This is a genomic window from Enterococcus mundtii (genome assembly GCF_002947535.1).
Classification (GTDB): domain Bacteria; phylum Bacillota; class Bacilli; order Lactobacillales; family Enterococcaceae; genus Enterococcus_B; species Enterococcus_B mundtii_B.
In genome coordinates this window covers 1-86,492 of sequence record NZ_PUAP01000009.1, presented here as the reverse complement: position 1 = coordinate 86,492, position 86,492 = coordinate 1, and the positions used below count along the sequence as shown (strand labels likewise).

Annotated in this window: 80 protein-coding genes, 1 tRNA gene and 1 other RNA gene; 61 read left to right on the top strand and 21 right to left on the bottom strand. The window is 39.0% G+C overall.

From position 1 onward, the window contains the following. Nucleotides 1–122: 122 nt before the first annotated feature. Nucleotides 123–1,625 (bottom strand): helix-turn-helix domain-containing protein, encoded by a 1,503-nt coding sequence (locus CUS89_RS02865; RefSeq protein ID WP_104870970.1) that lies wholly within the window; start codon nucleotides 1,623–1,625, stop codon nucleotides 123–125. A 782-nt stretch (nucleotides 1,626–2,407) separates the two neighbouring features. Between CUS89_RS02865 and CUS89_RS02860 the strand changes: the two genes are divergently transcribed. From CUS89_RS02860 to CUS89_RS02740, 25 genes are all read left to right on the top strand, one after another. Continuing rightward, on the top strand, nucleotides 2,408–10,162 hold the full coding sequence (locus CUS89_RS02860; RefSeq protein WP_104870969.1) for an InlB B-repeat-containing protein: 7,755 nt from the start codon (nucleotides 2,408–2,410) through the stop codon (nucleotides 10,160–10,162). A gap of 20 nt (nucleotides 10,163–10,182) precedes the next feature. After that, nucleotides 10,183–10,722: a hypothetical protein gene (locus CUS89_RS02855; protein ID WP_104870968.1), complete on the top strand. Its 540-nt coding sequence runs from the start codon at nucleotides 10,183–10,185 to the stop codon at nucleotides 10,720–10,722. A 59-nt stretch (nucleotides 10,723–10,781) separates the two neighbouring features. After that, nucleotides 10,782–11,441 carry a hypothetical protein gene (locus CUS89_RS02850; RefSeq protein WP_104870967.1) on the top strand — a complete coding sequence of 220 codons (660 nt, stop codon included), beginning with the start codon at nucleotides 10,782–10,784 and terminating at the stop codon, nucleotides 11,439–11,441. Nucleotides 11,442–11,462: 21 nt separating this feature from the next. After that, nucleotides 11,463–11,840 (top strand): hypothetical protein, encoded by a 378-nt coding sequence (locus CUS89_RS02845; protein ID WP_104870966.1) that lies wholly within the window; start codon nucleotides 11,463–11,465, stop codon nucleotides 11,838–11,840. A gap of 164 nt (nucleotides 11,841–12,004) precedes the next feature. Beyond that, nucleotides 12,005–13,768, top strand: coding sequence for a 1-deoxy-D-xylulose-5-phosphate synthase (locus CUS89_RS02840; protein ID WP_104870965.1), 1,764 nt, complete (start codon nucleotides 12,005–12,007; stop codon nucleotides 13,766–13,768). A 309-nt stretch (nucleotides 13,769–14,077) separates the two neighbouring features. After that, the gene (locus CUS89_RS02835) at nucleotides 14,078–14,860 is read left to right on the top strand and encodes an ABC transporter ATP-binding protein (RefSeq protein ID WP_104870964.1); all 783 of its coding nucleotides are present in this window, start codon (nucleotides 14,078–14,080) and stop codon (nucleotides 14,858–14,860) included. Further along, on the top strand, nucleotides 14,857–16,542 hold the full coding sequence (locus CUS89_RS02830; protein WP_104870963.1) for an ABC transporter permease subunit: 1,686 nt from the start codon (nucleotides 14,857–14,859) through the stop codon (nucleotides 16,540–16,542). The genes CUS89_RS02835 and CUS89_RS02830 overlap by 4 nt, the downstream gene beginning before the upstream one ends. Next, nucleotides 16,469–17,467 (top strand): extracellular solute-binding protein, encoded by a 999-nt coding sequence (locus tag CUS89_RS02825; protein ID WP_104870962.1) that lies wholly within the window; start codon nucleotides 16,469–16,471, stop codon nucleotides 17,465–17,467. The genes CUS89_RS02830 and CUS89_RS02825 overlap by 74 nt, the downstream gene beginning before the upstream one ends. 10 nt (nucleotides 17,468–17,477) lie before the next feature. Beyond that, entirely contained in the window at nucleotides 17,478–18,629 is a 1,152-nt protein-coding gene (gene phnW, locus CUS89_RS02820) for a 2-aminoethylphosphonate--pyruvate transaminase (RefSeq protein ID WP_104870961.1), read from the top strand. Continuing rightward, a complete protein-coding gene (phnX, locus tag CUS89_RS02815; protein WP_104870960.1) occupies nucleotides 18,622–19,416 on the top strand; it encodes a phosphonoacetaldehyde hydrolase in 795 nt (264 codons plus the stop codon). Before phnW ends, phnX begins: the two co-directional genes overlap by 8 nt. Nucleotides 19,417–19,662: 246 nt before the next feature. Next, nucleotides 19,663–20,430, top strand: coding sequence for a DeoR/GlpR family DNA-binding transcription regulator (locus CUS89_RS02810; RefSeq protein ID WP_104870959.1), 768 nt, complete (start codon nucleotides 19,663–19,665; stop codon nucleotides 20,428–20,430). Continuing rightward, nucleotides 20,427–21,824 carry a M24 family metallopeptidase gene (locus CUS89_RS02805; RefSeq protein WP_104870958.1) on the top strand — a complete coding sequence of 466 codons (1,398 nt, stop codon included), beginning with the start codon at nucleotides 20,427–20,429 and terminating at the stop codon, nucleotides 21,822–21,824. Before CUS89_RS02810 ends, CUS89_RS02805 begins: the two co-directional genes overlap by 4 nt. Nucleotides 21,825–21,954: 130 nt before the next feature. Then, nucleotides 21,955–22,968, top strand: coding sequence for a family 20 glycosylhydrolase (locus tag CUS89_RS02800; protein WP_104870957.1), 1,014 nt, complete (start codon nucleotides 21,955–21,957; stop codon nucleotides 22,966–22,968). A gap of 270 nt (nucleotides 22,969–23,238) precedes the next feature. Continuing rightward, a complete protein-coding gene (rpmG, locus tag CUS89_RS02795) occupies nucleotides 23,239–23,388 on the top strand; it encodes a 50S ribosomal protein L33 (RefSeq protein WP_071866836.1) in 150 nt (49 codons plus the stop codon). A gap of 34 nt (nucleotides 23,389–23,422) precedes the next feature. Then, nucleotides 23,423–23,536 carry a putative metal homeostasis protein gene (locus tag CUS89_RS02790; RefSeq protein ID WP_104870956.1) on the top strand — a complete coding sequence of 38 codons (114 nt, stop codon included), beginning with the start codon at nucleotides 23,423–23,425 and terminating at the stop codon, nucleotides 23,534–23,536. A gap of 60 nt (nucleotides 23,537–23,596) precedes the next feature. Then, a complete protein-coding gene (locus tag CUS89_RS02785; RefSeq protein ID WP_104870955.1) occupies nucleotides 23,597–24,148 on the top strand; it encodes a GNAT family N-acetyltransferase in 552 nt (183 codons plus the stop codon). 264 nt (nucleotides 24,149–24,412) lie between these two features. Then, nucleotides 24,413–26,074, top strand: coding sequence for an acetolactate synthase AlsS (gene alsS / locus CUS89_RS02780; RefSeq protein WP_104870971.1), 1,662 nt, complete (start codon nucleotides 24,413–24,415; stop codon nucleotides 26,072–26,074). A 12-nt stretch (nucleotides 26,075–26,086) separates the two neighbouring features. Then, entirely contained in the window at nucleotides 26,087–26,794 is a 708-nt protein-coding gene (budA, locus tag CUS89_RS02775; RefSeq protein WP_104870954.1) for an acetolactate decarboxylase, read from the top strand. A gap of 84 nt (nucleotides 26,795–26,878) precedes the next feature. Continuing rightward, complete coding sequence (locus tag CUS89_RS02770) at nucleotides 26,879–27,367, top strand: GAF domain-containing protein (protein WP_104870953.1); 489 nt, start codon at nucleotides 26,879–26,881, stop codon at nucleotides 27,365–27,367. A gap of 141 nt (nucleotides 27,368–27,508) precedes the next feature. Continuing rightward, on the top strand, nucleotides 27,509–27,772 hold the full coding sequence (locus CUS89_RS02765; protein WP_065095990.1) for a hypothetical protein: 264 nt from the start codon (nucleotides 27,509–27,511) through the stop codon (nucleotides 27,770–27,772). 286 nt (nucleotides 27,773–28,058) lie between these two features. Then, nucleotides 28,059–28,463, top strand: coding sequence for a MarR family winged helix-turn-helix transcriptional regulator (locus tag CUS89_RS02760; protein WP_104870952.1), 405 nt, complete (start codon nucleotides 28,059–28,061; stop codon nucleotides 28,461–28,463). Between the two features lie 31 nt (nucleotides 28,464–28,494). Then, nucleotides 28,495–29,133, top strand: a complete 639-nt coding sequence (locus CUS89_RS02755; RefSeq protein ID WP_104870951.1) for a nitroreductase family protein — start codon at nucleotides 28,495–28,497, stop codon at nucleotides 29,131–29,133. Nucleotides 29,134–29,154: 21 nt separating this feature from the next. Continuing rightward, nucleotides 29,155–29,442 carry a putative quinol monooxygenase gene (locus CUS89_RS02750; RefSeq protein ID WP_104870950.1) on the top strand — a complete coding sequence of 96 codons (288 nt, stop codon included), beginning with the start codon at nucleotides 29,155–29,157 and terminating at the stop codon, nucleotides 29,440–29,442. Between the two features lie 225 nt (nucleotides 29,443–29,667). Next, nucleotides 29,668–30,035, top strand: a transfer-messenger RNA (tmRNA) gene (gene ssrA, locus CUS89_RS02745). A 284-nt stretch (nucleotides 30,036–30,319) separates the two neighbouring features. Beyond that, entirely contained in the window at nucleotides 30,320–31,048 is a 729-nt protein-coding gene (locus CUS89_RS02740; RefSeq protein WP_104870949.1) for a response regulator transcription factor, read from the top strand. Here the strand turns inward: CUS89_RS02740 and citG are convergent. The 3 genes from citG to CUS89_RS02725 form a co-directional block, all read right to left on the bottom strand. Further along, entirely contained in the window at nucleotides 31,003–31,899 is an 897-nt protein-coding gene (citG, locus tag CUS89_RS02735; RefSeq protein ID WP_104870948.1) for a triphosphoribosyl-dephospho-CoA synthase CitG, read from the bottom strand. The two genes, CUS89_RS02740 and citG, sit on opposite strands and share 46 nt — an antisense overlap. After that, complete coding sequence (locus tag CUS89_RS02730) at nucleotides 31,892–32,587, bottom strand: GntR family transcriptional regulator (RefSeq protein WP_019724391.1); 696 nt, start codon at nucleotides 32,585–32,587, stop codon at nucleotides 31,892–31,894. The genes citG and CUS89_RS02730 overlap by 8 nt, the downstream gene beginning before the upstream one ends. A gap of 200 nt (nucleotides 32,588–32,787) precedes the next feature. Then, nucleotides 32,788–34,134, bottom strand: coding sequence for a CitMHS family transporter (locus CUS89_RS02725; protein ID WP_104870947.1), 1,347 nt, complete (start codon nucleotides 34,132–34,134; stop codon nucleotides 32,788–32,790). Between the two features lie 397 nt (nucleotides 34,135–34,531). Between CUS89_RS02725 and CUS89_RS02720 the strand changes: the two genes are divergently transcribed. The 10 genes from CUS89_RS02720 (at nucleotide 34,532) to CUS89_RS02680 (ending at nucleotide 42,277) form a co-directional block, all read left to right on the top strand. After that, nucleotides 34,532–34,852, top strand: coding sequence for a hypothetical protein (locus CUS89_RS02720; protein ID WP_104870946.1), 321 nt, complete (start codon nucleotides 34,532–34,534; stop codon nucleotides 34,850–34,852). 19 nt (nucleotides 34,853–34,871) lie between these two features. Then, nucleotides 34,872–35,267 carry an acetyl-CoA carboxylase biotin carboxyl carrier protein subunit gene (locus CUS89_RS02715; RefSeq protein WP_104870945.1) on the top strand — a complete coding sequence of 132 codons (396 nt, stop codon included), beginning with the start codon at nucleotides 34,872–34,874 and terminating at the stop codon, nucleotides 35,265–35,267. A 72-nt stretch (nucleotides 35,268–35,339) separates the two neighbouring features. Further along, the gene (locus CUS89_RS02710; protein ID WP_034691433.1) at nucleotides 35,340–36,455 is read left to right on the top strand and encodes a sodium ion-translocating decarboxylase subunit beta; all 1,116 of its coding nucleotides are present in this window, start codon (nucleotides 35,340–35,342) and stop codon (nucleotides 36,453–36,455) included. Nucleotides 36,456–36,483: 28 nt separating this feature from the next. Then, nucleotides 36,484–36,609: an OadG-related small transporter subunit gene (locus CUS89_RS16270; RefSeq protein ID WP_086334846.1), complete on the top strand. Its 126-nt coding sequence runs from the start codon at nucleotides 36,484–36,486 to the stop codon at nucleotides 36,607–36,609. A gap of 15 nt (nucleotides 36,610–36,624) precedes the next feature. Further along, the gene (citC, locus tag CUS89_RS02705; RefSeq protein ID WP_104870944.1) at nucleotides 36,625–37,635 is read left to right on the top strand and encodes a [citrate (pro-3S)-lyase] ligase; all 1,011 of its coding nucleotides are present in this window, start codon (nucleotides 36,625–36,627) and stop codon (nucleotides 37,633–37,635) included. Further along, nucleotides 37,632–37,940, top strand: coding sequence for a citrate lyase acyl carrier protein (gene citD, locus CUS89_RS02700; RefSeq protein ID WP_104870943.1), 309 nt, complete (start codon nucleotides 37,632–37,634; stop codon nucleotides 37,938–37,940). The genes citC and citD overlap by 4 nt, the downstream gene beginning before the upstream one ends. Further along, a complete protein-coding gene (gene citE / locus CUS89_RS02695; RefSeq protein WP_104870942.1) occupies nucleotides 37,928–38,815 on the top strand; it encodes a citrate (pro-3S)-lyase subunit beta in 888 nt (295 codons plus the stop codon). Before citD ends, citE begins: the two co-directional genes overlap by 13 nt. Nucleotides 38,816–38,817: 2 nt before the next feature. Then, nucleotides 38,818–40,350: a citrate lyase subunit alpha gene (gene citF, locus CUS89_RS02690; RefSeq protein WP_104870941.1), complete on the top strand. Its 1,533-nt coding sequence runs from the start codon at nucleotides 38,818–38,820 to the stop codon at nucleotides 40,348–40,350. Further along, a complete protein-coding gene (gene citX / locus CUS89_RS02685; RefSeq protein ID WP_104870940.1) occupies nucleotides 40,343–40,882 on the top strand; it encodes a citrate lyase holo-[acyl-carrier protein] synthase in 540 nt (179 codons plus the stop codon). The genes citF and citX overlap by 8 nt, the downstream gene beginning before the upstream one ends. Then, complete coding sequence (locus tag CUS89_RS02680) at nucleotides 40,883–42,277, top strand: oxaloacetate decarboxylase subunit alpha (protein ID WP_104870939.1); 1,395 nt, start codon at nucleotides 40,883–40,885, stop codon at nucleotides 42,275–42,277. A 293-nt stretch (nucleotides 42,278–42,570) separates the two neighbouring features. Here CUS89_RS02680 and CUS89_RS02675 read toward each other — a convergent pair whose 3' ends face one another. Further along, complete coding sequence (locus tag CUS89_RS02675; protein ID WP_104870938.1) at nucleotides 42,571–43,344, bottom strand: Cof-type HAD-IIB family hydrolase; 774 nt, start codon at nucleotides 43,342–43,344, stop codon at nucleotides 42,571–42,573. Nucleotides 43,345–43,487: 143 nt separating this feature from the next. On the opposite strand from CUS89_RS02675, the gene CUS89_RS02670 reads away from it, so the two are divergent. The 3 genes from CUS89_RS02670 to CUS89_RS02660 are packed head-to-tail and all read left to right on the top strand — an operon-like array spanning nucleotide 43,488 to nucleotide 45,977. Beyond that, entirely contained in the window at nucleotides 43,488–43,838 is a 351-nt protein-coding gene (locus tag CUS89_RS02670) for an SdpI family protein (RefSeq protein ID WP_104870937.1), read from the top strand. Next, nucleotides 43,819–44,535: a response regulator transcription factor gene (locus CUS89_RS02665; protein WP_010735098.1), complete on the top strand. Its 717-nt coding sequence runs from the start codon at nucleotides 43,819–43,821 to the stop codon at nucleotides 44,533–44,535. The genes CUS89_RS02670 and CUS89_RS02665 overlap by 20 nt, the downstream gene beginning before the upstream one ends. Continuing rightward, nucleotides 44,535–45,977 (top strand): sensor histidine kinase, encoded by a 1,443-nt coding sequence (locus CUS89_RS02660; RefSeq protein WP_104870936.1) that lies wholly within the window; start codon nucleotides 44,535–44,537, stop codon nucleotides 45,975–45,977. Before CUS89_RS02665 ends, CUS89_RS02660 begins: the two co-directional genes overlap by 1 nt. Before the next feature lie 78 nt (nucleotides 45,978–46,055). Here CUS89_RS02660 and CUS89_RS02655 read toward each other — a convergent pair whose 3' ends face one another. The 3 genes from CUS89_RS02655 to CUS89_RS02645 all read right to left on the bottom strand — a co-directional run bounded on the left by CUS89_RS02655 (nucleotide 46,056) and on the right by CUS89_RS02645 (nucleotide 49,976). Further along, nucleotides 46,056–46,568 (bottom strand): hypothetical protein, encoded by a 513-nt coding sequence (locus CUS89_RS02655; protein WP_104870935.1) that lies wholly within the window; start codon nucleotides 46,566–46,568, stop codon nucleotides 46,056–46,058. Further along, nucleotides 46,555–47,283, bottom strand: a complete 729-nt coding sequence (locus CUS89_RS02650; protein ID WP_104870934.1) for a hypothetical protein — start codon at nucleotides 47,281–47,283, stop codon at nucleotides 46,555–46,557. The genes CUS89_RS02655 and CUS89_RS02650 overlap by 14 nt, the downstream gene beginning before the upstream one ends. 494 nt (nucleotides 47,284–47,777) lie before the next feature. After that, nucleotides 47,778–49,976, bottom strand: coding sequence for an LTA synthase family protein (locus CUS89_RS02645; RefSeq protein ID WP_374955046.1), 2,199 nt, complete (start codon nucleotides 49,974–49,976; stop codon nucleotides 47,778–47,780). 389 nt (nucleotides 49,977–50,365) lie between these two features. On the opposite strand from CUS89_RS02645, the gene CUS89_RS02640 reads away from it, so the two are divergent. Genes CUS89_RS02640 through ybaK form a run of 3 tightly spaced genes read left to right on the top strand, consistent with a single transcriptional unit; the run spans nucleotide 50,366 to nucleotide 52,813 of the window. Then, complete coding sequence (locus CUS89_RS02640) at nucleotides 50,366–51,535, top strand: class I SAM-dependent rRNA methyltransferase (RefSeq protein ID WP_104870932.1); 1,170 nt, start codon at nucleotides 50,366–50,368, stop codon at nucleotides 51,533–51,535. Between the two features lie 16 nt (nucleotides 51,536–51,551). Beyond that, entirely contained in the window at nucleotides 51,552–52,307 is a 756-nt protein-coding gene (gene aroD / locus CUS89_RS02635) for a type I 3-dehydroquinate dehydratase (RefSeq protein ID WP_019722954.1), read from the top strand. Between the two features lie 20 nt (nucleotides 52,308–52,327). Continuing rightward, nucleotides 52,328–52,813 (top strand): Cys-tRNA(Pro) deacylase, encoded by a 486-nt coding sequence (ybaK, locus tag CUS89_RS02630; RefSeq protein ID WP_104870931.1) that lies wholly within the window; start codon nucleotides 52,328–52,330, stop codon nucleotides 52,811–52,813. 114 nt (nucleotides 52,814–52,927) lie between these two features. Here the strand turns inward: ybaK and CUS89_RS02625 are convergent, their stop codons facing one another. Further along, nucleotides 52,928–54,187, bottom strand: coding sequence for a BaiN/RdsA family NAD(P)/FAD-dependent oxidoreductase (locus CUS89_RS02625; protein WP_104870930.1), 1,260 nt, complete (start codon nucleotides 54,185–54,187; stop codon nucleotides 52,928–52,930). Nucleotides 54,188–54,299: 112 nt separating this feature from the next. Between CUS89_RS02625 and gdhA the strand changes: the two genes are divergently transcribed. Then, nucleotides 54,300–55,649, top strand: coding sequence for an NADP-specific glutamate dehydrogenase (gene gdhA, locus CUS89_RS02620; RefSeq protein ID WP_104870929.1), 1,350 nt, complete (start codon nucleotides 54,300–54,302; stop codon nucleotides 55,647–55,649). Nucleotides 55,650–55,760: 111 nt separating this feature from the next. After that, nucleotides 55,761–57,107 (top strand): glucose-6-phosphate isomerase, encoded by a 1,347-nt coding sequence (locus tag CUS89_RS02615; RefSeq protein WP_104870928.1) that lies wholly within the window; start codon nucleotides 55,761–55,763, stop codon nucleotides 57,105–57,107. 356 nt (nucleotides 57,108–57,463) lie between these two features. On the opposite strand, the gene CUS89_RS02610 is transcribed toward CUS89_RS02615, so the two are convergent. After that, on the bottom strand, nucleotides 57,464–57,958 hold the full coding sequence (locus CUS89_RS02610) for a hypothetical protein (RefSeq protein WP_104870927.1): 495 nt from the start codon (nucleotides 57,956–57,958) through the stop codon (nucleotides 57,464–57,466). A gap of 428 nt (nucleotides 57,959–58,386) precedes the next feature. Here CUS89_RS02610 and CUS89_RS02605 point away from each other — a divergent pair, with 428 nt between their 5' ends. Both CUS89_RS02605 and CUS89_RS02600 read left to right on the top strand, forming a co-directional pair. Further along, nucleotides 58,387–58,584, top strand: coding sequence for a cold-shock protein (locus tag CUS89_RS02605; RefSeq protein WP_019722950.1), 198 nt, complete (start codon nucleotides 58,387–58,389; stop codon nucleotides 58,582–58,584). A gap of 43 nt (nucleotides 58,585–58,627) precedes the next feature. Beyond that, nucleotides 58,628–59,116 (top strand): GNAT family N-acetyltransferase, encoded by a 489-nt coding sequence (locus CUS89_RS02600; RefSeq protein ID WP_258082367.1) that lies wholly within the window; start codon nucleotides 58,628–58,630, stop codon nucleotides 59,114–59,116. Between the two features lie 235 nt (nucleotides 59,117–59,351). Here CUS89_RS02600 and CUS89_RS02595 read toward each other — a convergent pair whose 3' ends face one another. The 3 genes from CUS89_RS02595 to CUS89_RS02585 all read right to left on the bottom strand — a co-directional run bounded on the left by CUS89_RS02595 (nucleotide 59,352) and on the right by CUS89_RS02585 (nucleotide 61,331). After that, complete coding sequence (locus CUS89_RS02595; RefSeq protein WP_104870925.1) at nucleotides 59,352–60,416, bottom strand: type I restriction endonuclease; 1,065 nt, start codon at nucleotides 60,414–60,416, stop codon at nucleotides 59,352–59,354. Between the two features lie 117 nt (nucleotides 60,417–60,533). Beyond that, complete coding sequence (locus CUS89_RS02590) at nucleotides 60,534–60,962, bottom strand: ImmA/IrrE family metallo-endopeptidase (protein WP_104870924.1); 429 nt, start codon at nucleotides 60,960–60,962, stop codon at nucleotides 60,534–60,536. Nucleotides 60,963–60,968: 6 nt separating this feature from the next. Further along, nucleotides 60,969–61,331, bottom strand: a complete 363-nt coding sequence (locus CUS89_RS02585) for a helix-turn-helix domain-containing protein (RefSeq protein WP_010735116.1) — start codon at nucleotides 61,329–61,331, stop codon at nucleotides 60,969–60,971. A gap of 313 nt (nucleotides 61,332–61,644) precedes the next feature. On the opposite strand from CUS89_RS02585, the gene CUS89_RS02580 reads away from it, so the two are divergent. Then, nucleotides 61,645–62,034, top strand: a complete 390-nt coding sequence (locus tag CUS89_RS02580; RefSeq protein WP_104870923.1) for a phage holin family protein — start codon at nucleotides 61,645–61,647, stop codon at nucleotides 62,032–62,034. 142 nt (nucleotides 62,035–62,176) lie between these two features. Here the strand turns inward: CUS89_RS02580 and CUS89_RS16015 are convergent, their stop codons facing one another. Then, the gene (locus CUS89_RS16015) at nucleotides 62,177–62,326 is read right to left on the bottom strand and encodes a hypothetical protein (protein ID WP_181055291.1); all 150 of its coding nucleotides are present in this window, start codon (nucleotides 62,324–62,326) and stop codon (nucleotides 62,177–62,179) included. Nucleotides 62,327–62,677: 351 nt separating this feature from the next. On the opposite strand from CUS89_RS16015, the gene CUS89_RS02575 reads away from it, so the two are divergent. Continuing rightward, nucleotides 62,678–62,872 (top strand): hypothetical protein, encoded by a 195-nt coding sequence (locus tag CUS89_RS02575; protein WP_019724616.1) that lies wholly within the window; start codon nucleotides 62,678–62,680, stop codon nucleotides 62,870–62,872. A 58-nt stretch (nucleotides 62,873–62,930) separates the two neighbouring features. On the opposite strand, the gene CUS89_RS02570 is transcribed toward CUS89_RS02575, so the two are convergent. From CUS89_RS02570 to CUS89_RS02555, 4 genes are all read right to left on the bottom strand, one after another. Continuing rightward, nucleotides 62,931–64,730: a glycerophosphoryl diester phosphodiesterase membrane domain-containing protein gene (locus CUS89_RS02570; protein WP_181055293.1), complete on the bottom strand. Its 1,800-nt coding sequence runs from the start codon at nucleotides 64,728–64,730 to the stop codon at nucleotides 62,931–62,933. A gap of 102 nt (nucleotides 64,731–64,832) precedes the next feature. Further along, a complete protein-coding gene (locus CUS89_RS02565) occupies nucleotides 64,833–65,429 on the bottom strand; it encodes a TVP38/TMEM64 family protein (protein ID WP_104870921.1) in 597 nt (198 codons plus the stop codon). 186 nt (nucleotides 65,430–65,615) lie between these two features. After that, complete coding sequence (locus CUS89_RS02560) at nucleotides 65,616–65,951, bottom strand: hypothetical protein (protein ID WP_181055292.1); 336 nt, start codon at nucleotides 65,949–65,951, stop codon at nucleotides 65,616–65,618. Beyond that, entirely contained in the window at nucleotides 65,920–67,254 is a 1,335-nt protein-coding gene (locus CUS89_RS02555; protein ID WP_104870919.1) for a DUF1576 domain-containing protein, read from the bottom strand. Before CUS89_RS02555 ends, CUS89_RS02560 begins: the two co-directional genes overlap by 32 nt. A 254-nt stretch (nucleotides 67,255–67,508) precedes the next feature. Here CUS89_RS02555 and CUS89_RS02550 point away from each other — a divergent pair, with 254 nt between their 5' ends. Both CUS89_RS02550 and CUS89_RS02545 read left to right on the top strand, forming a co-directional pair. After that, nucleotides 67,509–68,075 (top strand): TetR/AcrR family transcriptional regulator, encoded by a 567-nt coding sequence (locus CUS89_RS02550; RefSeq protein ID WP_023519894.1) that lies wholly within the window; start codon nucleotides 67,509–67,511, stop codon nucleotides 68,073–68,075. A gap of 308 nt (nucleotides 68,076–68,383) precedes the next feature. Beyond that, nucleotides 68,384–68,471 (top strand) — tRNA-Ser (locus CUS89_RS02545). An 819-nt stretch (nucleotides 68,472–69,290) separates the two neighbouring features. Here CUS89_RS02545 and CUS89_RS02535 read toward each other — a convergent pair. Next, a complete protein-coding gene (locus CUS89_RS02535; RefSeq protein WP_104870917.1) occupies nucleotides 69,291–69,854 on the bottom strand; it encodes a hypothetical protein in 564 nt (187 codons plus the stop codon). A 644-nt stretch (nucleotides 69,855–70,498) separates the two neighbouring features. On the opposite strand from CUS89_RS02535, the gene asnB reads away from it, so the two are divergent. Beyond that, nucleotides 70,499–72,394, top strand: coding sequence for an asparagine synthase (glutamine-hydrolyzing) (gene asnB, locus CUS89_RS02530; protein ID WP_104870916.1), 1,896 nt, complete (start codon nucleotides 70,499–70,501; stop codon nucleotides 72,392–72,394). A gap of 127 nt (nucleotides 72,395–72,521) precedes the next feature. On the opposite strand, the gene CUS89_RS02525 is transcribed toward asnB, so the two are convergent. Then, nucleotides 72,522–72,968 carry a DUF2188 domain-containing protein gene (locus CUS89_RS02525; RefSeq protein WP_104870915.1) on the bottom strand — a complete coding sequence of 149 codons (447 nt, stop codon included), beginning with the start codon at nucleotides 72,966–72,968 and terminating at the stop codon, nucleotides 72,522–72,524. Nucleotides 72,969–73,185: 217 nt separating this feature from the next. Between CUS89_RS02525 and rpmG (CUS89_RS02520) the strand changes: the two genes are divergently transcribed. From rpmG (CUS89_RS02520) to CUS89_RS02490, 7 genes are all read left to right on the top strand, one after another. Next, nucleotides 73,186–73,350 carry a 50S ribosomal protein L33 gene (rpmG, locus tag CUS89_RS02520; RefSeq protein WP_373865805.1) on the top strand — a complete coding sequence of 55 codons (165 nt, stop codon included), beginning with the start codon at nucleotides 73,186–73,188 and terminating at the stop codon, nucleotides 73,348–73,350. 82 nt (nucleotides 73,351–73,432) lie between these two features. Beyond that, nucleotides 73,433–73,924, top strand: coding sequence for a dihydrofolate reductase (locus tag CUS89_RS02515; protein ID WP_104776579.1), 492 nt, complete (start codon nucleotides 73,433–73,435; stop codon nucleotides 73,922–73,924). Nucleotides 73,925–74,240: 316 nt separating this feature from the next. Further along, complete coding sequence (gene kdpA / locus CUS89_RS02510) at nucleotides 74,241–75,917, top strand: potassium-transporting ATPase subunit KdpA (RefSeq protein ID WP_104870914.1); 1,677 nt, start codon at nucleotides 74,241–74,243, stop codon at nucleotides 75,915–75,917. A gap of 15 nt (nucleotides 75,918–75,932) precedes the next feature. Beyond that, complete coding sequence (gene kdpB, locus CUS89_RS02505) at nucleotides 75,933–77,963, top strand: potassium-transporting ATPase subunit KdpB (RefSeq protein WP_104870913.1); 2,031 nt, start codon at nucleotides 75,933–75,935, stop codon at nucleotides 77,961–77,963. 35 nt (nucleotides 77,964–77,998) lie between these two features. Then, nucleotides 77,999–78,520 carry a potassium-transporting ATPase subunit C gene (locus CUS89_RS02500; protein ID WP_104870912.1) on the top strand — a complete coding sequence of 174 codons (522 nt, stop codon included), beginning with the start codon at nucleotides 77,999–78,001 and terminating at the stop codon, nucleotides 78,518–78,520. 27 nt (nucleotides 78,521–78,547) lie between these two features. After that, nucleotides 78,548–81,172 carry a sensor histidine kinase gene (locus CUS89_RS02495; protein WP_104870911.1) on the top strand — a complete coding sequence of 875 codons (2,625 nt, stop codon included), beginning with the start codon at nucleotides 78,548–78,550 and terminating at the stop codon, nucleotides 81,170–81,172. Next, a complete protein-coding gene (locus tag CUS89_RS02490; protein WP_019724299.1) occupies nucleotides 81,150–81,833 on the top strand; it encodes a response regulator transcription factor in 684 nt (227 codons plus the stop codon). The genes CUS89_RS02495 and CUS89_RS02490 overlap by 23 nt, the downstream gene beginning before the upstream one ends. Before the next feature lie 154 nt (nucleotides 81,834–81,987). Here the strand turns inward: CUS89_RS02490 and CUS89_RS02485 are convergent, their stop codons facing one another. Continuing rightward, nucleotides 81,988–82,944 carry an iron-hydroxamate ABC transporter substrate-binding protein gene (locus CUS89_RS02485; protein WP_104870910.1) on the bottom strand — a complete coding sequence of 319 codons (957 nt, stop codon included), beginning with the start codon at nucleotides 82,942–82,944 and terminating at the stop codon, nucleotides 81,988–81,990. Between the two features lie 165 nt (nucleotides 82,945–83,109). On the opposite strand from CUS89_RS02485, the gene CUS89_RS02480 reads away from it, so the two are divergent. The 4 genes from CUS89_RS02480 to CUS89_RS02465 all read left to right on the top strand — a co-directional run bounded on the left by CUS89_RS02480 (nucleotide 83,110) and on the right by CUS89_RS02465 (nucleotide 86,404). Continuing rightward, the gene (locus CUS89_RS02480; protein ID WP_104870909.1) at nucleotides 83,110–83,910 is read left to right on the top strand and encodes an ABC transporter ATP-binding protein; all 801 of its coding nucleotides are present in this window, start codon (nucleotides 83,110–83,112) and stop codon (nucleotides 83,908–83,910) included. Further along, nucleotides 83,910–84,899, top strand: coding sequence for a FecCD family ABC transporter permease (locus CUS89_RS02475; RefSeq protein WP_104870908.1), 990 nt, complete (start codon nucleotides 83,910–83,912; stop codon nucleotides 84,897–84,899). The genes CUS89_RS02480 and CUS89_RS02475 overlap by 1 nt, the downstream gene beginning before the upstream one ends. Then, complete coding sequence (locus CUS89_RS02470; RefSeq protein WP_104870907.1) at nucleotides 84,896–85,900, top strand: FecCD family ABC transporter permease; 1,005 nt, start codon at nucleotides 84,896–84,898, stop codon at nucleotides 85,898–85,900. Before CUS89_RS02475 ends, CUS89_RS02470 begins: the two co-directional genes overlap by 4 nt. 222 nt (nucleotides 85,901–86,122) lie before the next feature. Continuing rightward, nucleotides 86,123–86,404, top strand: coding sequence for a TIGR04197 family type VII secretion effector (locus CUS89_RS02465; protein WP_104870906.1), 282 nt, complete (start codon nucleotides 86,123–86,125; stop codon nucleotides 86,402–86,404). Nucleotides 86,405–86,492: the final 88 nt, after the last annotated feature.

The window sequence follows — 86,492 nt, the reverse complement described above, 5'->3', positions numbered from 1 at the left end:
AAAAAAGGCGCCATCCACGAAAATTGTTCTTCAAATTTTCGTGGATGGCGCCTTTTTTCTCGAGGTGAAATACTTTCCGATCTCTTTTTTATGTAGCCATTAGATATAAGTAGTGTTTTTCTTCATTTGTTTTCTAAATAAACAGGTAAAGACAAATAAGTGATCGTCTCCATTAAAAGACGCCAATCCGCAATCGTCGGTACATTAGATATTCGATGGATCTGGCAAGTATGTTCATCAATCAAATGGAGATCATAATTACAAACAACTAAATCAGCTTGATACGTTTCGATGGATTCTTTTGTTACCGCATGTTCGATTTGAAATTCAATCGTCGACCGTTGCATAAATAGTGCCTCGATTTCATTTAGGATGTAATCATCTAAAGATGGCGGACCTTGGATCGTAAACAGAATACGTAAAGGACGATGAGATTGTTTCAACAAAAGCGAAGCATGAAACGTCGTCAACGCGGCTGCAATGTAGTCGATATGAACAAAACCAAACATAGGATTGTTTTTTAGAAGAGTTAGTTTTTCAAGCCAAATTTGGTAGATCTCAGGATGACGTGCCTTCATTTGCGTCACCATTGTGGGTGAATGTAATTCATAAGTATGACTCATTTTAGAAAGTAAACGGGCATTGACCAAGTATGCCTCCAATTTCTCTAGGGTACCGTCTTTGACCAGTTGTTCTGGGAAAACAGATGCTAGAAAACGTTGGACCGCCTCGATCACACTAGGGACCTCTTCTCGATAAAAGGCATAGGAACGGCCATCATCCAAATTGCTTTGACGTGTGTAGGAAATACAATGAAGGGAGACCAAATATAACCACATCGTTTCATTTAAGGAGAGTGTGTCTTTTGAGCGTGAAAGATAGTAATCCTGTAATAATGGTTCAAGTGAAGAGAAACCTTTGCTACTTTTGATCAACACTTTGATGCTACGATTCAGGCTACAAAGCTTTTTGCATTTCCATCGTGCTTTTGCAATGGATAGCCATAAAGCGGCACGAAAATGACTGAAATGTAAAAAGGCGTGATCTCTTTTATGTCCTTCGTCAACTAGATACTGGGCATCGATTTCGCTATCTGAATCAATGATCGTACTGTCGCCAAAGCTCGAGTAAAAGGCAAAAAAACAAAAACGAATATCTTCTTCTCTACCTGAGAAAGTCAATGGTCCAGTGGTGATCGTCACATTGAATTCTTTCAAGATATTATTCATATGGCGGATCGTTTTAAAGATCGTACTTCTAGAGACCATTAAGGCATCGGCTAATTCATCGGTTGAGTAACTTACATTATGAAGTAGTAGTTCCATGATTTGATAAGTGATCGTTCTTTTGGCTAATAAAGTGATCATCGAGTCGATCGTCATTACTTTTTTGTATTGGAACGATAACAAGCCTTTTTGATCGATCGTTAGTGAAACGGAATGCTCACTCAGCGCATGGTTGATTTCTTCGATGTCTTTTTTGAGTGTGGGCTTTGACTTTTCTAAGTTAAGAGAAAGATCATTGATCGTTAACTGGTTGGTTTTATTTTTATGTACCATATTTAAAATTTGATATTGTCGCTTAAACTGATTATCAAGTTGTAAGGTGATGGGTAAATTTTCCATTATTCTGGCTTCCAATCTTTATTTTTCTATAAATATGTAAGAAATATAGTCTCTCTGTAAAGTTAAAACACATAGTTAGATAGGTTCAGGGGAAGATGTGCATATTATAAGTATACAAAAAAAACAAACGTTTGAAATAAAAAATCATTATAATTTAAAAATAATGTGTGTTTAATAAGGAAAAATAGTGAGGAATCAAGCGTTTTTATTATATTCTTGTTTTTTAAATAATTTTGTTATTTTTTATATGGAATGATAATTTGTTTTTCCAAAAAATAATACGTGAAAATTTGTTGGTTGTGTAGTGTAATATTTTTTTCTTAACAACAAAAAAATAGTTTCCAAGAACAAGCGAATATGTTGGGAACAATCATTATAACAAGATTTTCTAAATTTATATAAAAAAAGTAGTGTTTTAATTTTTTTTATTCGAAAAAAATTAAAAATATACAGCTAATAGATTAGTGTTATTATAATCAAAAGATGAAAAAATAATTGTTGTGTTACATCGTTATTTAATGTTGGCTTTTCATCGAGATTTAGAAGGGAGTGCATGTACATTCAATTGAACAAACATATAACGAATGAACGACTTACAAAATCAAGGGTCGTTCAATAAGGTGTTGGAACGATCTATTATGGAAAATAGTTTTTTCTTTCATCGAAAACGTAGTGAACAGATAATACTATAATGGACCAACACAAGAACACTGAGTATAACTTTCTGCTAAAATCAGCAGATTACTTCACGTCAAGTAACACGTGTAGAGTAGGAGGAGGAAATGACTCATTTTTATAAGAAACAATTTCTACATATTATTGTAATTGTTTTGCTGCTTTTCTCGTCATTAGGGAATAGTATCAGCGTTATCGCTGAGACGATCAAAGAGTCAAACGTAGAAGAACAAGTAGAAGATGTTGATGAATCACAGGAAAAAACGGGAGAAACGTTGGTGGAAAGTGAGGAGACGACTGAAGACGAAAGTGAGCGGATAGAGGAAGCATCGGAAGAAGTGGTAGAAGAAGAACCTTTATTAAGTAGAGAACCAAGAGCTATCGGTCAATTATCGAATCTTGATGGTTATTGGCTTACTAGATTTTTACAAGGGAATGCCAGCGGTACTCGGACTCAGTTTCCAACCACTTTCAGGAATTTCTTTTTAAATGACAGTCGGGCAAGGGTAGTCTGGACTGGTAGCAATCAATTAGGAAATCGAACAGGAAGTCGAATTGAAGGGACAGTCTCGTTACCAAGGCAGTTTATATTTCGTAATGGTCGTGACTATTTAATGTCGGGAGGAAGTATACCGACTTTTCCTTCCATGCCGCTGAGAAACGATTACCAATTTGGTAGTATCGTTTTGCAATACAGCCAGGGGGATTTTACAGCGACTATTCGTGAACGAACACCTTATCAAATAAAGAATGCTGTTTTATCTCCTACTGATGGTGCGAATGAAGGAACATTAGCAGACTTTCAAGAGTTTATCATTAGTATTGAACGAACGAAAGATGCAACGATTACGAGTCAACGTACCAACACAATGACGATTGATACAAGATGGATATTCAATACTTTCTTTGAAATACCATCGAGTTGGCTTTATGCCTACTATCCTAACTATACCGCTGTTGCTTCTCAAGGAATCCAAGGAAGTTTTACAGAACTGCCCGCACATACCTTGGCATTTGCTAGAAATCCATCGCAAGGAGCGAGTGCAAATCCCTCGGCGCCTATGACCACACTGGCACAAGGAGCAACAACGACGGTGACCGCTGCAGCACCAGCAACTGGGTATCAATTTGCAGGGTTTGATGTGAGTGGCACAGGAAGTTCGGTCACGAATGTGAATACAGCCAATCGCACAGGCACGTTTACCATGGGATCACAAAATGCGACGGTCACCGCTCGTTATGAGTTGAGTAATCGCACTTTAACTTTGGCACGTTCGCCACAGGCTGGAAGTGCCAGCAATCCAACTGCGCCGACGACTAGTCTGGTGGTAGGGTCATCAACGACGATCACAGCAGGAGTACCTTCTCCTGGTTATCGTTTAGCTGGGTTTAATGTGACAGGAAGCGGTACGATTACGAATGTTGATTTGGCAAATCGCACAGCAACCTTCACGATGGGTACTGAAAATGCGACAGTCACCGCAGAGTATGCTTCAACAGTCATCCGTAATAAAGAGGATCTCGGAAAGTTTTTACGTAGTCAATTTCCCTACGATGCAAATGATCAAACATACACGATCGAACCAGAGGCAAATCAAACGATCGACATGTCAGGAGAAGGAGATTTTTCAGGGCGTAGTCAATTTTCTGGTAACCTGATCGGAAATGGTACGATCATCAAAAATCTTTCATTAGTAGCTTCAAGTGCTTCTCTTGGATTGATTCAAACGTTAAACGGTAGCAACCTTTCACGAATCGAGAATCTAAGCTTAGCGGGATTGAGCGTCAATAATACGCGGACACAATATTACTCTGCTGGGATCATCGGTCAAATCGCTAACGGTAAGTCAGCGGAGCTTGAAAATATCACGATCGATGAAAGTAGTCAAATTGCTGCTAGTCAACCCTATGGAAGTGCTGGCTTAATCGGGATCAACAATGGCTCTGCAACAATCAAAAAGGGGGAGGTTTCAGGAACCTTACATTCCAATACTTCCAATGGATTGATGGGTGGCTTAGTTGGACAAAACCGGGGACAGTTGACGATTGAAGAAAGTCTTTCTCAGGTCACTTTTACCGGAGGCGGTTCTTATACTTTAAGTTTTGGGGGAGTAGTTGGCGAAACCCAAGGACTAGTGACGATCACTGATTCTAGAAGTGAAAGCCGCACAGAAATCAATTCATCAAGTGGAACGTATCGGGGTGGCTATATTGGTAGTGTGACTTCATCAGGAAATGTCACGATCCAACGAAGTGTCAATTCGGGAGATATGCGAGGAAATAACAGTTATGTTGGCGGATTTATCGGAAGGATGTCTGGAACTGCTCGAATCGAAGAAAGTTACCACAGTGGGCATGTACAAGGGAGTACGAGCCTTGGGACTGCTGGGTTCGTTGGTTTAGCAGAAGGTGGTGGAGCTCTTGATATCGCTGATAGTTATAGTGTCGGTTCTTCAAATGGCAATGGTGTGATCGGTGTCAATCAACTAGCAAGTAATGTCAGGTTGAATCAACTCTTTGTTGCTGGTTTTACAGCGGGACAACCGATCACCTCAGATAAGACAGGTATCACTACCACGAGTGTCTATTATGATTCTAGCACCACGAATAAAGCAACAACGACAGGTGTAGGTGAGGCGCGAACAACTTTGGAGTTGATCGAATCTACAACCAGTGAGTTAGGTTTTGACAATAGCTGGCGGACTGATTTTTCCGTCAGCCAACGCACGAATAAAACCTACCCTTATCTCAGTTGGCAAACGAATAACGCACAACCGACGATGTTTTTTGATAGCATCGATCCAATGGTCGATCGTCAAGTGACTGGTAATCAAGTGTCGGTAACGTTGGATTTACAAAACGAGCCATTGAAATTGTTTAATCCATATAGTTCTGGATTAGCTGGCGAAGCGACAGAAGGAACCTTCACTTTCAATCGCGGATCTATTGCAAAAGTATCGATCGGTGTCATCAATCAACAAGGCGTCGTTGGGTTTACCGCACGAAGGATGACCGTTACTGTTGCACGCAATCCGCTTACTGGCAGTGAGCATAATCCAGAGATTGAAAAGAATGATTTTCTTGAAGGTGAAACGGCACAAATCACAGCTGCTGAACCTAATCAAGGATATCGTTTTGTTGGATTCAGTGTCACAGGTGCGGGTAGTGCAATTTCAAACCTTGATCTGACAAAACGTACTGCAACGTTGACGATGGGGACAGAGAACACAGCCATTACAGCGGAATATGCTTCAACGGTCATTCGCAATGCCGATGATCTCGGGAAGTTTTTACGTAGTCAATTTCCCTACGATGCAAATGACCAAACATACACGTTTGAACCAGAGGCAAATCAGACGATCGACATGTCAGGAGAAGGAGATTTTTCAGGGCGTAGTCAATTTTCTGGTAACCTGAGCGGAAATGGCACGATCATCAAAAATCTTTCATTAGTAACTTCAGGTCCTTCTCTTGGATTGATCCAAACGCTGAACGGTGGTAACCTTTCACGAATCGAGAACTTAAAGTTAGAAGGGTTAATCGTCAATGATACGAGGACACGGTCTAACGTGGCTGGAATCATCGGTCAAGTAGCAAGCGGTACGTCAGTGGAGCTTGAAAATATCATGATCGATAGAAGTAGTCGAATTGCAGCTAGTCAACCTGATGGAAGTGCTGGTTTGATCGGGAACAACCAAGGTTCAACAACGATCAAAAACAGTGAAGTTTTAGGAACGTTACATTCCAACACAGCAAATGGACTGATGGGTGGACTCGTTGGTAAAAATGACGCTCGATTGTCCATTGAGAGTAGTCTTTCTCAAGTTACTTTTACTGGTGGTGCTTCATATACATTAAATATCGGTGGACTAGTGGGTGAAACCAGTAGTGAGGTAACAATCACTGAATCTAGAAGTGAAACTCAAACAGCGATCAATTCTTCAAGTGGAACCTATCGTGGTGGATTTATCGGTCGAGTAACATATTCAGGAAATGTCACGATCCAACGAAGTATCAATGCCAGTGATATGCGAGGAAATAACAGTTATGTTGGTGGATTTATCGGAAGGATGTCAGGAGCTGCTAAAATCGAGGAAAGTTATCACAATGGGCATGTACAAGGGAGTACGAGCCTTGGGACTGCTAGTTTCGTTGGTTTAGCAGAAGGAAATGGCGCCCTTGATATCGCGGATAGTTATAGTATCGGCTCATCCAATGGTAACGGTGTGATCGGGGTCAATCAGATGGCGGATCGTGTCACATTCAGCCAACTCTTTGTTGCAGGCTTTACAGGAGGACAACCGATCACCTCAGACAAGACAGGTATCACTGCCACGAGTGTCTATTATGATGCCAGCACTACGAACAAATCAACAACGACTGGTGTAGGTGAAGCAAAAACAACCTTGGAGTTGATCGAATCAACAACGGCTGCACTGGGTTTTGGGAATCGTTGGCGAACCGACTTTTCAGTGGCTCAACGCACAAATAAAACCTATCCGTATCTCAGTTGGCAAACGAATAATACGCAACCTTCGCTGTTTTTTGATAGCATCGATCCAATGGTCGATCGTCAAGTGACGGGTAATCAAGTAACGGTAACGTTAGATTTAAAAAATGAGCCCTTGAAATTATTTAATCCATATAGTTCAGGGTTAGCTGGTGGAGCATCAGAAGGAACCTTCACTTTCAACCGTGGAACTGTCACGAGAGTATCAATTGGTGTCATCAATCAACAAGGTGTCGTTGGGTTTACCGCACGGCGAATGAGCCTAACACTAGCGCGTGATCCTTTACTAGGAAGTGCAGCTGATCCAGTCGCTGACCAAACGAATTTTATCGAAGGAGAAACAACAACGATCCAAGCAGCTGAAGCAAATACAGGGTATCGTTTCGTTGGATTTAGCGTGACAGGTACAGGAAATACCGTGACAAATATTGATCAAAAAAATCGAACCGCTACTTTCACGATGGGGACAGAAGATGCAACAGTGACAGCAAATTATGTGCAAACGGTCATTCGTACAGCAGCAGATCTAAGTCGCTTTTTGAATAGTCAAGCGCCTTTTGATAAAGTCGATGAAAACTATTCGATCGAACCAGAAGATGGGGTAGCAATCGATATGGCAAATGCAGGCACTTTTTCTGGCAGACAGGTATATGGAGCGAAATTGATCGGTAATCATGCAGTCATCAGAAATTTGACGTTGACTAGTGGAGAAATAGAGTTAGCATTTATTCGCTCGGTAGGAAACAGTCCTTTACGAATCGAGAATTTGCTATTTGAAAACTTGAGGGTAACGAATACTAGAGGACAGTCTTTTACCAACTATACTGCAGGATTGATTGCCCAAATCGGCACAGAAAATATTGTTGAACTTGAGAATGTCAAAATGGACAGTAGCAGTAGTATTGTTTCAAGCCAGTCGAATGGGAGCGGAGCTTTTGTTGGAAACAACAATGGAAAACTAACGATTACGAATAGCCAAGCATCAAGTAATCTCCACTCGAATAGTTCAAATGGTTTACTAGGTGGTTTCATTGGTCGCACGACAGGAGTGTTTACCATGAGTCACTCTAGTTCAAAAGTGAATTTTACTAGTGGTAATAATTACTCCTTGAATTTAGGAGGATTGATCGGTGAAGCATCTGGTACAGTAACGATCACCGATACACATAGTGAAACTCGCTCGACAGTTAATTCTTCCACATCTAGCTATCGTGGAGGGCTGATTGGTTATGTTTCAGAAAATGGTCAAGTGCAGATTGAACGAAGTATTAATTCAAGTGATCTTCGAAGTGGGAATAGTTATGTCGGCGGGTTTGTTGGTCGTATAGCAGGAAATGTGACGATCAATGAGAGTTATCATAATGGATATATGCTTGGAAGTCTATCTAATGGTTCCGGTGGATTTGTGGGTAAGCTCGAAGGAAATGGTCGCCTAACGATGACAGACAATTATAGTGTTGGGTCAACGAACGGACATGGGGTGATCGGAACAGTCGATTCGACTGCAACGGCACAGCTTACGAATTTATATGTCGCAGGATTTACTGCAGGTGAACCGATTTCGAATACTACAACAGGAATTACAGCCAACAATGTCTATTTTGATACAACAACGACAAGAAAAAATACGACTACTGGTGTGGGTGAAGCACGAAGTACAACGGGATTGATCGATGTAACCACAACTGAACTTGGGTTTGGTGAAAATTGGTTCACAGGATTTGCTTTGGGGAGCAGTGCCAATCGAACTTATCCATACCTGAGTTGGCAGACGAATGGGGGACAAACACCCGAGTTTTTCAACTCGATCCAACCAGAAGTAGATACACCTGTTTCAACAAACCAAGTGGCAGTGACATTGGATCTTGCCGGGCAACCTGTTCGCTTATTCAATCCCTATCAAGCAGACTTGGCAGGTAATGCCACGTCAGGTACGATTCAAGTCAATCGAAACAATGCAGAACGCTTTTCAATCGGGGTCATCAATGAACAAGGCGTCATCGGTTTTACTGGTATCGGAAATTACACAGATATCCAACCTAGGAACCAAGTCTTGAACTATGGCTATGGAGAAACGGATTACCAGGCAAAAGACTTTGTCACAGTATTCAAAGATCGGAGTGTAACAGACGATTATGACGCACGGTTTGTGAGCTTCCCTGATTCGTTGAATGGTCAATCCGCACGTGTAGAAGTTTCAAAAAATGGCACAGTATTAGCTACGATCAATGTACCAGTCACCTATCAGTTTGGACATTCGTTGAATGTAAGAGGCATTAGATTCCAAGGAACAGACCTACGAGCGGCAACTTTCACCTTGAACAGTGATCAAACACAAATTGTTGCGACCTATAATAGTGCTTTAGCTGGAACATCGGTTCATTCCAATTTTGGAAATGATATGTATTATCAAATCAGGCACTACAACCAAGCAACTGTTTCTAATGGTCCAATGAATACACAAACGCCAGATTTCGATTTTTCTGTTAATGGCAATCAAAGGTTGGATACATTGAATGGTTTCGGAACAAATCGAAGGCTTTCAGTTGCAAAAGGCGACATCGTGGAAATATTCCATGCAGAAGCCAATAGTAGACTGGACAACTTCCAAGATAATATACTGCAACCAAGAATATCAGATAATCGGAGTCGTTACCAAATCACAGCAAATGGGTTTGAACGATTAAACATCGATCGTTTAAATCCACGGGAACAAAAAACAGTCTTAGGAATGTCTCAGGAAGATATGGATCGTCAAATTGGACGATATTTAGATATCAGTCAATATCCTACCTTGAAAATAGAAGGTTTCACTCAATATCCCGATACATCTAAAGAAGGAACGACGAATGGCAAGATCGTTGTCAGCGAGTCATTGGTGAATGGCGAAACTGCCACATGGGAATATACCATTCCTTTTGTGGTGGAAAGTGACCCAGCGATCCATGTGACGTTACCGGTTCGGATGGCTTTTGATGTCTTAGACGATCAAGTGACCAGTGATGATTATCAGGTGATCAATCATTCGACAACGACAGATTTGACAGTTTCATTCCATACCAAAAATGACGTGGAATTAGCAAGTACTTCAAATATTGTCTTTTTAGGTTCAAAGGAGCAAGAGGCGATGGAAGAATCGATGTTTTTATATTTACAACGAATCGGTGCAGCGCCATCCGATAAACCTTTAGTTGGACAAGCAAGTACTTATGCTGGTGCACAATGGACCGAGTCAGTACCGTCGGATTCCCAAATGGCACTTGGTTTTACGGGGGAATACTTTGGGGATACGACACAAAGCAATAAAGTAACAGGCAAGTTAAGTTTACACTTTGCAGCTAAGATAAATTGAACATAAACAAGAAGGTGAACATGATCACACAGGAAACACAAGTAGTAACTGAAAAGAAGGAACAACAAAAGAAAAAAAGATTATTGGCGCTTCTTTTATTATTTCTTGCGTTAGTTGCGATTGGTTGGTATTGGTATGCCAATAACCAACCAACGCAGATTTTGTCCGATGATTTTCCGGAGATCAAACATGCGGAAAAAATGACAGGCGACCAATTGAAAAAATATGCCAATCAAGCGGTAGACGATAGTAATGTAACCATTAATGTCTATCCGGAAGTTAGTGTCAATGCGGATGGGAAAACGGGCAATATCTGGATCCAAAACTTGCCGACCAATCGTTATGGGCAACAGGCGATATTGTCTATGAAGGATTCTAAAGAAACACTATATGAAACAGGTTTATTGGAGCCTGGATATGAAGTAACTGAATTGATCTTGGCGAAAGAGTTGACGACAGGCACGCATCCAGGAGTGGTGGAATTAGAGTTTTATGATTTAGAAAATAAAAAGCTTATGGGTAAAACGACGGTTGACGTGACCATCAATGTCAATCAATAAAGATGGAATAAAGCAATCATGCTTTAGGATATAAAGACATAAATAAAGGAGAAAACAAAATGAAAGCAAAAAATATTCTAGCAACAGGTTTGATGTTCGGCACGATTTTAGCAGCAGGGGCAAGTGTTCAAGCTGATATTGTCATCAACGGAGATGATCAAACGATCGATAATTCATTAGGTGGATCGATCGATAAGACTGCAGATGTGGCGATCGATGGAACTTTAGGTTTTGATAACACAGATCCGGAAGCACCAGAACCAGGAAATCCCGATAAATGGTTGAATGTGACGTTACCTTTAAAAGCGGTCTTCTACACTGAACCAGAAGACTATCAGACGATCTTAGGTGGAGAGCATACGATCACCAATCATTCAGGTCGTCCAGTAAAAATTAGTGTAGGAAGTTACAAAGTTTCTTCTGGCGATATCTCAGCGATCGATCGATTAACATTGGTTGATAGTTTAGGAACTACGAATCTTTTGATCGAAAACGGGGCGGAAAATTCAAACTTATCAGGCGATTTGATGATGACCTTAGCTTCACCGAATGCACGTCCTGGTGATTTAACAGGAGCAAGCACAGCGACGTTTACTTTTGAAGGAGATGTTGATACTGATGTTCTTGATTTTCCAACGGATAAAGGATCAATCTCAATTGCAAGTAAGTTGACATTGAATATTGAAGCGCTAGATGAAGCTGGAGATCCTTATCCATAGTTCGAATCGTGAGGTGATTGGATGAAACAAAAAAAACAAACAATTCTTTGTTTGTTCATGGTTTTAGGTCTATTGATCGTTGGATTGCCACAAAGGTACATAGAAGCTAGTTCTAATACCATTGAAGTCACTGGAGAAATAGAATTTGACTCAAACGCTACAAAAGAAACTAGCCCCAAAAAGCCGAATACCGGTGATCCGAAAGAATCAGTGACACCAAGCGCACCGCCTAAAAAGAACGTTTTACCACCATTGGGAGAACAAATACAAGTATTGTACGTTTTGACAGGCGTGATTTTGATTTTGATCGTTCTTGTTAGTTATCAAATTATTCGTGACAAGCGACGAAATCCAAAAAAAATGAGTAAAATCATTGTGAACTATTCATCGAAGAAATAAATAAAAACCGTAGATTGAAGGATCTACGGTTTTTTTTATAAAAAAATAGCTTTAAAACAGTATGGTCAATATTTTCGCAAATTAGAATTATTTGTTAAAAAAATCACTTGACTTAGAGTTCAGTTCAAGGTGTATGATTAAGCAGAAATAAAGGAGGGAAATTCATGTTATTAAAACAAATAAAAGGTCCTCAAGATCTAAAGCAATTGAAGCGAGAAGAGCTTCAACAAGTGGTAGAGGAAGCACGTGCCGCGTTATTGCAAAAAATCAGCCAATATGGTGGACATAATGGCCCCAATTTAGGAGTCGTTGAAATGACGGTAGCGCTACATTATGTGTTCGATTCACCAAAAGATCAATTTGTTTTTGATGTCTCACACCAAACCTATGTGCATAAAATGTTGACAGGAAGAGCGCAAGCTTTTTTGGACCAAGCGCATTATCAGGAAGTCTCAGGTTACACGAACCCATTAGAGAGTGAACATGATCTCTTTACAATTGGGCATACATCGACTTCATTGTCTTTAGCAAATGGTCTAGCTAAGGCAAGAGATTTGAAAAATGAAACAACAAATGTCGTTGCAGTGATTGGTGATGGGTCTTTGTCGGGAGGTTTAGCCTATGAAGGTTTGAATAATATTTCTGAACTAGGCACCAATACGATCATTATCGTCAATGATAATGACCAGTCGATCGCAGAAAATCATGGAGGACTTTACAAAAATCTCAAAGAGCTAAGGGAAACGAATGGTCAGGCAGCGAACAATTTCTTTAAAGCACTAGGACTTGATTATCGTTATCTTGACGCAGGCAATGATTTAGCTGCTTTGATCGCATTATTCGAAGAAGTAAAAGATCAACAAGCGCCGGTTGTCCTGCATATCCATACCATCAAAGGAAAAGGGTTCTCCTTTGCAGAAGAAAATCGCGAAAAGTTCCATGCGGGTGGACCGTTTAGTCTCGAAACAGGTGAGTATCTGCGAGCAAAAGGGACAGAAACCTACAGCAGCATAACAACAGACTTCTTATTGGGTAAAATGCAGGAAGATCCGACGGTCGTGGCAGTAAATGCAGGCACACCGATGATTCTATTTTCACCAGAGCAACGCCAACAAGTCGGCGCACAATTTGTTGATGTAGGAATTGCCGAAGAACATGCGGCGACGATGACTGCTGGTTTAGCCAAAGGCGGGGTGAAACCTGTATGGGCAGTCCATTCACCATTTTTACAAAGAAGTTACGATCAAATCTCCCATGACTTAGCGTTGAATCGTTTGTCAGGTACGATTCTCGTGACGCTTGCTTCTGTAAACGGAATGAATGATGAAAGTCATTTAGGGATCTTTGATATTCCATTTTTGAGTCATATCCCCAATTTAGTTTACTTAGCCCCAACTACGAAAGAAGAATACTTAGCGATGCTTGAATGGTCGATCGATCAAACGGATCAATTAGTAGCGATCCGCGTACCAGTCGGCCCGGTCACTTCTTCTGGTGAAGTAGATCGAACGGATTACAGTCAGTTATATAAGAACAAAGTGATCCAAAAAGGCGAAAAAGTAGCAATCATGGGTGTAGGTAATTTTTACGGTTTGGCAGAAGAAGTGGCGGTTGAATTAAAGAAACAGCTCGAACTAACTGCGACGGTGATCAATCCAGCTTACATTTCAGGTTTAGATACCGAATTACTTGATGAACTCAAAGAAACGCACGATATAGTTGTCACACTTGAAGATGGTATCTTGGAAGGCGGGTACGGTCAGATGGTCGCTGGCTATTTAGGGGATGCAGCGATCCGTGTACAAACTTACGGTTTAGATAAAGCCTTTCATGATCGCTATGAAACAGCGGAACTGTTAGCAGAAAATGGTTTGACAGTAGAGAATATCGTGAAAAATATTGAAGAAACACTCGCTGATCAACGATAGTTGAATCGAAGAAATGTCTCATTCCAGTGAGAGTTGAAGAGACATGTACGTATGTGTGAACCAAATTTACATCAAATAGATAAATAAAATGATCTAATAAGTAATCACTGAAACAGTGGCCTGCTTTCAATGCTGAGGATATCACATTGAAGCAAGCCACTGTTTTTTTTATAGAAATACTTATCTGAAAATCATTAGAAAATTTACACAAAAAATATATATTCCTACAAATAATTTACTTAAAGTTAATCAGAAGTAAAAAGTGATTTTCTACAATTAGCAGTATAGAAAGAACAAAGGAGTGAAAGCATGTTAAAACTAGATGGTATTAGTAAGACTTTTAATCATCATGAAGTTTTAAAAGAAATCAATGTATCGATCGCTAAAGGTGAGATCGTTTCAATACTTGGTGCTTCAGGTTCAGGAAAAACGACGTTACTGAACATCATCTTAGGATTGGAGCAACCGACAAACGGCCAACTACTTTATGATGGCGAAGATATCACAAAACAGGTCATGGAAAAACGTCCATTTAATATTGTCTTTCAAGACTATGCTTTGTTCCCTAACTTAAGTGCCTATGAGAACTTGGTCTATGGGTTGCGAAAACAAAAAAATATCACTTCTAAAGAAGAATTACAAGAATTGATCGATTTATTAGATTTGAACGATCATCTAGATAAACGCATCCACCAACTATCTGGCGGACAAAAACAACGAGTGGCATTAGGTCGAACCCTAGTGATGAAACCACAAGTATTATTACTTGATGAGCCATTAAGTGCATTGGACGGTGTCATCAAAGAATCGATCAAAGAACGCATTCAATTGATTGCCAAAAAACTAAACTTAACAACGATCATCGTCACACATGATCCAGAAGAAGCATTGACCCTTTCTGATAAAATCATGGTTTTGAAAGATGGTCGGATCGCACAATACAGTACACCGAAAGAAATCGTGACGAATACGGTTGAACCCTTTGTACAGACATTTATCGTCGATCAGCTAAAAATCAAACGACGTAATATTGAACGAATCTTTACTCAAGCAACCGGCGTAGTTCATGAAAAAGTGGTTCGCTTCTCATGAGAAAGATGAAAATAGAAGCGCTATTACCAGCCATCATCTTATTTGGTTTTGTCCTCGTATTGTTTTATCCATTAGCGAATGTTCTGAAAGAAGCGTTGACTGTTGAAGGCGGGTTTTCTTTTGAGCTGTTCCGAGAACTGGCAAAGGACTTCGATTGGCTGAATGCTTTAAGTAACAGTTTGATCGTTGCTGGGATCACGGCACTTTTTGCCACCTTTCTTGGTTTTTGGTTTGCTTACGGGATGCACTTTACGAATCTACCTAAGGGGTTCAAGTGGATCGTTGAGAAATGCTTCATATTGCCAATGTTATTACCGACGATCACCTACGGCTTTGTGTTGATCTATTCTTTTGGCCGTCAAGGATTGTGGACACGTCTAGTCGGTCATGAGTTGTTTTCGATCTATGGAAAATCAGGTGTGATCTTGGGGTTACTGATCTATACGATCCCAGTGACTTTCTTATTGATGAATGACGCCATGAATTATTTGGATAAACGCTATTTGACGGTATCGCGATTGATGGGAGACGGATGTTTTAGAGGGTTGAAAATCACGATCCTGCAACCTTTGGGCAAAACATTTGGTGTTGCTTTCGTCCAAGCCTTTTTCATGAGTTTTACGGATTTTGGTATACCTGTAGCGGTGGGTGGCCGAGAACCGTTTATCACGACTTTATTGTATGAGTACTTTATGGGTTCGATCCCAGATTTTAATCGAGGAGCCGTCATTGCACTGATCATGTTAGTTCCTTCGATCATTAGCATTCTGTTTTTGCGTAAGATCCAAAAAAATGATCATGCAACCCCAGGGACAAATACGTTAGTAAAAAGCAACCCTGTCAGAGATTTTTTCTTTGGCTTAGGCCTGACGGTTGGCAGCCTGTTTATTGTAGGAGTCTTCCTCGTGATGTTTCTTCTTCCTTTTGTAGAAGGATGGCCTTTTGATATGACTTTTACCACACGCCATATCGAAGCGTTCCTACAAACGTCTGATTTAAGAAGAACGTTGAATACAGGGATATTCGTTGCACTATGGACAGCGTTGTTTGGAACAGTTATTGCTTATTTAGCAGCAATTTTTACCGCTAGATCCGCAAAACAAAACGTGATCCTGAAAATGATCGACAGTCTTGCTTCTGTCACGAATTCGATTCCAGGAATGGTTTTAGGGATTGCCTATTTGCTAGTGTTTAGCGGAACAACTCTTCAAAGTACGATCAGTATTTTGGTGATTGCCAACATGGTGCATTATTTTGCAACCCCTTATCAGTTAGCGAAAAGTGCCTTATTAAAAATGAATCCCAACTGGGAAAATACAGCGAAGATGATGGGGGATAGCTGGCTTGATACAGTGGTTCGAATCATTCTTCCAAATTCAAAGCGGACGATCGTTGAAATGGCTTGTTACTATTTTACAAATTCGATGGTCACGATCAGTGCAGTGGTGTTTTTGACAAGTGCCCGAACGATGGTGATCACGACCAAAATCAAAGAATTACAACATTTCGGCAGATTCACTGAGATCTTTATCCTATCCATCTTATTATTGTTGATCAATTTAACCGCAAGAATACTTGCGCAATCTATCATGAGGAGATTTGAAGCAAATGAAAAAATTAGTCAAAAAAGGGTTCATTTATCTGTCATTCGTCAGCGCTTTAGGAATTTTAGGGGCGTGTAGTACGTCAAACGCAAGTGAGAATGCCAACGGTAACGAAGAGAAAGTCATCATCTACACGAATGCAGATGAAGAGCCGGTTCAAATCATCAAAGATGTTCTTGATTCGAATGGATTTGAAAACCAATACTTGCTACAATCCTTCGGTACTTCGGAATTGAGCGGTAAACTTTGGGCAGAAGGCACAGATATTGAAGCGGATCTAGTGACAATGAGTACGTTCTATTTGGATGGTGTCCAAGAAAATGAACAGGTATTCAAAGAATTGGCATTAGAAGTCCAACCAATTGATGATCTGCCAAATTACCAAGCACCGATGACGACACAAGAAGGAGTCATTTTCTACAATACTCAAGCAATGGAAGAAGCAGACTTGCCTGTACCGACAAGTTTAGCTGATCTAGCTGATCCAATCTATGAAGGGCAACTAGCGATTTCTGATATCAACCATTCCTCAACAGCTTGGTTGTTGTTCCAAGGATTGATTGATCAATATGGGGAGACGGAAGCGCAAACGATTTTAGCCGATATTTATGACAATGTAGGCGACCATATTGAAGCGTCTGGTTCGGGTCCGTTGAAAAAAGTCCGCGTCGGTGAAGTGGCATTAGGTTTTGGGTTACGTCATCAAGCAATCAAAGATAAAAAAGAAGGATTACCGATCGATTTTGTGGAACCAAGTGAAGGAACATATGCCTTGACCGAGTCACTAGCAGTTATCGATAAAGGAGATGATACCAATCCTTTAGCTGAAAAAATGTTGAATGTGATCATCAAAGAAGGTCGTGCAGATCTACTGCAATTCTACCCAAGTAAACTTTATGAAACAGATGATCTAGCGGGGGTTGAAACTGCCAAAAATCAAAAAGTCTTCCCGGAAACATTAACCCCAGATCTGTTAAAAAAACATGCCAGTCTAGTTGAATAGGAGAAAGAAAATGAGTGGAAAAACAAAGGTAATCGAACACTATAAAAAAGAAATCAATCACAGTAAAATCAATTACAAATTACTGACACCAGGACCTTTGACAACGAGTCGTACAGTGAAAGAAGCGATGCTTGTCGATCATTGTACATGGGATGATGATTTTAAAGTCATCACTCAAGCCATTCGTCAGCGATTGCTTGATCTTGCTGGTGTCTCCAATGAGGCTTATACAGCTGTTTTGATGCAAGGAAGTGGCAGCTTTGCGGTTGAATCTGTGTTAAGTTCAGTTGTTGGTTCAACAGACCGCTTACTGATCTGTACAAATGGTGCCTATGGTCAACGGATGGTACAAATGGCTGAATATCATGGCATTGATCATGTCGTTTATCAAGTGGCTGAAAATGAAACACCACAAGCTGAAAAAATCGAGGAATTATTGGCGTTACATCCTGATATTACTACACTTGCAATGATCCACAGTGAAACGACTTCTGGTATTTTGAATCCTTTAGAAGAGATCTCAGCAGTGGCAAAGAACCACGAGTTGTGTTTTATCGTTGATGCAATGTCAAGCTTTGGTGGCATTCCGATCCCTGTTGGCGAGTTAGGAATCGATTTTCTTGTTTCGAGTGCAAATAAATGTATCCAAGGAGTACCTGGATTTGGCTTTGTGATTTGTCAAAAAGAGCTACTAAAAAAAAGTGCCGGACAAGCACGCACGTTGAGTATGGATCTTTATGATCAATTTCGTGTGATGGACATTGATGGGAAATGGCGTTTCACTTCGCCAACACATACTGTATTAGCGTTTTGGCAAGCGCTAGAAGAGTTGGCGGAAGAAGGTGGTATCGATGCTCGCTATGACAGATATCAGATGAACAATGAGCGTTTGCGTGAACGAATGGCGGAAATTGGGTTTGAAGCCTATGTTAGTGAGAATCAAGGGCCTTTCATCACGTCATTCAAATATCCTGAGAACACCCAATTCGAATTCCAAGCATTTTATGACTATTTAAAATCACATGGCTACGCAATCTATCCTGGAAAAATCAGTGATACTGATTGCTTCCGGATTGGGAATATTGGTGAGATCTATCTGGAAGATATTGAAAAAGTAGCTGGGTTGATCCAGCAATATATGGAGGAACAAAAGAATGATTAATGTTGTCATCTTAGATTGGGCAGGAACAGCAGTCGATTTTGGTTGTATGGCACCGGTGGCTGCTTTTAGAGAAGCCTTTGAACGTCAAGGAATCACTGTGACTGAACGAGAAATCAGAGAGCCGATGGGAATGAAAAAAATCGAGCATATCCAAATGATGCTAGAAATGCCTCGAATTGCTGAAAGTTGGTTAGAAACTCACGGGCGTCAGCCTGAAAGTGGTGATATCGAGGCAATCTATGAAACGTTTGAAGAAGTATTATTCCAACAATTGGCAAATCATGCAGAAGTGAAACCGGGCGTGCTTGAGACTGTCGCGACTTTACGTAAGCGTGGAATCAAAATCGGTAGTACGACAGGTTATACGAGTGAAATGATGGCGATCGTTGTTGCGAAGGCGAAAGAACAAGGGTATCAACCAGATCACATCGTCACGCCAGATGAAGTAGACGGAAAAGGGCGTCCCTCTCCAGAAATGCTATTAACAAACTTGAACTATTTTAAACAGGAAAATAGACAAGAAGTGTTAAAACTAGGAGATACGATCTCCGATATTTTGGAAGGGAAAAATGCTGGAGTCCTTTCTGTGGGCGTGATTGAAGGAAGTTCACAAGCTGGCTATTCCTTTGATGCGTATCAGCAGTTGTCGTCTACTGAAAAAGAAAAACTTTTTGAGCGGGTGCGGCAAGAATTTTTAGAAGCTGGCGCAGATCATGTGATCGATCGTTTTTCCGATTTGCCAGGACTCTTAGAAACGATTGAAGAAAAGCAAGCTGTTGCGAATTGAATCGATCAACCATTAAGAGGTCGGTACCGAAATGTTTAGCCTCGAAAAATAAGGCGCCAGCCACGAAAATTGTTCTTCCAATTTTTGTGGCTGGCGCCTTATTTTTCGAAGAGGTTACTTCTGTTCCTTCCGTTTATTCGGTTTTAGATGGTAGAGAATTAGTGGCCCACTTATTTTACGAATAAAACAGCAGAATATTGCAAAATAATGCAAAATAGCGTATCTTAGATGAAAGGAGTGAGCGTCATGTTGAAGGAAGAACGCATACAGCGTATTAAAACACTGATTGATCAAGAAAAAAGTGCTTCAATCGAAGATTTAGCAGATCGCTTAGATGTGTCTAAAGATACGATTCGTCGGGACTTGATCCAGTTAGAAAAACAGCGCCAAATCAAACGGACCCATGGCGGTGCTTTAGCGATTCAAAAAGAAGCAACGATCTTTGATTATGAGCAACGATCAACGATCCTAAATGATGTGAAAAAACAAATGGCTGAGCAGGCGCTTGAAATAATGGCAGATCCTTCCTCGATCATCTTTGATTCTTCGACTACAGTGGAAGCAGTGATCAGAGAACTACCGGACAAAAGAATCCATGCGGTCACCAATTCTTTATCTCACGCTTTATTATTAGCTAAATATCCGAAAACCGCTATTTCATTATTGCCCGGTAGATTACACAAAGAACAGTTGTTTTTATTTGGAACGGAAACAGTGGAACAGTTGAAAAATTATCAAGCAGACTACACGCTACTTGGCGTTTTTGCGTTGTCAAACGAGGGTCTGTTCATCCATACGGAGGAAGAAGGCTTAGTGAAACGCCAGATGATCCAACAAGGACGTAGGGTGATCGCACTAGCGGATCATACCAAACTAGATAAAACTGGTTTTTATAAAGTGTGCGACTTATCAGCGATTGACTATTTGATCACGGATCAAAAGCCTCCCAAAGCATTAGCAAAAGCACTGGCCGAAAATCATGTAGAACTCATAGAAGCGAGGAAGAATGAATGAAAAAAGAAAACATCCAGTTAACAACAATACCAAAACCAGCGATTTTTCCAGATGTTTCCCCGGTCTTTTTAACAGAGGAAACGATCACTGAACGAATCAACAAAACGATCGAACGTATGAAACTTGAAGCAATTGATCTGTTGGTGATTTACGCAGATAAAGAGCATGGTGGCAATTTTGAATATTTTACAGGCTTTATCCCGCGGTTTGAAGAAGGGTTGTTAGTGTTGGATCAAACAGGGAAATTCACGATGATCCTTGGGAATGAGAATCTAAAAATGAATGCACATGCGCGGATCACTGCGGATTTAATCCATTATCCAGCGTTTTCGTTGCCGAATCAACCAATGGACCATGAACAAAATTTGACAGCTATTTTTGCTTCATTGAAAGTGGCAGAGAAAAAGAAAATCGGCTTAGTCGGTTGGAAGTTGTTTACCTCTATGACACAAGATAATAGCCAATTGTTTGATGTGCCATTTTTTATCGTAGATGCGCTAAAACAAGCAGTCACCGCGGAAACTGCTATCGTCAATGGCACTCATCTATTGATCGGTGAGAAAGGGGCACGTGTCACGAACAATGCAAATGAAATCGCACACTACGAATACGGTGCAAATCTTGCTTCTTCTTGCATGTTACGTGCATTGGATGCCATTGAACCTGGTGTGAAAGAATCCGAGATCGGAGAGTTGTTGCAGGGACAAGGACAAGCAAATACAGTGATCACGATTGCTGCAACTGGACGCCGTTTTGAATTTGCGAATCTTTATCCGACAGCAAAAACGATCCAATTAGGTGATCCGCTGTCATTAACGACAGGCTTCAAAGGTGGCTTATCCAGTCGTACAGGATTTGTGATCGAAGAAGAAGCTCAACTGCCAGTAGAACAAGCCGATTATCTGGATCGCGTAGCAAAACCTTATTACGCAGCTATCATCAGTTGGTTAGAAGCTATCCATATCGGAATAAAGGGGGCTGATCTTTATCAGTTGATTGAAACAGTCTTGCCACAAGCGACCTATCACTGGCATTTAAATCCAGGACACCTGACGGCGGATGAAGAATGGTTAGCCTCACCCATTTATTCTGGTTCGCAAGCAATCATCAAGAGTGGTATGATCTTCCAGTTAGATATTATTCCTTCTGTATCAGGATATACTGGAGTAAGTGCAGAAGAATGTGTGGCACTTGCAGATGAAGGATTGAGAAATAAACTGAAGGAGCAATATCCAGATATGTGGGAGCGGATTGTTAGACGTAAGCAATATTTAGTAGATGTCTTGAATATTCGTTTAAGTGAAGAACTACTGCCTTTATCGAATACTGTCGGTTATCTCCGTCCGTTCTTTTTAGCCAAAGAAAAGGCATTCTGTGTAGATTCAGTTGAATAAGCAACCTCCCTTCTTAACGATCGAGTAATCTGGTTGGGAGGGGTATTTTTTATTTAAGTGCAAAAGAGTATTTTCGTTGTGGCTACTTTATTGTATAATGTGTAAACGATTTCTTTTTGTGGAGGTAAAGATGAAAAAGGTTTTATTGATTGATAATGGACGTAAATATTTTTCGAAAGAACAATTGATCCAGATCATAAAAAAAGCAAGTCAATGTCGATACACGGCGATTTCTTTTGTACTGGGAAATAACGGATTACGCTTTTTACTGGATGACATGACGCTGACTGTCAAAGGAAAAACTTATTCCAGTCAATCAGTCAAAGAAGCATTGGTTGCAGGAACAAAACAGTATTATGATGATCCTAATGGTACTTATTTGACTGAAACAGAAATGGCAGAGTTAGTTAGTGTGACTAAGGCAGAAAACATGGAAGTGATCCCGCTTATCAATACCCCTGGACATATGGACGCGATTCTAACAGGAATGCAACAATTAGGCATCGAACACCCTTGTTATCAAACGTCGATTCGAACACTTGACTTGGATAATCAAGAAGCGGTCGCTTTCACGAAAGTACTACTTGAAAAATATCTGAGCTACTTCTCAACGATAACTAGTTACTTCAATATAGGTTGTGATGAATTTGCCAATGATTTAACTGATGGCGGGTGGCGAGGACTCCAGCAGTCTGGGAAGTATCGCGATTTTGTCACCTATACCAACCAATTGGCACAACTGGTCAAAACCTATGGAATGATTCCGATCGTGTTTAATGACGGCATCTACTACGAGGAAAAAGAACAATTTGGTCGATTCGATCAAGACTTAGTGATTGCCTACTGGACAGCAGGGTGGAACAACTATCACGTCAGTTCTGCTGAATTTTTACTTGATCAAGGGCATCAATTATTGAATACAAACGATCACTGGTATTGGGTCATTGGTCGAAAAACAAGTGAACAAGGACACTACTCCTTTGATACAGCAAAAAACGCACTAGCGACAATTTTGACATCCACTGTAATTAGCGGTACTGAATTACCGGTGATGGGTAGTATGGTCGGTATTTGGGCAGATGACCCACAAGCAGAGTTGGTACTGGCTGATCTATTTGAACTACTAGAAACAAGCACTAATTAATAGTAAAGACAAAAAAACGGTTGGTCAATGGAGTATGCAGTAGCTTCATTGATCAACCGTTTTTTTGTTATTTTTTCACTGTATAAAATGAGTGCATATTCATTTGAGTGGATTTTCATTTGTTTTTTTTATTGACACAAGTTAAGGAGTAGCGTATATTATTTTTCATAAATCGTAATCATTACTATTTGTAACGAGTAGAAGATTTGAGTAAAGGCCGAAATAAGTCCACGATTGAATCACAAAAAATAAGTGAAAGAAGGAAAAAAGATGCGACAAAATATTACATTAGAATGCAAAGAAACCGGTGAACGAATCTATTTGACGAGTAAAAACAAAAGAAATACCCCTGAACGATTAGCGCTGAAAAAATATTCACCAAAGTTAAGAAAGAAAATGCTATTTACAGAAGTGAAATAGGATGGAATGAACATTCGAGAAAAGGTGGGATAAAATGGAGAAGCAAGATCTTTCAAGTGCATATAGACGTTTGAAAAGTCCGAATATCAAAACACGAAAACGTGCGCTCAAAATCATCCAACAATCAAAAAGGATGAAAAACAAATAACTAATAGAATAAAAGTGCAATTATTTTCTTTAGAAATCCCCCTTTTTTTGCTGTATAACGATGATAAAAAACGTGTTATACTATTCAAAAATAAAGGGGGCGAAACCAATCGATATCCAGTACACTTATGCAACGATCGAGGATCTGCCGCGCATTGTTGACATTTATAATCAGTCCATCGCATCGAAGCAATCAACGGCGGACTTAGAACCGATAACGGTTGACTCAAGGATCGCCTGGTTTGAAGCGCATCATCCTGACACCAGACCGCTTTGGGTGATGTATCACGACGATCATATCGTTGGGTGGATCAGTCTTAGTGATTTTTATGGTCGACCTGCGTATCAACATACAGCTGAAATCAGTATTTATTTAGATCCAGTGACACGTGGCCACCATTTAGGCAAAGCCGCACTTGCCTTTGTGGAGACTCAATTGGAACGCCTTGAGATCCATAAAGTAGTAGCATTTGTTTTTGACGTGAATCAGGCAAGTAAAAAACTGTTCCTCAAAAATGGTTATGATATTTGGGGTCACTTGCCGCAAATTGCCGACATGGGGAATCAAGAAATCGACTTGATCATTTTAGGGAAAAACTATCAAGTTCAATAAAAAAGCATACATTTTGTCCATGTGACAAAATTGTATGTTTTTTTTTTGCTTCTTACTACACAAATGACTCATTAAGTGCTAGACTAATAAATGTAACAGGTATGAATATCTGTATTAATATTATCTCTATTTATTATGTAATGACCATGTAAATAGCTTTGAAAAGGAAGATGTCTCATGTTGGTTAAGGAAAAACAAGGTATAGAAACTGTATCAGAAGAAGTGATTAAAGAAAAACAAGGTGAAGAAACTGTATCAAAAGAAATGTTTAAAGAAAAACAAGGTTCAACAACTGTAGTAGAAAGTTTGATCAATCATCAAGTCGATTATGTATTCGGTATTCCAGGAGCGAAAATCGATGGGGTCTTCAATGAATTAGAAGATCATGGTCCGGAGTTGATCGTGACGCGTCATGAGCAAAATGCCGCATTTATGGCACAAGCAATCGGTCGTATTACTGGAGAACCAGGAGTGGTGATTGCGACAAGTGGACCAGGTGCGAGTAATCTAGCAACAGGATTAGTCACAGCGACAGCAGAAGGTGATCCTGTGTTAGCAATCGCGGGACAAGTAAAACGAAGTGATTTATTAAAATTAACACATCAAAGCATGAACAATGCCGCGTTGTTTGAACCGATCACAAAATACAGTGCAGAAATCCAAGACCCAGAAACAATTTCAGAGATCATTGCTAATGCTTACCGATTAGCAAAGAGTTCGAAAAAAGGCGCTAGTTTTATCAGTATTCCTCAAGACGTCGTGGATGCACCAGTCAAAAGTGATGTCATCAAACCATTACAAGATCCTAAATTAGGCTCAGCTTCTTCAGGAGATATCGACTATCTGGTTGAACGTATTCGTGAAGCAAAGTTACCGGTACTGTTAGTGGGGATGCGTGGATCAAGTAAAGATGAAACAGCAGCGATTCGCCAACTTGTTGAAAAAACAGGATTACCTGTGGTAGAAACTTTCCAAGCTGCCGGAGTGATTTCTCGTCAATTAGAAGACCACTTTTTTGGTAGAGTTGGTTTATTCCGCAATCAACCAGGAGATATGCTGTTAAAACGGAGTGATTTAGTAATTGCGATTGGCTATGATCCAATCGAATATGAAGCGAGAAATTGGAATGCAGAAAAAGATGCTAGAATCATCGTCATTGATGAAACACCAGCTGAAATCGACAGTTACATGCAACCAGAACGTGAACTGATCGGGGATATTTCTGCCACACTAGATTTATTGACAGATTCATTAGAAGAAGCACAAGTTTCAGCAGATGCCCAAGAATATTTGAATACGTTGCAAGAAAAATTGAAAGCACGAGATATTTGTGAAACCAGTAGTGAAGACGGGATCTTACATCCATTAGAAGTAATCAATACGCTCCAATCAAAAGTAACGGACGACATGACTGTTACCGTTGATGTAGGTAGTCATTATATTTGGATGGCCCGCCACTTCAGAAGTTATGAAGCTCGTCACCTACTATTCAGCAATGGCATGCAAACGTTAGGCGTCGCACTTCCTTGGGCGATCTCTGCTGCACTAGTTCGTCCAAATACACAAGTGATCTCTGTTTCAGGAGACGGTGGCTTCTTATTTTCTGCCCAAGATTTAGAAACAGCTGTGCGTAAAAAATTGAATATCATTCATTTGATTTGGAATGATGGTCGTTATAATATGGTCGAGTTTCAAGAAATCATGAAATATGATCGATCATCAGGGGTTGATTTTGGTCCAGTTGATTTTGTTCAATATGCCCAAGCTTTTGGGGCTAAAGGTCTGCGAGTAAGCAATGCAGGAGAATTGGCATCTGCTTTAGAAGAAGGATTTGCGACAGAAGGACCAGTCATCATCGATATCCCGATCGACTATCGAGATAATGAAAAATTAGGTGAAACGATCTTACCAGACCAATTTTACTAAGGGGATGTTCAGATGACAGAGAAAGTATTATATCAACATGGGACATTAGGTGCGCTGATGGCGGGTCTGATGGACGGAACTGCTTCAATCGCTGAGATCTTGAAATACGGGTCGTTGGGTCTCGGAACGTTAAATGGGTTAGACGGCGAAGTAATATTTTTAGACGGTAAAGCTTATCAAGGTAGATCTGATGGCGCGTTGATCCATTTGACAGGAGAAGAGTCTACTCCTTATGCTGCAATCACCGCATTTTCAGCGGATCGTTCATTTGCAGTCGATCATCTGTCTAGCCAAGCATTAAAAGAACAGATCCTGAAAGACGAAGCAGGGAAAAATCTCTTTTTAGCAGTCAAGATCAGCGGTTTATTTAAAGATATGCACATCCGGATCATGCCAAAACAAGAAAAACCATATCGTCGCTTAGCGAAGATCTCAGAATCTCAGCCAGAGTTCCACCGAGCAGATGTTCGAGGGACGATTGTTGGTTTTTATACACCCGAACTATTTCAAGGGGTGGCTGCAGCAGGCTTCCATCTGCATTTTATTGACGATGAAAAAACATTTGGGGGACATATCCTCGATTTTGATGTGTCGCAGGGAACAGTAGAAATCAGTCGAATGGATTCTTTGATGCAACATTTTCCAACGAATGATCCGACTTTTATCCAAAATGAAATCGACTATGCAGACCTAGCCGCTGAAATCGAGCAAGCAGAATAAGCTAGTCACTTGGAATGAAAAACAAATCATGGCATTGCTCCTTGAATTAGGCTATAATTTTGGGCATAGAAGGAGTGAGTTTGGATGTTATGGACAGAAAAAGAAAAACGAGATGCTTATGAAATTTTGCTACTTCAACAAAAAGGACTTTTAGAAGCAGAAGACAACTGGTTAGCCAATTTAGCTAATTCCTCTGCGCTATTGAATGAAACATTACCTCAAACAGTCTTTGCCGGCTATTATTTATATGATGGAGAAGAATTGATTTTAGGTCCCTTCCAAGGTAAAGTCTCTTGTACTCGTATCAAAATGGGAAAAGGCGTTTGTGGCGAAGCAGCAGAAAAACAAAAGACATTGATCGTTGCGAATGTGAAAACCCACGAAAATTATATTTCATGCGATTCAGCCGCACAATCAGAAATCGTCGTGCCGATGATCAAAGAAGGGCAATTGATTGGAGTACTGGATATTGATTGTGGTGTGATCGAAGGTTATGATGCTTTAGATCAAGAATTTTTAGAACAATATGTTGAGTTATTGTTAGGTGATTTTCCTGTAAATGTTATGAAATAAAGCGAAAAAAAGTTGAAAAAAGGTGTTTTATCAATTTTTTTCGACTTTTTTTTATTTTATTGAATATTTTTGTTTTCATAATCTAATTTTAATGTTATTATCATTTTATAAAATATTAAAAAAACAAGAGGAGAATGAGACATGACAAGTGAAACAATCGTTTTAGGACAAAAATATGTATGCCATCCAATTGGTATCAAAAATAAAGTAGTAGGGGAAGTTGTTGGAAAATTAGAAAACTGTGTGATTATGAGTGTAGAGGAATATGATCGTACGGATCACTTAGATATTCTAGAGAAATGTGGAAAAGTTGTCGCAAAATATACAGATATTTTTGAGTTGAGTACAGTTGAACAAGTTTTTCAGTCCCCAACGAAGCTTTACACACAAGCAATGGTATCTTAATGGTATGAATATGCCTACCGACTATCAGGAAGTCTGATTAGAATAAATAATTGTTGATTATCAGACTTCCACTAATTTGCATACATATATAGAAGCAGTTGATCATCCATACATAATCGTTAAGAAATAGAATACTTGAATACAGACAGTTGAAGAATGGGCAAGTTAAAAGGGGAAAGAACTTTTAACTTGCTTCTTTTTCTTTTTACTTTACAAAAGAAAGTAAATGATTTATATTATTGACAAGTCAATAATTGATTAGTCAATGATAGTGGGAGGCAACAATATGGAGCTGAGAAAGTTAAGTCAATTACTTTATCAGATAAAAATCATCAGTCAAGAAGGAACAGCTTTATTTGAAAAGGAAACCGGATTTAGTCTAACGAGGTACGAGATCTTGATGTTCTTACAAGAAAACGGGGAATGTTTGCAAAATAAGTTACAGAGCGATTTAAAAATCGATTTGGCGGCTATTTCACGTCATCTAAAGATATTAGAACAAAAAGGATATGTGATCAGAAAAAGAAATGAGAACAACAATCGTGAAGTATTCGTTTCTTTGTCCGATAAAGCAGTGAATGAATTGACTGAGTGTGAAAGAAATCATCAAGAATCAGATGACTCCCTGTGTGTTTCGCTATCAGATGAAGAAATCGATCAACTGACTAAATTACTGGATAAATTATACTAAAAATCAAAATGAAGAAAGAAGCGGTTAAGTAATGAATAAAACTCTAGCAAACAATGATTTTTCTGATATCGTCTTTGGCAGAAAATCAATCCGTGTGTACGACGAAAATGTGAAGATCCCTCACGAAGAAATGTTGGAAATGATCCAAGAAGCAACAACAGCTCCATCTTCTGTGAATCTACAACCTTGGCGCTTTGTAGTAGTAGAAAGCGAAGAAGCAAAAGCAAAATTGAAACCATTGATCCGTTTCAACACAAAACAAAATGACACGTCATCTGCCATGGTTTTGATCTTTGGTGATATGAATTGCTACGAATACGGAGAAGAAATTTACGATCAAGCGGTAGAAGAAGGCAAAATGCCAGCAGAAGTTCGTGACGAACAACTAGCAGCCATCATTCCTCACTACAAAAATTTCACACGTGAACAAATGAATGACGTAGTGAAAATCGATTCAAGCTTAGCAGCTATGCAATTTATGTTAACTGCACGTAGCCATGGATATGATACAAATCCAATCGGCGGATTCGAAGCAGATCAATTAGCAGAAGCTTTCGATTTAGACAAAGAACGTTATGTTCCTGTAATGATCTTGTCAGTCGGTAAAGCGGTCGATCAAGGCTACGAATCTGTTCGTTTAGCTTCAGAAAAAATCACTTCTTTCAAATAGAAAGAAAAAGGAGACGGACGAATGATCATCATCAATGCAAAATTTACCATCAAAGAAGCAAAACGCGCTGAATTTTTAGAAGAAGTCGCACAATTGATCGAAGCCACTAGAAAAGAAGACGGCTGCTTGAGTTATCAATTGTATGAGTCAACGGAACAAGTAAATGTCTTTGTGATGGTTGAAAACTGGCGTGACGAACAAGCAATCGAAGGACATAACCAAAGTCCATTGTTGCAACAATTGTTCAAGAACATGCCTGAATATGCAGAAAAAGAAACAGAATTGAATGTCGCAAAAACACTTGCTTAAACAATATTCTGAAACGTTCTGTTGCAATCAAAACAGCTAAAGTAGAGAGAACGTTCACTTTAAGAGGGAGCAAGAAAATCGAATGTCTATTCATCACTTAGACTTTTCTTGTTTCTCTATATAAGTGAAGCAGCTACTTGAAAAGCAATCAATCATATTGAAAAAGAACTACATATGTGGTATATTATGTAAGTATCTTGAAAATACCGTAACCCATTTTATTAAGGGGACGTTACGGATTCGACAGGCACAGTTCGAGCTTGAATTGCGTTTCGTAGGTTACGTCTACGCTAAAACGTTACAGTTAAATATAACTGCTAAAAACGAAAACAACTCTTACGCTTTAGCTGCCTAAAAACAGTTAACGTAGATCCTCTCGGCATCGCCCATGTGCTCGAGTAAGGGTCCTAACTTTAGTGGGATACGTTTCAACTTTCCGTCTGTAAGTTGAAAAAGAGAACATCAGACTAGCGATACAGAATGCCTGTCACTCGGCAAGCTGTAAAGCGAACCTCTAAATGAGTTGACTATGAACGTAGATTTTTAAGTGGCGATGTGTTTGGACGCGGGTTCGACTCCCGCCGTCTCCATTCGGAGAAATCACACGATTTAGCTGAACGCTAGAATCCTTTTTATGAAGGATTTTAGCGTTTTTAGTTTTCGGTTGATTTCGCTTTTTGAAACTTTATCTAGGTCAAAATCTAGGTCAAAAATGTTTTTTTATTGTATTTTCTTTTTTTTGAGACAAGAAATCTTCGTTTCTGTGCGTATAATAGAGCTGAAGGATAAATTGTGATGTTATGATCAATTGCTTTTTTTAATTGAATAAGTAAATTACAGTTTTAACCTATGGATGTTCTGGGCAGGAGGAAAGAAAATGAGAAGTGAAAAGATATTGGCGATTGATGAAGATCTAACATTTAGAAGAATGATTTGGAAGGCATTACAGCCAACTGGCGTTTTGATTTATCAAAGTGATTCCGTCGAAAAAACACTGGATATCATGTCTAGAGTGACTTTTGATCTATATCTCTTAGATATTCGTTTGGCTCATCAAACAGATGGCTACCATATTGTGCAACTGATTCGAGAGCAAGACAATCTTTCACCCATCGTTTTTTTTACTGAGCAACAAAATGAAATTGAAATTATCACAGGATTGGAGATGGGAGCAGATTATTATATAACTAAACCATTCAATCCAACTTTACTAAAGGCGCAAGTCATCGCTATTTTGGATAGACACAAGGTACTTAAAGAACAAACCACCAACTGTAAAGAAAATAAAATCATCATAGGTGATTTTTGCTTTGACAAAGCGCTCTATCGTTTATACAAAAAAGGCAGATCCATTGAGTTGTCTTCAAAAAAAATCAAGCTGATGCAATTCTTCATAGAAAATCCCGAACAGGTTTTTTCAAAGGAACAAATTTATCAAAGTGTTTGGAATGACAGTGAGTTGGATGCCAATACTATCATGGTTTTTATCAATCACTTGCGAAACAAAATCGAAGATGATCCAAAAAATGTCCAGTACCTCAGAACGGTTAGAGGACTCGGTTATATTTTCTTACCCACTGGTAAAGAAAGTAATCCTTCTAATTGAGCAAAAAATATACCTAATGAAAGTAAATCAGCTGCACCGCCAGGACTTAGATTGCGGTTGGTCAATCGTTGATCATAGATTGTCAATTCATCAAGTAGATGTTTCACAGAAAGATTTGCTTGATGGATTTTTTTTGTTTCTTGTTTTACTTTTTGCCACTCCTGAATACCACCACGGTGAAGTAGATTCCCGTCTTCGATTTCACTCATCAACAAAACCAAGGCACGGAGAAATACTTCATCGGGCGCATGATAGTTTGCTGAACGTAAGTAAGGAAGAAGAATAGAAGTAAGGCTGGGATAACACTGAGCAGCCTCGCCACGAATACCTGAAATACCATGCGTCAAAAAAAGCTCTTCCCCATGTGTACGCTGTGTTTTCCGCGCTAAATCGTGAAAATCCTCTTTGATCAAATCATGTGTCAGTTCTCCTGTAAAATCTAGTATTTGCTCCGTCTGTTTAGCGTTTAATGGAAGTCTTTGGATAAAACGTTGTTGCATGTGCCAACCGATAGCACCTAAGATGACTGCAAACGAAAAATTCGCTCCTTTATGTGTATTGATATCATTCGTTGCGACAAGCATTGCTTGTTCTGCTTGATACCCTAGGTTTCTTAGTTTTTCAAATAATGATTTCGTGTTCCCTTTATGAGTAAAACCTGCTTCGATATATTTTTGGAAAAAAGGTGTTAACGTTTCGATACTTATTTGAAAGGTTTGAAAATCCATATCATTATGCGCGCCATTTGAAATAGGATCGACTAGTCCTGGTTTTGGACTCAAGGCTACTTCATAAAGCAAAGCGTACGTTGCAGTTTCTGCGATCGTACCTATCAGTGTATGATCAGTCAATTTTTCTACGCTCCATTTCAGCTAAAATAAATTGTAATGAACGATCTAAATGCTCGTGGGTGATCAAGGTGATTTGTTCTGCGTTTTTTGTTTGCATTCCGCGATAGATCAGCCAATGTTCTTCAAGGGCTTTATCTCTCCGTCTGGATGAACGAATGGCGATATCGCGAAAATAAACGAGGTAAGCTTGTAACTCTAAGACAATAGATTTTAAACGGAGCATTTGGCTTTTCTCGTAAATAAACGTATTGAAGTCTGAAAAATTTTGCAAGACTTTTTCTGTTTGATCTGCTTGATTATAACTTTCACCGCGTAACAACAGTTCTTTTAGTTCAATGAAGTCTTCTTTTGTCATCTGATTCATTGCCTTGATCGTGGCAAGGGTATCTAAAGATTTACGGATATCATAGATTTCGTAAGCATCTTTTATACGAATACCTTTGACGACGATGCCGATCTTAGGCACGTGTTCAACTAATTTTTCATTGACTAATTGCTTCATTGCTAAGCGAATGGGTGTGCGACTGATATTCAATTCTTCCGCTAAGACTTTTTCATTGATTCGTGTATTTGCAGGAATATCACCAAGAATGATCGTTTTACGAAACGCTTCATAAATAAGTGCATTCAATGTTTTATTTTGAGTTAGATCCAAGTTTTTTCGTAATGCTTCAACCACTTGCTTCATTTTTTTCTCCCCATTTCTACTTAGACATTCAGTTTCTGTTCTAAGTTTATCATGCTTTCCACCTCTCAAGAGAACGAACCCAAAAATATATCAATAGCAATTAAAATGGCTCCTTCACTTTGGCAGAATGTGAAAATTAGTATTCCAATAATGAAGGAGCCGTTCGTTTAGTTAGTCACTCTTGTTGGTACGATTGGTTTTTATTGTGGGATATAAAATGGCATATGTCCAAAAAGAATAATTGTGACGACAAAAATAGTAAAAATACCTAAGGCATATTTTCCGGCTTCTCTTTGCCATTTTCCCATATCCAATCCTGTCAAACGTAACAAGAGATAGATAAAAGCCACTAACGGACTGAGCAAATGGAAGGCTTGACCCATCAAAGAGGCAAGGGCCATTTGCATATTGGTAAAGCCGTACGCATGACCGGCTTCTGCTAAAACCGGTAATACACCGAAATAAAAACCATCATTTGAAATAAAGAAAGTACCTGGCGCTGAGATCAACGCAATAACTAATCCCCAGAATCCTGCTAATTGTTTTGGAATGAGATAAGTAAAGCTGTTCGCGAGTGCTTCAGCCATACCTGAACCTTGAAAAAGCCCCATAAAAACTCCCGCTGCAAAAACTAAAATCACGACTTGCACCGCATCACCACCATTTGCACCAATACGTGCGGATTGGTCTTTTAGATTAGGATAATTGACCATCAAAGCAATGCATGTTCCTACTAAAAATAGTAAAAGAGGTGGCAAGGCAATAGAAGAGAGAAATGAGCTGGCAACTAACCAAGCAATCAACACGATCGTGAGTACACCATTGAATACAAAATTTTTAGGACAGCGTATTTTCGCCGTTTCAGGATCAGTGATCTTAGTGATTTCTTCTATTTCTTCATTTGATAGTTGAGTGATACCTAAACGGGCGCGTTCTTGTTTTCCCATCCGGCGTGAAACGAAAAAGATGACATAAAGTAAAGATAGGATCATCCCAGGAGCTAAGTAAGACAAAATATCCGCATCGACTTCCAATACTGCCATCGCTCGAGCGGTTGGTCCACCCCACGGTAATAGATTCATGATGGTATTTTGAAGAATGATCAATACCCCTAAGTTCATCATTTTCATGTTCAATTTTTTGTAAATGGGAATAAAGGCAGAACAGCAGATCAACGTAGTCGTTGTCCCATCGCCATTCAGCGAGACAGTCGCGGCAACGATCGCTGTTGCCATTAAAACTTTCATCGGATCGCCTTTGGCAAAATAAATCATTTTTCTGGTGATTGGATCAAATAGACCAGCGTCCAACATGATTGAAAAATATAAAATGGCAAATAATAGCATGATTCCTGTATTTGAAGTTGTTTTGATACCTTCTAATACAAAATCGCCAATATTTCCTTTCTGTGAAGCACCGGAAATCATTGCAACTAAAGTAAATAATAGTGGAATGATCACAAGGGAAGTAAATGGAGACATTTTCTTTTTCATGATGACATACATAAAAATAATGATCATTGCATAAGATAAAACGGTTAATAACATATGCTTCTCCTTTTCTGGTTGTATTATTTGTAAGCGGTGTCAAAAACAGGCGGATAAAAACCATTCATAGGACAGAAAGAGTTGTATTTTTCTAAAATTGAAGCCTCCTTGACGACTCTAGGATAAGCAATATTTTGCAGGGATGATAGGTGAAGGGAGAAAAAAGAACATGAAAAAAACAATTTGGTCTAGCTAATCTTATCGAAGGCTTAACAGTACCTTAATAGAACATTAATTCAAAAGAAAAGCTTTTATATCAATGTTTTTATTGTTTTTTTAGCCTGATTCAAGAAAAAGAAACAACAAAAGAACAATCTTATTTAAGTTTGGAAAACAAAATTGGTTTAATCATCCTATAATAAAAATAAGCACAGAAAAGAAGAAAGGAGCAAGAAGGATGTGGCTGTTTACCAAACGAACAAATAAGCAACAACCAGCAGTGGAACCCACCCCCTCAGTAGTAGAAGGGAACAAAGGAGAGACGGATCAATTGAAATCGGTTCCTGCGTATGTTGATGCTTCACCAGCTGATGTTCAGCTTGTTAGTGTGGTAGCTGCAAGTTTAGCAGCAGAATATTATCCAGAAAGTAGCTTTATCATCAAAAAAATAAAGCAGAGAAATCCAGAAGCAATCTTGGTTTCACTGATTGCTACAAGTGTAGCAGCGGGAACCAATCCAAATAGTCAGTTTATTATACGAAAAATAGCCAAAAAATAAATGTTTTGGAGGAGAAAAAATGTTGCGGAAATTCAAAATCTCAATTGATGGAAAAGAATATTTAGTGGAAATGGAAGAAATCGGTGGAACCCCGCAAGCAAATCCAGTTCCCACACCAGAACGATCTACACCAGTTGAAGTGGTCGCACCAGCAGATGTTTCAACAACTGTACCAGAGACGAACCCTTCAGTCGACGCGGGAGCAGATGCGCTGACTTCGCCGATGCCAGGAACGATTTCTCGTCTATTAGTTACGGTCGGAGAGGTAGTAGAAATCAATCAGCCTTTGATGATTTTAGAAGCGATGAAAATGGAAAATGAAATCGTTGCTGGAAAAGCTGGTCAGGTGACAGGTATCCACATCAGTCAAGGAGAAATGGTGAACCCTGGTGATCCACTCATTACGATCAGTTAAATGTTCGCTTTGAAAGCAGAGTCGTTTTGGCGATTTTTGATATTCAATATTAAGTAAAAGGAAGTGAGAGGTGTGGAAACACTTATTGAAGGAGTTATCGGTATGGGGCAAGAGCCGGGACGGATCGTGATGATGGTGATTGGCGGAGTGCTCATGTATCTTGGGATAAAAAAAGAATATGAACCAACATTACTCGTACCGATGGGGTTAGGGACGATCTTAGTCAATTTCCCCAATTCTGGAGTCCTGAGCGCTGGAGGAGAGGCCGGGGCATTCCAAATTTTATTTGATATGGGGATTACGACGGAGCTATTTCCGCTCTTATTATTCATTGGCATCGGCGCAATGATCGATTTTGGTCCATTGTTGCAAAATCCATTTTTATTACTCTTTGGAGCCGCCGCACAATTTGGGATCTTCTTTACGATCATCGTAGCAATCCTGTTAGGTTTTGATTTGAATGATGCAGCTTCTATTGGCATCATCGGAGCAGCGGATGGACCAACCTCCATTTTTGTCGCGAATACGTTGAATTCGAAATATATGGGTGCCATCATGGTTGCTGCCTATTCGTATATGGCGCTCGTGCCGATCATTCAGCCAGTTGCGATCAAAGCTGTGACGACTAAAAAAGAGCGACGTATTCGAATGAATTATCGTGCGGGGGAAGTCTCGCAAACAGCAAAAATCCTTTTTCCATTAGTTATTTCAGTTGTTGCTGGTTTGATTGCACCAGTTTCTTTGCCATTAGTTGGCTTCCTGATGTTTGGGAACCTATTACGAGAATGCGGGGTGTTGGATCGTTTGTCGATCACTGCTCAGAATGAGTTAGTCAATCTCATTAGTATTCTATTAGGAATCGCCATCTCGGTCAAAATGCAGTATGAAGAATTTTTACAGATCGATACGTTGATGGTTATCGGTTTGGGACTAGTTGCTTTCATTATGGATTCGATTGGCGGAGTGTTGTTTGCTAAGTTATTAAATTTATTCCGAAAAGAGAAAATCAATCCAATGATCGGAGCAGCAGGAATCTCTGCTTTTCCAATGTCTAGTCGCGTCATTCAGAAAATGGCAACAGAAGAAGACCCACAGAACTTTATTTTGATGCACGCAGCTGGAGCCAATGTGTCTGGTCAGATTGCTTCAGTGATTGCCGGTGGCTTATTGCTCGCCTTATTAGTATAAGAAAGGATATAAGAAAGGAGAATAAACGATGTCAGCAGATTTAATCAAATCTCTTGAACTACTAGTTTTAGGATGGGGTGGTGTTTTCGTTGTTATCTTGATCATTTATCTCGCATCGATGCTATTGAGTCGCTTGTTTCCAGTAAGAAAATAAAAGAAGGTCTTACTTATGTATACAATCAAAAGATTATGGTTGAAAAAGGATGCTCAAGCCTATCAACAATGGGTGGCGCTGATCGAAAAAGCAGACCTCCTAATGAATGAAAAGGTTGACTATACCGTTGGGATCTATCAAGAAGAGCGACTGATTGCAACCGGTTCTTATGAGAAAAATATTTTAAAATATTTGGTTGTTGACAAAGAGTTTCAATCAGAAAATTTATTGACGAAGATCGTTCAGCAATTGATTGATCAGTTATCCGAAGAAAACAAAAGGCATTTCTTTGTCTACACAAATTCTAGTAATCACCCGATTTTTCAGGCTATGGGATTTAAAGAGATCATTGCCACTAAATCCATTTTGTTTATGGAACAAGGTACACCTGACTATCAAGATTATCTTGCCATGTTGAAATCGAAAAAGAAAAAAGGCATAGGCTGTGGCATTGTGATGAATGCCAATCCTTTTACAAAAGGACATCAGTATTTGGTGGAGTGCGCAGCCAAACAAGCGGACCAAGTTTACCTTTTTGTCCTTTCAGAAGACCGTTCAGAATTTTCCTTTACCGATCGTTTAGAAATGGTCAAGCAAGGGGTCGCGCATGTAAAAAATGTCACGATTTTGCCGACAGAAGATTATCTGATTTCTTCCGCCACATTTCCTGCCTATTTTTTAAAGGAGCATGCGACAGAAGAAGCAGCAAAAGCGCAAGGTACATTGGATGCGCTACTTTTTAAAGAAAAAATCGCACCGATACTTGCAATTGAAAGTCGATTTGTCGGTGAAGAACCGTACTCTAAGGTAACTGAAATCTATAATGAAACATTGAAGAAGGTATTTGGAGAATCGCTTTCTTTGATCGTCCTACCGCGAAAATGTATCAAAAACGAAGTGATCAGTGCAACAAAAGTCCGAAAAGCCTTACAAGAAGATGACGTGCAGACATTACAAGCGTATTTGCCTGCTTCGACGTATAACTATATCAAGGATCATAAATACAATAGAGGTGATAATACGTGAAAATTTATCAAAGTGCAGTGGCGGGAACGGTTGAATCCAGTGATATCATGATCACGATCGATCCCAAGGGAGAAAAAGGCATTGAACTATCTCTGACGAGCAATGTCGAAAAACAATTTGGTCATCAAATCAGAAAAGTCATCATGGACACCCTACAGCAGTTGGGCATTGAAGCAGCCAAAGTGACAGCTGTCGATAAAGGTGCGCTTGATTGCACGATCCAGGCGAGGATGATTACAGCAGCCCATCGAGCAGGTAAGCAAGATCGCTATGATTGGAAGGAGATCAATTCATGGAACGGTTAAGGAGAACAATGATGTTTGTCCCTGGTGCAAATGCAGCGATGCTTAGAGATGCACCGTTATATGGTGCTGATTCCCTCATGTTTGATTTGGAAGACGCCGTATCCTTAAAAGAAAAAGATTCGGCACGCTTGCTCGTTCATCTGGCATTAAAAACATTTGACTACAGCAAAGTAGAAACGGTCGTTCGAATCAACGCATTGACGGCTGGAGGTGACCAAGACATTGAAGCAATGGTATTAGCAGGGATCGATGTCATTCGCTTGCCAAAAACAGAAACAGCACAAGACATCATCGAGGTCGATCAGGTTATCACTATGGTGGAAGAAACCTATCAAATCCCAACGGGAACCACAAAAATGATGGCAGCGATCGAATCTGCAGAAGGGGTATTGAATGCAAGAGAAATCGCTAAAGCTTCGAAGCGGTTAGTTGGCATCGCGTTAGGTGCCGAAGATTATGTGACCAATATGAAAACTCAACGGTATCCCGATGGACAAGAATTGTCTTTTGCTCGAAATATGATTCTTCATTCAGCCAGAGCTGCGGGTATTGCAGCAATCGATACTGTCTATTCAGATGTTGAAAATGTTGAGGGATTTCAAGCAGAAGTCCGTCTGATCAAACAATTAGGCTTTGATGGGAAATCAGTGATCAACCCACGTCAAATTCCATTAGTCCATGCCATTTATGAACCAACAGAAAAAGAGATCCAAGCAGCGAAAGAAGTGATCTGGGGCATCCAAGAAGCAGAAGCAAAAGGTTCAGGCGTGATTTCTGTGAATGGCAAGATGGTGGATAAACCAATCGTCGAGCGAGCAGAAAGAGTGATTGCTCTTGCAAAAGCGGCGAAGTTGATCAGAGAGGAGGATATCTAGAAATGGTTGTAAATAAAGTTGGCAAAGAGATTCCACAAACAGCAACAGTTGCTCATCGTCTGTACGAAGGTGAGTTGGACCATATTGAACCATACAAAGAAGCCAGTAGAAGCATCCATCCTGTCCGTCCGAAAGACAAAAAAATAGTGGGAAGTCTCAAAGAAGCCATTGAAAAAACTGGACTGAAAGACGGGATGACGATTTCTTTTCATCATCATTTCCGTGAAGGTGACTTTGTACTAAACATGGTCATGGAAGAAATTGCATCTCTAGGAATCAAAAATATCACGATTGCACCAAGTTCAATCGCAAATGTCCATGAACCATTGATCGAGCATATAAAAAATGGCGTTGTGACTGGAATTACAACGAGCGGCTTGCGGGATAAAGTAGGTGCCGCGATTTCGGAAGGAATCATGGAAAAACCAGTAGTCATTCGTTCACATGGTGGAAGAGCGCGAGCGATCGCATCCGGTGACCTGCATATTGATGTCGCTTTTTTAGGCGCGCCAAGTTCGGATGAATACGGAAATGCCAATGGAACCGCTGGGAAAGCTATTTGTGGCTCACTAGGTTATGCCATGGTCGATGCAAAATATGCGGATCAAGTCGTTATCCTCACAGATAATTTGGTTTCCTTTCCCAATACTCCAATCAGTATTGCACAGACGGATGTCGATTATGTTGTAGAAGTGGAGGCGATAGGTGATCCTGAGGGCATTGCCAAAGGTGCGACACGCTTTACTAAAAATCCTAAAGAACTATTGATCGCAGAGTATGCAGCAAAAGTCATCACTCATTCTCCTTACTATCAGCAAGGATTCTCATTTCAAACTGGAACAGGCGGTGCTGCACTGGCTGTTACTCGCTTTTTGCGGGAAGCAATGTTGAAAGACCAAATGACAGCTAGTTTTGTATTAGGTGGGATTACGAATGCGATGGTGGAATTACTGGAGGAAGGGTTAGTAGAAAAGATCATCGATGTTCAAGATTTTGATCACTTATCTGCGATTTCTTTAGGCGAAAACAACCAACATTATGAAATCGATGCAAGTATGTACGCTTCTCCAGCTACTAAAGGTGCCATGGTAAATCAGCTTGATACAGCAATTTTATCTGCCTTAGAAATCGATACGGATTACAATGTCAATGTTATGACCGGTTCAGACGGAGTGATTCGCGGGGCTGTTGGCGGCCACCCAGATACCAGCATGGGTTGTAAAATGAGCCTGGTGATCTCGCCACTGATTCGTGGACGGATACCCACTGTTGTTGATCATGTCAATACGGTCGTGACGCCTGGAACAAGTATTGATGTATTAGTCACAGAAGTTGGTATTGCCATCAATCCCCAGCGTCAAGACTTGATCGAGTATTTCAAAGAAGTAGATCTGCCTCAGTATACGATTGAAGAGCTTAAACAAAAAGCGTATGACATCGTTGGCGAACCTTCAGCCATCCAGTATGGCGAAAAGATCGTTGCCTTGGTGGAATATCGTGATGGCACACTGATCGATGTGGTCAAAAATGTGTAGCAAACTATTCGATGGACCGACTGTGACGCATGAAGAAATCCTGATCGCAAGAGAAGCCCGTGCCAATAGACAGAGAAAATTATTGGAAGCAAATCCACAAAATGTGTTGCTTTCAGCAACCATGAATATACCAGGTCCTATTAAAACGTCAGAAGAAATCGCACAAGTCTTTCACGTGATGGTTGAGGCTATAGAAGGATGTCTTTCTGAGGTTACACCATTGGTCCAGTTGTATCGCAAGAAAAAAACCGGTTACGAGTATTTTTTACTTCTTCCATTAAGAAAAGAGCTACTAAAAAAGCGCATGATCGAACTCGAAGAAACTTGTCCGTATGGTCGATTAGTGGATCTTGATGTACTTTTTTGGGAAGAAGGACAGATTCACCAGTTGAGTCGCGAGAGGTTAGGGTATAAGCAACGGACATGTTTCGTGTGTAAAGAAGCAGCCAAAGTTTGTAGTCGCCAACAGAAACATTCCCTTCAAGTAATACGCACGCATATCCAGCAACTCGTTGAGAAAGGAAGGAAATAAATGGCAAAAAAAATCCAAATGATGGAAACGGTCTTGCGAGATGGCCAGCAAAGTTTGATTGCTACAAGAATGACTACAGCAGACATGCTGCCAATCTTGAAAACGATGGATGAAGCAGGCTATCATTCATTAGAGATGTGGGGAGGTGCTACCTTTGATGCGTGCTTGCGTTTCTTAAATGAAGACCCATGGGAACGCCTGCGCTTGATCCGTTCACAAGTCAAACATGCAAAACTACAAATGCTGCTTCGAGGACAAAATCTCCTTGGTTATAAAAATTATGCAGATGACGTAGTCAAAGAATTTGTCGAGAAATCGATCAAAAACGGCATTGATATTATTCGTGTGTTTGACGCATTGAATGATGTCCGTAACTTACAAACTGCTATTGTGACAGCTAAAGAAGCCGGTGGACATTGCCAAACAGCTATTTCTTATACAACGAGTGAAATCCATACGATCGATTATTTTGTGAGGTTAGCAAAAGAAATGGCGGATACAGGAGCAGATTCGTTATGTATCAAAGATATGGCGGGTGTGTTGACTCCAAAAACGGGTTACGAGCTGATCAGTCGGATCAAAGATGCCGTGCCATTACCCTTAGAAGTCCATACTCATGCAACAAGTGGGATCGCTGAAATGACCTATTTAAAAGCAGTTGAAGCAGGGGCGGACATCATCGATACGGCTATCTCTTCTTTTGCGGGTGGAACCAGCCAACCTGCAACTGAATCGATGGCTTTGGTTCTTGAAGAAATGGGCTATGATACAGGGCTAGATATGAAAAAAGTGACAGAAATAGCAGAATACTTCAATCCAATCAGAGATCGTTTTCGAGAAGAAAAGATGTTGAATCCTAAAGTCAAGGACATTGAACCTAAAACATTGATTTATCAAGTACCCGGCGGTATGTTATCTAATTTATTAAGTCAGTTGACGGAACAAGGATTACAAGACAGATATGAAGAAGTATTAGCAGAAGTGCCAAAAGTTCGAGCAGATCTTGGCTTTCCGCCACTCGTTACTCCGTTGTCCCAAATGGTAGGAACGCAAGCGCTGATGAATGTACTCTCTGGTGAGCGGTACAAGCTTGTCCCTACTGAGATCAAAGAATATGTTCGAGGGTTGTACGGCCGTCCTCCAGCACCGATCGCTGAAGCCATCCAACAAATAATCATTGGCGATGAACAAGTGATCCAGGAGCGACCCGCAGATTTACTAGCACCTCAATTGCCGCTACTCAAAAAAGAAATCAGTGAGTATGCAAAATCACCAGAAGATCTTTTAAGCTATGCGTTATTCCCACAGCAAGCCAAAGATTTCTTAGGTCGTCGGGAAGACCGGTTTTATGACGTACCACTGCAAACGGTTGAAGTGATGATCGACATGGACTGATATCAAAACAAGGATTCGGTTTTTAGCCGCGGGTGAGAGATAGTAAAATAAAGGTGGATATTTGTCATTTTAGAGAAGTTGAGTAGATAAAATTTTCTACTCATGGACTTAGTGGCGATGTCTGAATCCTCAGTCTTGGGCGAGATTAACAATAAAAAAGGAACTGCGTGAACAGTCCCTTTGGAAAGCGCCGCTAAAAACGGCGCCAAAAATTTCATTCGGTATAGTAGAAATAGTCGTCCTCTGTTAAAGTGACGGCTATTTCGTTTTGTCATGTTTAAGCAGTTCCACAATCAAATCAATTCAAAATGCTTCAATGCGTGGACGATCCCGCCTTCGGTATTTTTCTTCGTAATGAAGGTTGCAAGTTCTTTTAACTCATCATAGGCATTGCCCATCGCGATTTTGTGATCGCAAGCTTCGAGTAAGGCAAAATCGTTCGGTCCGTCACCAAAACCAAAAGTCGGAACATTTTCCAATTGTAACGTTTCTTTTAAGCGTTTGACGCCTGCGCCTTTTGAAATACCCTTTCTGACCGTATCAATCGAATAAGGGCTATTGCGATAAAAAGTCATGTCTGGGAAACGTTCATGATAATATTCATCACCTGATTCTGAAAGGATCAGCAGCATATTGATCGGATGATCCTGAAAAGCGGAAGGATCGATTGGTGGAACATCTGAATGGATAAAGCCATAAGCTTTTCTCATCGTTTCTGTGTGGTGAGTACTCCAAATATTCTCTCTATTATAAAAACAAAGGGCATGACCTTGCTCTTCGATATGGTCACGCATTTTTTGACATTCTTCTTTAGAAATGCGTACAGAATAAATTTCTTCTCCCTCCACGCTAATACAAGAACCATTCATTGTGACAGCGGAAGTAATACCCGCATCACGCATGATTTGTTTGATTTCCATTTCTGTCCGTCCAGTGGCGATAACAGGTAGGATATCATTCTCTTTTAATGCTTGGATTGCTGTGGCGATCTCGGGAGTTATTTTAGAATGTCCATCTAATAAAGTCCCATCGAGATCAAAAAATGTGATTGCTTGATAGTTTGTCACAAATAAAACTCCTTTTTTCATTTGAATATCTTTATCTTATCAAAGAATGAACAAAAGACAAACGTTTCGTGAAGAATTACTGAACTTATTGGTTCAGCAACCATTTTAGAGTATACTATAGACAGAGATTGGAGAGTGAAATCATGATTTTTTTAACAGTTGGTCTTTTTTTGACCTTGATAGGGCTCTTATTTTTAATTTTACCCTCTAAAGGTAATTTACCTTTCTATGGTTATCATTCAGAACGTGCTACAAGATCCGACGAACATTGGCGGATCGCCCAAAGAACAAGCGGAAAATATTTCTTGATTTTCGGTTTATTGATGTCCTTGATCGGCTATGGATTAAAAATCACAGGACATACCAATTTTTTTATCATTGAAATGTTGGTCTTAGTGTTTCCAATTATGCCGATTTTTATATTAACAGAAAAAAAATTACAGACTTACGATTTGATAAATGGAGGAGACGAGCATGAACATTTTAATGATTGAAGATAATCAATCCGTATCTGAAATGATGCAGATGTTTTTTTTGAATGAAGGATGGGAAGCAACCTTCAAATACGACGGTAAAGAAGGATTAGATGCGTTTTTAGAGAATCCGCAACATTGGGATATGGTCACGTTGGATCTTAATCTTCCGACAATGGATGGGATGATGGTCGGACGAGAAATCCGAAAAGTCTCTAGTACGGTACCAATCATCATGTTGACCGCCCGAGATTCTGAAAGTGATCAAGTGATCGGTTTAGAAATGGGAGCCGATGACTATGTGACGAAACCTTTTAGTCCTTTGACGTTGATTGCACGTATGAAGGCATTACATCGTCGTAGCGAATTAGTCGAAACAAAAGAAGAAAATCCATTATCTGATCAAAATTTTGACATCCAAACAGATCACTTCAAGATGAATACGAAAACACGTGAAGCCTACTTGAATAACCAACCGATCGATGGATTGACACCAAAAGAATTTGATCTTTTATTTACATTAGCAAAAAAACCAAGACAAGTATTTTCAAGAGAACAGTTATTGGAATTAGTTTGGGATTATCAATATTTTGGTGATGAACGAACCGTCGACGCCCATATCAAAAAACTGCGTCAAAAAATCGAGAAAGTAGGTCCACAAGTGATCCAGACCGTTTGGGGAGTTGGCTATAAATTTGATGATTCAGGTGTTGCCTGATGCGCTATTTATACCAACAATTACTGGCTTTTTGTGGGATGATCGCCATGATCATCTTGATCGTCGGTATTTCTTTTACACAATTGACTAAGCAGACGATCGAAGAAAATAATTACCAGCAACTTTTTGGCTATGCCGAGTCGGTGGAGAAAACGACCCAAACCTTTGCGGATACGTTTCCTCAATTCAGTCAAGACCAAGCATTCCAAAATGCGTTGGAATTGACTGAACAAGTATTAACCGAACAAAATGTCAATTTTATCTTTATTGATAAATATGAGCGAGTGATCTATCCAACGGCTGGGGTTTACTTGAATTTTACGATTACAGCAGATCAATGGGAAAACTTGAGAAGCGGTCGACAAGTCAAGTTTACTTCAAATAAAAATATCTCAGGAGAGAATCAAGCCACTTCCTATGCGTTGGTTCCTTTCAACTTGAATCATGAGTTTTATGGAGGATTAGTTGTAAGCCAACCAGCCAGAAATATCGATAATAGCGTGCGATCAGTCACCTTGAATCTCTTCAAAGGCTTCATTTTTTCAAGTATTATTGCAATCATCGCAAGCTACGCATTTGCGGCTTTCCAAGTCAAACGGATCAATCGGTTGAGAAATGCGACAAAAGAAGTCACGAATGGCAACTTCGATGTGCAATTACCTGTGAATGACAAAGATGAATTTGATGAATTAGCAGATGACTTCAACAAGATGACCAATTCACTGAAAGAATCACGGGAAGAAATCGAAGAACAAGAGAACCGCAGAAGACAATTCATGGCAGATGCTTCCCATGAAATGCGTACGCCATTAACAACCATCAATGGTTTGCTGGAAGGGTTAGAATATAATGCCATCCCAGAAAATCAACGGGAAAATGCCATCAAATTGATGAAAAATGAAACTGAACGTTTGATTCGTTTAGTCAATGAGAATTTAGATTATGAAAAAATCAGAACGAACCAAATCAGCATGGTCATCAAAAAATTTGATGGGACAGAAACGTTAAAAAATATTGTCGCCCAATTGGAAGCAAAAGCAGAAGCTGCGGGTAATCAATTGATTTTAGAAGCACCTGAACAATTAGATGTGTATGCTGATTACGATCGATTTGTACAGATCATGGTCAACATTATCCAAAATGCGATCCAATTCACTGAAAACGGAACGATCACAGTCACTTTAGAAAAAGGTTATCTTGAAACGATCATCAAAGTGACGGATACTGGTATCGGCATGTCGGAACAACAAATGAAAAGTATATGGGATCGCTATTACAAAGTCGATCCATCTAGAAAAAATACAAAATATGGTGAATCCGGCTTAGGGTTACCGATCGTTCAACAATTAGTTCGATTGCATAAAGGAAAGCTTGATGTAACAAGCGAGTTAGGAAAAGGAACAACCTTTACTGTGAAATTGCCAGATGTTGAAATTGAATGATAACTAAAACAAAAACCGTTAAAACAAGACGTTTCTCTTGTTTTAACGGTTTTTTTAATGGAGATCAACAAGCACAAGTCAACTAGCTTCTTTACAATCAGTGACATATGGACTTTCGGCAATGGAAAGATCGTGAGTCAATAGTAAGATTGAAAAAGAATGATCGTTGACTAAATCGCAAAGATTTGTCAATAGATCTTGAATCTCGATAATCGACAAATCATCGATAGGGTCTTCGATGATCAGCTTATTTTTATCGGCGAGGATCGCATGCATCAGTTGCAATTTGATTCTTTCAAACGTGCTCAATTCACTTACTGATTTTTTTAGCAACGAGGAATCAATCATTAGGTTATCTTGCGCTTGTTCCTGTTTGGCTTTTTTTTGTTTTTCGGGGATGTCCAAAAATACTTGTTCTTTTAAATTAAGGTAAGGGAAGAACGGCCAATTTTTTTGAACGATCATCAGGTCCGTTCGTTCTGAAGCAAGGAGTTGTGCTTTTATCTCTGTGAAAATCACCTGCTGTTCGGCTTTAGAACCGATCAGAACGGTGAAACCGCTAAATGATATCAGTGAATCATGTTGGTTCATCAATGATCAGCTTCTTTCTTTTTAAAAGTCGATTTGAAATCATGAAAAGACAGGTACTAAGTAATGTACTAATACTAACTAAACAAATGATCGTCTGTCCGATGCCTTTTAAGGTATCTACTAAAAAGTTATCGCTAAAAAAATCGATCATAAAAAAACTATTTTGGTCAATTGAGATCGACAAACCATTTCCAGATGAAAAGACACTTGGTAAATTCGGTAGTTCGAAGAAATCTAAAAGAGCTAGATTGATTTTTTGGAGTAGGGCTTGGTAGCCATTTTGGAAAGCAAAAACGATCAAAAGAACGCCAAGACAACTCATAACCAATGGAATCAAAGATTGCCAAAAAATAAAGAAGAACATTTTTGGTTTTGAAAGACCCGCTAATCGCCAATTGATGATTTCCATACGATGTCGATAGAGTGAGTGTAAAAAGAAAAAAAAGAAACACAAGGCAAACATTGCCAGTATACAACTGATCATGATCAGATAAGCTTGTTGAAGCGTTTCTGATGAAGGTAAATTCTCTTTGACATCAGAAGCGTCAAACATCAAGACCCGATCTTGGATTTGTTTGTGTAAAGTGGTTTGTAGATTATATAAGTTAAAGCTGATCAATAATAGAAAAGCAGAAAAGCTTGCAAACAAAGTATATAGAAAAGTTTGCTTTTTGTAATAAAGTAAACGTGCGGTAGAATAACGGATCATATTCATACTTTTCACCTCAAGAATAGTATAAAAAATGAATATGAATAAAGTATGAAAATCATTTAGTGAAAAACCGAATTAAAGGGAAGTCTATCAATTAGAGAAAGCGAAGGGACCATGAAAGGGGGTTGAAAAATCTTCTTAATTGATCTGATTTTTTTTCGTATGGTGTGATTCAGTGTCAGAATCACTAGGGAAATGTATCCATGTAAAGATGAATGAACGAGAAGTGAGGCGGCAAAATAGACCTGATTTGATTAGGTTCTTGATCGTTTCAGACTTAGAAGTTTGTATGAGGAAGCCTAGGAGTTATCGAAGGATTTATGGTTATCATCAACTCTATGATCGTCCAATGATGTTGGAAATATGAGAAGCATTGAATAAGAGTAAGCAAGTTTATTTGCCTCTCTATTTTTTAATCAAAAAAAAGCACTCGAAGAAAGGCTTTCCTCGAGTGCTGTTCGTTGAGTGATAACATCAGTTACTTGTTCTCAGGTTGTTCATTGGTTATTTTCCACTGAACCTTCACTATCCGTAGGTTCCTCAGCAGGAATACCATGGATATCTTGGAACGTTTTTGTTTCGTAAAGATTTTGTGTCGTTTGATTGTTGTTCTCACTGAAGACACTTGTTGATTTATCACCGAGTGAACGCTCAGCATCACTCAGATGTTGTAAGCCATTTTTGTAATCAAACGTAGAAGTATCAAGTGGTTCTAACCCACTTTCTGTATAGAAACGAAGTAGATCGCCATTGTTGATCTGGTCTGAAACAGCGAGTTGCTTGCTGACTGCTTCACGTAAGGCAGTGACTTCTGCTTGTTGTTCTTCGGTCATATCGGATAGTACTTCGCCTGTTTGAGTATCGTAGACAGCTCCACCATAATAGGTGTACTTAGGTGAAACGAAGTCACCATCACGGAAAGCGACTAACTGATTATTATCAGGAGAGAAGAGATCCTGACCTAATTGGATATAATTTTTTGAATCAACACCTAGCAAATGAAGCAATGTCGGTAAAGCATCCACTTGACCACCATACGTATGATTGATTCCGCCTTTTGTTTGTCCAGGGATATGGATCATATATGGTACTCGTTGCATCGCTGCATTGTCAAAGTTTGTCCATGTCGAACTTGTTTTACCAACTAATTCAGCTAAAGATCTGTTTCTTGTATTAGAGATACCATAGTGGTCACCGTATAAGACGATGACTGAGTTTTCATACAAGCCACTTGCTTTTAAGTAGTTGAAGAATTCTTCTACCGCTGTGTCTAAATAGTTAGCTGTCGCAAAGTAACCATTGATTGTTTCATCGTTCGTATTTGCAACCGGGAATCCAGCTTCCTCATTCGTGAATTTTGAATAAGGGAAGTGATTCGATACCGCAATGAATTTTGAGTAGAAGGGTTGTTGCATCCGCTCTAAATATTGGACGGATTGTTCAAAGAATGGTTTGTCATGTAAACCGTATTGGAATGAGTTATCGTCATTCACATCATAGTATGAAGCATCAAAGAAGTAATCATAACCAAAACTCTTGTATGTTTCATTACGGTTCCAGAATGTACCAGCATTCCCATGGAATGCTGCACTAGTGTATCCTTTTGTTTGTTTTAAAATATTTGGTGCCGCTTGGAAAGTATTTTTACCACCAAGTTGAGTGAACAACGATCCTTGGTTCAAACCGAATAATGAATTTTCCATCAATGTTTCTGCATCACTTGTTTTTCCAGCTTTTACTTGATGGAAGAAATTGTCAAAACTAAATGTTTCATTACTGTGGAATAAACTATTCAAGAAAGGCGTTACTTCATGTTCTACGCCATTTTCGTCTTTCAGTTTATAATCGATCACAAATTGTTGTAAGCTTTCTAAATGGATATAGATGACATTCTTACCTTCAGCTAATCCGTAGAGATCTTGGTTTGGTTGAGCATAATGTTCTTTGACGTAAGTCGCTACTTCTTTCATATCATTTGGGCTTGCCTCAGCTCGTACTTGGTTTGTTTGGTAGGTTTGTATACCGTCGTACACCATGAACGCGTTCAGTCCAAGATATTTAACTAAATAATCACGAGAGAATGTACGTGTCAATAACTCTGGACGATCTGCTTCAGCTAAAAAGAGATTTCCTGAAAAGATCATCACTGCTAAGGTAGTAAAGGCAAACGCCATTCGAGCGCGTACAGGACGTGTGTCCATTTTGATTTTTTTCGTTGCTAAAAGTGCCACGATCAAAATGATATCGATCCAATAAAGAACATCGTAAGGACGGAATAACCGTAAGGCACTTTCGCCTAAACCACTTGCGACTTTTCCTGCGCCTAGGATCGCGTTGATCGTAATAAAATCAGTGAACTCACGATAATAGATGATGTTAGAAAATAAGAGCAAGGTCAACAAGAAATAGATGACCAGCATCGTGATATACGCTGCTTTCGTCCGTCTAACATATAAGGCAATCCCTAAAAGAAGGATAGTCGTTGCAATTGGATTGATGAACAAGATAAAATATTGGATCCCACTATCGATCCCTAAATGGAAATCAAATAGATAAGTAGCAATCGTTTTGACCCATAACAAAACTGCTAGTAAAGAAAAAAATCCGAGCCTTTTATTTAAAAAAGCGGGTGTTTTTATTTTCAAATTAATCTTCCTTTCTGCACTCTTACATAAAAAAAGAGTGACATGAAACATACTCACGACTCACATACTCCTAACCATTTTACTAGTAGACCAAAATAGTGTCAATTGAAAGTGCCAATTCAGCTTGATAGATTAAGATTTTCTTTAAGATCGCTGAGTTTTGTACAAAAATCTACACATGAAGAGAGACTGTGACAGAAGTGCTCAGTACCGAGAACGCATCATGGAAAACCGGAAATTATTCTTTAAATTATCAGGGCTTCATGATTATTTCCAAAGGTACTACTTCTGAAACACGGTTTATTCAATTTTAGGGGAGATAAGTGGCCTTTTTTCTAAACTCTTTTCTAAGGTAAACTACCTATAAGACAGGGAATCTCTAAGACAAGACGCGTGTTTTTTGTTATACTAAAAGGGACAATGAAAAAGCAGGTGAGCCAATGAAAATAACAATAAAAAAAAGAGCAGTCAAGAAATTTTTAAAAGGCTATCCATTGATCCAAGAAGAGGATCTCGTCCAAATGAAAAAAACGACAGAATGGGTAGAATTAGTTGATCCACAAGGTAAATTTTTAGGAAAAGGCTATTTAGGGAAACAGAACAAAGGGATTGGTTGGATACTAAGTCACAAGGATGAACCATTTGATCAATCGTTCTTTGAACTAAAATTTCTGACAGCTAAAGAAAAAAGGACAAGCTATTTTAATGACGAGCAGACAACAGCTTTTCGTTTGTTCAACGGAGAAGGAGATGGCATCGGTGGATTGATCATCGATTACTATGATAGTTTTGCTGTCTTTTCTTGGTACAATGAAACCTTATATTTGGCTCGTGAAGTTTTACTAAAAGCTTTTCAAGCTGCTTATCCTGAGATTATCGGAATCTACGAAAAAATCCGATTTGAAACGACTAGATTACCGGAGAGTCAGCATGTGACTGGTGAAGAGGCGAAAGAACCTTTACTTGTCCAAGAAAATGGAGTGACGTATGCCACTTATTTGAATGAAGGTCTGATGACCGGGATTTTCCTTGACCAAAAAGAAGTCAGAGGGGCATTGATCGATGGCTTGGCTTTAGGAAAATCAGTACTGAACATGTTTAGCTATACAGGTGCTTTTTCTGTAGCTGCTGCTATGGGCGGGGCAACAGAAACCACAAGTGTCGATCTAGCAAAGCGAAGCTTGAAAAAAACTCGTGAACAATTTGAGGTCAACGGGTTGGCGCCTGATGCCCATAAAATCATCGTCATGGATGTTTTTGAATACTTCAAATACGCACAACGCAAAGGTTTCTCTTACGATGTGATCATTTTGGACCCACCGAGCTTTGCCCGTAATAAGAAAAAAGTCTTTCGCGTGGCAAAAAATTATGGTGAATTAGTGAAAGATAGCTTGTCGATCTTAGCCGATGAAGGAATCCTGATTGCCTCGACAAATGCAGCCAATGTGTCGATCGATCAATTTCAAGCAATGATCGAAGATGAATTGATCTCAGCTGAGTATGAGTATCAAATCAGCGGTGTCTATCGTTTGCCTGATGATTTTCAAACCATTGATTCTTTCCCAGAAGGAAATTATTTAAAGGTATTTGTTTATGAAATAAAAAAATAGAGAGGGCGTGAAGTAAATGTTTCAAGTAAAAGGAGTAAGATTTGGTACTGGACGTCCAAAAGTCTGTGCGCCCTTGACTGGTACAACTCGCGAGGAACTTCTGAGAGAAGCGATCCTAGCGAGGGAGGCCGGTGCTGATTTAGCTGAATGGCGTCTCGATTGTTACCATGATGTCTTCAATAAAGAACAATTAAAGGAAACCTTGGTACTGATCTATGAAATGCTCGAAGGACTTCCTTTGCTTTTGACCTTTCGAACTTTAGAAGAAGGTGGCATGCAAGATATTTCGATCAAGGACTATCACGATCTATATAAATTTTTGATCGACACCGAATTAGTTGACATGCTAGACGTTGAGTTATTCAAAATCGAAAGTATGGAAAAGGATTTACTCCATGATATCCATCGCCGCCAGATCCCACTGGTCATCAGTAGTCACGACTTCAAAGAAACACCAGCAGATCCGGTCTTGCTGTATCGATTGAATATGATGGAACATTTTGGTGCAAGTATCGGCAAAATTGCGGTGATGCCAAACAATGAACGAGATGTTTTACGGATGATGGAATTGACTCGTCGTGCGCATGCGTTTGTTTCGATGCCTCTAGTCACCATGTCAATGGGTGAACTCGGCATGGTCTCACGACTTGCAGGCAACGTGACAGGTTCAGCCATCACTTTCGGTGCGTTAGATGCAACACGAGCCTCTGCACCTGGACAATTACCAGTCAAAGAATTAAAACAAATCATTAGTTTACTCAATGAAAATTAAGCTAGACGAAGGTGAAGATTTTGGCAAAAAAGAAACAAGTAAAAACCAATGCCATACGTATGGTAGAACAAAAAAAGATTGCTTATACAGAACATGAATATGCTTGGGATGAAGCGCATATCAGTGCCTCATCCGTTGCTGCTCAGTTGCCAGGAAGTGAATCACGAATTTTTAAAACATTAGTAGCTGTGGGGAATAACACAGGCCCGATCGTTGCCGTTATCCCTGGAAACACTGAACTTGATTTAAAGAAACTAGCAAAAGTCTCCGGCAATAAAAAAGTAGAAATGCTTCATTTGAAGGATTTGGAAAAAACGACCGGATATATTCGAGGTGGCTGTTCACCAATTGGCATGAAAAAATTATTCCCTACATTTATCGAAGAACAGGCAAAAGAATATGACCAGATCATAATTTCTGCTGGAAAACGCGGACTGCAAATGGAACTTGCTCCAGAAGCCATCGCGGCGTTGACCAATGCAACATTTGTCGATATCAAAATTTAAAACCACACATAAAAAAAGCAAAACAAATGCTGAAAGATCAATCCATAAAAGGCGAAGGACATGCGTTGCCCTTTATGGATGTTTCATTCAAGCAATGTTTTGCTTTTTCTTTTCTTACCACTGACTTTGCATCGCTGCGTGCATCCCTGAAACACGTCCAGTAGCAAAAGCCGCCGTGATATTAAAACCACCTGTATACCCATTTACATCAAGTAACTCTCCACCAAAAAACAGTCCGTTCAATACTTTGCTTTCCATGGTTTTCGGATTAACTTCTTTTAATGAAACACCACCACCAGTAACAAAAGATTTCTCGATAGGAAATGTCTTATGGATCAATAGCTCAAAGTTTTTACATAATTCAGCAAATTCTTGGATTTGTTTTTCAGATGTTTGGCTGCCAGTTAGTTCCGTCATTTCTAGCCGTTCAAGATAAAACTGGAGTAGACGTTCAGGTAGAAAGCCACGCCACGCATTGATCAAATTCTTTTTCGATTCTTTACTTAACTCCACTAACTCTTGTATCAGTTCCTCTACTGACTTTGTCGGAAAGCAATCTAAAGAAACAGTTACAGGTTCCTGCGTTTTTTGTAGCTCATTGTTGATGAAACTCGAACACCTTAAAGCTGCTGGTCCAGAGATTCCAAAGTGGGTAAACAGAAGGTCCATCGTATGTTCCGTGATCACTTTCCCTTTTTGGTTCAAGACACGCAACGTGATATCCTGTAAAGAAAGACCCTGCAACACTTTATCCGCAATAAATGACTCCTCAGAAATCAAAGGAGACTCTGTTGCATAAAGTGGTGTGATCGTATGACCAACTTTTTTTACCAACTTATACCCATCACCTGTTGCTCCAGTGGAAGGATAAGTACGTCCACCAGTCGTCAAGATGACACACTTTGCTTTAAATTCATCAAATTCAGTACGGACACCATAGATTTGGTTGTCCTTATGGATCAATTTTTCTACACGTTCACCAAAAAACATCGTGACGTTCAATTCATTCAGACGATGAACCAGTGCTTCAATGATCGTTTTCGATTTATTTGTCACTGGAAACATCCGTCCATGATCTTCTTCTTTTAAGTGAACCCCTTGTGATTCAAAGAATTCCATGATATCAAAATTGTTGTATTGAGAAAACGTACTATATAAAAATTTACCATTTCCTGGGATATGCGCAATCAAATCATCGACAGGGCGATTATTTGTGACATTACATCGACCGCCACCAGTCATCAATAATTTTTTTCCTGCTTTTTTATTTTTTTCGATCAACAAGACATTGGCACCATACTCGGCCGCACTGATTGCAGCCATCATGCCACTTGTTCCTGCGCCAACAACAATCACGTCATAAGTTTTTTCCATTTTCTCACCTCACAGAGAGTGTAGCATATTTGAAGACGATTCGCAGAAAATGTTTTGACCTATGATTGAAATAAGCTAAAATAAAGTCAGATGAATAAAGGAGCGTGAACCTATGTCAAATGCAAAAGAATACGTACAAGCGATACAAGAAAAACTTCACCAAAAAGATGACGGCCAAATCGAGTTTCTGCAAGCGGTCGATGAATTTATGCCTACGGTCATCCAATTTTTAGAAAAAAATCCAGAATACATTGAAAAAAATATTCTAGGGATTTTAGTTGAACCAGAACGAGTGATCCAATTCCGTGTTCCATGGCAAGATGATCAAGGAAATTGGCAAGTGAATCGTGGGTACCGAATCCAATACAATTCAGCCATCGGACCATATAAAGGTGGCTTACGTTTTCATCCAAGTGTCAATTTGAGTATTTTAAAATTCTTAGCATTTGAACAGATTTTCAAGAACAGTCTGACAGGCCTACCAATCGGTGGCGGTAAAGGCGGAAGTGATTTTGATCCAAAAGGAAAATCGGATAATGAAATCATGCGCTTTTGTCAAAGTTTCATGTTGGAACTGGCAAAACATATCGGACCTTCAATTGACGTACCGGCAGGCGACATCGGTGTAGGTGCTCGTGAGATCGGCTATATGTATGGTGCCTATAAACGATTGAAACAATATGACGCAGGCGTTTTGACAGGTAAACCATTAGATTTCTGGGGAAGTAAGATCCGAACAGAAGCAACAGGTTATGGCTTAGTTTATTATGTCAAACATCTATTGAACGAAGAACAAGATTCATTTGACGGCAAAACAGTGATGGTCTCAGGTAGTGGGAATGTGGCAATCTATGCAATCGAAAAAGTCCATGAACTAGGCGGGAAAGTCGTTACTTGTTCTGATTCCGGTGGTTATATCTATGACCCAGATGGTATTGATCTTAATCTATTAAAAGAATTGAAAGAAGTCAAAAGAGCCCGCTTAACAGAATACGTCAAAGAACGCTCGTCGGCTGAATACCACGCAAATGAATCGGTTTGGACATTGAAACAAGCTGCTGATATTGCTTTACCTTGTGCGACACAAAATGAAATAAACGGACAGTTGGCAGAGATCCTTGTGGAAAATGGCGTTAAGATCGTCGCAGAAGGTGCGAACATGCCATCCACGTTAGATGCCGTTTCAGTCTTTGAAAAAGCAGACATCTGGTATTGTCCAGGAAAAGCTGCCAATGCTGGTGGTGTAGCTGTATCTGCGCTAGAAATGAGCCAAAATTCACAACGATTAGTATGGGAAAGTAGCCAAGTCGATGCGCAACTCGACGAGATCATGGCGACGATCTATCAAACGTGTCGTCAAACTGCTAAAGAATTTGGCAACGAAAAAAATCTTTTACTTGGTGCCAATGTGGCAGGTTTTGAAAAAGTCGCAAAAGTAATGGCTATGCAAGGTTTAGTCTAAAAAATGGAAGTTTCTTGCAAATATTAGAAGCTTCTCGCATATTTGCTTGAAAAATAATAAAAAAAAACGTAAAGTATATCTGTAGATTGAAACTTTTAAGGAGGAACAAAAATGGCACACATTCATTTTGACTATTCAAAAGTTGCACCATTTGTCAATGAACATGAGTTAGGCTATATGCAGAGTCAAGTTACTACTGCAGACAAATTATTACGAGAAGGAACTGGCGCAGGCAGTGATTTCCGAGGATGGATCGACCTACCTACGAACTACGATAAAGAAGAATTTGCTCGTATCAAAGCTGCTGCTAAGAAAATCCAATCTGATTCTGAAGTCCTTGTGGTCATTGGTATCGGTGGATCTTATTTAGGTGCTCGTGCAGCAATCGATTTCTTACAACATACTTTCTACAACTTGTTGGGAAGCGACAAACGCCAAACACCACAAATTTTCTTCGCTGGAAACTCAATCAGCTCAACTTATCTTGCTGACTTGATCGAAGTGATCGGCGACCGTGACTTCTCAGTAAATGTCATTTCTAAATCAGGAACAACGACTGAGCCAGCCATTGCATTCCGTGTATTCAAAGAATTACTTGTTAAAAAATATGGTCAAGAAGAAGCAAACAAACGCATCTACGCTACAACAGACAAAGCCAAAGGGGCTGTTAAAGTAGAAGCAGACGCAGAAGGATGGGAAACATTTGTGATTCCTGATGACGTCGGTGGACGCTTCTCTGTATTGACAGCAGTTGGTTTATTACCGATCGCCGCAAGCGGTGCAGACATCGATGCCTTGATGCAAGGAGCTGCCGATGCAAGCAAAGCTTACTCAAGCGACAAACTTGAAGAAAACGAAGCTTACCAATATGCAGCAATGCGCAACATTCTTTACCGTAAAGGCAAAGTTACTGAATTGTTGATCAACTACGAACCAGGAATGCAATACTTCTCTGAGTGGTGGAAACAATTATTCGGCGAATCAGAAGGTAAAGACCAAAAAGGAATCTACCCTTCAAGTGCAAACTTCTCAACAGACTTGCACTCACTTGGACAATACATCCAAGAAGGACGTCGCAATATCTTTGAAACAATTGTAAAAGTTGAAAAACCACGTAAATCGATCACAATTCCAGAACAAGCAGAAGACTTGGACGGACTTGGTTATTTACAAGGAAAAGAAATCGACTTTGTAAATACAAAAGCTTTTGAAGGTACATTATTAGCTCACACAGACGGCGATGTACCAAACCTATTAGTTAAAATCCCTACAATGGATGCTTACACATTAGGTTACACAATGTACTTCTTCGAAATTGCTGTCGGCATTTCAGGTTACTTGAATGGCATCAATCCATTTGACCAACCAGGAGTAGAAGCTTACAAGAAAAACATGTTTGCTTTACTAGGCAAACCAGGGTTTGAAGACCTTGCGAAAGAATTGAACGAACGACTTTAGGATAGGGTTTAGAGAAGATTCTTAGTAACTAAACTACAAAACATGTAGGCACCATTAAATTAGTGGTACTACAAATGGTACTACATGAAAAAAGACAGCCAGTTATTGGCTGTCTTTTTTTGATGTAAATTGGACCACTTGACCAGTTGCTTTTTTTATCTTGATTTTTTAAAAAACATCCAATTTACTTACAGCACGTTCTTTGACAAGAGGAGAGACGTGAGCATACATCTGGGTGGGTAGATACTTCTTTATGACCTAGTAAATTTGGAGTGAAGAAATGTATTTATGGAGGTAGTGTAGTTTTATCAAGATTTATTGACAAAAGAAGTCTCCTTGATTTTTTTGTTAAATTATTAAACTGCGTTTCCAAATGCATCAGTTATTGTGATCATTCCTTGTTTAGAAACTCGATAAAAACCTACAGTTCCTGAGCCCCCTTGTTTAAGAATTGATTTACTTTGTGCATTGAATAAATAATCTGATTCAACCATTTTATAGAAAGTAACCACAATATCTTCATTTTGTAATTCAGAAGAATTTCTGATAAGCACTTGCATTGCTTGTTCCTGAGAGGTTATTGCATTACCTACAAGGGGCGAAGAAGCATCCGTTGATTCCGTTGTTATCTCAGATGTTGGAGTAGAATTTGTAGCCTCTTGAATTTGTGAACTTTGAAAAGTTGATAAATTTTTTTCCGACGAAATCTCTTTATATGTTGTAGTTATTTCAGTGCTACTCATTGAACTTTTAGATTGTGTATCTGACTCTGTACTTTTTGAAGTAGTTGTCTCACAAGCAGCAAGTAAAAAAAGACTATTTAGCATACCAATAAAAATAATTTTTTTCATTGTATTTTCTCCATATAGATTATTTGTTTATTTATCGTACACCTCATATATGTATATTGTAAAAAGATTAGACATCCAAACTAGCGTTATGAACTTAATAATCTTGAATTGGGTTGTTATAGTTATCGGTATAAAAAAAGTTTGATTTACTAAGGATATTATTCACAGAAAAAAATATTCATAATCAGATATAAGCATAGTAATAATAACTTACATTTAATTTTTCGACTTGAGACAGGTATTATAAGCACTAATTACAGTTAGTAAGTGTTAATATTTGTGTTCTTAGGTAATACATGCTATATTATATAAGTAATCTAATTTGAAACGTAATCTGAGCGATATATTCACACTATAAAAACTCCTTTTACCAAGTAATATTAATTGCAACAAAACACGTATGATATACGTAATAGGAGGAAATATATATGAATAACGGTACAGTAAAATGGTTTAACTCAGACAAAGGTTTTGGATTTATCACTGGTGAAGATGGACAAGATGTATTTGCACATTTTTCAGCTATCCAAGGTGAAGGCTTTAAGACTTTAGATGAAGGTCAAGCAGTTACATTTGATATTGAAGATGGTCAACGTGGACCACAAGCAGTAAATATCAATAAATAATTCAATCTACGAATTTGAACCATCTCCTTGTGAGATGGTTTTTTTGTTATTAGAAAATAGAATAGAGGAAAACTATATGGACTACTTGAGTTTAACAAATAGACATTCCGACTGGCTAAAAGTAGCTAACGAGATTAGTCAATTTGATTGGAAAGCAGCAAAGTATACAGCGGAAAAAATGAAGAATGAAGAATTTACAGATTGGGAATCAGTGATTATCGCAAAAGAAAGCGACAAAGTAGTGGGATTTTGTACTCTTGTAAAAAAAGATATTATCGACACAAATGAATATACCCCTAATATTGCCACTGTTTTTGTCGCACCAGCATATCGAGGAAATCATATTAGCCAGAAGCTAGTGGAAATAGGCGAACATAAATTAGGGGAAATAGGTTTTAGTAAAGTTTATATAACAACACAACATGAAGGGCTATATGAAAAGTGGGGATATCAGGAAATAACAAAGGAAAATGATCGGTTTGGGCGATTGATGCGGGTGCTAGAAAAGAATTTAATATATGAGGCGTGCTAGAAAAGAGGTCGTGAAAAATTGCTTAATTTTGCGAAAATTAAAAAGGCCCACGAAAATTAGACATAGTTTCGTGGACTCCTACTTTTATGCTAAGAGGTTACTTCAGATGATACTAGATATTCGAGTATAAGATGAAAATTTTTATTTTTTGAAAGTTATTTAAATTATTAATGGCTATGAATAATTAACAAAATACATAAACACAGACATGATAACGCTTTCTTAATGATGCTGATTATAGAAACTTGGAAACTACTTGAATGATTTCTTTTGATAAATTGTAAATATCCATTGGATTAGATAATTCATAAACCGTTTTGTCTTCATCGTTTAATTCGATTTTCATTCCATTTGAATTAAAGCGTACTCTTAAAATCCACTTTCTAATATTGTCATCTAGTAAAATATTAAAATAGCTTCTATTGTCTCTATAAAATAGACGATTCAATGGAATAGTGTCTTTTAGCACGACTTTACAAATAGTATAGGCTTCTAACTCTTCTGGTGTAGTAATAATTTCGCTGTCACTTTCATCTGTTGTGTCTGATGGAGATTTAGCTTCATTTTCATCTGTGATAACTGAAGTTTTTAATGCTGCACTTAACTTATCATTTACTTTCTCAGCAATAAACTGATTCATCCCTTTTTTTATGATAGGTTTGAATTTCTCTATTGTCTGTTTTGTTTTCATCCCCTCATAGATTTCACCTAATAAATACTTAACGAAATCATCAGAAGGCTCGTTTAATTCAGAAGTAAGATAAGATTTCAATGAACTCAGATACTTTAATTCTGCCGCAGAGCTTGTGATTTTATCAACGTCAAAATTCTCTTTATGGAATTTCGCTAATTCAGGTATCTGATTGTCTTTTAATCTTGTGATATTAATGGTTAAAAAAGGTGTTAGATCCATTTTATTTGGCTCATCTAAATCAGTAAAAAACTTATATTCTTCACCGTTTGTTAAGATTCCAAACTTAGATGTGGTCGTTCCAAAATATCTAAACAATTGAGAATCATGTTTTGTTAGCTGTTGATTGATTGATTTTGCTTCGATCAATATAGTTGGTTTTCCATCTAAGACAATGGCATAGTCTACTTTCTCTCCTTTTTTTATTCCGACATCTGCTGTAAATTCTGGTACAAATTCTGTGGGGTTGAATAAGTCATAGCCCAAAGTTGCAAAAAATGGCATGATCAAAGATGTTTTGGTTGCCTCCTCTGTACCAATACTATCTTTTAGCTCAATGACTCTTTTACCTAACTGTTTTAAATTGTCTTGAAACTTTTCCAATTCCATAATAGCCCTCCTGATAGTTTCTTACTCCCATTTAACGGCAGGTAGTAGTAGTCGCCAAATTTATATTATCAAGGACTTACCCCACTAAGTCCTAAATAAACGTAACAGGTACATCCATTAAATCAAAAACCGATAACAACTCTCTGGTAGTCCGTAGAGTCGTGTCAGTTCTTCCACTTCTCTTGGATAGGTTTCTGTGTCTTCTTTGTACAAGGAAACGATCAAGTTTGAAGCAAAGCAGTTGGCTTCGCTTTCTGATTTGCTTCTTGAATTTCTAGAGGACACATAGTAACTAGAGATTTCTCGATGGAACAAAGCGTGTCCAAGTTCATGGGCACAAATATAAAAACGTTCTTCTGATTCTTTCAGTGAGTTGTTCAATAAAATAATAGGGGAGCCTAATAGTTCTTGAAACTGTCCTTTTGGATTATCAAGAAAAGAAACATATCTGATTTCTATTCCTAATTTTTCAGCAATCACAAAAGGATTGGCGGTATCATAGGTACGCTTCAGTTCGCTTACTAGTTTGATAGTATCCATCTCCATATATGCTCACTTCTCTTTGCCACGTTTTCGAAATTCCCAGAAAAGCCCCGTCAATACATCTTTCACACGTTGCTTTTCTTGTTCTGTCAATGTTTCTCCACCATACGCCATATTGACATTTGAATTGAGCATTTTGTCCAACTCAAATAAATCATCTTTATTTGCCCATTTTGGCGCTTGGTTGCTCCCTAACAGGAAATCGGTTGTTACCCCAAAATAATCCGCTACTTTTTTTAAATTTTCCGACTTGGGTGAAACACGATCCCATCTTCTGATCTGGCCATTAGAGATTCCTACGGCACGTTCGACTTCAGCAAAGGTTACTTTTTTTTCTTCTGCTAATTGTTTGATTCGCGCAACTAGTGTCATAAGGAACCACCTTTCTTGATATTAAAATAGCATAAAAGTCATTATAATTGACAAATAGCTTTTAAGCTATTATAGTTTGCTTATACACTGATTCAATTGTTCGAAAAATTAAGAATACAGTCACTTAAAAGTTCTTTCGATCGATCAAGATTAAGATAAAACGTATTCTTTTCATTTCTATTGTCTTTATAATAGCTTAAAAGTTATTTCGTGTCAAAGATGATGAATAGTTGAACGGCAATTAGCAATGAAGTAGTGTGTGATGCTTAGGTTAGAGAATGGATAAGTATTATAGAAAGTGGAGGGTGAACAAATGATTGTAGAGAATGCTGTGGTATTGAATGAGTTTAGAAATCTTGTAAGTAATGTGTACATTCAGATTTTTGTATTGATTCTATGTATTGATTTTATAAGCGGTATCTGTCTGAAAACTGGAAAAAAGAAACGATTCAAACGTTCTTTGATTAAAGATGTGATCAAATATTTGTTGATTTTACTTATTGTTTTGATTGCTTATCCCTATCTAAAGATTACAGGATTTGAAGCAATTGCTATTGCTTTGGTGTTTTCGTATTGTGCGATCTATGGCTTGTCTGTTATTGAAAATCTAAGGAAACTAGGAATACCTGTACCTGATTTTGTTAAAGCACGTTTGAAAAAATGGCGTGATTTTTCAGAGGAGCAGGGAAAGTACAAAAAATGATGGATAGGATTTTCTTAAAAGTACTGCTAGGATTGTATTATTATTTGGAGCAAACAAAAAAGACGTTTCTATGGCTCGTTTAGCCAAAAACGTCTTTTAATTCTCTATAGAATTATCAACTGACATGAAAAGGGAACACTCCTTAGTTAGTTTCGTGTAACGCTTTTATTGCTTGCTCAATGGTGATCCCATAAGCGATGTGTTGTTCATTCGTTGCATCAATTGCCATGAAGCGATTCGTTGAACTATCAAAGGCTACACGATAGCTGATGCTTGTTTTTGTGAATGTCATAGATATTTCTCCTTTCATTAGTATTTATGTATTCATGAAATTTTTCATAAAACTTCCGAATACACCTTAAGTTTAGCACCATTCTAGAATTTGGGCAATCAATGTGCTATTGGTATTGGATAGCTGACGTTAATTTACTTGAAATTAATTCTCTGAGATTCCCATCAATAATCCAATCATTAATAAAATAAATATACCAGTTTGAATATAGACCATCATTATTCACCTCTTTGACCCTAGTGTAGCTCTTTTTTAGCTTGGACTCACGAACAGTGGGGGATAAAGTTCAAACAAAATTGTCATATTTTAGATTGGGATGACTGAAATAATACTAAAAAAGGAATCAAAATAGTGAAAATTGGAAGCGGTGAGCAAACACTTGCTTTGAGATATTTCGCAAACTTCATTATAATAAAAGAAAGGGGGCGAATCGCTATGCAAAAAAGAAAAAATTCTGGTAAATTAAGCATTTTTCTAGCAGTGATATCTGCTATACCTGCTGTTTTAGCAGTCGTTCGAGCTATTAAGGAATCAAAGCAAAGATAAACTAAATAAAACGTGTCGCTTACTTATCCGGTGGGATAGTGAGCGACACGTTTTTATATTAACCAACTCCTAGAACAAAGTTTAATAACTTGTCTGAGTAAGTGATTTCTCCTTCTGACTCTTTGACCGTATCATTCAATGCTTTCATATCATCTGTAATGATACCATCTACACCATAAAACATCATCCGGCTCATATCGTCTGAATCATTAGGTGTCCATACATAGACTTTCTTGCCATCCTGATGGGCAGAATCAATGAAGTTACGATTGATCGTACTGTACTCCATGGTCAAGAAGTCTGCAGGTGTTACTGGAGGGCCAACTAGATTGAAAGGCAAAATGTAGCCAACATAAAAATTAGGGTTTTCAGCTTTTAGATCTGAAACTGTTTGGTAAGTCAAACTTTGTAAAATATGTCCATGTGTTAAAATATTTTCTTCATATTTTTTAACAAAGTTTTTGACTAAATCATCCGAATCTTTTCTAGTCGTTTTGATTTCGATCAACAATTTCTGGTTCAATTCATTTGCTCGTTTTAAATACGTATCGAATGAAACCAAAGGCTCTTTGGTACCATTTTCAGTAACAGTCAATTTTTCCAATTCTTCTAGCGTTAGGTCTTGCGGTGCTTTATTGACTCCGGTCAAATTCCTTAAGTTGAAATCATGCATGACCACGAATTGACCATCTTTTGTTTCCTGGATGTCCATTTCTACATAATCTGGATGATAATCTTTGCTCGTCTTTTCTAATGCAGCAATCGTATTTTGTGCGCTGTTTCCTAAGCTAACCCCACGATGGGAAATCGTTAGGGGTTTTGTTTCAGAAGCAGACGTCAGGTAATTCATATTATAAATACAAACACCTACACCGAAGAAAACAGCAAATAAAGTAAATCCAGTATTTTTTAGAGCAGAGTGTTTTTTGGGCACTTCTTGTGAAGAGAACCAGCTGGGAATTTCTGGTAAGAAGCCTTCATCGTCCATAAAGTCTACAATGACATAGAAGATTCCGACGGTGGACATCACGATATTGAACAAAAGAATGCCTTGTAAGAGGGTCATGGCAAAAACAGCACTGATCAAGGAATAGTCAGAGAAGTATTCCTCAACAAAGATCTGACCTGACAAGATCGCCAAGTAACTGATTGTTGAAATCAATAAAATCGTACCACTGATCACTAAAAATTGACCTGAGATCGCAAAAAAACGTGCTTTGGTCAAACGCCAACTTTCACGGATCGCTTCACGAAATGGGCGATCTCTTAAAATCATTTCGGGTAATGCAAAAATCAAACGAATCCCGATATAACCCAGGAAGACATAGACAAGTAGAAAAGAACTTACGAAGATCCAGCGGTTAGTAAAGATAAAATCCATAATAAATGCAGGGATTTTTATTTTAGAAAGCAAGTCTGAATTAAAGCTTAAACCACTGATCGGTAAAATCAAAAAAAAGTAAGCTAAGAAAAATAAAAAAATCATCGGGCGAACTTTTTTTATTTGTCGTATCGTCAATTGCAGTAATTGTTTTAATGAAATTGGTTCTTGTTTTTTGATGAAATAAACACTCATTAGCAAAAAAGTAAACTCAAAATAGACTAAGAGCAAAATCAACAACAAGACAGCAATCAAGGAGAAGAAAACTCCTGGGTGCTGCGAAATCAGTGTGGGGATATTATCCGTTGAAAGATAATCGATCGACCCACGATGTAAAATCAAACGTGTCATACTACCAAGCAAAGGTAAACAAATAAACAAAATAAACCCATGCATCAGAACTACATCACGAAAATAAGCTTGTGTTCCTTTCAGGAAGTCCCAAGCATTTCCTAAACTTCGTTTTAAATAAACGATCATTATTATCACCTACTCCTAACATTATAGCGCAAAAAAGCATAAAAAAGGAGTACTGCAGGAATCTTTCATTGCAGTACTCACAGTGTATCTATTAAGAAATCATCCTAGCAAGCCAGTTAGGAAGTTACCACCATAAATCAATGCCATGCTGTACATAAAGATCGATAAGGGTTTAGCGATCAAAATAATCAACGTGTATTTTTTGACTGAGATATTTGTCAAGCCAGCCATTAAACACAAGGCATCGTCTGGTGCTACTGGTAAGAAGATCGCTAGCGCAAAAAGCTTTTCAAAACGACTTTGGTTTTCTAACCAACCAATATATTTGTCATATGTTTTATCACTGATCATCGACAGGATAAATGGTTTTCCATATTTTCTACCTAATAAGAAAATAATGATCGAACCGATACAAATGCCAACGTAATTATAGATAAAGCCAGCGTAAGGACCAAAAATCAGGACACCTGCTGCGGTGCTGATCCCTCCAGGAATGATCGGTATAACGACTTGCAGTATTTGGATCAAGATAAAGATTATCGGTCCTAAAATGATTGAATCACCTACAAGACCTCTTAATGCGTTCAAATCTTTAAAGACGCCTAGATTAATAAAATAAATCGTGAGTGCAATTGAAAAACCAATACCGATGATCGATATAATATTCATTAATTTACGTGATACTGCAACGTTCATCCCTAGTCAACTCCTTCAAGGTTTTCATCTGATAATTGTATTTTACCTGAAAAGCGTAACTGCACGCCACTATTTCAAGTGAGAAACAACAAACAATTTTGTAAGTTCAAACCAAGTATAGAGGATGAGCCAACAGAAAACATCCATCTAGAGTCTTATTTACGTAATTTTATGATCTATGAAATGTTAGATCCGACGAAAAATCTTGATGTTTAAAATTGGCGAATCATACATGATTTCCACATCATCGATCAGATTCCCAAGTAAGCGATAGGATTCTTGGCCATGAGAAGGGGTACCTAGCAACTCGTGGTAATAGATTTCCATACTAGGATCTCTAGGTGTATTCAACAATGATGCCAATGTATTCAGATCTTTTGGCGGATTTTTCGTTGTTCCTTGGAATTCGATGTACAGTCCTTCATCTGTATATTCTAATCCAATACGAATCTCCTTGATCTCGTGTTCGTAAAAATACGTGAGAAATTCATCAATGATCCTCTTTGATAGTTCTTTTTCCATTTCCATGTGCGTTCTTTCCCTTCCCGGTAAACGTAAAATTTTCTAGGATAGGCACTAGTATACCAGCAATAAATCCCGTTGAAAACCCACTATTATATAGATTCAATCCCCCATGCAAGGTACTGAGATTATGGACAAGAGTAATATGTAAAAAGCCTGCAATCACTCCATAAATGCCTCCATAAAATCCACTGATGGGGGCAAGCCCTGTACCGAAAATCGCTGCTACGAGCATGGTCGTTTGGGTCATATCATGCATCGTTCCTAATATTGAGGCAATGTAGATACCAATCAAAATCGGAAAACAATTTTTAACATGACTTCCAAATGAGCTGAAACCAGCCACTGAGATGATTCCTCCCACCACAGGTCCATTTAGCACACCACCGATCAGCAAGACGTAAGACATCAATAACAAGCCAACCAAGCCCATATTGATCAACGTTGCGCCAATACCTGAAGTACCGATGAAATCCGTTGTAAGTTTTCCAGAAGACTCAAAGATCTCACGTAATCCTTTCAATTTGAATGCATTAAAGAAGAAGCCACAAACAGCAGTTGATAAAAAGAATAAAAAAATGATCCAAGTCAATTCATGGTGGTAATCAGTCGAAAGAATCGAATGCACTTCGATCGAATAACTGAATTGCCGAAGGATACCTGTTACCAACATAGCAATCAAACCTGAAGTAAAACCGATATTGTAAAGTGTAAAACCACGATGAAAGGTCAGCGTCTGAACAGCTAGGATCGGCAATAAAAAGCCGACGATCAAACCGGCTAGATTACCTAAAAAAGCACCTTGAAGGATTGGTAAACCCATCCCGAACGTAATATAGCTGACGACAGGTGAGAGTGCACTACCAAATAAGCCGATCATTACATATTGAGAAAATGGTTTGTGCATAAAATGAGCATATAAATAAACACCGAGGATGATCGAAATGGAATTGTATAGATTTTTTCCAAAGAAAGAAAAACCTGCGACGGTCAAAATGGAAGCAAACATCGCACCATTCAACATGACTTTATGGCGATAGGCTAGTAAAACAGAAGATAATGTAAGAAGACCGACATTCATAAATGCGCTTCCAAATCCACCTAAAGCAATATAATCAGTCAAGAGATTACTTGGGGAGGTCATGATGACCATTAGGCCAACAAGATTGTTTGTCAAAGAATCGCTGAGCAAGCCAATAATCAAAAAAAACAATCCTGAAAAAATAAGGTAAAAATAGTTTTTTCTTTGAGAAATAATTCTTTTTTTAGGATGAATATAAATAACGTCGCTTTTATTCTTCATTACACACCTTCTTTTCCTTTTTATTTAACTATAACTTGAAAGAAAACTTTTGGTCAACTTAAATTCAACACAAAATCAAAAATTGTAAGGGGAAACAAATTAGGTAAAAAAATATTTAGAAAATTGAAAAAATCAATAAAAAACACATATATGCTTTAAAATATAACAATTTAGGTATATTATTTGCAAAAATTGACTAATATCGGTTAAAATAAAAAGAACAGAGACTGTAGCATGAAGTGGGGGAGTTTATAATGAGAAGAAAAGTCTATACGAAGGATCAAATTCTGAAAGCTGCATACGAAGTTGTTGCTAAAGAAGGATTTAAAGGTTTCACTGCACGAAATATCGCGAAGAAGATGGGGATATCTACCCAACCGATCTACTTAGAGTTCAAAAATATGGAAGATTTAAAAAATACACTATTAGATGTTATCTTCCAACAGCTAGAAGAAGAAGTGTTTCCTGTTGAGCGTACAGGAGATAAAATCATCGATTTAGGATTGAATTATATTTATTTCGCTAAGAAAAACCATAGCCTTTATATGGCTTTATATATCGATGAGCATGGAAATGGTCAAAAGATGCATGATTTTTCTTATAATTATTTCCGCAAGTTATTAAAAGAGGACGCACGCTATAAAGATTTATCGGAAGAATATATTGATGCACTGCATACTGGTACTTGGGTAACTATCACTGGTATCGCTTCATTGATGTCTTCTAGTATCATGCATCCTACAGAAGAGCAAATCATCTCGATCATCAAAACGACGGTCGATTCCGTACTTGCAATTGAAAATCCAGAAAAAATACGCTAATTGCCATATCATGAGGTTGTGACACAAGTGTACAGCCTCTAGAAATAAGGCGCCATCCACGAAAAATGTTCTTCAAATTTTGTGGATGACGCCTTATTTTTCGAATAGGTTACTTCGGTTGTAGATGGTGCGAGAGGACGAATGTCCCGTAAGCTATTTTATTCTAATCGTGTAATTTGAAAATTGTTCTCAAATTTAAACATAACAGTTTTGGTATTTAAATGACCAGTTTACAAAACAAACAGGATTAAAATGAGTACATAATTCCTCTTGACATTTTTGGGAAAAAGATTAAAAATAGTAGGCATGGAAGGTTGGCAGAGTGGTAATGCACCGGACTCGAAATCCGGCGAGCCGCAGAAATGTGGTGCACGGGTTCAAATCCCGTACCTTCCTTATATACCAACGGTTAGACACGATTTAGGTCGTGTCTTTTTTGTTGTATTTTTACCCTGAAATATTTTTTGACTCCCCTTTTGGTACTCCTTTTATAATCTTACATACTCATCTCATGTAATTTGTAAATTTACAAACACGGTCTATTTTATGTATAAAGAAAGTTCTCTGTAAAAATAAAGAAAGAACAAGGGACAGCCTAGCTATCCCTTGAAAATCAACCGTTATGGCAGTCTTTGCAACAGTAGCGACATCCATCAAAAATTTTGGATGTGTGGGTTGTGCTTGCTTTATGTAAGGCTTCTTCACAAGTAGCAAATACGCCAATAAAAAGTGCATCCTCTGGACAATGCCTACACGAGATCACGTGGACTTCGTGGTTTTCTCGATTATCTGTTTTTTTGTTAAAATAATAAATTGCCATCTATATCTACCATCCTGATTTATTTCAACGTCTTGTTCGTTGATAGTATAAATTATACTGGAAGGTTGAGTGATCATGAGGATTATTTTTTCGCTATGATGGAAGAGGTTGTTTAAAAAAAATCTTGCAATAAAAATGATGGAAGAAAAAAATTTATTATTAAAGTAGCGATTGCTAATCTTGATTTTTTTGTCATTGAATCTCAAGTTATTGCTTTTTGTTGCTCGCAATAAAAAAATCAATTAGCTTACTAGCTTGAGCAATAAAAAATTTTAATTACAAGAAGATAAGCGCAGAAACCCAAACGACGGGGTGGTCTTTTTGGTTTGTGCGCTTGTTTTGTTGTATTCAAGTAATCTGTTCTCTTTATATATATTTTTTCTATTTATCTGAAATCAACTAATATAGCCATGATTTTTTAAGGATTTTTGATGTTCGCAAGGTGTTCCGATGATCGTGAAAGGAGTTACTTTAGTCGTCGTCGTTTGCCCATTCCATTCATAGGCGTAATTTCTACCGGTCCAATTCGTGTCGCAAGCGAAGCAGTGATATTCTACCTCTATTCGTCCAGTTGAGTCTTCTGCTTGTATCCAGCCGATTGACTGAGCGGTGCCGTTCGTGATCTGGGCTTGGTTTAGATCCCAATCGTAAGGATCAGAGCTAAAAGCGGTCAATGGTGTAGCAGGTGTATTCAATGCTTTTTCCAAAACTGGATCTTCTGTTTGCTTTTGATCTGTAAGTGTTTGGTTTGCAAATGGTCGATTCTTTTCGCTTGTTGTTTCTGTTGTAGTTAATGAACGTTCGGTACTTTTTGTCTGTGAAGTATTCGTGGCTTCTTGAACTGCCGTATTTTGGATTTCTGGGGCAAATAAAGGAAATAGCATGATTCCTAACATAAATGCCCCAATAATAGTTGTTACCCCTAACAATATCCCCAATAGTACTTTTCCGATTTTCATGTTGATCCTTCCTAACTTTAAAATAAAATATGTTCTTAAATTGAGCATCTCTGAAAAACGTTTTTTCGTCAAGTGATTTGATAGCAGGCTGTAGTTATTATATGCTGATTTTTATTTTTGAAAATTTAACTATTTTCTTAAGTGAAGCAGGAAAGATAAAGAGATCGTCAGTTATTTTCACTTGAAATAATGGAAGTATGGCTAGTTTTTTTACACTGCAATGATTGGTTCTTACTGATACCATTCAGGATAAACTACTTTAGTAAGATCGTTTACTGACATCATCATGTGAGAGAAAGTAATGGGTAAAAATTTATTTTTCTTCAAGTTTACTAACTGGATTTCAGCTTGGAATAAAAAATGAAATCGCTTGTTATTTTGGAGATGACAGTCTACAAAAATCACCCTATTTATGAATAACATGAAATATTTGTAAACTATAGGAGAATCCAGTAGCTTCCTAGGATAAAACATGTTAAATTAATTGTTGAGTCTACTTTTTTTAAAGATAGAGATTTTTCATTTTATTTGTTTTCATGTGACGAAATTGTAAGAGTGAAAATCATTCATTCTGAATGCCTTCCTGTGATAAGATTCATGTGGACATAATAATGGAATAGTAATTTTAGTAGGATGTGAAATAAATGTGCGGAATCGTAGGATTTGTTAATAACAAAGATAATAAAAAAGCAATCATCAATGACATGATGGATCGCATCATTCACCGTGGACCGAATAGTTCGGGTGAATACATTGATCGTGATGTGGCTTTGGGTTTTAGACGTTTAAGTATTATTGACTTAGAAGGTGGCACACAGCCCATTTACAATGAAGATCAAACAAAGATCATTATTTTTAATGGAGAAATCTACAACTATCAACCACTTAGAAAAGAATTGATCGACGCGGGTCACATTTTCAAAACCCATGCAGATACAGAAGTTTTACTGCATGGCTATGAAGAATGGGGCACTGAGTTATTGCAAAAAGTACGTGGAATGTTTGCTTTTGCGATTTGGGATAATGAGAAAAAAGAATTATTTGGTGCAAGAGACCATTTTGGGATCAAACCATATTATTATGCTGAAATGAACGGAACATTGATGTTTGGTTCTGAAATCAAGAGCTTCTTACCACATCCAGATTTCAATAAAGAATTAAATCGGGAAGCATTGAAACCATATATGACGTTCCAATATTCTCCTTTGAATGGTGAAACATTCTTTAAAGGTGTCTATCGTTTGCCAGAAGGTCATTATTTCACTTACAAAGATGGCAAAATGGATATCCAACAGTATTGGGATGCGAACTTTGAAGAAAAAGGCACACAAAGCCGTCAAGAATGGATCGATCAAATTGATGAAACTGTGAAAGCATCAATCGAAGCACATACGATCAGTGATGTGGAAGTTGGCTCATTCTTATCAAGTGGGGTCGATTCAAGTTATGTGACTTCTGTCCTGAAACCAGACCATTCATTCTCAATAGGTTTTGATGACAAAACTTATAACGAAGCAATCGAAGCACGTAAATTAACAGAGATGCTTGATTTGGATAATACTGCAGCTGTCATTGATGGAGACATGTCCTTTAAGGCTTTTCCTTTGATCCAATACCATTTAGATGAACCAGATTCTAATCCATCTTGTGTACCGTTATATTTCTTAGCAAATCTTGCGGCACAAAGTGTACGAGTGGTCCAATCTGGTGAAGGGGCAGATGAATTATTTGCTGGCTATCAATCGTATGGCTTCCACACGAATTCAAAATTTATCCGAGTGATTGCCCAAGGGTTGAAAAAATTACCTAAAGGAACGCGCTATAACTTAGGAAGAAAAATCGGTAAGATGCGTAACTTCCATGGTAGGATCCATTTATATGAATCATTAGCCCCTGCCAAAGAATATTTTATCGGGCATGCACGAATCTTTGAAGAAAACGAAGCAGCCAACCTGTTGACTCCAGAGTTTCAACAAGCCCCAACAGTCAATGAAATCATGGCAGAACATTATGCGAAAACTGAAGGAATCCAAGACGAGATCAACAAGATGCAATATGTTGACTTACACCAATGGATGCCAAAAGATATTTTATTGAAAGCCGATAAACTTTCGATGGCAAGTTCACTGGAAGTGCGAGTACCATTACTAGATATCGAAGTGATGAAATTAGCACAACAGATCCCAAGCAAGTATTTATTGAATCAAAACAATACGAAAGATGTCTTTAGACAAGCTGCGAGTAAGCATTTGCCTGAGGAATGGTCGAATCGTGTAAAGCTTGGGTTCCCTGTACCGATCAAAGCTTGGCTGAAAGAAGAACATGGCTACCGCCAAGTAAAAGAATTATTCACAGCTGATTTTGCGAAAGAGTTCTTTGATCAAGCGAAGATCATCCAATTACTTGATGACCATCATGAAGGCAGAAGTGAAGAACAACGTAAAATCTGGACGATTTTTAGTTTCTTGACTTGGTATAAAGTTTATTTTGTGGATGAAACGATTCCTCAAGCTGAACCGATCCAATATGTAACAGTTTAGAAGGTAAAATATTTTTTCTAATGAATAAAAAAACGAAGAGTGCCGATCCATAATGGATAGACTCTTCGTTTTTTGTCGTAAATCGACATTGATTGCTTTTTTAATCCAAAAAAGCGATGAGGAACAATCAATAATGCACTTCTCGCTCGAATGTACCATCTTTTTTGTAGATCATCAAGGAAGTCTCTTTATTACGAGCTACTTCTTTACCTTTTTCAACGGCTTCTTCCTTGTGGTCGAAGTGATTGCTTGCTTTTTCAGCTCCTTTTGAGCGAACGATCCAGTGATCCTCTTCAAACTTTACTTCGACTGTAGCATCTAATAATTTCGCCGCTCGTGGATTGCTTTCATGTTTGTCATCTTTTTGCGGATTTTTCTCTTTTGAGAAAGCTTTCTTTTCTTTCTCGTCAGCACTTTCAACCCATTCTTTGGCTTGACTGATTGCGATCGGGATTGCTCGATCATCTGGATAACCTTCATCTAAAAGCGCATTGCCGATATCGATTGCTTTCTTTTTGGTCAACTCTTCCAAGTTCTTCATGGCTGGTGGAAAATCTTTCATATTCCAAGGCATAGCTAACTCCTCCTAAAAGAATAATTGATTTTACTACTATAACAAGTGTAATCTCAACTCGGTAAAAAGAAAAATCATCTGTTTCGATATTTGTTGCGCTTGTTTTTTGCTCGTCAAGTAGAACTACTTAACAAAATCGTGAAAAAGGCTAGCAATCTGATAAAAATCATGGTAAGATAATCAAGTCTGAGAGTCATCTTAGAGGATTCTAGTATAAATGGGAGGGAAAATCATGCGCGTAAACATTACTTTAGAGTGTACTTCTTGTAAAGAACGTAACTACCTAACTAACAAAAACAAACGTAACAATCCTGATCGTTTGGAAAAGCAAAAATATTGCCCACGCGAACGTAAAGTTACTTTGCACCGCGAAACAAAATAATATGTCTAAAAAAGTTTGGGTCTGTACCCAAGCTTTTTTATTTTTAGTATAATCAAGTAGTAGATGAAAGGAGCGAGTCAGAATGTTTATTTCCATGTGGGCACAAGACAAGAATGGATTGATCGGTAAAGATGGATTATTGCCTTGGCGTTTGCCAAATGATATGCGTTTTTTCAGAGAACATACGGTGGATCGTTTATTAGTGATGGGGCGTAAAACATATGAAGGCATGGGCGATCTATCTCTTCCTTATCGCCACATCATCGTGTTGACTACCCAGGAAGATTTTGAGGTCAAAGAAAATGCAGAAGTCATGCATTCGATCGATGAATTATTGGCTTTTGCGGAGACTGTTTCAGAAGATATTTATGTTTCTGGTGGAAGTCGGATCTTTCAAGAGCTATTGCCCCAGACTGGGATTATTTGGCGAACGCTGATCGATGGGGAGTTTGAAGGAGATACGTATATTGGAGAGATCGACTTTAGCGATTTTGAATTAGCAGAAGAACATATCGGTATCATGGATCAAGAAAATCATTATGCGCATCGCTTCCAAAAATGGGTAAGAAAGTAAGTTCTGATCATTGATGTATAAAAATGAATGATTGAAAGAAATAAAGGGAGATGTTCAAGATCATGGGAGCATCTTTTTTTTGTCTTTTTTATAGAGAAACAGCTAAGTCACGTGAGGATTCTTCCTTGAGACTTAGCTGTTTTTTTGTGTTGTATAAAGAACATATAAAGAAATTTCTGGAATATTAACACTATCTTTATAGTCCTTTGTCTATGATGAAAACAAAGGAGAGGAAGAAAATGATCTTATTTTTAGGTTGTATCAGTATTATTTTGTTAGCTTATCTATTCTGGTTTTTATTTAAGGGGGAAGAGCAATGATGAGTGCAGTATTTCAAGGATTGTTTTTCTTTTTTATTTTAATTGTCTTAGCCGCACCTCTTGGGTGGTACATCAAGTCGATCATGACAGGGGAGACACCAAAATATGTGCGTTTCATCCAACCAATCGAACGTTTTTTCTATAAATTGATTGGTCCTGAGAGTCAAAAGAAAATGACGGCGAAGCGCTATTTAGCACATGTGTTGGGTGTTGGGATCTGTTCTTTAGTATTTTTAACGGGATTATTGATGATCCAAGGTTGGCTTCCTGGCAACAATGGCGTAGAAAATCTATCATTTGATTTAGCCGTGAATACAGCTGTTAGTTTTGTGACAAACACCAACTGGCAAGCTTACGCGGGAGAATTGACACTTTCGAATACCACGCAAATGTTTGGTTTGACTGTGCAAAACTTCTTGTCAGCAGCGGTTGGTTTAGCGGTTCTTTGTGCTTTGATCCGCGGCATCATCCAACGGAAATCGATCCAATTGGGCAATTTTTGGCAAGATCTAGTGCGTAGTTTGCTTTACATTTTTTTACCACTTTCACTGATTACTGCGGTACTCCTGATTTCTCAAGGTGTGGTTCAAACATTTAGTCATGGTCTGTCTTACACTGGTCTGTCCGGAGAATCTTTATGGTTGTATCTAGGACCTGTAGCCAGCCAAGTAGCTATCAAGCAATTAGGGACCAACGGTGGTGGATTTTTCGGTGCAAATTCCGCTTATCCATTTGAGAATCCTACGATTTTTTCTAATTTCATCGAGAATCTCGCCATCTTGTTGATACCTACAGCATTGATTTTTGCTTTTGGCTATTGGGTCAAAGAGTGGAAACAAGGTCGAACGATTTTGATCGTTTCGTTTGTTTTTCTTTTTGCAGCTTTTGTAGGTGTAGCCGTTAGTGAATATCATGGTCCTGCTTTTGCGGATGTACTGGGTTCACTGAATATGGAAGGAAAAGAAGTGCGTTTTGGTGTAGGTTGGTCAAGTTTATGGGCCGTTAGCACAACAGCGGCATCGAATGGTTCAGTCAATGCGATGATGGATAGCTTTACGCCCCTCGGTGGTGGTATTCCGCTTTTCTTGATGCAATTGGGGGAAATCATCTTTGGTGGTGTTGGTAGTGGCTTGTATGGCATGTTGGCATTTCTGCTGTTGACTGTATTCATTGCCGGTCTACTTGTCGGGCGTACGCCAGAATATTTAGGCAAGAAAATCGAGGCTTTCGACATCAAGATGGCTAGTTTAGTGATTCTGACGCCAGTCTTATTGACGTTGTTTGGCACAATGGCAGTTTCGCTTCATCCTGATATTTTTACTTGGTTGACCAATAAAGGCCCCCATGGATTTAGTGAGTTGCTATATAATGTGACTTCTTTAGCAAATAACAATGGGAGTGCATTTGGTGGACTGACGGCCGATACACCGTTTCTAAATCTTTTAGGAAGTGTCTTGATGTTGTGTTCTCGTTACATTCCGATCGTTGCTATTTTGTTCTTAGCTGAAAACATGGGTAAGAAGAAAACGATCGCCATCAATGATGGAACACTTTCAACGACCAATGGCACATTCATCTCCATGTTGATGATCGTTATCCTTGTTGTCGGAGCATTGAGCTTTTTACCAGCGTTGGCGTTAGGTCCGATCGCTGATCATTTTACCTTAAGTTAGAAGGAGTAAAATCAAATGAAAACTATTTATGTATGGGCAATCAAAGAAGCCTTTGTCAAATTAGACCCAAGACAACAAATCAAAAATCCAGTGATGTTCATGGTCTACGTCGGAGCGATCTTGGCGACGATCCTTTGTTTTGAACAAACAACTGTGCCTTTATGGTTTACTGTAACGATCACCGCTTTGTTATGGATCACTTTGTTATTTGCAAATTTTGCCGAAGCAGTCGCAGAAGGTCGCGGAAAAGCGCAGGCAAGTAGCTTGAAGCAAGCGAAAAAAGAAGTGATCACTTATAAGATCAATCGCTTAGAAGATATTGAAAATCAAGAATTTATTGAGGTCAAATCTTCTGACCTCAAAAAGGGAGATCTGATTTACGTAGAGTCGGGTCAACAAATTCCGGCGGATGGTGATGTGATCGAAGGAGCTGCTTCAGTGGACGAAAGTGCCATTACAGGAGAATCAGCGCCAGTGATCCGTGAATCAGGGGGTGATCGAAGTGCCGTTACTGGTGGGACGACGGTTGTTTCTGATTATCTGGTGATCCGTGTGACATCCGAAAATGGTCACTCCTTTTTAGATCAAATGATTTCAATGGTGGAAGGGACTCAACGAAAAAAAACACCGAATGAGATCGGTTTACAAATCTTTTTGATCACATTAACGATCATTTTTTTAGTGGTCTCTGTTAGTTTAGTTCCATTTACCGAATTAAGCAGTCTATTGTCAGGTAAAGGGGAACCGATTGCGACGATCGTCGTCATTGCTTTATTCGTTTGTTTGGCACCGACGACGATCGGTGCATTGATTTCATCGATCGGGATTGCTGGTATGAGCCGGTTAACGAAAGAAAACGTGATCGCAATGAGTGGTCGTGCCATCGAAGCAGCAGGAGATGTTGATGTATTGCTTTTAGATAAAACAGGAACGATCACTTTAGGAAATCGTCGGGCAAGTGAGTTCTTACCGGTCAATGGCGTCACAGAACAACAATTAGCTGATGCAGCTCAACTTTCTTCTTTGGCAGATGAGACGGCAGAAGGGCGAAGTATCGTCATCTTAGCTAAAGAAAAATTTGCTTTGCGAGAACGTGTTTTTGAAAAATCAGAAGTGAAATTCATTGATTTTAGTGCGCAAACGCGCATGAGCGGCATGGATTATCGTGGCGATCAGATCCGTAAAGGTGCCGCAGATACGATCAAGAAATATGTGGAAGCACGAGGCGGAAAATATCCAGAAGAATGTGACCAGATCGTTGCAAAAGTTGCCCAAGCTGGCGGAACTCCTTTAGTTGTTGTGAAAAATGATCAAGTGATGGGTGTCATTTATCTAAAAGATATTGTAAAAAATGGCGTACAGGAAAACTTCGCAGATATGCGTAAAATGGGCATCAAAACTATCATGATCACAGGGGATAATCCTTTGACAGCAGCGGCGATTGCAGCTGAGGCGGGTGTCGATGATTTTCTTGCCGAAGCAACCCCTGAAAATAAAATGGACCTTATCCGTGACTATCAAGAAAAAGGACACCTTGTAGCAATGACAGGTGATGGAACAAACGACGCACCAGCATTAGCGCAAGCGGATGTGGCTGTGGCAATGAATACAGGAACTCAAGCAGCTAAAGAAGCAGGCAATATGATCGATTTAGATTCTAGTCCAACGAAGCTATTGAAGGTCGTACGTATCGGGAAACAATTATTGATGACTAGAGGAGCATTGACAACGTTCAGTATTGCAAATGACGTCGCGAAATATTTTGCTGTGATCCCAGTATTGTTTTATGGGATCTATCCTGAATTGGCACAATTGAATATCATGGCACTAGGTAGTCCTCTTACGGCGATTTTATCGGCTGTTATCTATAATGCAGTGATCATTGTCGCTTTGATCCCTTTAGCTCTAAAAGGCGTCAAGTATACTGAAAAACCAGCTAGTCAAATTTTGCGACATAATCTATTGGTCTATGGATTAGGTGGTTTAGTTGCACCATTCATATTCATCAAACTGATTGATCTCGCATTAAGCTTTTTCTTGATATAAAAGTGAAACATTTTGCAGAAAGAAGGAAATCACCTATGAAAAAGGTACTTAGGGCACAGCTCAGTTTTTTATTCATCAGCATTTTACTTTTCGGTGGGCTATACACCGTCGCGGTTACAGGTATCGGTCAACTTTTCTTTGCTCATCAAGCCAATGGCAGTCAGAAAGTCGTTTCAGGAAAAGTGGTCGGCTCTTCATTGATTGGACAATCCTTTCAACAAGCCGCTTACTTTAATGGAAGAGCGCAAGAAGTGACGCAACTTTCACCAACTTCGACTGAGCAAAAGAAATTAGTAGAAGATAAAACTAAATTAGCAAAACAAAGCAATCAAACCACAGAGATCCCAATTGATCTAGTCACAAACTCTGCAAGTGGTGTCGATCCGCATATCAGCTTGGCTGCTGCTGAAAGCCAAGTGACGCGGATCGCCAAAGAGCGGGGACAAGACGTTGCTAAGATTCGTGCTATAATACAGGAAAAAGCACAGAAGGATTGGTTTTCGGATCGCAGGTTTGTCAACGTGCTTGAATTGAATCTATCACTAGATAATATGTAGGTGGCAGAGGGGTTAGGAGAAACAAAGATGGAAAGACAGGATTTTTCAGAGAGATTAAAGAAGCGTGAAAAAAGCCGTGGACGTCTACGAGTGTATTTTGGTTTCGCAGCAGGAGTCGGTAAGACATACGCGATGTTGGCAGAAGCACAGGAGCTTAGCGTACTTGGTAAAGACGTTGTGGTTGGCTACATTGAACCTCACGATCGACCTGATACCAATGAGTTGTTAGAAGGTTTACCGCAGATTCCTTTAAAAGAGCTGACCTATAAAGGGTTGACCTTGAGTGAACCAAACATCGACGCCATCATCAAACGTCAACCAGAAATCGTTTTGATCGATGAGTTAGCCCACAGTAATGCACCAGGATCAAGAAATCGCAAACGGTATCAAGATATTGAAGAATTATTGAATGCGGGCATCAATGTCCATACGACGATCAATGTCCAACATATTGAAAGCTTGAATGATATCGTTGAAGAAGTAACTGGAATCGAAGTAAAAGAAACGGTTCCTGATACGTTTTTCCAACAGGCAACATTGAAGGTCATCGATGTTGAACCAGATGAATTGATCGATCGTTTAACGCAAGGAAAAATTTATGCTGATGAAAATGCGAAGCGCGCATTACAACATTTTTTTATCCCTAAAAAATTGGAACAGTTGCGGGGGCTAGCAATTCAGCGAGCTTCAGATCATATCAATCGTGTGATTGGTAAAACAAATGGTGTCCAAAGCAAATTGATTACTATCGTTCAAGACGCCTTCCCCAAAATGGCTGAGAAAAGCATTCGTTGGACTGCGCGATTAGCTCAAGGGTTGGGGGCGGAATGGATCGTCTTATATATCCGTTCTGATGATCATTTACAAGGAACGAGCGACTTAGCCGAGAAACTTGGGGCAGAAGTCGTGGTGATCGAGGAAGATCATTCATTTGAAACAATCGTCGAATATGCTAAACTGGTCGGTGCAACCGATTTGATCATCGGGAAAAATTTGGCAAAACCATGGTCTGAACGCTTGTTTTCAGAAGAGCTAGATGTTCGCTTGCTTAAACGGTTACCAGAAACTGAGCTTCATTTGATTCCCTATAAAGAAAAACGTTCAACCATCCTTTCCCATTCCAAAGAACTAGTGGAAGGGGGAGGGAAAGATTTTGCGATTTCATTGATCTGTGTATTTGTAGCAACACTTTTGACTGAGGTGATGCAATATCTTCACTTCGGAGAACAAAACTTGATGTTGGTGTACATTTTCTTTATTTTACTCGTTGCTCGTCTGACCTCTGGCTATTTTTGGAGCGCGTTATCTTCTATTTTAAGTGTCTTGGCTTTCAACTGGTTTTTTGTCGAGCCGCTGTATTCCTTGACCGTGTATAAACAAGGCTATCCGATCACTTTAGTCATCATGCTGATCGTTGCACTGATGATCAGCAATTTGATGGTCCGTCTGAAAAAACAAGCTGTCCATGCGAGAGAAAAAGAGCAACAGATGGAAATTCTGTATGAACTGAACAAGCAGTTTGTTTTAGCAGAAGACCAACAACAAATCGTTGATTTGTCTGCGACTTATTTAGGCAGATTATTGGATCGGGAAGTGATTTTCTTTGATCAACATGCAATCAAGTTAAGTCAATATACACCAAAAGATGCACCATTTGTACTAGACCATCCAGAAGAAGCTGCTGTAGCATACTGGACCGCTAAAAATCAAAAAGATTCAGGTTATGGAACGGATACATTAAGTGGCGCAAAGGGTTTTTATTTGCCGATTGTCGCAAACGGCAAGACATTAGCCGTTTTAGGGATTCGTCGTAGTCGTGGGCTTCCGATCGAGGATAGTCAGTTGAACTACTTACGGTTGGTGTTGACCCAACTCGCTGTTATCTTAGAGCAAACAGAGCTTAAGAATGAAAAAGAGCAAATCGAGTTAGAAAATGAGCGTGAAAAAGTCCGCAGTAATTTATTACGTGCGATTTCCCATGATTTGCGTACACCTTTGACTGCGATTTCAGGGATTGCGGAAACACTCTTGCAGACAGATGAAGAGCTGAAACAAGCAACGCGCCAAAAATTGCTGACCGATATCCAGACAGAATCTCAATGGCTGATTCGCATGGTGGAGAATCTGTTATCGATCACACGGATCAATATGGACACGATGCAAGTGAAAAAAACAGCAGAACCGATCGAAGAGATCATTGAAGCAGTGTATGAACATGTCGCAAAAGTCTATCCTGACAAAGAATTATTGGTCCATTTACCAGCAGCGGTTTTATTTGTCGAAGTTGACCCTATTTTAATTGAACAAGCGATGTTCAATCTTGTGGAAAATGCGTTTCGCCATGGTTCAACAAAAGGACAAGTAGAGGTCAGCGTATTCCAAGAGGGAGAACAGGTTATTTGTGAAGTGAAAAATGAGGGTGAGATCTCATTGAAGCAATATGAAAAAATCCAGATGAATCTATCCAACGAAGAAGAAGTACCGATCGATTCAAAAAATGGTCTTGGCATTGGCTTAAGTATTGTCAAAACCATCGTCCATGCCCATAATGGTAAATTAGAGATGGCTGTATCAGAAGGAAAAACAGTGGTTCGGATCTATTTGAATAAGAGTGAGGAGGTGACGTTACATGAGGAAAGTACTATTGATTGAAGATGACCCAACGATCACTGATTTTATGGAAGTCGTGTTGGCAAAAGAACACTATCACGTTACGATTGCTACAACAGGCATGGAAGCTTTGAATGTGTTCCAAGAAAATTCCTTTGACTTACTTTTACTCGATTTAGGTTTGCCAGATATTGATGGCATCGAATTATTGAAAATCATTCGTAAACGACTGGCTACACCGTTGATCGTGATCTCTGCTCGAAACAACGAGCATGAAAAAGTCAAAGCCCTCGATCTTGGTGCTGATGATTATGTTACCAAGCCTTTTGGGATGAATGAATTACTTGCTAGGATCAGAACTGCTTTTCGTCATCGTAAACAAGAAGAATTACCTTCAGTCATCACGAATGGGGAATTATCATTGGACACAGAAAGTCAGCTGTTGACCAAAGCAGGAGAACCGATCCATCTCACTAAGAATGAATATCGTATCTTACTCGTGTTATTCCAACATCTCGGAAAAGTCGTCACGTATCGTGTATTAACATCAGAAGTTTGGGGACCTTATGGCACAGATTCCCAAGTGTTACGAGTGAATATGTCAAACATTCGGAAAAAAATCGAGAAAAATACCATTAGTCCAGAATACTTGATCACTGAGATCGGGGTGGGCTATCGATTACGTGATTACCGGAGTTCTTAGAAATCGACAAACAATTGAACATCGAAAAAAACGACAATCGCCAAATGTTTTTCCATTCTGGTGATTGTCGTTTTTGATGTGATGCTTATTTGAAGCTAGCGTACTGAAAACTTCTTTCATTTACTGCTCAAGCTAAACTGTGTTTTTCACTACCTTACTTTAGCTCACCTTTGATATCATCGATCATTTGACGGCTGGCGATTGGTCCATTATATAACCAGCTGGAAGTTGGACCAAATTCGAATACTTGACCCGCTTTGACTGCTTTCAGATTTTGCCATGTGGGTTCATTGAACATCGCTGCTTGTTCATCGCTATTGACTAAGATGATATAGTCAGCGTCTAGTTCAGCTAATTTTTCTGATGAAACAGCAGACCAATCAGAAGTGGCTTCTTTTGATACTTCTTCCACTAAAGGTGGGACACCGAATTGTAGATCTTCATAAACGATGCGACCACTTGAACGATTCTCGCTGACCATAAAGGCGGAGTTGTTCGTGACCCATAAGACAGCCGCTGTTTTACCTTCGATCTTATCACTTAATGCTTCTCTTGTTTCTTTCGCATAGTCTTGATAGTCTTGAATGATTTCCTCTGCTTTGTCCTCTTTATTCAATACCTTGCCAATGTCTTGCAACTGTTCTTCCCATGTGACATCTGTACCGTTCTTAACAACATAGGTTGGAGCAATTTTACTATATTGCTCGTATTTTCCACCTTCAACAGTAGCAGAAGAAGAAATCAATAATAAATCAGGTTCAAAACTTAACACATTTTCATAGGGTAGATCATAGGAGATAGTTGGGATATCTTTCAGATCATCTTGTAAATAATCTTGGATCGAACCACTGCCGACGGTCCATTGAGCAACTGGCGTTTCACCTAATGCCACAAGGTAATCCTCTAGATAACTGCCGATGATCCGTTTTGGTTGGTTCGGGACCTCAACCGAATGGCCTAATGTATCTGTAACGGTATGGGTACCATTATCAGCAGTAGTTGTTGAAGTAGCTGTTTCTTCGGTCGTTGATGTGCTAGGTGAGCAAGCACTAAGTAATCCCACCAAAAATAATGCGCTAGAGATTGTGAATAGTTTATTTTTAAGTCTCATGTCTTTCCTCCAAATGTAATTGAGAACGTTTCTCAACTGCTATTATTCCCCAATAAAAGGGCGCTGTCAACTCTTTTTACTAGCGGGAACGACGAAATTTGTGCTTGACGAATTTGTGAAGTACCGTCATAATTGAGAATGATTTTCAATGAGAGGGGGAAGTATATGTCTAGATTAAATGCAGTGGAAATTACTACCGGTTACCCCAACAAAACGATAATTGAAAATTTGTCTGTCGCCATACCTGAAGGGAAAATCACCAGTTTGATTGGTCCTAACGGTAGTGGTAAGTCTACATTATTAAAAAGTTTTACCCGCATACTTCCTGTAAAAAACGGCAAAATATTAGTCAATGATCGTGACTTGACGACCTATCATTCAAAAGAATTAGCGCGTAAACTTGCCTTACTAGCCCAAACAAGTGAATACCCATTAGGAATGACAGTTGAAGAAGTCGTTTCTTACGGTAGATACCCTTATCAAAAACTATTCAGTGGCATGGATGATCAAGATCTGCAAGCCATTGAGTGGGCACTGACAGCGACGGATCTGATCTCGTTAAAAGATCGAGACTTAGCGAGTTTATCCGGAGGACAAGCCCAACGTGTCTGGATCGCGATGGCGTTAGCTCAAGAAGCGGATATCTTGATTCTTGATGAACCAACGACTTTTTTAGATCCTGCGCATCAACTGGAAATCTTAGATCTGTTGAAAGAAATCAACCGAATGAAAAAAACAACGATTTTGATGTCGATCCATGACATCAATCATGCCTCCCGCTTTTCCGATTATTTAGTCGCAATGAAAGAAGGGCGATTAGTCGTCAACGGGACCCCAGAACAAGTCATCACGAAAGAATGGATGAGAGAGATTTTTGAGATCGAAGCACAAATCGTTCAATTACCTGAAACAAACAAACCTGTCTTTTTGACATATGATCTCATCAAGAAACCGGAGGGAAAATGATGGGGAAGGGGAAAAAAATAAATATCCTATGGCTGCTTCTGTTATTGGCAATCCTTGTCTTCTTTTTTGCTTTATATAATGGTGCTTCTACAGTCAAAGGTAATGAAGTTTGGCAGGCGTTGTTCCAGTTCGATCCAACTGATCAAGCCCAGCAGATCATTCGCAATATCCGTCTGCCTCGGGTCATCGGAGCATTTATCGTGGGCAGCTGTTTCGCCCTCAGTGGTGCTTTGATGCAAGGGGTAACGCGGAACAACTTGGCAGATTCAGGATTGTTAGGGATCAATGCTGGCGCGTCGTTAGCCATGGCATTTAGCTTTGCTTTTTTACCTAAAGCTTCGCCGTTTTCAATTTTTCTGCTTTCATTACTTGGTTCGTTGATCGTGACGATGACAGTTCTAGGTTTCTTTAGTTTTTCAAAAATCGGACTTAGCACCATGCAAATGATTTTAGCAGGTGTGGCGATCAGTTCTTTTTTTACGGCAATCAGCCAAGCACTGACCCAACTATTTAATCTACAACAAGATTTGACTTTTTGGTTTGTTGGCGGTGCGGCTAATATTACTTGGCAACAGTTGCTCGTTCTTTCTCCTATCTATTTAGTGGCGGTTATTGGCTCTTTTCTATTAGGGAAGTCGATTTCCTTGATCCATTTGAGCGAATCCCATGCGATTGCATTAGGAGGACATCCACAGCGCACACGGGTCTTGGTTTTCATCTTTGTTTCGATCTTGGCGGCGCTAGCTGTTTCTTTAGTTGGGCCCGTTTCCTTTATTGGCTTGATGGTCCCACCTGTTGTTCGTGGCTTTGTCGGTACGGATTATCGTTACGTCTTGCCAGCTTCGTTTATCGCTGGGGGGATCTTAGTCATGTTAGCAGATTTTGTGGCACGAATGATCAATCCACCATTTGAAACACCCTTTGGCTTAGTCATCTCCTTGATCGGTGTCCCTTTCTTATTGGTACAAGTCAGGAGGGAACGCGTGTGAAAAAAATTTATTGGGGGATTGGCCTGTTACTATTTTTATGGCTTGTGACCGCAGGCATTAGTTTAATGATCGGTACACCTTTTCTTTACATTGACCAATTGCTTGATATAGTTCTTGGTGGAGGAACGCAAGTCCAACAATTAGTTCTGACAGAATTTCGTTTACCACGGCTATTGATCAGTTTATTAGCCGGTTCCTGTTTAGGGATCGCTGGCTATCTTTTACAAGGTGTAACAAGAAATCCATTAGCTGATTCAAGTATTTTAGGCATCAACTCCGGCGCAGGATTTTTTGTGATGCTATACTTAGGTTTTTTTACTAGCCATGCGTCACCTTTCTTGTTGCTTTTCGTTGCCTTTCTGGGGGGCACACTTGCTGCCTGTCTAGTCTATTTTGTTGCCTATCAGCGTTCTGGACAAGTAGCGATGAATCGCTTGCTCCTTTCAGGTATCGCTGTGAATGCAGGCTTTTCTGCGGCAATGTTATTAAGTACGATAAAGATATCAAAAGAAAATTATGGTTTTGTGAACGCTTGGTTAGCAGGTTCGATCTGGGGGGCTAGTTGGCCGTATGTCACTGCATTTTTGCCATGGGTACTTATTCTGATCCCTTTAGCGTTTTTCTATAGTCGTAGGATCGGTCTTTTATCCTTTGGACCAGAACGTGCGCAAAGCTTAGGATTGAATGTGTCAAGAAGTCAGTCGATTATATTACTGCTTGCTGTAGGCTTAGCCTGTGGCAGTGTTGCTGTGGCAGGTAGTTTGTCCTTTGTAGGCTTACTCGCACCACATGCTGCCAAAATCATTGTACGTAAAGAAAATCAGTGGACCCTCCTTTTTAGTGGTTTGTTCGGAGGATTATTTGTCAACATTGCTGATATTCTTGCGCGCGTCATTTTGCCAGATGGAGAAGTACCTACAGGAATTCTGATTGCTGTCTTGGGCGCGCCGTATTTTCTTTATTTATTATTTTACATTCAAAAGAAACAACTATCCGTATAAGATAAGAGCAGAATGTTGGAATCAGTTTGGATAGCATAGAGGAACACTGAAGGAGATTTTTCCTTCAGTGTTTTTTAGTCCATTGAGAAATACCTTTAACAACCAGATAAGAAATAAAGTAACAAGACCTATCTAATACAATTCTCATCCAACAAAAGGTTATGCATTGTTATAATGAATATGTAAGCGTTCTATCTAAACATTATGGTAAAGGAGGAAGTTATGGTCACATTCAGCAGTAATTTTCAACAAACCCAACAGTCCACATCAAGAATCACCAGTGCAACAACCCCTTTAAACCAAGCATCATCGATTCAAAATGACACACGTACCACGCTAATTGGCAATCAAGACATTCAAAGTAGCATATCGTCCGCTAAAAACTCAGCCAATCAAATTGCCTCAGCCATCTCAGGCGCTGCTAATCAATTGCAAACTGCTGCTCAAGGATTTTCTGCACTAGACACTCAATTAAGTCGAGATCTTTTCAAGGAGAGACACTAATGAATCGAATGACCGATCTACATACAGAAGAAACATGTTTGCTCGCAAAAAGAGAAGACCATAAAAGAAAAATGAAACAACTTGATGC

Bases quoted from the DNA above. Each gene is read 5' to 3' on its own strand.
- CUS89_RS02750 (WP_104870950.1), top strand. From the start codon at position 29,155: ATGATCATCATCAATGCAAAATTTACCATCAAAGAAGCAAAACGCGCT.
- CUS89_RS02805 (WP_104870958.1), top strand. From the start codon at position 20,427: ATGAAAAAAGAAAACATCCAGTTAACAACAATACCAAAACCAGCGATT.
- CUS89_RS02850 (WP_104870967.1), top strand. From the start codon at position 10,782: ATGAAAGCAAAAAATATTCTAGCAACAGGTTTGATGTTCGGCACGATT.
- CUS89_RS02525 (WP_104870915.1), bottom strand. From the start codon at position 72,968: ATGCCTTGGAATATGAAAGATTTTCCACCAGCCATGAAGAACTTGGAA.
- gdhA (WP_104870929.1), top strand. From the start codon at position 54,300: ATGTCAAATGCAAAAGAATACGTACAAGCGATACAAGAAAAACTTCAC.
- citX (WP_104870940.1), top strand. From the start codon at position 40,343: ATGTGTAGCAAACTATTCGATGGACCGACTGTGACGCATGAAGAAATC.
- asnB (WP_104870916.1), top strand. From the start codon at position 70,499: ATGTGCGGAATCGTAGGATTTGTTAATAACAAAGATAATAAAAAAGCA.
- CUS89_RS02665 (WP_010735098.1), top strand. From the start codon at position 43,819: ATGAACATTTTAATGATTGAAGATAATCAATCCGTATCTGAAATGATG.
- CUS89_RS02810 (WP_104870959.1), top strand. From the start codon at position 19,663: ATGTTGAAGGAAGAACGCATACAGCGTATTAAAACACTGATTGATCAA.
- CUS89_RS02655 (WP_104870935.1), bottom strand. From the start codon at position 46,568: ATGAACCAACATGATTCACTGATATCATTTAGCGGTTTCACCGTTCTG.
- kdpB (WP_104870913.1), top strand. From the start codon at position 75,933: ATGAAAACTATTTATGTATGGGCAATCAAAGAAGCCTTTGTCAAATTA.
- CUS89_RS02725 (WP_104870947.1), bottom strand. From the start codon at position 34,134: ATGTTATTAACCGTTTTATCTTATGCAATGATCATTATTTTTATGTAT.
- CUS89_RS02760 (WP_104870952.1), top strand. From the start codon at position 28,059: ATGGAGCTGAGAAAGTTAAGTCAATTACTTTATCAGATAAAAATCATC.
- CUS89_RS02785 (WP_104870955.1), top strand. From the start codon at position 23,597: ATGATAAAAAACGTGTTATACTATTCAAAAATAAAGGGGGCGAAACCA.
- CUS89_RS02495 (WP_104870911.1), top strand. From the start codon at position 78,548: ATGGAAAGACAGGATTTTTCAGAGAGATTAAAGAAGCGTGAAAAAAGC.
- CUS89_RS02475 (WP_104870908.1), top strand. From the start codon at position 83,910: ATGGGGAAGGGGAAAAAAATAAATATCCTATGGCTGCTTCTGTTATTG.
- CUS89_RS02480 (WP_104870909.1), top strand. From the start codon at position 83,110: ATGTCTAGATTAAATGCAGTGGAAATTACTACCGGTTACCCCAACAAA.
- CUS89_RS02865 (WP_104870970.1), bottom strand. From the start codon at position 1,625: ATGGAAAATTTACCCATCACCTTACAACTTGATAATCAGTTTAAGCGA.
- citF (WP_104870941.1), top strand. From the start codon at position 38,818: ATGGTTGTAAATAAAGTTGGCAAAGAGATTCCACAAACAGCAACAGTT.
- CUS89_RS02535 (WP_104870917.1), bottom strand. From the start codon at position 69,854: ATGAAAATCGGAAAAGTACTATTGGGGATATTGTTAGGGGTAACAACT.
- phnW (WP_104870961.1), top strand. From the start codon at position 17,478: ATGAGTGGAAAAACAAAGGTAATCGAACACTATAAAAAAGAAATCAAT.
- CUS89_RS02715 (WP_104870945.1), top strand. From the start codon at position 34,872: ATGTTGCGGAAATTCAAAATCTCAATTGATGGAAAAGAATATTTAGTG.
- CUS89_RS02835 (WP_104870964.1), top strand. From the start codon at position 14,078: ATGTTAAAACTAGATGGTATTAGTAAGACTTTTAATCATCATGAAGTT.
- alsS (WP_104870971.1), top strand. From the start codon at position 24,413: ATGTTTAAAGAAAAACAAGGTTCAACAACTGTAGTAGAAAGTTTGATC.
- CUS89_RS02465 (WP_104870906.1), top strand. From the start codon at position 86,123: ATGGTCACATTCAGCAGTAATTTTCAACAAACCCAACAGTCCACATCA.
- budA (WP_104870954.1), top strand. From the start codon at position 26,087: ATGACAGAGAAAGTATTATATCAACATGGGACATTAGGTGCGCTGATG.
- rpmG (WP_071866836.1), top strand. From the start codon at position 23,239: ATGCGACAAAATATTACATTAGAATGCAAAGAAACCGGTGAACGAATC.
- CUS89_RS02625 (WP_104870930.1), bottom strand. From the start codon at position 54,187: ATGGAAAAAACTTATGACGTGATTGTTGTTGGCGCAGGAACAAGTGGC.
- CUS89_RS02800 (WP_104870957.1), top strand. From the start codon at position 21,955: ATGAAAAAGGTTTTATTGATTGATAATGGACGTAAATATTTTTCGAAA.
- aroD (WP_019722954.1), top strand. From the start codon at position 51,552: ATGTTTCAAGTAAAAGGAGTAAGATTTGGTACTGGACGTCCAAAAGTC.
- CUS89_RS02515 (WP_104776579.1), top strand. From the start codon at position 73,433: ATGTTTATTTCCATGTGGGCACAAGACAAGAATGGATTGATCGGTAAA.
- CUS89_RS02560 (WP_181055292.1), bottom strand. From the start codon at position 65,951: ATGGAAAAAGAACTATCAAAGAGGATCATTGATGAATTTCTCACGTAT.
- CUS89_RS02580 (WP_104870923.1), top strand. From the start codon at position 61,645: ATGATTGTAGAGAATGCTGTGGTATTGAATGAGTTTAGAAATCTTGTA.
- CUS89_RS02555 (WP_104870919.1), bottom strand. From the start codon at position 67,254: ATGAAGAATAAAAGCGACGTTATTTATATTCATCCTAAAAAAAGAATT.
- CUS89_RS02500 (WP_104870912.1), top strand. From the start codon at position 77,999: ATGAAAAAGGTACTTAGGGCACAGCTCAGTTTTTTATTCATCAGCATT.
- CUS89_RS02660 (WP_104870936.1), top strand. From the start codon at position 44,535: ATGCGCTATTTATACCAACAATTACTGGCTTTTTGTGGGATGATCGCC.
- CUS89_RS02605 (WP_019722950.1), top strand. From the start codon at position 58,387: ATGAATAACGGTACAGTAAAATGGTTTAACTCAGACAAAGGTTTTGGA.
- CUS89_RS02610 (WP_104870927.1), bottom strand. From the start codon at position 57,958: ATGAAAAAAATTATTTTTATTGGTATGCTAAATAGTCTTTTTTTACTT.
- phnX (WP_104870960.1), top strand. From the start codon at position 18,622: ATGATTAATGTTGTCATCTTAGATTGGGCAGGAACAGCAGTCGATTTT.
- CUS89_RS02845 (WP_104870966.1), top strand. From the start codon at position 11,463: ATGAAACAAAAAAAACAAACAATTCTTTGTTTGTTCATGGTTTTAGGT.
- CUS89_RS02550 (WP_023519894.1), top strand. From the start codon at position 67,509: ATGAGAAGAAAAGTCTATACGAAGGATCAAATTCTGAAAGCTGCATAC.
- CUS89_RS02840 (WP_104870965.1), top strand. From the start codon at position 12,005: ATGTTATTAAAACAAATAAAAGGTCCTCAAGATCTAAAGCAATTGAAG.
- rpmG (WP_373865805.1), top strand. From the start codon at position 73,186: ATGGGAGGGAAAATCATGCGCGTAAACATTACTTTAGAGTGTACTTCT.
- CUS89_RS02740 (WP_104870949.1), top strand. From the start codon at position 30,320: ATGAGAAGTGAAAAGATATTGGCGATTGATGAAGATCTAACATTTAGA.
- CUS89_RS02645 (WP_374955046.1), bottom strand. From the start codon at position 49,976: ATGTTTCATGTCACTCTTTTTTTATGTAAGAGTGCAGAAAGGAAGATT.
- CUS89_RS02825 (WP_104870962.1), top strand. From the start codon at position 16,469: ATGAAAAAATTAGTCAAAAAAGGGTTCATTTATCTGTCATTCGTCAGC.
- CUS89_RS02855 (WP_104870968.1), top strand. From the start codon at position 10,183: ATGATCACACAGGAAACACAAGTAGTAACTGAAAAGAAGGAACAACAA.
- CUS89_RS02585 (WP_010735116.1), bottom strand. From the start codon at position 61,331: ATGACACTAGTTGCGCGAATCAAACAATTAGCAGAAGAAAAAAAAGTA.
- CUS89_RS02770 (WP_104870953.1), top strand. From the start codon at position 26,879: ATGTTATGGACAGAAAAAGAAAAACGAGATGCTTATGAAATTTTGCTA.
- citC (WP_104870944.1), top strand. From the start codon at position 36,625: ATGTATACAATCAAAAGATTATGGTTGAAAAAGGATGCTCAAGCCTAT.
- CUS89_RS02755 (WP_104870951.1), top strand. From the start codon at position 28,495: ATGAATAAAACTCTAGCAAACAATGATTTTTCTGATATCGTCTTTGGC.
- citE (WP_104870942.1), top strand. From the start codon at position 37,928: ATGGAACGGTTAAGGAGAACAATGATGTTTGTCCCTGGTGCAAATGCA.
- CUS89_RS02765 (WP_065095990.1), top strand. From the start codon at position 27,509: ATGACAAGTGAAACAATCGTTTTAGGACAAAAATATGTATGCCATCCA.
- CUS89_RS02650 (WP_104870934.1), bottom strand. From the start codon at position 47,283: ATGAATATGATCCGTTATTCTACCGCACGTTTACTTTATTACAAAAAG.
- CUS89_RS02565 (WP_104870921.1), bottom strand. From the start codon at position 65,429: ATGAACGTTGCAGTATCACGTAAATTAATGAATATTATATCGATCATC.
- CUS89_RS02730 (WP_019724391.1), bottom strand. From the start codon at position 32,587: ATGAAGCAAGTGGTTGAAGCATTACGAAAAAACTTGGATCTAACTCAA.
- CUS89_RS02860 (WP_104870969.1), top strand. From the start codon at position 2,408: ATGACTCATTTTTATAAGAAACAATTTCTACATATTATTGTAATTGTT.
- CUS89_RS02590 (WP_104870924.1), bottom strand. From the start codon at position 60,962: ATGGAGATGGATACTATCAAACTAGTAAGCGAACTGAAGCGTACCTAT.
- CUS89_RS02595 (WP_104870925.1), bottom strand. From the start codon at position 60,416: ATGGAATTGGAAAAGTTTCAAGACAATTTAAAACAGTTAGGTAAAAGA.
- CUS89_RS16015 (WP_181055291.1), bottom strand. From the start codon at position 62,326: ATGACATTCACAAAAACAAGCATCAGCTATCGTGTAGCCTTTGATAGT.
- CUS89_RS02485 (WP_104870910.1), bottom strand. From the start codon at position 82,944: ATGAGACTTAAAAATAAACTATTCACAATCTCTAGCGCATTATTTTTG.
- CUS89_RS02615 (WP_104870928.1), top strand. From the start codon at position 55,761: ATGGCACACATTCATTTTGACTATTCAAAAGTTGCACCATTTGTCAAT.
- CUS89_RS02670 (WP_104870937.1), top strand. From the start codon at position 43,488: ATGATTTTTTTAACAGTTGGTCTTTTTTTGACCTTGATAGGGCTCTTA.
- CUS89_RS02680 (WP_104870939.1), top strand. From the start codon at position 40,883: ATGGCAAAAAAAATCCAAATGATGGAAACGGTCTTGCGAGATGGCCAG.
- CUS89_RS02490 (WP_019724299.1), top strand. From the start codon at position 81,150: ATGAGGAAAGTACTATTGATTGAAGATGACCCAACGATCACTGATTTT.
- CUS89_RS02790 (WP_104870956.1), top strand. From the start codon at position 23,423: ATGGAGAAGCAAGATCTTTCAAGTGCATATAGACGTTTGAAAAGTCCG.
- CUS89_RS16270 (WP_086334846.1), top strand. From the start codon at position 36,484: ATGTCAGCAGATTTAATCAAATCTCTTGAACTACTAGTTTTAGGATGG.
- kdpA (WP_104870914.1), top strand. From the start codon at position 74,241: ATGATGAGTGCAGTATTTCAAGGATTGTTTTTCTTTTTTATTTTAATT.
- CUS89_RS02640 (WP_104870932.1), top strand. From the start codon at position 50,366: ATGAAAATAACAATAAAAAAAAGAGCAGTCAAGAAATTTTTAAAAGGC.
- CUS89_RS02720 (WP_104870946.1), top strand. From the start codon at position 34,532: ATGTGGCTGTTTACCAAACGAACAAATAAGCAACAACCAGCAGTGGAA.
- CUS89_RS02830 (WP_104870963.1), top strand. From the start codon at position 14,857: ATGAGAAAGATGAAAATAGAAGCGCTATTACCAGCCATCATCTTATTT.